Annotated in this window: 99 protein-coding genes (1 of these 99 running past the window's edge); 61 read left to right on the plus strand and 38 right to left on the minus strand. The window is 67.8% G+C overall.

What is annotated here, in order from left to right:
* Positions 1-346, minus strand: a 346-nt coding sequence (locus ABDW31_RS13445; RefSeq protein ID WP_343698937.1) for a hypothetical protein, incomplete at its 3' end; no start/stop codon positions are given.
* A gap of 162 nt (positions 347-508) precedes the next feature.
* Here ABDW31_RS13445 and ABDW31_RS13450 point away from each other — a divergent pair.
* From ABDW31_RS13450 to ABDW31_RS13480, 7 genes are all read left to right on the plus strand, one after another.
* The gene (locus ABDW31_RS13450; protein ID WP_343698938.1) at positions 509-2,011 is read left to right on the plus strand and encodes a DUF3363 domain-containing protein; all 1,503 of its coding nucleotides are present in this window, start codon (positions 509-511) and stop codon (positions 2,009-2,011) included.
* A gap of 16 nt (positions 2,012-2,027) precedes the next feature.
* Positions 2,028-3,980 carry a conjugal transfer protein TraG gene (locus ABDW31_RS13455; RefSeq protein WP_343698939.1) on the plus strand — a complete coding sequence of 651 codons (1,953 nt, stop codon included), beginning with the start codon at positions 2,028-2,030 and terminating at the stop codon, positions 3,978-3,980.
* Positions 3,981-3,987: 7 nt separating this feature from the next.
* Positions 3,988-4,404, plus strand: coding sequence for a CopG family transcriptional regulator (locus ABDW31_RS13460; RefSeq protein WP_343698940.1), 417 nt, complete (start codon positions 3,988-3,990; stop codon positions 4,402-4,404).
* Positions 4,405-4,524: 120 nt separating this feature from the next.
* Positions 4,525-7,986 carry an AAA domain-containing protein gene (locus tag ABDW31_RS13465; protein WP_343698941.1) on the plus strand — a complete coding sequence of 1,154 codons (3,462 nt, stop codon included), beginning with the start codon at positions 4,525-4,527 and terminating at the stop codon, positions 7,984-7,986.
* Entirely contained in the window at positions 7,983-9,359 is a 1,377-nt protein-coding gene (locus ABDW31_RS13470) for a hypothetical protein (protein WP_343698942.1), read from the plus strand. The genes ABDW31_RS13465 and ABDW31_RS13470 overlap by 4 nt, the downstream gene beginning before the upstream one ends.
* 116 nt (positions 9,360-9,475) lie before the next feature.
* Positions 9,476-10,273, plus strand: coding sequence for a hypothetical protein (locus ABDW31_RS13475; protein ID WP_343698943.1), 798 nt, complete (start codon positions 9,476-9,478; stop codon positions 10,271-10,273).
* Positions 10,274-10,341: 68 nt separating this feature from the next.
* Positions 10,342-11,862, plus strand: coding sequence for a HEPN domain-containing protein (locus tag ABDW31_RS13480; RefSeq protein WP_343698944.1), 1,521 nt, complete (start codon positions 10,342-10,344; stop codon positions 11,860-11,862).
* A gap of 106 nt (positions 11,863-11,968) precedes the next feature.
* Here ABDW31_RS13480 and ABDW31_RS13485 read toward each other — a convergent pair whose 3' ends face one another.
* Positions 11,969-12,133, minus strand: coding sequence for a hypothetical protein (locus tag ABDW31_RS13485; protein WP_343698945.1), 165 nt, complete (start codon positions 12,131-12,133; stop codon positions 11,969-11,971).
* A gap of 334 nt (positions 12,134-12,467) precedes the next feature.
* Between ABDW31_RS13485 and ABDW31_RS13490 the strand changes: the two genes are divergently transcribed.
* From ABDW31_RS13490 to ABDW31_RS13545, 12 genes are all read left to right on the plus strand, one after another.
* Positions 12,468-12,833: a hypothetical protein gene (locus ABDW31_RS13490; protein WP_343698946.1), complete on the plus strand. Its 366-nt coding sequence runs from the start codon at positions 12,468-12,470 to the stop codon at positions 12,831-12,833.
* Between the two features lie 166 nt (positions 12,834-12,999).
* A complete protein-coding gene (gene trbB / locus ABDW31_RS13495) occupies positions 13,000-13,908 on the plus strand; it encodes a P-type conjugative transfer ATPase TrbB (protein WP_343699083.1) in 909 nt (302 codons plus the stop codon).
* 85 nt (positions 13,909-13,993) lie between these two features.
* Positions 13,994-14,314 carry a TrbC/VirB2 family protein gene (locus ABDW31_RS13500; RefSeq protein ID WP_343699084.1) on the plus strand — a complete coding sequence of 107 codons (321 nt, stop codon included), beginning with the start codon at positions 13,994-13,996 and terminating at the stop codon, positions 14,312-14,314.
* Entirely contained in the window at positions 14,314-14,580 is a 267-nt protein-coding gene (locus tag ABDW31_RS13505; protein WP_343698947.1) for a VirB3 family type IV secretion system protein, read from the plus strand. The genes ABDW31_RS13500 and ABDW31_RS13505 overlap by 1 nt, the downstream gene beginning before the upstream one ends.
* A 3-nt stretch (positions 14,581-14,583) precedes the next feature.
* Positions 14,584-17,025 carry a conjugal transfer protein TrbE gene (gene trbE / locus ABDW31_RS13510; RefSeq protein ID WP_343698948.1) on the plus strand — a complete coding sequence of 814 codons (2,442 nt, stop codon included), beginning with the start codon at positions 14,584-14,586 and terminating at the stop codon, positions 17,023-17,025.
* The gene (gene trbJ, locus ABDW31_RS13515; RefSeq protein ID WP_343698949.1) at positions 17,022-17,738 is read left to right on the plus strand and encodes a P-type conjugative transfer protein TrbJ; all 717 of its coding nucleotides are present in this window, start codon (positions 17,022-17,024) and stop codon (positions 17,736-17,738) included. The genes trbE and trbJ overlap by 4 nt, the downstream gene beginning before the upstream one ends.
* A complete protein-coding gene (gene trbK-alt, locus ABDW31_RS13520) occupies positions 17,735-17,971 on the plus strand; it encodes a putative entry exclusion protein TrbK-alt (protein WP_343698950.1) in 237 nt (78 codons plus the stop codon). The genes trbJ and trbK-alt overlap by 4 nt, the downstream gene beginning before the upstream one ends.
* Positions 17,968-19,218, plus strand: a complete 1,251-nt coding sequence (gene trbL / locus ABDW31_RS13525; RefSeq protein WP_343698951.1) for a P-type conjugative transfer protein TrbL — start codon at positions 17,968-17,970, stop codon at positions 19,216-19,218. Before trbK-alt ends, trbL begins: the two co-directional genes overlap by 4 nt.
* Positions 19,219-19,220: 2 nt before the next feature.
* The gene (trbF, locus tag ABDW31_RS13530) at positions 19,221-19,907 is read left to right on the plus strand and encodes a conjugal transfer protein TrbF (RefSeq protein WP_343698952.1); all 687 of its coding nucleotides are present in this window, start codon (positions 19,221-19,223) and stop codon (positions 19,905-19,907) included.
* Entirely contained in the window at positions 19,904-20,704 is an 801-nt protein-coding gene (gene trbG, locus ABDW31_RS13535) for a P-type conjugative transfer protein TrbG (protein ID WP_343698953.1), read from the plus strand. The genes trbF and trbG overlap by 4 nt, the downstream gene beginning before the upstream one ends.
* The gene (locus ABDW31_RS13540; RefSeq protein WP_343698954.1) at positions 20,701-21,882 is read left to right on the plus strand and encodes a TrbI/VirB10 family protein; all 1,182 of its coding nucleotides are present in this window, start codon (positions 20,701-20,703) and stop codon (positions 21,880-21,882) included. Before trbG ends, ABDW31_RS13540 begins: the two co-directional genes overlap by 4 nt.
* On the plus strand, positions 21,867-22,094 hold the full coding sequence (locus ABDW31_RS13545; RefSeq protein ID WP_343698955.1) for a DUF2274 domain-containing protein: 228 nt from the start codon (positions 21,867-21,869) through the stop codon (positions 22,092-22,094). Before ABDW31_RS13540 ends, ABDW31_RS13545 begins: the two co-directional genes overlap by 16 nt.
* Here ABDW31_RS13545 and ABDW31_RS13550 read toward each other — a convergent pair.
* The gene (locus tag ABDW31_RS13550) at positions 22,091-22,513 is read right to left on the minus strand and encodes a helix-turn-helix domain-containing protein (protein ID WP_343698956.1); all 423 of its coding nucleotides are present in this window, start codon (positions 22,511-22,513) and stop codon (positions 22,091-22,093) included. The two genes, ABDW31_RS13545 and ABDW31_RS13550, sit on opposite strands and share 4 nt — an antisense overlap.
* 223 nt (positions 22,514-22,736) lie before the next feature.
* On the opposite strand from ABDW31_RS13550, the gene ABDW31_RS13555 reads away from it, so the two are divergent.
* Together ABDW31_RS13555 and ABDW31_RS13560 are read left to right on the plus strand one after the other, a co-directional pair.
* Positions 22,737-22,961 carry a hypothetical protein gene (locus tag ABDW31_RS13555; RefSeq protein WP_343698957.1) on the plus strand — a complete coding sequence of 75 codons (225 nt, stop codon included), beginning with the start codon at positions 22,737-22,739 and terminating at the stop codon, positions 22,959-22,961.
* Positions 22,962-22,963: 2 nt separating this feature from the next.
* Positions 22,964-24,097, plus strand: coding sequence for a hypothetical protein (locus tag ABDW31_RS13560; RefSeq protein WP_343698958.1), 1,134 nt, complete (start codon positions 22,964-22,966; stop codon positions 24,095-24,097).
* A gap of 165 nt (positions 24,098-24,262) precedes the next feature.
* On the opposite strand, the gene ABDW31_RS13565 is transcribed toward ABDW31_RS13560, so the two are convergent.
* From ABDW31_RS13565 to ABDW31_RS13605, 9 genes are all read right to left on the minus strand, one after another.
* Complete coding sequence (locus ABDW31_RS13565) at positions 24,263-25,696, minus strand: NAD(P)(+) transhydrogenase (Re/Si-specific) subunit beta (RefSeq protein ID WP_343698959.1); 1,434 nt, start codon at positions 25,694-25,696, stop codon at positions 24,263-24,265.
* 12 nt (positions 25,697-25,708) lie between these two features.
* Positions 25,709-27,280, minus strand: coding sequence for a Re/Si-specific NAD(P)(+) transhydrogenase subunit alpha (locus ABDW31_RS13570; RefSeq protein WP_343698960.1), 1,572 nt, complete (start codon positions 27,278-27,280; stop codon positions 25,709-25,711).
* Between the two features lie 158 nt (positions 27,281-27,438).
* The gene (yghU, locus tag ABDW31_RS13575; RefSeq protein ID WP_343698961.1) at positions 27,439-28,311 is read right to left on the minus strand and encodes a glutathione-dependent disulfide-bond oxidoreductase; all 873 of its coding nucleotides are present in this window, start codon (positions 28,309-28,311) and stop codon (positions 27,439-27,441) included.
* A 42-nt stretch (positions 28,312-28,353) separates the two neighbouring features.
* On the minus strand, positions 28,354-28,908 hold the full coding sequence (locus ABDW31_RS13580) for a DinB family protein (RefSeq protein ID WP_343698962.1): 555 nt from the start codon (positions 28,906-28,908) through the stop codon (positions 28,354-28,356).
* A gap of 54 nt (positions 28,909-28,962) precedes the next feature.
* A complete protein-coding gene (locus ABDW31_RS13585) occupies positions 28,963-29,703 on the minus strand; it encodes a 3-oxoacyl-ACP reductase family protein (protein WP_343698963.1) in 741 nt (246 codons plus the stop codon).
* A 142-nt stretch (positions 29,704-29,845) separates the two neighbouring features.
* Positions 29,846-30,826, minus strand: coding sequence for an LLM class oxidoreductase (locus ABDW31_RS13590; RefSeq protein ID WP_343698964.1), 981 nt, complete (start codon positions 30,824-30,826; stop codon positions 29,846-29,848).
* 620 nt (positions 30,827-31,446) lie between these two features.
* On the minus strand, positions 31,447-32,790 hold the full coding sequence (locus ABDW31_RS13595; protein WP_343698965.1) for a TolC family outer membrane protein: 1,344 nt from the start codon (positions 32,788-32,790) through the stop codon (positions 31,447-31,449).
* A complete protein-coding gene (locus ABDW31_RS13600; RefSeq protein ID WP_343698966.1) occupies positions 32,787-35,870 on the minus strand; it encodes an efflux RND transporter permease subunit in 3,084 nt (1,027 codons plus the stop codon). Before ABDW31_RS13600 ends, ABDW31_RS13595 begins: the two co-directional genes overlap by 4 nt.
* Positions 35,871-35,878: 8 nt before the next feature.
* Positions 35,879-36,964 carry an efflux RND transporter periplasmic adaptor subunit gene (locus ABDW31_RS13605; RefSeq protein ID WP_343698967.1) on the minus strand — a complete coding sequence of 362 codons (1,086 nt, stop codon included), beginning with the start codon at positions 36,962-36,964 and terminating at the stop codon, positions 35,879-35,881.
* Between the two features lie 326 nt (positions 36,965-37,290).
* Between ABDW31_RS13605 and ABDW31_RS13610 the strand changes: the two genes are divergently transcribed.
* From ABDW31_RS13610 to ABDW31_RS13650, 9 genes are all read left to right on the plus strand, one after another.
* Positions 37,291-37,548 carry an EF-hand domain-containing protein gene (locus ABDW31_RS13610; RefSeq protein WP_343698968.1) on the plus strand — a complete coding sequence of 86 codons (258 nt, stop codon included), beginning with the start codon at positions 37,291-37,293 and terminating at the stop codon, positions 37,546-37,548.
* Between the two features lie 79 nt (positions 37,549-37,627).
* The gene (locus ABDW31_RS13615; protein ID WP_343698969.1) at positions 37,628-38,365 is read left to right on the plus strand and encodes a response regulator; all 738 of its coding nucleotides are present in this window, start codon (positions 37,628-37,630) and stop codon (positions 38,363-38,365) included.
* Positions 38,359-39,696: an ATP-binding protein gene (locus tag ABDW31_RS13620; RefSeq protein ID WP_343698970.1), complete on the plus strand. Its 1,338-nt coding sequence runs from the start codon at positions 38,359-38,361 to the stop codon at positions 39,694-39,696. The genes ABDW31_RS13615 and ABDW31_RS13620 overlap by 7 nt, the downstream gene beginning before the upstream one ends.
* A 79-nt stretch (positions 39,697-39,775) precedes the next feature.
* On the plus strand, positions 39,776-40,306 hold the full coding sequence (locus tag ABDW31_RS13625) for an RcnB family protein (protein ID WP_343698971.1): 531 nt from the start codon (positions 39,776-39,778) through the stop codon (positions 40,304-40,306).
* A 49-nt stretch (positions 40,307-40,355) separates the two neighbouring features.
* Complete coding sequence (locus tag ABDW31_RS13630) at positions 40,356-41,219, plus strand: hypothetical protein (protein WP_343698972.1); 864 nt, start codon at positions 40,356-40,358, stop codon at positions 41,217-41,219.
* A gap of 480 nt (positions 41,220-41,699) precedes the next feature.
* On the plus strand, positions 41,700-43,103 hold the full coding sequence (locus ABDW31_RS13635) for a metallopeptidase TldD-related protein (RefSeq protein WP_343698973.1): 1,404 nt from the start codon (positions 41,700-41,702) through the stop codon (positions 43,101-43,103).
* A gap of 23 nt (positions 43,104-43,126) precedes the next feature.
* Positions 43,127-44,602, plus strand: coding sequence for a metallopeptidase TldD-related protein (locus ABDW31_RS13640; RefSeq protein ID WP_343698974.1), 1,476 nt, complete (start codon positions 43,127-43,129; stop codon positions 44,600-44,602).
* A 13-nt stretch (positions 44,603-44,615) separates the two neighbouring features.
* Positions 44,616-45,554, plus strand: coding sequence for a thioredoxin-disulfide reductase (gene trxB / locus ABDW31_RS13645; protein WP_343698975.1), 939 nt, complete (start codon positions 44,616-44,618; stop codon positions 45,552-45,554).
* Positions 45,555-45,621: 67 nt separating this feature from the next.
* Complete coding sequence (locus tag ABDW31_RS13650) at positions 45,622-47,646, plus strand: M3 family metallopeptidase (RefSeq protein ID WP_343698976.1); 2,025 nt, start codon at positions 45,622-45,624, stop codon at positions 47,644-47,646.
* Positions 47,647-47,746: 100 nt separating this feature from the next.
* Here ABDW31_RS13650 and ABDW31_RS13655 read toward each other — a convergent pair whose 3' ends face one another.
* Positions 47,747-48,601, minus strand: coding sequence for a hypothetical protein (locus ABDW31_RS13655; protein WP_343698977.1), 855 nt, complete (start codon positions 48,599-48,601; stop codon positions 47,747-47,749).
* Positions 48,598-48,933: a thioredoxin gene (trxA, locus tag ABDW31_RS13660; protein ID WP_343698978.1), complete on the minus strand. Its 336-nt coding sequence runs from the start codon at positions 48,931-48,933 to the stop codon at positions 48,598-48,600. The genes ABDW31_RS13655 and trxA overlap by 4 nt, the downstream gene beginning before the upstream one ends.
* Before the next feature lie 251 nt (positions 48,934-49,184).
* Here trxA and ABDW31_RS13665 point away from each other — a divergent pair, with 251 nt between their 5' ends.
* From ABDW31_RS13665 to ABDW31_RS13685, 5 genes are all read left to right on the plus strand, one after another.
* A complete protein-coding gene (locus ABDW31_RS13665) occupies positions 49,185-50,231 on the plus strand; it encodes an AraC family transcriptional regulator (RefSeq protein WP_343698979.1) in 1,047 nt (348 codons plus the stop codon).
* Positions 50,232-50,475: 244 nt separating this feature from the next.
* A complete protein-coding gene (locus ABDW31_RS13670; protein ID WP_343698980.1) occupies positions 50,476-52,782 on the plus strand; it encodes a TonB-dependent receptor in 2,307 nt (768 codons plus the stop codon).
* 3 nt (positions 52,783-52,785) lie between these two features.
* Positions 52,786-54,582, plus strand: a complete 1,797-nt coding sequence (locus ABDW31_RS13675) for an ATP-binding cassette domain-containing protein (protein WP_343698981.1) — start codon at positions 52,786-52,788, stop codon at positions 54,580-54,582.
* A gap of 197 nt (positions 54,583-54,779) precedes the next feature.
* A complete protein-coding gene (locus ABDW31_RS13680) occupies positions 54,780-55,115 on the plus strand; it encodes a thioredoxin domain-containing protein (RefSeq protein WP_343698982.1) in 336 nt (111 codons plus the stop codon).
* Positions 55,115-55,966, plus strand: a complete 852-nt coding sequence (locus tag ABDW31_RS13685; RefSeq protein WP_343698983.1) for a hypothetical protein — start codon at positions 55,115-55,117, stop codon at positions 55,964-55,966. Before ABDW31_RS13680 ends, ABDW31_RS13685 begins: the two co-directional genes overlap by 1 nt.
* A 221-nt stretch (positions 55,967-56,187) precedes the next feature.
* On the opposite strand, the gene ABDW31_RS13690 is transcribed toward ABDW31_RS13685, so the two are convergent.
* From ABDW31_RS13690 to ABDW31_RS13700, 3 genes are all read right to left on the minus strand, one after another.
* Positions 56,188-57,369 (minus strand): aromatic amino acid transaminase, encoded by a 1,182-nt coding sequence (locus ABDW31_RS13690; RefSeq protein ID WP_343698984.1) that lies wholly within the window; start codon positions 57,367-57,369, stop codon positions 56,188-56,190.
* 138 nt (positions 57,370-57,507) lie between these two features.
* Positions 57,508-58,524 carry a putative sulfate exporter family transporter gene (locus tag ABDW31_RS13695; RefSeq protein ID WP_343698985.1) on the minus strand — a complete coding sequence of 339 codons (1,017 nt, stop codon included), beginning with the start codon at positions 58,522-58,524 and terminating at the stop codon, positions 57,508-57,510.
* Positions 58,521-58,736, minus strand: coding sequence for a DUF6356 family protein (locus ABDW31_RS13700; protein WP_343698986.1), 216 nt, complete (start codon positions 58,734-58,736; stop codon positions 58,521-58,523). Before ABDW31_RS13700 ends, ABDW31_RS13695 begins: the two co-directional genes overlap by 4 nt.
* A 119-nt stretch (positions 58,737-58,855) precedes the next feature.
* Between ABDW31_RS13700 and ABDW31_RS13705 the strand changes: the two genes are divergently transcribed.
* A complete protein-coding gene (locus tag ABDW31_RS13705) occupies positions 58,856-59,317 on the plus strand; it encodes an Lrp/AsnC family transcriptional regulator (RefSeq protein ID WP_343698987.1) in 462 nt (153 codons plus the stop codon).
* A 39-nt stretch (positions 59,318-59,356) separates the two neighbouring features.
* Here the strand turns inward: ABDW31_RS13705 and ABDW31_RS13710 are convergent, their stop codons facing one another.
* The 5 genes from ABDW31_RS13710 to ABDW31_RS13730 form a co-directional block, all read right to left on the minus strand.
* The gene (locus tag ABDW31_RS13710; RefSeq protein ID WP_343698988.1) at positions 59,357-60,838 is read right to left on the minus strand and encodes a leucyl aminopeptidase; all 1,482 of its coding nucleotides are present in this window, start codon (positions 60,836-60,838) and stop codon (positions 59,357-59,359) included.
* A gap of 316 nt (positions 60,839-61,154) precedes the next feature.
* Positions 61,155-61,820 (minus strand): hypothetical protein, encoded by a 666-nt coding sequence (locus ABDW31_RS13715; RefSeq protein WP_343698989.1) that lies wholly within the window; start codon positions 61,818-61,820, stop codon positions 61,155-61,157.
* A 168-nt stretch (positions 61,821-61,988) separates the two neighbouring features.
* Positions 61,989-63,416, minus strand: a complete 1,428-nt coding sequence (locus ABDW31_RS13720; protein ID WP_343698990.1) for an MATE family efflux transporter — start codon at positions 63,414-63,416, stop codon at positions 61,989-61,991.
* Between the two features lie 243 nt (positions 63,417-63,659).
* Entirely contained in the window at positions 63,660-64,550 is an 891-nt protein-coding gene (locus ABDW31_RS13725) for a LysR family transcriptional regulator (protein ID WP_343698991.1), read from the minus strand.
* Between the two features lie 235 nt (positions 64,551-64,785).
* On the minus strand, positions 64,786-65,841 hold the full coding sequence (locus tag ABDW31_RS13730) for an SDR family oxidoreductase (protein WP_343698992.1): 1,056 nt from the start codon (positions 65,839-65,841) through the stop codon (positions 64,786-64,788).
* 132 nt (positions 65,842-65,973) lie between these two features.
* Between ABDW31_RS13730 and ABDW31_RS13735 the strand changes: the two genes are divergently transcribed.
* The 3 genes from ABDW31_RS13735 to ABDW31_RS13745 all read left to right on the plus strand — a co-directional run bounded on the left by ABDW31_RS13735 (position 65,974) and on the right by ABDW31_RS13745 (position 67,933).
* Positions 65,974-66,888 carry a LysR family transcriptional regulator gene (locus ABDW31_RS13735; RefSeq protein WP_343698993.1) on the plus strand — a complete coding sequence of 305 codons (915 nt, stop codon included), beginning with the start codon at positions 65,974-65,976 and terminating at the stop codon, positions 66,886-66,888.
* Between the two features lie 154 nt (positions 66,889-67,042).
* Entirely contained in the window at positions 67,043-67,384 is a 342-nt protein-coding gene (locus tag ABDW31_RS13740; RefSeq protein ID WP_343698994.1) for a hypothetical protein, read from the plus strand.
* A 396-nt stretch (positions 67,385-67,780) separates the two neighbouring features.
* The gene (locus tag ABDW31_RS13745) at positions 67,781-67,933 is read left to right on the plus strand and encodes a hypothetical protein (protein ID WP_343698995.1); all 153 of its coding nucleotides are present in this window, start codon (positions 67,781-67,783) and stop codon (positions 67,931-67,933) included.
* Here ABDW31_RS13745 and ABDW31_RS13750 read toward each other — a convergent pair.
* Entirely contained in the window at positions 67,930-69,549 is a 1,620-nt protein-coding gene (locus ABDW31_RS13750) for a hypothetical protein (protein ID WP_343698996.1), read from the minus strand. The genes ABDW31_RS13745 and ABDW31_RS13750 overlap by 4 nt on opposite strands.
* A gap of 473 nt (positions 69,550-70,022) precedes the next feature.
* On the opposite strand from ABDW31_RS13750, the gene ABDW31_RS13755 reads away from it, so the two are divergent.
* Positions 70,023-70,868 (plus strand): hypothetical protein, encoded by an 846-nt coding sequence (locus tag ABDW31_RS13755; protein WP_343698997.1) that lies wholly within the window; start codon positions 70,023-70,025, stop codon positions 70,866-70,868.
* Positions 70,869-70,925: 57 nt separating this feature from the next.
* Here ABDW31_RS13755 and ABDW31_RS13760 read toward each other — a convergent pair whose 3' ends face one another.
* From ABDW31_RS13760 to ABDW31_RS13770, 3 genes are read right to left on the minus strand one after another with little or no spacing between them, the layout of a single operon-like run.
* Positions 70,926-72,608, minus strand: a complete 1,683-nt coding sequence (locus ABDW31_RS13760; protein ID WP_343698998.1) for a DEAD/DEAH box helicase — start codon at positions 72,606-72,608, stop codon at positions 70,926-70,928.
* Positions 72,605-73,060 carry a hypothetical protein gene (locus ABDW31_RS13765; RefSeq protein WP_343698999.1) on the minus strand — a complete coding sequence of 152 codons (456 nt, stop codon included), beginning with the start codon at positions 73,058-73,060 and terminating at the stop codon, positions 72,605-72,607. The genes ABDW31_RS13760 and ABDW31_RS13765 overlap by 4 nt, the downstream gene beginning before the upstream one ends.
* 2 nt (positions 73,061-73,062) lie before the next feature.
* Complete coding sequence (locus ABDW31_RS13770) at positions 73,063-73,656, minus strand: hypothetical protein (RefSeq protein ID WP_343699000.1); 594 nt, start codon at positions 73,654-73,656, stop codon at positions 73,063-73,065.
* A 177-nt stretch (positions 73,657-73,833) separates the two neighbouring features.
* Here ABDW31_RS13770 and ABDW31_RS13775 point away from each other — a divergent pair, with 177 nt between their 5' ends.
* Together ABDW31_RS13775 and ABDW31_RS13780 are read left to right on the plus strand one after the other, a co-directional pair.
* Positions 73,834-74,049, plus strand: a complete 216-nt coding sequence (locus ABDW31_RS13775; protein WP_343699001.1) for a hypothetical protein — start codon at positions 73,834-73,836, stop codon at positions 74,047-74,049.
* Between the two features lie 7 nt (positions 74,050-74,056).
* A complete protein-coding gene (locus tag ABDW31_RS13780) occupies positions 74,057-74,539 on the plus strand; it encodes a CYTH domain-containing protein (protein ID WP_343699002.1) in 483 nt (160 codons plus the stop codon).
* A gap of 56 nt (positions 74,540-74,595) precedes the next feature.
* On the opposite strand, the gene ABDW31_RS13785 is transcribed toward ABDW31_RS13780, so the two are convergent.
* Complete coding sequence (locus ABDW31_RS13785; RefSeq protein ID WP_343699003.1) at positions 74,596-75,507, minus strand: LysR substrate-binding domain-containing protein; 912 nt, start codon at positions 75,505-75,507, stop codon at positions 74,596-74,598.
* Positions 75,508-75,714: 207 nt separating this feature from the next.
* Between ABDW31_RS13785 and ABDW31_RS13790 the strand changes: the two genes are divergently transcribed.
* The 3 genes from ABDW31_RS13790 to ABDW31_RS13800 all read left to right on the plus strand — a co-directional run bounded on the left by ABDW31_RS13790 (position 75,715) and on the right by ABDW31_RS13800 (position 80,213).
* Positions 75,715-76,554 carry a metallophosphoesterase gene (locus tag ABDW31_RS13790; protein ID WP_343699004.1) on the plus strand — a complete coding sequence of 280 codons (840 nt, stop codon included), beginning with the start codon at positions 75,715-75,717 and terminating at the stop codon, positions 76,552-76,554.
* Positions 76,554-77,834, plus strand: a complete 1,281-nt coding sequence (locus tag ABDW31_RS13795) for an MFS transporter (RefSeq protein WP_343699005.1) — start codon at positions 76,554-76,556, stop codon at positions 77,832-77,834. Before ABDW31_RS13790 ends, ABDW31_RS13795 begins: the two co-directional genes overlap by 1 nt.
* 105 nt (positions 77,835-77,939) lie before the next feature.
* Positions 77,940-80,213: a TonB-dependent receptor gene (locus ABDW31_RS13800; RefSeq protein ID WP_343699006.1), complete on the plus strand. Its 2,274-nt coding sequence runs from the start codon at positions 77,940-77,942 to the stop codon at positions 80,211-80,213.
* Here ABDW31_RS13800 and ABDW31_RS13805 read toward each other — a convergent pair.
* Genes ABDW31_RS13805 through pcaB form a run of 4 tightly spaced genes read right to left on the minus strand, consistent with a single transcriptional unit; the run spans position 80,210 to position 86,750 of the window.
* Positions 80,210-82,504, minus strand: coding sequence for an NADP-dependent malic enzyme (locus ABDW31_RS13805; RefSeq protein WP_343699007.1), 2,295 nt, complete (start codon positions 82,502-82,504; stop codon positions 80,210-80,212). The two genes, ABDW31_RS13800 and ABDW31_RS13805, sit on opposite strands and share 4 nt — an antisense overlap.
* An 11-nt stretch (positions 82,505-82,515) precedes the next feature.
* Positions 82,516-83,997, minus strand: coding sequence for a porin (locus ABDW31_RS13810; protein WP_343699008.1), 1,482 nt, complete (start codon positions 83,995-83,997; stop codon positions 82,516-82,518).
* Positions 83,994-85,343 (minus strand): cation:dicarboxylase symporter family transporter, encoded by a 1,350-nt coding sequence (locus ABDW31_RS13815; protein WP_343699009.1) that lies wholly within the window; start codon positions 85,341-85,343, stop codon positions 83,994-83,996. The genes ABDW31_RS13810 and ABDW31_RS13815 overlap by 4 nt, the downstream gene beginning before the upstream one ends.
* Before the next feature lie 54 nt (positions 85,344-85,397).
* Entirely contained in the window at positions 85,398-86,750 is a 1,353-nt protein-coding gene (gene pcaB / locus ABDW31_RS13820; protein ID WP_343699010.1) for a 3-carboxy-cis,cis-muconate cycloisomerase, read from the minus strand.
* Positions 86,751-86,846: 96 nt separating this feature from the next.
* Here pcaB and ABDW31_RS13825 point away from each other — a divergent pair, with 96 nt between their 5' ends.
* Positions 86,847-87,617: a GntR family transcriptional regulator gene (locus tag ABDW31_RS13825; protein ID WP_343699011.1), complete on the plus strand. Its 771-nt coding sequence runs from the start codon at positions 86,847-86,849 to the stop codon at positions 87,615-87,617.
* 43 nt (positions 87,618-87,660) lie between these two features.
* Here the strand turns inward: ABDW31_RS13825 and ABDW31_RS13830 are convergent, their stop codons facing one another.
* Positions 87,661-88,614 (minus strand): ornithine cyclodeaminase family protein, encoded by a 954-nt coding sequence (locus ABDW31_RS13830; RefSeq protein ID WP_343699012.1) that lies wholly within the window; start codon positions 88,612-88,614, stop codon positions 87,661-87,663.
* 33 nt (positions 88,615-88,647) lie between these two features.
* A complete protein-coding gene (mhpT, locus tag ABDW31_RS13835; RefSeq protein WP_343699013.1) occupies positions 88,648-89,862 on the minus strand; it encodes a 3-(3-hydroxy-phenyl)propionate transporter MhpT in 1,215 nt (404 codons plus the stop codon).
* A 159-nt stretch (positions 89,863-90,021) separates the two neighbouring features.
* Here mhpT and ABDW31_RS13840 point away from each other — a divergent pair, with 159 nt between their 5' ends.
* The 8 genes from ABDW31_RS13840 (at position 90,022) to ABDW31_RS13875 (ending at position 102,868) form a co-directional block, all read left to right on the plus strand.
* The gene (locus ABDW31_RS13840) at positions 90,022-91,686 is read left to right on the plus strand and encodes a hypothetical protein (protein WP_343699014.1); all 1,665 of its coding nucleotides are present in this window, start codon (positions 90,022-90,024) and stop codon (positions 91,684-91,686) included.
* A 5-nt stretch (positions 91,687-91,691) separates the two neighbouring features.
* On the plus strand, positions 91,692-93,122 hold the full coding sequence (locus ABDW31_RS13845) for a CapA family protein (RefSeq protein ID WP_343699015.1): 1,431 nt from the start codon (positions 91,692-91,694) through the stop codon (positions 93,120-93,122).
* Positions 93,123-93,131: 9 nt separating this feature from the next.
* Positions 93,132-94,775, plus strand: coding sequence for a hypothetical protein (locus tag ABDW31_RS13850; protein WP_343699016.1), 1,644 nt, complete (start codon positions 93,132-93,134; stop codon positions 94,773-94,775).
* Between the two features lie 8 nt (positions 94,776-94,783).
* Positions 94,784-96,478 (plus strand): hypothetical protein, encoded by a 1,695-nt coding sequence (locus tag ABDW31_RS13855; RefSeq protein WP_343699017.1) that lies wholly within the window; start codon positions 94,784-94,786, stop codon positions 96,476-96,478.
* Positions 96,479-96,490: 12 nt separating this feature from the next.
* Complete coding sequence (locus ABDW31_RS13860) at positions 96,491-97,915, plus strand: CapA family protein (protein WP_343699018.1); 1,425 nt, start codon at positions 96,491-96,493, stop codon at positions 97,913-97,915.
* An 85-nt stretch (positions 97,916-98,000) separates the two neighbouring features.
* Complete coding sequence (locus ABDW31_RS13865) at positions 98,001-98,513, plus strand: sigma-70 family RNA polymerase sigma factor (protein ID WP_343699019.1); 513 nt, start codon at positions 98,001-98,003, stop codon at positions 98,511-98,513.
* A complete protein-coding gene (locus ABDW31_RS13870) occupies positions 98,510-99,595 on the plus strand; it encodes a FecR domain-containing protein (protein WP_343699020.1) in 1,086 nt (361 codons plus the stop codon). The genes ABDW31_RS13865 and ABDW31_RS13870 overlap by 4 nt, the downstream gene beginning before the upstream one ends.
* Positions 99,596-99,643: 48 nt before the next feature.
* Positions 99,644-102,868 (plus strand): TonB-dependent receptor, encoded by a 3,225-nt coding sequence (locus tag ABDW31_RS13875; RefSeq protein ID WP_343699021.1) that lies wholly within the window; start codon positions 99,644-99,646, stop codon positions 102,866-102,868.
* Positions 102,869-102,931: 63 nt separating this feature from the next.
* Here the strand turns inward: ABDW31_RS13875 and ABDW31_RS13880 are convergent, their stop codons facing one another.
* Together ABDW31_RS13880 and ABDW31_RS13885 are read right to left on the minus strand one after the other, a co-directional pair.
* Positions 102,932-105,883 carry a TonB-dependent receptor plug domain-containing protein gene (locus ABDW31_RS13880; protein ID WP_343699022.1) on the minus strand — a complete coding sequence of 984 codons (2,952 nt, stop codon included), beginning with the start codon at positions 105,881-105,883 and terminating at the stop codon, positions 102,932-102,934.
* 178 nt (positions 105,884-106,061) lie between these two features.
* Positions 106,062-106,562, minus strand: coding sequence for a nuclear transport factor 2 family protein (locus ABDW31_RS13885; RefSeq protein ID WP_343699023.1), 501 nt, complete (start codon positions 106,560-106,562; stop codon positions 106,062-106,064).
* 103 nt (positions 106,563-106,665) lie between these two features.
* Between ABDW31_RS13885 and ABDW31_RS13890 the strand changes: the two genes are divergently transcribed.
* Positions 106,666-107,811 (plus strand): membrane dipeptidase, encoded by a 1,146-nt coding sequence (locus ABDW31_RS13890; protein ID WP_343699024.1) that lies wholly within the window; start codon positions 106,666-106,668, stop codon positions 107,809-107,811.
* A gap of 354 nt (positions 107,812-108,165) precedes the next feature.
* Positions 108,166-108,696, plus strand: a complete 531-nt coding sequence (locus ABDW31_RS13895; RefSeq protein ID WP_343699025.1) for an antirestriction protein ArdA — start codon at positions 108,166-108,168, stop codon at positions 108,694-108,696.
* Between the two features lie 15 nt (positions 108,697-108,711).
* Here ABDW31_RS13895 and ABDW31_RS13900 read toward each other — a convergent pair whose 3' ends face one another.
* Positions 108,712-108,837: a hypothetical protein gene (locus ABDW31_RS13900; RefSeq protein WP_343699026.1), complete on the minus strand. Its 126-nt coding sequence runs from the start codon at positions 108,835-108,837 to the stop codon at positions 108,712-108,714.
* 9 nt (positions 108,838-108,846) lie between these two features.
* Positions 108,847-109,980 carry a DNA polymerase IV gene (dinB, locus tag ABDW31_RS13905; RefSeq protein WP_343699027.1) on the minus strand — a complete coding sequence of 378 codons (1,134 nt, stop codon included), beginning with the start codon at positions 109,978-109,980 and terminating at the stop codon, positions 108,847-108,849.
* 152 nt (positions 109,981-110,132) lie between these two features.
* On the opposite strand from dinB, the gene ABDW31_RS13910 reads away from it, so the two are divergent.
* A complete protein-coding gene (locus tag ABDW31_RS13910; RefSeq protein ID WP_343699028.1) occupies positions 110,133-110,474 on the plus strand; it encodes a hypothetical protein in 342 nt (113 codons plus the stop codon).
* Between the two features lie 23 nt (positions 110,475-110,497).
* Here ABDW31_RS13910 and ABDW31_RS13915 read toward each other — a convergent pair whose 3' ends face one another.
* The gene (locus tag ABDW31_RS13915) at positions 110,498-111,388 is read right to left on the minus strand and encodes an endonuclease/exonuclease/phosphatase family protein (protein WP_343699029.1); all 891 of its coding nucleotides are present in this window, start codon (positions 111,386-111,388) and stop codon (positions 110,498-110,500) included.
* 178 nt (positions 111,389-111,566) lie between these two features.
* Here ABDW31_RS13915 and ABDW31_RS13920 point away from each other — a divergent pair, with 178 nt between their 5' ends.
* The 4 genes from ABDW31_RS13920 to ABDW31_RS13935 all read left to right on the plus strand — a co-directional run.
* Positions 111,567-112,718, plus strand: coding sequence for a hypothetical protein (locus tag ABDW31_RS13920; protein ID WP_343699030.1), 1,152 nt, complete (start codon positions 111,567-111,569; stop codon positions 112,716-112,718).
* Between the two features lie 64 nt (positions 112,719-112,782).
* Entirely contained in the window at positions 112,783-113,967 is a 1,185-nt protein-coding gene (locus tag ABDW31_RS13925; protein ID WP_343699031.1) for a DUF2806 domain-containing protein, read from the plus strand.
* Between the two features lie 141 nt (positions 113,968-114,108).
* Positions 114,109-115,239 (plus strand): ABC-three component system protein, encoded by a 1,131-nt coding sequence (locus ABDW31_RS13930; RefSeq protein WP_343699032.1) that lies wholly within the window; start codon positions 114,109-114,111, stop codon positions 115,237-115,239.
* On the plus strand, positions 115,236-115,343 hold the beginning of the coding sequence (locus ABDW31_RS13935; protein ID WP_343699033.1) for an ABC-three component system middle component 2. The gene runs 402 nt beyond the window's last position; 108 of the gene's 510 nt are visible here — the first part of the coding sequence; it begins with the start codon at positions 115,236-115,238; its stop codon lies off the right edge, out of view. Before ABDW31_RS13930 ends, ABDW31_RS13935 begins: the two co-directional genes overlap by 4 nt.

Genomic DNA, 115,343 nt, shown 5'->3' on the forward strand with positions numbered 1-115,343 from the left:
CAATAGGTCCGCAGTCCTCGGTTTTGGTAGCGCTTCGACGCCACGGCCGACCTCCCTCGATAATCAGGAGCCCGACATGGTTCGCCTCATGGAAGGAGAACAAGAGTGCAACAACCGAACGCAAACACAGGGCAGGGGAAGATGGCGAGATTAAAGGGCCGGGACCTTTTGGGTCCATGGCCTTGATGGTGTTGAAGAATTTCCGGGACCTCGCCACGAGGTCAGGTCCCGGATTTTCAAGTTTTCCTCGTTTGATCAACGGCTTGCCCGGGACCTTCACCCTTGGGAGGTCCCGTTGAGCGATGAGAACGAGTTTTTCCTGCGCCTGGGCCGGATCGGCGACCAAGGGGCCGGCGCCTTGCCGCGCCAGCGCGGTTTCGTTCAGGAAGTCCTGGGCGCCGCGCGGAAAAGCGGTCAGGGCGCGCTGGACCTGAAGGGGCGTAGCGGCCGCCGTCGATCGGGTAGGGGACGCGACGCGGCCGCGCGAAGCCGGGGCGGCTCTCGGCGCGTGGTCGTCAAGGCCAGGATCGTTCGCCACCAGGGCAGCCGGTATCGGGCCGCACCCATGGCGATGCACATCCGCTACCTGCGACGCGAGGGCGTGAGCCGTGACGGCGCCCAGGCCGAAATGTTCGACCGTGACGGAGCGGCCGACCACGCCGCCTTCGCCGAGCGCTGCCACGACGACCGCCATCATTTCCGTTTCATCGTTTCGCCCGAGGACGCCGGCGCGCTCGATGACTTGCGGGCCACGACGCGCGACCTGATGGCCCTGGCCGAGAAGGACCTGGGGACGCGTCTCGATTGGGTGGCCGTCGATCACTGGAATACCGACCATCCCCATGTCCACGTGCTGATCCGCGGCGTCGCCGAGGATGGCCGCGATCTCGTCATCGATCCCGACTACATGACCAAGGGCCTGCGCGAGCGGGCCCAGGCCTTGGTCTCGCTGGAGCTTGGACCGCGCACCCCCGAGGAGATCGCCGCGAGCCTTGATCGAGAGGTCCAGGCCGAGCGGTGGACCAGCTTGGACCGGAGCCTTCGTGACCGCGCCGGGCCAGAGGGGGTGATCGACCTTCGACCGCCCGCCGATGGGGGCGAGCGCGTATCGCCGCGCCTGATCGGCCGGGTTCAACATCTGCAGCGCTTGGGCTTGGCGCAGGAGCAGGCCGGCCGTTGGCGCTTGGCCGATGATCTGGAACCGCAACTACGGGCGCTTGGCGAACGTGGCGACATCATCAAGACCCTGCACCGGTCGATCCGCGAGGCCGATCGCGACCTGGCCGACCTGCGGATCCAGGCCGAAACCCTGGAGGCGCCGATCGTGGGGCGCCTGGTTGACCGGGGCCTGCACGACGAGCACAGCGGCCGGGCCTACGCGGTGGTCGATGGCCTAGACGGGCGGCTGCATCACTTCCGTTTCCGCGATCTGGGCGCGACGGGCGATACCCCGATCGGCGGGATTGTCGAAGTGCGCACGCGGCAGGTCGCCGGCGAGAAGCCGACGCTCGATCTCCTCCACCGCTCGGATCTTTCGCTTGATCGGCAGATCGGCGCGTCGGGCGCGACCTGGCTTGATCGTCAGCTCGTCGTCCGCGATTCGGCGGCGCTGGCCGAGGCTGGGTTCGGGCGCGAGGTGAAGGACGCCATCGAGCGGCGCCGGGCGCACTTGCAGGCCACGGGCTTGGCCGACCGTCTTGGGCGACCGCGGGCGGGGCTCGTCGCGGGCCTTCGCGCCCAGGAGCTGGCTCGCGTCGCCGACAATATCGCCACCGAGACCGGCGGGACCTGGAACCAGGCCAAGGCTGGCGACCAGATCTCCGGCGTCTACCAGCGGCGTCTCGATCTGGTGTCAGGCCGCTTTGCGATGATCGAGGACGGGCTCGGGTTCCAGTTGGTGCCGTGGACCCGGGGGCTTGAGGAGCGGCTAGGCCAAGAGGTGAGGGGCGTCGTCAGCCAGGGCGGCGGCATCGACTGGGCCCTGGGGCGCAAGCGGGGGATCGGGCGTTGAAGAGCGAGATCCTGACATGAGCGGTACGAAAGTTCTCTGGGGCCAGATCCTGGTGGTGTGCCTCCTGGCCCTGGCCGGCGTGTGGCTGGCGACCGAGTGGACGGCCTGGCGGCTTGGCTTTCAGCCGCAGCTGGGGCCGCCGTGGTTTCGGCTGGGCGGCTGGCCGATCTATCCGCCGCCGGCCTTCTTCGTCTGGTGGTTCATCTACGAGGCCTATGCGCCCGATGTGTTCGCGCGCGGCGCATTCATGGCGGCCGGCGGCGCCTTGGTCGCCGTCGCCGCGGCGATCGGCATGTCGATCTGGCGAGCGCGCGAGGCCAAGAAAGTGACGACTTACGGCTCGGCCCGCTGGGCGACGCAGGAGGAGGCGAGGGCGGCGGGCCTGCTTGATCCCGACGGCGTCGTACTGGGCCGGCTGAAGGATCACTATCTGCGCCACGATGGTCCCGAGCATGTCCTGTGCTTTGCCCCGACGCGGTCGGGCAAGGGCGTTGGCCTGGTGGTGCCGACCTTGTTGACCTGGCCAGGCTCTGCGGTGGTTCACGACATCAAGGGCGAGAACTGGCAGCTGACGGCCGCCTGCCGGTCGGGGATCGGGGCGGTGCTCCTGTTTGATCCGACCAACCCGGCGTCCAGCGCCTACAATCCGCTCCTCGAAGTACGTCCTGGCCCGACCGAGGTGAGGGATGTGCAAAATATCGCCGACATCCTAGTGGATCCGGACGGGGCGCTAGAGCGCCGGTCGCACTGGGATAAGACCAGCCACAGCCTGCTGGTGGGGGCGATCCTTCACGTCCTCTACGCCGAATCGGACAAGACCCTTGCCGGCGTGGCCAATTTCCTGGCCGACCCCAAGCGGACAATCGAGGCGACGCTGAGGGCGATGATGGCCACGCGCCATCTCGGCGACGCCGTCCACCCCGTGGTCGCCTCCGCGGCGCGGGAGCTGCTCAACAAGAGCGAGAACGAGCGGTCGGGCGTGCTCTCGACGGCCATGTCGTTCCTGGGTCTCTATCGCGATCCGATCGTCTCGGCAGTGACTTCGCGATGTGACTGGAGGATCGACGACCTCGTCGTTCCGGGCCGGCCGGTGACCCTCTATCTCGTCGTCCCGCCGTCCGACATCAGCCGCACCAGGCCGCTGATCCGGCTGATCCTCAATCAGATCGGCCGGCGCCTGACCGAAGGGCTTGAGAGCGCACGTCACAGGCCGCGGCTGTTGCTGATGCTCGACGAGTTTCCCGCGCTCGGGCGGCTAGACTTTTTCGAGCAGGCGATGGCCTTCATGGCCGGCTACCGGATCAAGGCTTTCCTTATTGCGCAAAGCTTGAACCAGATCGCCAAGGCCTACGGGGAGAACAACTCCATCCTCGATAACTGCCATGTGCGCGTCGCGTTTTCGACCAATGACGAGCGCACCGCGCGCCGCATCAGCGACAGTCTGGGCACGGCCACAGAGATGAGGGCGATGAAGAACTATGCCGGTCATCGTCTTTCCCCGTGGCTCGGCCACATGATGGTCAGCCGTCAGGAAACGGCGCGGCCGCTGCTGACGCCAGGCGAGGTGATGCAGCTTCCGGCGGACGAGGCGTTGATCCAGGTCTCCGGTGTTCCGCCCGTGCGCGCGACCAAGGTCCGCTACTATCTCGACCGTGACCTGGCCGGAAGGGTGGAAAAGCCGCCGGCCCAGCCGGCCCGGCTCGCATCGTCAGCCTCGGGATGGACGACGATCGTCGCGCCAGGGAAGGGGGCGCCTTCGGGAGCGGCCAGCGACCTGGATGAGGGCGGCTTGCGCATCGAGCCTGAACTGGATGCTCCCGCCGAGAGCGTGGCGCCACAGCCGGTCGAGGAGCAAATCTTGGAGCCGGAGCTCGACGCGGACGACATCGCCCAGGTCGAGCAGGCCAGGCGGTTCCGCGCCGCCGCCCGCATCGCGGCTCTCGACCCCGATGACGGCATTCCCCTGTGAGCCGGCGATGAAGATCCAGACCAAAGTCTTCCTCGCCCGGGATTTGTCGCTCGCCCTGGACGAGGCCTCGCGCCGTACGCGGCGATCGAAGTCCGAAATCGTCCAGGCCGCGGTCGCCAGCTACCTGTCGCCCGACGGGGCCGAAGCGTCCGAAGCCGCCCTGGTCCGAAGGCTGGATCGAATTGGCCGGGCGCTGGAGCGCCTGGAGCGCGACGTGACGATTTCCAACGAGGCCGTCGCGCTTTTCGTAAAGGCCTGGCTGACCGCGACACCGAGCCTGAGCGCTGGCGACCAGAAGGCGCAGAACGCCAAGGGCCAGGAGCGTTACGCGGGGTTTCTGGAGGCGTTGTCGCGACGGCTGGCGTCGGGCCGGCTGCTGCGCGCGGAGGTGCTCGACGAGCGGCCTGCAAATGAGGGCGGGTGAAGGGCCCAAGCGGCCGCCGGCCGTGATGTGAAAGGCCCAATGTCACGTATCCGTCTTGCTACGCCGGCGCGAACTGCTCCAAAGTACAGCTAACGCGATCCAAATCGCTGCGGGGGAGACATGGGGGCAGAACAAAGTCGTCCGACGGTGCAGGGTTACGCCCTTTTGGATGTTCCCTGTGAGGCGGGCCGGACGGCCAGGGTCTATAAAGCCGTTTCCCTCGCTGATGGTTCGATCGTCGCGATCAAGGCGCTCACCGCTTCGGTCGATCAGAACGACTTTCTGGAAGAAGCCTTCCGCCGAGAAACCGAGGCGCTCACCGAGCTTCGGCACCCGAGCATCGTGGAAATGCGTGGGTCAGGCATCACGCCCGATCATGTGCGCTACATCACGCTCGAATGGATGGTGTCGGACCTCATCAAGCACAAGCGCGCTGCAGGTCCGTTTGAGTGGAGCAGCTTCTGGGCCAGCATTGGCAGCCCCATATGCAACGCTGTTGCGCACGCCCATTCACGCGACATCGCTCACCGCGATCTCGCCCCCCGGAATATCCTTTTCGGCGCGGACGGCGCGCCGCGCGTCGCCGACTTTGGCGTTGCGAAATTGCGGCGGTTCATGCGGACCGAACAGACGCTGCGCGAATTTGTCAGTCCGCCCTTTACGCCACCGGAAGTCGACGATGGCTCGGGCACGCTGAGCCGCGATGTGTTTTCGCTCGCGGCGTTGTTCTGCTGGTACGCGTCGGAGGAGGAGCTCACCTCATACGATGCGGTCGGTCGCTTCGCATCCACCAGCGAACGCTTCCCGCCGGCCATTCGAACCGTGCTCTGCAGCGCGCTTTCCGAGGACCCGGACGAACGGCCCGCCACCGCAGGCGATCTGCTCGATCGGATCGAGCGGGTGAACCAGGCCGCCAAGACGCCGCCGGCTGCTCTGTCATGTCAGCTGGCGTTGGCGCACCACCGGGCCGACCAGATCGCGCGCGCCTTCGAGCTTTCCGACCGCGGCGCGGTGGAGCAGGCCATCCTTGAGGATCTGAACGCCATCTGCGGCATCAAGCCCAAGCCCGGCCACGATGGGACCTTCAGCAACGAGGCCGATCCGACATCGGAATTGACCCTGATGGGGCTGACCAAGTCGTACCACGTCAAGCGTGACGAACGATCCATGGATCGCCTCGTCATCCACGCGGTCCGCTCTTTGCCCACCGGGCTTCTCGAACGTCTAAGAGAGACTGCGCTGGTGCCGCGTATCGATTTTCGCTTCACGTCTCTGGGCGTGCAGGCCGATCGCCGCTGCATCGACGTACTGCAGCAGCTGATCATCGACCACCTCTACGACCAGACAGACGATGACGTTGAAGAGCATCGTCTGTTCGGGGCTTGGTCCAGAATTCTCCAGGCCAGACAGGATGTCGAGGCGTCCCGCGAGCGCCCGATCCGCTACTCGAGCTTCAAGGCCGACGGTCGCAGGATCGTCTTCCATGTCACGGGAACCGTGCCTGAGGACGTCCTGCAGGAAAGCCGCCAGATCAGGCTGCAGGATGGCACGTTTCTGTCGGGCCATGTGGAGTCCGTCGAGGGCCACAAGGCCACTTTCTTCACGAGCTCGGGCGACGCCGGACTTCTCAAGCCAAATGGAGACATCGTCTTTAACGTCTACGCAGCCAGCGAGGCGTTGAGGCGACAGCAGCGCGCTCTAGACAGTTTCCGTCAGGGGACGGTGGTGCGCCCGCACCTCGCCAACGTCCTCATCGAACCGGAAAAGGCCGCGCCCATCAGGCCAAAGGCGATCGAGACCTTTTTCCAAGGCTCCCTGGACGGGGACAAGAAGGAGGCCGTGAATGCGGCCATGGGGTCCAGCGACATCATGTTGCTACGAGGGCCGCCGGGAACGGGGAAGACGACCTTTGTCGCCGAACTCATCCTGCAGACGCTCAAGGAAAAGCCCACCGCGCGGATTCTGCTGTGCTCGCAGACCAATGTCGCGATCGACAACGCCTTGGAGCGCCTGGTGGACCTGCGGGGGAGCGATTCGATCGAATTCGAGGTCGTCAGGCTGGGCACGAATGACGAGCGTATCGCCGACGCCGTCGAGCCTTTGAGGCTGGCCAGGCGGCTGCAGGCTTGGACCGCCGACGTCTCGACCAAAGTCGAGGCCTTCGCCGAGCAATGTGCGATTGAAGAAGGGGTTGATCGTCACACGGTGGTGGTCGGCATGTTGCTCGAAAAGCTGCTCGCGGCGCAAAAGCGGCTGTCCAGCTTGGATGACCAGACAAAGGAAGAACAGCAAGCGCTCGACGCCAAGCTCAAGTCCAAAGGGGCAGGGGCCAGCGTCAATCCGCGTCAGGATCTGGACGTCGCCGGCAGCATCAATGCGCGTCGACTGGTGCTCTCGCAGTTGGCCGAGGAGCGTCGAGCGGTCCTCCTCGTCCAAAATGAAACCAAGCGGGAGCTGACCTCCAAGGGCGAAGCTGAACTTGCGATCCTGCACGAGACCGACCTCGTCGCCGCCATCGACCTCTACCTGGGCACGCCCGAGGCCCAACGCCTGCGTCCCCTGATCGAGCTGGGCGCGGAATGGACGGCCCGGTTTGGCCGTCAGGATCATTTCGAGGCGCCGTTCCTGTCGATGGCCCACGTCGTGGCGGGGACATGTCTTGGCGTCGCCGGCCCCCGCTCGACAAGCGAAATGGAATTTGACCTGTGCATCGTCGACGAGGCGTCCAAGGCGACGGCGACGGAAATCTTGGTGCCTCTGGCGCGCGCGAAAAAGTGGGTGCTTGTCGGCGACAGCAAGCAACTGCCGCCGTTTCAAGATGAAGCGCTGCGGGATCCCGATCTGTTGGAGAAGTACGACCTGCGGCCCGAAGAGGTGGCGGAGTCGCTATTCAGCTATCTTGAACGTCGACTGCCGAAGGGCAACGTCCTGGCCCTGCGGACACAACGCCGGATGATCCAGCCCATCAGCGATCTGATCTCTGGTTGCTTCTATCCCGAGCAGGGACTCGATTGCGCGCGCGGAGAGCCGGATCGCAATTTCTCACCTGCCTTAGCTAGCGCCGTCACCTGGATGGATACCTCGCAAAATCCGAGCCGAGGGCAGACGACCCTTCAAGATGGTTCCGGCTGCTCCAACCGCCTGGAATGCGAGCTGATCAACACTCGGCTCAACTCGCTCAACACGATGTTCACAAGACGCGACCGTGCCTTGGCCAAAGGGAAGATCAGCGTGGCGGTTCTGACCGGCTATGCCGAGCAGCGCGCCAAGCTCGAGCGAACCCTAAACCCCAAGTCGCCGAAATGGACTCACCTTGAGATCCTGCTGAACACCGTCGATGCTTTTCAAGGTCGTCAGGCCGATGTCGCGATCTATTCCGTCACCCGTTCAAACGACGATGGGCGTCTTGGCTTCCTCAAGGACGCCGCACGCCTGAACGTTGCCCTGTCACGCGGCCGGGATGCGCTGATCATCGTCGGCGACAAGGAATTTTGCCGTGGTGTGCATGGCGACAATCCCTTCCGCGAAGTCATCACCTGGATCGAGAAGGCCGATGGTTGCGGCACGGAGACCATGGCATGACCCCAGAAGAAACCGCTCGCTTCCACGCCGACCGTCCAGGGTTCGAGCTGATCGACTTCACCGAGGTCTGCCTGCCGGTGTTCAAGATCTACATGGTCGCATCGTTGCTGCTGCACACGCCTTTGCCGCCGATCTATGAGTTCGTGCTACGAACCATTCGGCTTGGCATCGACGACACCGATCGGATCGCTGCCTGCTTGGGTATTCCTGTCCGGATGGTTCAGGAGACGCTGAAGGCGCTCCACACCTCTGAAGAAATCGCCTTTAAGGACGGGGATGCATCCGGTCCGGACCGTTTTGCGCTCACCCGACGTGGAGAGAAGACCGCCTCGTCACTCGAACGCATTCAGCCCGAGCAGCAGACGATCCCGGTCTATTTCGACGGGCTGACGCGGCGGCCCATTGATCCGCCGGCCGAGCAACTTCTGTCGGGAAAGCAGCCCGAGGAACTCGGCTACCAGGAAATTCCGTCATTGCCGCCTACGCGCATTGAGGTCGGCGACATCGATACGACCGCGGTCGCCAAACTTTTGGCGCGAGAGCGCTCTGGTGAGGGCAAGAAGGACCTCCTCACCATCAAGGCGATCGAGCGGCGCATGCGACTGCATCTTCCGGCCACGGCGCTGGTGTTCCGATCGCGGGAAGGAAATGACATCGAACTGCTGTTCGCCAGCGAAACGAAAATGCTCAATGATCAGAACCGAGCCTTCGCGCTTGCTGAAGGGCCGAAAAAGACGCGTCTGCTGGCTGAATTCGCCAAGCCCGATCTCGTCGGCGCTACGGCTTTCGCCCGCAAGGTCAACCAGCTCAACAAAAGTCTGGATGCGTCGACCAAGCCATCGACCTCGAAAACCTTACACCTGCCCCGCTCGACCTTGCCTGGAGAGATCCAGCGGTTGGCGGTCCTGGACCACCCGCCGCTGCTTCGGGACGCCCTGGAGAACGCCACGACACGCGTGATGATCATCTCCCCGTGGATTACGCCCGTGGTCATGGACGCGGCCATGCTGTCGTTGGTTCGCAAGCTGCTCGAAAAGGGCGTGCGGTTGCACATCGGTTACGGGCTGGATGAGGATGGCCGGCAAAGCCCAAAGCCGATCCCGCGGGGACTCCAGGAACTCGCGGACGAATACCAGAACTTCGAGCTGAGACGCTTTGGCGACACCCATGAGAAGGTGCTTATCAAGGACGACGAGTTCGTCGCGCTCACGAGCTTCAACTGGCTGTCGTTTCGCGGGGACCCAAATCGGAAGCTGCGCCGTGAACTCGGCGTGAAGGTCAGCGATCCGGCTTATGTCGAAAGCGAATATTCGCTCCTCGAAGCCCGCTTCCGGGCGAAGGCGGCAAGGCGCCGAGCTTCGAACGAGGAATAGGAGGGTGCCCCCGTCAGCGTCTGCATCTACTGCAGCACAGTCCCAGAGAGGGGCTTCGCCGACGAGGTGCGCTTAATTTGGTCCCCTGACCCCCTAGAGTCAACTCACAGGACATTATGCCGCTAACCGCAGAACAGCTGCTTTTGGACACGTTTCGTTACCGGCTCGGCGGTACGCGCCCGGTGCTGGAGGTGGAGCGCTTCGAGGCTGACCTCTACCGTTCCAACCACGCGCTGATGAAGGCCGCGCTTCTTGAAGCCCAGTCGATCGCGGCGCGCCTAGGTCCGGCCAAGGACGTCCGTGCAGCGGTCCTGGCGCTTTACGACACTCGCCTGGCCGAGATCGCTCAGATGTTTCCTGTCTTCTTCGTGTTCGAAAGCGCGTACAGGGCCTTCACTGCCGCGCGCCTGACCGCCGTCTACGGCGATGATCTATGGTGGGATCCGGTGCGCCAGGCCTTGCTGGCAAAAAGCGATCCCCAGAGTGTGCCTGCGCTCGGCGGCCGCCCTGCGAAACGAGATGTCATCGATGCGCTGAGCCATCTTCTCAAAGGTCTTAAGGACCCGGGGATGCGGCAACTGCGAGGAACCTACGACCTCTTGGAGGCCGGAACCTTGACCCATGTGGGTCGGCTGATCTCATCGCACTGGACAGATATTGAACCCGTCTTCAGTCAGAGCGGTCCGCTCCCTTTGACGTCCGCAAACTTTTCCGACCAGTTCAACAAGGTCCGCAACGCCCGCAACGACGCCTACCATCACCGGCTCATCCGCGACCGGGTCAAGGTGGCGGCGATCGTGGAGCGACTGCTCGACCTCCTGGATGTTCATCTTGGTGACCGTCTGGACCGGCTGGCCAAGGTCCAGGTCGCTGGCTTGCCTGTCCATGTCCCCCAGGTTCCTCGGCACGGGTAAGAAGGGGGAGGAGGGCGCGGGGCCGCTCAGGCTAAGCAGCGGTCGCCGTCATGCCTGTTGAGGGAGCTATGCTTGATCTAGAAGGAAAGACGGTTTCGGGATCGTTCCAGATCGGCGATCGGTGGATCGCGGGCGAACTCCATTTCCACGCTGGCGAAACAAGCCTTCATCTCCATGACGAGGCAAATTTTCGGCCCGACGCGGCGGCCGATGGACTAGTTCGCGGCCTGCTCGCCGATCGCCGTAGCGTCACGCTGGTGGGATGTTTGCTGGCCCCGATTTGTGGGACCGGTATGAACAGCGGCCGGCGGTACTACTTCACTGACGCGTTCGTCCATTATGTCGTCATCGGCAATCGACACCTCAATGCCTCCGCGCCCTGCGTGACGCGGGTCCATCTGGAGACCGACGACGCCCATCGTGTATTCAACGACTTCGACGCTTTCGGGACGGTCTATGGCGAGGGGCCCCGTGCTCTGGCCATCGACCTTATCAAGGCGCAGACCAAGGATTTGAACCGCCCTGTGCCCTTGGGTGAGCATCCTGAAGTGATGTATTTCACGGGCAAGACCCAGATCATCGCCTTCAACACGGTGCTTGGCGAGCTGTCGGCGGATCATCGATTTCAAAGATCGATGGGGTCAGTCCGAGGTTTCAACCTGACCAACTCGGTCGTGCTCTCCTTGGCGCCGCGACAGCCGCGTCAGTTCGACAACATCCTTGATGACGTTCTGGTGCTTTTGCGCTTTCTGGCGCTCGTCGCCGGTCGCGAGCAAAATCTGGAGCGGCTGTACATCGAGACTACGGATCAGGATCCGCAGGTCGGCGGACCGGCTCCGCCGCTCGAGGTCTATTGGTCGTTCAGGCCAGGTCAAGATCGTCAGTCCGTCGAGCCTCCACACGCGGCGGATCTACCCTTGAATCCGATCGCGCGAGCTGACGAATTCGAAAAGGTGGCTGCGGACTGGATCGCACGGGACGCGGCGTGGCTGTCGGCGCGGACACGGTTCCATAGCGCTTGGAGGCGAGGGCGCGACTTCTCGACCGATCGTCTCATCAGCGCGGCCAACATGTTCGATCTGCTTCCCGATAGCGCCGCGCCGGAAAAGGTCACCCTGTCGCCCGAGCTTGAAGCCGCCAAGCTCGAGATGCGCCAACGCCTGAAACAACTGCCGGACAGCTATGAAAAGCAAAGCCTGCTCGGGGCGATTGGTCGGCTGGGAACGAGCAGTCTCAAACACAAGGTGCGCCACCGTCTCGGTTTGATCCCCGGCGAGGTCGTGGCCTGTTTTCCCAAGCTTCAGATGGTGTTGGAGCACGCCATTGATTGCCGAAACTTCTTCGTTCACGGCGGGAAACCCAAGCTTGATTACCACGACAATGGCGTCGTCACCCTCTTCACCGAAGCGCTGGAATTCACCTTCGCGATGTCGGATTTGGTCCAAGCCGGGTGGACGCCGAACTGGCGGGGCAGGGCCTTCGGGCAAAGCCATCCGTTCCTGCTGTTTCGCCAGACCTATCCCGAATACCTGGAGGAACTGCAAAGCCTTCAAGGAAAGACATCTGCATCCGCTGGCGACGGAGGGTAGCGGCGACCTTGGGCTGCTCCGGGCGATCGCTGTGGGCGAGCGCTGCGCCCAAAGGTGCATCAACGCCAGGCGCGCGACTGTACTCGATCGGTGATCAACGCAGTTTTTATTCTTGGGTCTGGGGGCGCGCTTCAGCAGCGCGTCGTTCAGCTTCCTCTTGCTTCTTCTTGTCTTGGTCGCGATGCCACTTGATGGAGAAGAACATGCCAACACCCAGCACTATGATCTTCAGCGGGAAGAAAACTATGGGGAAAAAGTCCACCCAGGTCACAATGTTACCTCAAGACAATCGCTGAAAGCTGGAGCGCATCACTTTGCTAAAGCGCATGCAGCCTACCGATTTTGTTCGTCGGGGTGTCGTGGACAAACTGTCCAATCGTGAAAGTCAGGCCGATGACGGTTTCCACCACGGAGCGAGTGCGGGCGAGCGCGTCGTCTGACTTGCCGCGCTGCGGCTGAAAGTCCCGACCCTGGAGCCGAGCGAGGTTCTGCATCTGGCGTCGAGACCTGATGGATCGCCTACGACCGCCTTTGACGAAGATTGGCTCGACTTTGCGTGGGCGCGGCGACTCGGTTTTGGATCGCCCGACGTCCGCGAGAATCCGATGAGCCCTGAAGACTTTGCTGACCTTGCTGTTCGTCTGGGTCCCAGCGTCCAGTCCAAGCCGATATTCGAAACCCTTCAATTTCGGGTGGGCGGTCGCGCCTTCGCGACCCTGGGGTGGCCGACCAAGGGTTGGGCGGTGGTCAAGCTCGACCCGCGCCGCCAGGCTTGGGCGCTCGGCTTGGGCGGGGGTCTGTCCGCCGAGCCGGGGCGCCGGCGTAAGGCGGGGATCATCCTTGCGCGCTTGTCCCTGGTCGATCCCGCGGTCGCCGCGGCGCTTCTGGCCGAGGCATGGCGTTTTGCCCAGCCATCGCGGCCAGGGGGCGCGGCGCACGGGCGGGCCGCCGCTGCCGGCGCGACCGCCTGAAATCCTGAAAGCCCGCCGTTCCCCTGTTTTTCTACGCCAGGGTACGACGGGCCGATTTGGCTGTTGAGATCGGTCAGAACCGGGTCTTCTTACTCATCCCCGTAAACAACGGGGACCCGCCGTGGACCTTTCGCAAATCGAGACCGGACGCGAGCGCAGCCGCCAGATGCTGCGTACGGCGCTTGGGCCGCTGCTGCTGGCGCGACTGGAGGATCCGGGCGTGGCCGAGGTCATGCTCAATCCCGATGGCCGGGTCTGGGTCGATCGGTTCGACGTCGGCCTGGTCGACGCCGAGCTGACGATCGGGCCGGCCGACGCTGAGCGGATCCTTCGCTTGGTGGCCCATCACGTCGAGGCCGAGATCCATGCCGGCCGGCCGCGGCTGTCGGCCGAGTTGCCCGGGACCGGCGAGCGGGTCGAGGGCCTGATGCCGCCGCTGGTCGCCGCGCCGGCCTTCTCCATCCGCAAGCCCGCGAGCCTCGTCTTCACCCTGGCCGACTATGTCCGCGCCGGCGTGATGAGAGAAGAGCAGGGCAGGGTGTTGCGCGACGCGGTGGCCATCCGCGCCAACATTCTGGTGGTGGGACCCACCTCCAGCGGCAAGACCACCCTGGTCAACGCCTTGCTGGCCGAGGTCGCCGCGTCGGGCGACCGGGTGATCATCGCCGAGGATCTGCGCGAGTTGCAGTGCGCGGCGCAGAACCAGGTGGCCCTACGCACCCGCGACGGGGTGGCCAGTCTCACCGACCTGGTGCGCTCGTCCTTGCGTCTTCGGCCCGACCGGATCGTCATCGGCGAGGTCCGGGGTCCTGAAGCGCTCGACCTGATCAAGGCCTGGGGCACGGGCCATCCCGGCGGGGTGGGCACCCTGCACGCCGGCTCGGCCCTAGGGGCGCTGCTTCGGCTCGAGCAACTGATCCAGGAGGCGGTGGTCACCGTGCCGCGCGCCCTGATCGCCGAGACCATCGACCTGATCGCGGTCCTGCAGGGGCGGGGCCGACAGCGCCGCCTGGCGGACCTCGCGCGCCTGGATGGGCTCAGTCCCGACGGCGCCTACCAGCTCAGCCCCGCCTGAGATCCCGCCCCTAAAACCCCCGGAGATTGCCTCGATGTCCACGCGAGAACCCTCGCGCCTGCGCGCACGCCTGCTCGCCGGCTCCATGTTCGACCGTCTCGGCCAATTTGGCCTGGTCGCGCCCCTCACCATCGCCGCCCTGCTGAGCGCCCAATCGGCCAAGGCCGCCGGCTCCTCCATGCCCTGGGAGGAGCCGCTGCAGAAGATTCTGGAGTCGATCGAAGGCCCGGTCGCCAAGATCATCGCGGTGATCATCATCATCGTCACGGGCCTGACCCTGGCCTTCGGCGAGACCTCGGGTGGCTCGCGCAAGCTGATCCAGATCGTCTTCGGCCTGTCGATCGCCTTCGCCGCCAGCTCGTTCTTCCTGTCGTTCTTCAGCTTCGGCGGCGGGGCGCTGGTCTGATGGCCGGCGATCGCGCGATGGGGTTCGCCGCGCCCGTCCATCGGGCCCTGACCGAACCGATGCTGCTGGCCGGCGCCCCGCGCGCGATCGCCCTGGTCAACGGCACCCTGGCCGCGGCCCTGGGGGTGGGCTTGCGGCTGTGGATCGTCGGGCTCGCCGTCTGGCTGGTCGGTCATGGCCTGGCGGTGTGGGCCGCGCGCCGCGATCCGCAGATCTTCGACGTTGGTCGCCGGCACGTCCGGCTGCCGGCTTACCTGGAGGTCTGAGCCATGCTCGATCTTCGGGAATATCGCCGCCGGCCCGCACGCCTGGCCGACTTCCTGCCCTGGGCGGCCCTGGTCGCGCCGGGCGTGGTGCTCAACAAGGACGGGTCGTTCCAGCGCACCGCGGAGTTTCGTGGGCCGGACCTCGACTCCGCTACCGACGCCGAGGTCGCCGCCGTCGCCGCGCGGCTCAACAGCGCGCTGCGGCGCCTCGGCTCGGGCTGGGCGCTGTTCGTCGAGGCCCGGCGCGATCCGGTCGGCGCCTATCCCGAGAGCATCTTCCCAGACCCGGTCTCGACCCTGGTCGAGGCCGAGCGCAAGGCCGCCTTCGTCGAGACCGGCGAGCACTTCGAAAGCCGCTACTACCTGACCCTGACCTATTTGCCGCCGGCCGACCGCCGCGGCCGAGTGGAAGGCCTCTTCGTCGAGGGCAGGGCCGGAGCGGGCCTGAATTGGCGGGCCGAGCTCTCCGGCTTCATCGATCGGTCCGACCGGTTGCTGGCCCTGCTCGATGGGCTGATGCCCAAGGTCGCTTGGCTCGGGGACGGTGAGACCCTGAGCTTCCTGCACGGGGCGATCTCGACGGTGCGCCAGCGTGTCGCCGTCCCCGAGACACCGATGCAGCTGGATGCGCTTTTGGCCACCGAGCCGTTGACCGGCGGCCTGGAGCCGCGGCTTGGCCGGGCGCATCTTCGTGTCCTGACCCTGACCGGCTTTCCGGCCGCCACGACGCCGGGCTTGCTCGACGAGCTCAACCGCCTGGGCGTCGCCTACCGCTGGAGCACCCGGGCGATCTGCCTGGACAAGACCGATGCGGCCGCGCTGCTGGGCAAGATCCGCCGCCAGTGGTTCGCCAAGCGCAAGTCGGTGCTGGTGCTCTTGCGCGAGGCCCTGACGCAGGAGCCGTCGCCGTTGGTCGACAACGACGCGGCCAACAAGGCCGTCGATGCGGATCTGGCTCTGCAGGATCTGGGCGGCGACGCCGTCGCCTATGTCTATGTCACCGCGACCCTGGTGGTGTGGGATGAGGACCCCGCGGTCGCCGAGGCCAAGCTGGCCCTGGTCGAGAAGGTCATCCAGGCCCGCGACTTCGCCGTCATCCGCGAGAGCGTCAATGCGGTCGAAGCCTGGCTTGGGACCATCCCTGGCCACGCCTACGCCAACATCCGCCAGCCGCCGCTCTCGACCCTGAACTTGGCCCACATCGCCCCGATGTCGGCGGTCTGGGCCGGTCCCGAGCGTAACACCCATCTCGACGGGCCGCCGCTGCTCCTGGCCCGCACGGCCGGCTCGACGCCGTTTCGCCTGAGCCTGCATGTCGGCGATGTCGGCCACACCCTGGTGGTCGGGCCGACGGGCGCGGGCAAGAGCGTGCTGCTGGCGCTCCTGGCCCTGCAGTTTCGGCGCTATCCGCAAAGCCAGATCTTCGCCTTCGACTTCGGCGCCTCCAGCCGCGCCGCAGCGCTGGGCATGGGCGGCGACTTCCACGACCTCTCCGGCGAGGGCGGGGCAGTGGCGCTCCAGCCCCTGGCGGGTATCGACGATCCCGACGAGCGGGCCTGGGCGGCTGGCTGGCTGGCGGCGGTGCTGGCGCGCGAGGGCGTGGAGATCACGCCGGCGGTGCGCGATCACCTCTGGACGGCGCTGGGGAGCCTGGCCAGCGCGCCGAGCGGCGAGCGGACGCTCACCGGTTTGGTGGCTCTGCTGGCCAGTCAGCCCCTGAAGGCGGCGCTGGGCCCCTTCGTTCTGGGCGGACCGTTCGGCCGGCTGCTGGATGGCGCGGCCGAGGCGCTGGGCTGCGCCGACGTCCAGGTGTTCGAGACCGAGGGCCTGGCCAGGAGCGCCGCGGCGCCTGCGGTTCTGACCTACCTCTTCCACCGCATCGGCCGCCGGCTGGATGGCCGTCCGACCCTGATCCTGATCGACGAGGGTTGGCTGGCGCTCGACGACCCGGCCTTCGGCACGCAACTGCGCGAATGGCTCAAGACCCTGCGCAAGAAGAACGCCTCGGTGATCTTCGCCACCCAGTCGCTGGCGGACGTGGTCGACAGCCCCATCGCCGCCTCGATCGTCGAAAGCTGCCCGACCCGGATCTTCCTACCCAATCCCCGAGCGATGGAGCCGCAGGGCGCGGCCGCCTACGGCCGGTTCGGGCTCAACGCGCGCCAGATCGAGATCCTCAGCCGGGCCACGCCCACGCGCGACTACTACCTGCAATCGCGGGTCGGCGATCGCCTGTTCGACCTGGGGCTTGGCCCCGTGGCCCTGGCCTTTTGCGCGGCCTCGTCCAAGGCCGACCAGACCGCGATCGGGGCCGTGCTCGAGGCGGTGGGCAAGCAGGGCTTCGCGGCCGCCTGGCTGAACCTGCGCGGCCTGCCTTGGGCGGGGGACCTTCTGACTTCGGGGGCGGCGGGCGCTTCCCCTTCCTTCCCGGAGAGCCTGCCATGACCCTTTCCCGACGTCGCCTTGCGGCGGCGCTTCTGGCCGCGCCCGCGGCCGCCGGCCTGGTGCTGGCGCCGCTGCTCGCCCAGGCCCGGATCGTCGTCTTCGATCCCACCAACTACGCCCAGAACGTCCTGCAGGCCGCGCGCGCCCTGCAGACCATCAACAACCAGATCAGCTCCCTGCAGAACGAAGCCCAGATGCTGCTGGGCCAAGCCAAGACCCTGGCGAGCCTGCCGTACTCGACGCTGGCCACCCTGCAGGCCCAGGTCGACCGGACCCGTCAGCTCCTGGGTGAGGCCCAGGCCCTGGCCTATGACGTGGCTTCGATCCAGAAGGCCTTCACCACCAACTATGGCGCGGTTTCGCTGTCGGCCTCCGACGCGGACCTGACCGCCCGGGCCGATGCGCGCTGGACGACGGCCATGGCCGGCTTCCAGGACGCCCTGAAGCTCCAGGCCGGCGTTGTGGAGGGCCTGGGCGCCAGCCGCGACCAGCTCACTAGCCTCGTGGGCGCCAGCCAAGGCGCGGTCGGCGGGCTGCAGGCCGCCCAGGCCGGCAACCAGCTCCTGGCCCTGCAGTCGCAGATGCTGGCCGACCTCATCGCACTGGCCGCCGCCCAAGGACGCGCCCAGGCCCTGGAAGCCGCCGACCAGGCCGCCGCTCGCGCCGACGCCAAGGCGCGCTTTTCCAAGTTCATGGGATCGGGCTCGCAATGAGGTGGGCCGTCGGTCTGAGCGCCGCGGCCTGGGTCCTGATCGGCGCGGTGGTGGTCACGGTCCGGGGGCGGCACGAGCCGACGCCTTCCGCGCCGGTGAAGGTCGCTGATCCTCGCGGTCGATCCGAGCTTGGACGCTGCCGCGATCTTGGCGAGGCCGCCAAGGAAGACGCGGCCTGCCAGGAGGCTTGGGCTGCGGCGCGGGCCCACTTCTTCGGTGAGGCCCGGCCATGAACGACACCGGCGTCATCGACCGCTTCTTCGACACCTATGGCCGCTACATCGACAGCGGGTTTGGACTGCTCGGCGGAGAGGTGGCTTTTCTGTCGACGACCCTGGTGGCCATCGACGTCACCCTGGCCGCGCTCTTCTGGGCCTGGGCCCACGGCGAGGACATCCTCGCTCGGCTGGTCAAGAAAACCCTCTATGTCGGCTTTTTCGCCTTCCTGATCAGCAACTTCCACACCCTAACCGGTATCGTGCTGTCGAGCTTTTCGGGTCTTGGCCTGAAGGCCGGCGGGGTAGGAACTTCAGCCGAGGACTTCCTGCGGCCCGGCAAGCTGGCCGCGCTGGGGCTGGAGGCCTGCAAGCCGATCCTGCAGTCGGCCAATGATCTGAGCGGCTTTCCCGGCTTTTTCGAGAACATCGTCCAGATCCTCATCCTGCTGATCGTGGCGCTCCTCGTGATCGTCTCGTTCTTCGTCATCGCCGTGCAGATCTTCGTGGTTTTGATCGAGTTCAAGCTCGTCAGCCTCTGTGGCTTCGTCCTCGTCCCGTTCGGTCTCTTCGGCCGTACCGCGTTCCTGGCCGAGAAGGTCATGGGCAACGTCATGGCCTCGGGCGTCAAGGTGATGGTGCTGGCGGTGATCGTCGGCATCGGCTCGACCCTGTTTTCCGACTTCACCAGCCAGGCCGCCGGTCAGCCGACCATCGAAGAAGCTCTGGCCATGGCCCTGGCGGCCCTGACCCTTTTGGGCCTGTCGATCTTTGGTCCCGGCATCGCCTCGGGCCTGGTCTCCGGAGCGCCGCAACTGGGCGCCGGCGCGGCCGTCGGCACAGGGATGGCTGTGGCCGGCATGGCCATGGCTGCGGCTGGCGCGGCCCAGATGGCGGCCGGCGCGGTCTCGGGCCTGTCGTTCGGCGGTGTCGGCGGCGGTGGTGCGGCTGGGGCGGCGGGCGCTGCCGGTGGTCGCCTGCCGCCGCCCGACGGCGGCGGTCCCTCTGGCCCGCCGCGTTTGCCGCCGCCCGGCGACAACGGCGGGGGCGGGGGCGCTGGTTTCACCCTGCCGCCGCCCAAGACCGGCAACGACGAGAGCGGTGGCGGGGAGGGGGGCGCCGGCGGCGCGCCGATGGCCCCGGTCTGGGCCCGGGAGCTTGCCGATCGCCACGCCCTGACCCGCGGCGCGGAAATCGCCGCCCACGCCATCGGCGGCGGCCATGACAGCGGCGGCGACGCCGCCCCCAGCCTGAAGGAGGACTAAGGATGAACCCCTTGAAGGGCGCGGCGCGCTATGGCGCGACCCCCGCGCCGGAAACCCCCTACCAGCGTGCAGGACAAGCCTGGGACGAGCGCATCGGCTCGGCCAGGGTCCAGGCCGCCAACTGGCGGCTGGCCGCGCTGGGCCTGCTGATGGCCAACACCGCGCTATGCGGTTCGCTGGCCTGGCTGGCCGCCCGCGGCTCGGTGACGCCTTGGGTGGTCGAGGTCGACCGCCTGGGCGAGCCGCGTATCGTGGCGCCGGCCGTCCAGGGCGCCAAGGCCACGGATCCGATGATCGCCTGGACCCTGGCCCGCTTCATCACCGACGTGCGCGCCATTTCCACCGACCCGGTGCTTATGCGCCAGGCCTGGCTTCGGGCCTACGACTTCACCGACCAGGCGGGCGCGGCGGCGCTGTCGGACTATGCCCGGCGAAGCGACCCGTTCGCCCAGGTCGGCCGCGCCCAGGTCGTCGTCACCGTGACCAGCGTGGTGCGCGCTACGCCCGGCAGTTTCCGTGTCGCCTGGACCGAGCAGCGCTACGCCGAGGGGCAGCTGGCCGCGACCGAGCGCTGGACCGCCATCCTCACCTTGTCGATCCGGCCGCCAACGAGCGCGGAGGGCCTTCGGGCCAATCCGCTGGGCGTTTTCATCTCCGGCATCGCCTGGTCCAAGGAGTTTGGCGCATGACCAACCCTCGCCTTATCCCCGTCGCTGGCCTGTGGCTGGCCCTGACCGCGCCGGGGCTGGTCCTGGCCGCGCCCTCGTCCGCCCAGCTGGAAGTCCCTGGCGGCGCCAAGCGCTTCGCCTATGACCAAGACGCCGTCTTCCCGGTGATCGCCACGCCAGGACGCATCACCGACATCGTGCTCGAGCCCGGCGAAGCCCTGGTGGGCTCAGGACCGGTGGCGGCGGGAGACACCGCCCGCTGGGTGATCGGCGACACCATCAGCGGCCAGGGCGCCCAGCGCCGGGTCCATGTCATGGTCAAGCCCACGGCCACGGGGCTGGCCACCAACCTGATCATCAATACCGACCGGCGCACCTACCACCTGGAGCTTCGCGCCTCGAGCCGGACCTGGCTGTCCCAGGTCTCCTGGCTCTATCCCGAAGCGGCCGCGCCGCTGGTGCTCATCGCGCCGCCCACACCGCCCGCCGCGCCGCAGGAGACGCCCGCGCCAGGACCGCTCAACACCGCCTACCGGATCAGCGGCGACCATCCGCTCTGGCGTCCGACGCGCGTCTATGACGACGGACGGCGGGTGTTCGTCGAGTTTGGCCCGGGCGTCGAGGTCAGCGACCTGCCGCCGCTCTATCGCCTGGGGCCCGACGGCAAGACCGCAGAACTGATCAACTACCACGTCGAAGGCGGCCGGCTGGTCACCGAGCGCCTGTTCGAGCAGGCCGAGCTGCGGCTGGGCGCCAAGAAGCGCGCCAAAGCCGTGCGTCTGACCCGTCAAACCCCGATCACGGAGGTCCGGCCATGAGCCAAGAACCCGAAGACGCCGAGAAGACCATCGCCAAGACCCTGCGCCTGCATGGGCCTGGGGCGCCGGTCGCCAGGGTCTCGCGCCGCGCCCTGATCATCGTCGGCGCGGTGTTGATCGCAGGTATCGCCGGGGCGCTGGGCTGGTCGTTGACCGAGCGGCGAAAGGCCGCGCCGGCGCAGGTAACGACCACGACCGCGCCGCCGCCCGAGCGGGTGACGGCCTTGCCGCGCGGCTATGTCGGGCCGGCCGCCGTGCCGCCCCTGGGACCGCCGCTGCCTGGAGACCTCGGCAGGCCGATGCTGAGCGCCGCCCGCGCCCGGGCCGCCGGCGATCCGACGGCGCCGCCAGAACCGTCGGTCCCGGTCCAGGCGGCGACAAATCCGGCCGCGGTCGATACTCGGCGCGAGCAGATGGTTGAGGCCCGCCGGGTCGCGATCCAGAGCGCTCTCTTCGTGACGGCCTCGACGCGGCGTGAGCCGGTCGCCCCCGAACCGATGGGCGCTGCATCGCCGGTCTCGCCGGCCTCGCCGAGCCCGACGGGCGATCCGCGCACGACGAGCGGTGAGCGCCTTCAAGCGCCGGCCTCGCCCTACATCCTGCAGGCGGGGACCTCGATCCCGGCTGCGCTGGTGACCGGCCTGCGCTCGGACGCTCCGGGCCTGGCGATCGCCCAGGTCACGCAGGACGTCTTCGATAGCCTGGGGCGGCGCTATCTGCTGATCCCGAAGGGCTCGCGCCTGGTCGGGGACTATGAGACCGCCATCCAGAACGGACAGAGCCGGCTGCGCGTGGTCTGGACGCGACTTCTCCTGCCGTCGGGCAAGTCCCTCGTGCTCGACAAGCTGCCGGGCGCGGACGAGCAAGGCATGGCGGGCCTGCAGGACGGCGTTGATCGTCATGGCGGCCGGGTGCTGGCGGCGGCGGGTCTGAGCACGCTGCTGGCGATCGGCGCGGAGGCAGGATCGTCCAGCGAGGAGTCCGATCTCGCCCGCGCGGTGCGCCGGGCCGGGGCCGATACCGCAAGCTCCGTCGGCCAGCAGATGGTCGGCAAGAGCCTGGACCTGGCGCCGACCCTGACGATCCGGCCGGGGGCGCCGCTGCGCGTGCTGCTTAATCGCGATCTGGTCCTGGAACCCTATGTCGATGAAAGGAAGACGCCATGGGCGGAAAACTGAAGCTGGGAGCGCTGGAGGATGAAACGCCCGTCAAGGTGACCGTGGACCTGCCGGCGGCCGTCCATCGCGACCTCGTCGCCTATGCCCAGGCCCTGGCGGCCGAGAGCGGCGGCAAGGCCGCCGAACCGGCGCGCCTGGTCGCGCCGATGGTGGCCCGGTTCATGGCCACCGATCGCGCCTTCGTTCGTGGCCGAAGGGGGCGCTCGACCTAGGCGACCCTCCGCTCGTCCTCCGTGTCGGCCAGGGTCTCCATCAGGGCCAGGATCTGACGGCGGCGATCGCCCTGAAGACCCGACAGCAACTGAGCGATGGCCAGCCCGTCGGGCGAGGACATCAAGGCCTGGATGGCGCGGGCGGCCTCCAGCTGGCTGCGGTCGACGACGAGACCATTGTCGGTCGCCGGCAGACCATCGAAGAACCAGGCCGGGCCGACACCCAGAAGGCCGCCCAGCGCATAGAGCATCGAGGCGCTGATCCGGTTGGTCCCGCGCTCGTACTTCTGAACCTGCTGGAAGGTCAGACCCAGACCTTGGGCGACCCTGGCCTGGCTGATCTTCATCAGCCGGCGGCGCAGGCGAATGCGCGCGCCGACATGCTGGTCGACGGGGTGGGGCGGGGTCTTAGATGGCAAGGGGCCTCTCCGGTGGCGATGTCTGCGCCTAGAGACACGCCAAGAGGCGGGGCTTGGTAGTTGGGCTGTGAAAGACTCCAGGCGGCCATCTTGAAACGGTGCGTCGCCCGACGGTGGCAGCGCCCGCGAGCGACAAGTCCCTGGGAAAGCCAAGCTCCAATGGCTACGTCCGTAATGGACGTAGACGCCCGGCAGGATCAGGGCGCGCGTCAGGAGGGATGTCATGACCAAGGGCGAGGCCGAGCGGGCGGTCCGATCGCTGTGCCATAGCTGGCGAGATCAGGCCGGGCTGGGGCAAGTCGAACAGACCTACCTGAGCTTCTTTGCCTTTTGGGCGTGGATGAGTTCGAACCACCCCGGCTATTTGAAGTTTCGGACCACCACGTCGGTGATGGGCAATGTCCAGCGATGGTTCGAAGCGGAGTTTGGCCAGACGGACTGGGGCTGACCGTGGAGCGGTTCTTCAGTCATGCCTATTTCGAGGACGGCGTCCTGCAGTCGGGCGGCCAGACGCTTTCGTTGACGACGAGCCAGATCGCCGGCGCCGCGATGCGGGAAATCATCCAGCTGGAGCTGTCGGCCTCGCCGTTCGACATCTTCATGACCGACCTGCTGGATTCCACCACCGACGACTTTCGCTGGGTCGCGCAGTTGGGGCAGATCCGGGAGACCCGCACGGCGCTGTCGGGCCTGTTCGGCCGCTTCGTCGCCCGCGCGTATCTTACCCATCATGCCGGCTTTCAGTTCTTCGAACCGATCCAGGGCAATCTGGCCACGCTGGACGCCTGGCCAGACCTGACCTTCCATCGCGACGGCAAGGGCGACCTGCCAGACTGGATCGTCGCCCCGGCGCCAGGTCAGGGATCGATCGCCATCGCCGAGGCGAAAGGGTCCCACAACGGCGCCGGCCCTTGGGCCGCCCTTGACCAGGCTCGCGCGCAAGCCCGTCGCGTCAAGGTGATGTCGGACGGCGCGATCTTGCAGGTCAAACGCTATGCGCTCGCCACGCGCTGGGCGGTGGCCGACAATCCCAGGCTCGCCACGCCCTATCTCTGGGTGGACGATCCTGAAGATGGCGAACGCGCCGCGACGATAACCGAGCACATGCTGCTCCATCGCGGCGTCGGTCTTGGCCACTTTGCGGCGTTCGCCAGGGGAATGGGCTTTGGTCAGACCGCGCAAACGATCGCGCAGGCGCGGCAAGACCGTCCTGGGTTCCTTGACCTGGACGCCTCCGATCTGGTGCTCGTGGAGACCCAGGCGGGCCTGCGGGCGATGATGGTCGTCGCCATAACCCCCGGCGGCGTGGTGCGAATGCCGCCAGGGCCGGGCGGAGCGTTCCAGACCGGCTTGCGAGCGGTCTTCGGCGAGGACGTCCATCTGCTGGGGATCGACGCCAAGACGATCCTGTCGGTCGACCAGTTGGACGCGTTTGCCGAGGCCGCGCCAGGCCGTCGCGATTTCAATGAGGCCGATCTGATCGAGGCGCCTGCCCGACGCGACGGCATGGAGGTGCTCGACCTTGACGCCGTCGCGTTGATCGGGCGCGGCGTTCCCATCGACCTGGGGCCTGCCCTGGGCTGAGCGCCGTGACCCTCCAGGCCGGCAAGGGCTTCAGGAGAAGCGCCAGGTGCTTGGGCAGGGGTCTGATCCTGCGCTTGACCTCGCTCCGTTGGCGGCAAGCAGACGGCCCGGCATCATGGACGCCGAGCCGCGCGTTGGTTTGGGTCTTTGAGCCGGGTTGCGGCGTCAGGTGATCATCGGCAGCAGGCTGTCGATCGACGTCTTGGCGTCGCCATAGAACATCCGGGTGTTGTCCTTGAAGAACAGCGGGTTTTCGATACCCGAATAGCCCGTTCCTTGACCCCGCTTGGAGACGAACACCTGGCGGGCTTTCCAGACCTCGAGCACGGGCATGCCGGCGATGGGGCTGTTGGGGTCCTCCTGGGCGGCGGGATTGACGATGTCGTTGGAGCCGATGACGATGACGACGTCGGTGGACGGGAAATCGTCGTTGATCTCCTCCATCTCCAAGACGATGTCGTAGGGCACCTTGGCCTCGGCCAGCAGCACGTTCATGTGACCCGGAAGACGGCCCGCCACGGGGTGGATGGCGAAGCGAACGGTCTTGCCGGCCGCGCGCAGCTTGCGGGTCAGTTCGCTGACCGACTGCTGGGCTTGGGCCACGGCCATGCCGTAGCCGGGCACGATGATCACGTCGTTGGCGTCGTTGAGGGCGGCGGCCACGCCGTCGGCGTCGATGGCGATCTGTTCGCCCTCGATCACCATGGCCTGGCCCATGCTCGTGCCGAAGCCGCCGAGAATGACGCTGACGAAGGAGCGGTTCATCGCCTTGCACATGATGTAGCTCAGGATGGCCCCGGACGAGCCCACCAGCGCCCCGGTGACGATCAGCAGGTCGTTGGAGAGGCTAAAGCCGATCGCCGAAGCCGCCCAGCCGGAGTAGCTGTTGAGCATCGAGACCACGACCGGCATGTCCGCGCCGCCGATGCCGCGGATCAGGTGGAAGCCGATGAACAGGGCCGCCAGGGTCATGCCGTAGAGCGCGCTTGCTGATCCGCCGCGGACATAGACCACCAGCAGGACCAGGGCGATGATCGCGGCGGCTGCGTTGAGCAGATGACCACCAGGCAGTTTCTTGGCCTTGCCGTCGATCCAGCCGGCGAGCTTGCCGAACGCGACCACTGATCCGGTGAAGGTTACCGCACCGATGAAGACGCCGATGAAGGTTTCGCCCCGGAGCATGACGAGCTCGGCGGACGTCTTGTGCGCGATGACGCCGGCGAAGCCAGCCAAGGCCGAGGCGGCCTCGTGGTCCAGACCGGCGACCCGCTCCATCTCAAGATGGGTGTTGTAGCCGATCAGGACGGCGGCCAGGCCCACGAGCGAATGCATGGCCGCCACCAGCTGGGGCATGTCGGTCATCTGCACGCGCTTGGCCACGAGCCAGGCGCCGGCCCCGCCGACCAGCAGAAGGCCCAGGCTGAGGGGCGCGGCCGCGGGCGTGATGGCCGTCAGGGTCGCCACGACCGCCAGGGCCATGCCGAAGATGCCGTACCAGACAGCGCGCTTGGCGCTTTCCTGGGCCGAGAGGCCGCCGAGCGAGAGGATGAAGAGGACGGCCGCGACCACATAGGCCGCGACGGTGAAGCCGGTTTGCATCACCAGCGCTCCTTACGATTTCTGGAACATGGCGAGCATGCGCCGGGTGATGAGGAAGCCGCCGAAGATGTTGATCCCGGCCAGGAACACCGAAGCGGCCGCCAGGGTCACGACGAGCCAGTCGCTGGAACCGATCTGCAGCAGGGCCCCCAAAATGATGATCGAGGACACCGCGTTGGTGATCGCCATCAAGGGCGTATGAAGGCTGTGGCTGACCTTCCAGATCACCTGGAAGCCCACGAAGCAGGCCAGCACGAACACCACCAGGTGCGACATGAAGCTGGCTGGCGCGATGAGCCCGGCCAGAAGGATCACGGCCGCGCCGACCAGGATCGCGCCGGCTTGGGCGCGCGTCTGCTGCTTGAAGCGTTTGGCCTCGGCCGCCTTCTTTTCTTCGGGCGTCTGCTCTGGGGGCTTGTCCTTGGGCTTCTGCGCCGCGATCGCCTGCACCTTGAGCGGCGGCGGCGGGAACGTCACCGCGCCGTCGCGCGTGATCGTGGCGCTGCGGATGACGTCGTCGTCCATGTCATGCACGATCACGCCGTCCTTGGCCGGCGTCAGGTCGGCCAGCATGTGACGGACATTGGTGGCGTAGAGCGTGGAGGCCTGGGCGGCCATCCGGCTCGGATAGTCTGTGTAGCCGATGATCGTGACGCCGTTGTCGGAGACTACGCGCTCGTCGGGGACCGTCAGTTCGCAGTTGCCGCCACGCTCGGCGGCCAGGTCGACGACGACCGAGCCGGGCTTCATCGCCGCGACCATATCGGCCAGCCAAAGCTTGGGGGCGTCGCGGCCGGGGATCAGGGCGGTGGTGATGACGATGTCGATGTTTGGGGCCAGCTCGCGGAACTTGTTCAGCTGCTTTTCCCGAAACTCCGGGCTGGAGGGGGCGGCGTAGCCGCCCGTCGCCGCGCCGTCCTGGGTTTCCTCGAAGTCGAGGAAGACGAACTGGGCGCCCATGGATTCGATCTGTTCGGCCACTTCGGGGCGGACGTCGAAGGCGTGGACGACGGCGCCCAGGCTGGTCGCCGCGCCGATGGCCGCCAGGCCCGCAACACCGGCGCCGATCACCAGCACCTGGGCCGGCGGAACCTTGCCGGCCGCGGTGATCTGGCCGGTGAAGAAGCGGCCAAAGGCGCCGCCCGCCTCGATGACCGCCCGATAGCCGGCGATATTGGCCATCGACGACAGGGCGTCCATCTTCTGGGCGCGGCTGATGCGCGGGACCATGTCCATGGCCACCAGGGTGGCGCCGGTCGTTCGCGCCTTCTCCAGATGGTCGGCGTTCTGGGCGGGGTAGAAGAAGGAGATGAGCGTCTTGTCGGCCGACAGATGCGCGATTTCGCCCTCTATGGGCGGCCGCACCTTGGCGATCACGTCAGCCTGGCTCCACAGCGCCTTGGCGTCCGAAACGACCGTCACTCCGGCTGCGCGGTAGGCCTCGTCGGTAAAGCCCGCCGCCAGCCCCGCGCCGCGCTCGACCAGGGCCTCGTGACCCAGTTTACGAAGCTGCAGGGCGCTGTCGGGCGTCAGCGCGACCCGAGCTTCGCCCGGATAGACTTCCTTTGGGGCGCCGATCTTCATTGCGCGTCTCCTCGGGGGGAGGCGCTGGTGAGGGCGGCAAGCATGCGGGCGGCCTGCTTGCCAAGCGGCGTGCAAGGCCGACGCCCGGCGAGGCGGGCGCGCTGATGGCGGGCGATCATTGGGATCCTCCTAGATGTGGGCGAAAGCCCGAGGCTGGATCACCAGCGGATCGGGTCGAAATCAGAAGCCTCGTGCCGCTCTCGCACGGAGGTTTCGGGGCCGCCCCAGGCGCGGTTGACGATCTGTCCGCGCCGGACGGCGGGGCGGCTGGCCACGCGCGCGGTCCAGTCGGCCAGGTGGGGATAGTCTTGCAGGCTGAGGAATTGCTCGGCGCCATAGACGCCGCGCAGCAAGCCCCCGTACCAGGGCCAAGCGGCCATGTCGGCGATCGTATAGGTCTCGCCGGCCAGATAGGCGTTGGTCGCCAGATGGGTGTCGAGCACGTGAAGCTGGCGCTTGGTCTCCATCGCGTAGCGATCGATCGCGTACTCGATCTTGAAGGGGGCATAGGCGTAGAAGTGGCCAAAGCCGCCGCCCACGAACGGCGCCGACCCCATCTGCCACATCAGCCAGTTGAGGGTCTTGGCGCGCGCGTGGGGTTCGGTCGGCAGGAAGGCGCCAAACTTCTCGGCCAGATAGATGAGGATGGATCCGCTTTCGAAGAGCGTGATCTCGGGCGTGACCGAGCGATCCACCAGGGCCGGGATCTTGGAGTTGGGATTGATCCCGACAAAACCGGAACCGAACTGGTCGCCCTTGCCGATCTCGATGATCCAGGCGTCGTACTCGGCGCCGCTGTGTCCGGCCTCGAGCAGTTCCTCCAGCATGATCGTCACCTTCTGCCCGTTGGGGGTGGCGAGCGAGTAAAGCTGAAGGGGGTGTCGACCGACCGGCAGGACCTTGTCGTGCGTGGGCCCGGAAATCGGCCGGTTGATGCTGGCGAACTGGCCGCCGTTCCCCGGGTTCCAGGTCCAGACATCCGGGGGAACGTAGCCGGGAGGTTGGTTGGCGAGGCTGCTGTCGTCGCTCATGGGCGCTCCGCAAGGTTGATCGAGTAAGGGGGGGCGGTGGGGTCAGCCGTCGGCGCGGTTGGCCGCGTCGTTGAGGATTTGGACCAGCAGGTCGGTGGAACCGATGTCCAGGCCCGCTTGGGTCAGCAGCGTCGACACCTGACCGCGATGGTGGGTCTGGTGGTTGAAGACGTGGCAGAGCAGGGCGAAGGCGTCGCAATCGAGCGCGCCATATCGACCGCTGGGGTAGGCGACCATCTCGTTCATGTCGGCCTCGGTGAGCTGGTCGACGAAATCCTGCCAGCCAGCGTCGAGAATGTGCCGATGAGCTTCCAACTCGGCCATGTCCCGGAAGAGAATATGATTGAGGCTTCGCGCGAGCGGCATGCGGTCTGCGGTGCGGGCCAGACCCTCGCCCTTCGAATGGCCCGACAGCGCCCGCATCCAGAAGGTGTCGCCCACGATCAGGTGATTGAGGGTTCCCAGCACCGATCCGAAGAAGGCCCCGCGATCGGCGGCGAGCTCCGCGGGCGCCAGCGACTTGGCCGCATCGTAAACCTTGCGGTTCATCCAGCTATTGTAGCGCGCCATCCGGCGAGCGTGGTCCAGCATGCTCATGGTCTTCTCCGGTAGAGATGACGGCCCCGCGGAGCGGGGCCGTCGATCGATAGATCAGGCGTTGGTGCCGCCGTCGACGGACAGACCCGTGCCGGTGATGTGCTTGGCGGCCGGGCTGGCCAGGAAGGTCACGGCCGCGGCCACGTCTTCGACCTTGCCATAGTGGCCCAGGGCGATGTGCTGACGCATGCCTTCGGCTTCCGGGCCGTTCTTGGGGTTCATGTCGGTGTCGGTCGGACCGGGGTGAACCATGTTGACGGTGATGCCGCGCGGGCCCAGTTCACGGGCCAGGCCGCGGGTGAACGACAGCTGCGCCGACTTCGACATCGAGTAGACCGTCAGACCTTCGAAGGCGACGCGTTCGGCCAGGCACGAACCGATCGAGATGATGCGGCCGCCGTCCGAGAGCAGCGGGATGGCGGCCTGCGAGGCCAGCACGACGCTGCGGACGTTGACGGCGATGATCTTGTCGATCTGGTCCAGCGGCATGGCTTCGGTGGAGCTGCCAAACAGCACGCCGGCGTTGTTGACCAGGATGTCCAGGCCGCCCAGCTTCTCGGCGGCTTCCTTCACCGAGGCCTTCACGGCGTCGGCGTCGGCGCTGTCGGCCTGGATGGCGAAGGCGCGGCGGCCCTTGGCCTCGATCTGCTTGACCAGTTCGGCGGCGGCGTCGGCCGAGCGCTCATAGGTGATGACGACGTCCGCGCCCTTGTCGGCGAGGTCCAGGGCGATGCCGGCGCCGATGCCGCGGGCCGCGCCGGTGACGAGGGCGCGCTTGCCAGTCAGTACAGTCATGGGGGTGTTCCTTTGGGGGAGGGAAGGTTGGAGCCTGGGGGATGCCGCGAGGTGAGCGCGGCGCTTGCCCGAGCCTTCGTTCGCGAGGGGCTCTGATCCTCGCCAAGCGAATGGGCGGCTCGGGTGTCGGGTCGGGACGCGGCTATCCGTCGTCGCTGGGGAAATGGGGCAGAACGAACTCGGCCAGTTCCTGGATGACCTCTTCGGCTGGCCGCCGCTGAGGTTTCAGGTTCAGCGCGACGTGATTGACGCCCTGCCGCTCCTGGTCCTTCAGAAGGTCGGTCAATCGATTGCGACCGATGCGGAAACGATTGCCGATGTGCTGCAGGGGCGCGCCCGGATCTGCGGCCAGCTCGAAAAAGCTGCCATAGCCATAGGGACGAAAGCGGCCGTCCTCTCCGCTCTCTCGCCAAGCCCGAAGCTTGTCGGGAAGGCGTGTAAAGTCGCTAAGATGTCCGATCCAGGCGTCGGCGTTCGCGCCGATCCAGGCCGGATCCTGGCGCGCTTGGCCGATGACGATCATCGGCATCGCCCGGACGGGCTTGGGGATCAGGTCCAGCGCCCCGTCGAGCGTGCCGTAGTGGCGGGTTTGAACTTGCGGGAAGTCGGCTTCCAGGACCTTGGCGATCAGCTCGAAGGCTTCGCGAAAGCGATCGGCGCGATTGGCGTAGTCAACGCCGAAGGCGGGGTATTCGGCGCTTCGGTCTCCGCTGGAGAGGCCCAGGACAAAGCGGCCGCCCGTCAGTTGATCGACCGACGCGGCCTGTTTGGCGACGATCAGCGGATCACGCAGGGGCAGGACGACGCCGGCGGTTCCAAGCGCGATCCGCTGGGTCGCCGCGGCCAGGTAGCCGGCATAGACGAACGGATCCAGAATCTGACCGGCGTCGCCGAAAGTCGGATCGAAGAAGGGGACATCGCGCATCCACAGCGCGGCGAAGCCGCTCTCGTCGATCTTCCGAGCAAGCCGGGCGTGCTCGGCGAGGGTGGGGAAGGGCGAGTCCGGATAGGCTTCCAGCGGCGCGATGAAGCCCAAGGTCAGCCGTCCTTGGCGGAACACGCGCTCGTAGCCCAGGTTGCTCCTGCGCGGCGCCGCCTTGATGCTCAAGGTCGCTGAAGACACCTTGCCTCCTTCGCGGCAGGCCCTTTGGGGCTACCGCGCTGTGAAATGCCGGGTGGTCAGTTGGCGCCGCGCTTTCACGAAGTTGGGGCCTTGAGCCGCCGCCTCATGGTCCTGACGGCGCTGCCGGGCCACTCATTTGCTTGCGAGTGGATATATAGCGGCTATTTTTTTGAGAATTGGGGATCATTGGTCCCATGTTGGCGGCGCGTCTGGCGCCCGTCCGACCAGAGCCCTGGTCGGGGCGGCATAGGTTTGGCCGCCCATGCGCCCGCTCGGCGCTGGCGTCCGCAATGGCTGTTTCAAAACCCCTTGCCGCGCCTCCCAGGCCAGAGATCTCTGGCGGGGGGCCGATCGTACGAGGCGTTGCAACGGGATTGGGAAAGCATCCGTCTCAAACCCCCACCGATGGCCGACCTGGCGGACGTGAGGCGCTGATTGGGTTGGTCGGTCTTCCGTGTCGCGATCACCTGGGTGTCAGTGCCGTGGGCTGGAGGTCCGCGATGCGAGCAAGCGGCCGGGCGACGATTGGCGTCGCCAGCATTTCCGCCCCGGTCTTCACCCAAACGCTGAGCGCGATGGAGCAGACCCTGGGCCTCTGCGGACAGGTCTCCGCTCGCCCTTCAGGTTCCCTCGATCAGGTTATTGATCTCGGCGAGCTGATCGGGGCCAAGCTCGCCCATCGCCGCCGACAGCTGCAGCCGCGCCACCAGGTAGTCGTAGACCGCGACGGAGCGGTCGCGCGCATTGGCCAGGCTCTGGCTTTGCGCGTTGAGCAGGTCGGTCTGCGTGCGGTTGCCAACATCTCGGCCGATGGCCGCGGCCTGCTGCTTGGCGTCGGCCGACGCTTGTGCGGTCTCCAGCGCAGCGATGCGGCGCGCGCCGGTGCTCGCGGCGTACCAGGCCTTCTGCGCGGACAGGCGCGCATCGCGCCGGGCTGCATCCAGATCGCGTTGGGCCTTGGCGGCGTTGGCGCGCGCCTCGCGCTCCTTGGATGCGATCGCGCCGCCGGCGTAGAGCGGCACGGTCAGCCGCACCCCGACCGATGCGGATTGGACGCGATCGGGGACAATCCCGTTGCCTCTGTCTCCATCGGTCCGATACTGGCCCTGATAGCCGGCGACGCCCTCCACCACCGGCCGACCGGCGAGGCGATAGCGATCGATGTCGGCGCCGGCCGCCCGGGCCGCCTGGGTCGCGGCCTTGACCTGCAGCGATTGGACCTCGGCGCGGCGACCAGCGTCGTCGGCCGATAGCGGGGGCAGGGGCGCTGTGAAGTGTTCGGTGGGACGATGCAGGTCGCTTGGGACCAGCCCCGTCAGCTCCCGGAAGACGTCGCTGGCTGTCGCCAGTTCGGCCTCGGCGGCGATGCGCTGGGCTTGGGCGGCGTCGCGTTGGGCTTCGGCGTCGCGCACATCGGTGATCTTGGCGCGTCCGGCGTCGAAGCGGGCCTGGGCGGCGCGGCGCTGCTGCTCGGCTGCGTCGACCTGCCTGTCGTAGGAGGCGACCTTGTCTTCGCCCGCGAGCACCGCGAAATAGGCCTGGGCCACCCGCAGGATGAGGTCCTGCTGGGCGCTGCTGAACTGCGCCTCCGCGCCGGCCGCTTTGGCCTGCAGCTGGGTCGCCTGGGCGCGTTTGGACGCGTCGTAGATCGGCTGGACGGCCTGGAGGCCCACCGTGGCGCGGGCGCTGTTGCGCGTCCCGCTGAACAGCGGATCCAGGTCGTCGGGGAACTGCGCGTCGGTTTCGACGCCGCTATATTGATAGCCGGTCTGCAACTGGACGCTGGGGCGCTTTAGGGCGCGCGCTTGGGCGGCAAATTCCTGGCCGGCGTCGCGGCTGGCCTCGGCGCTGCGATAGTCGGGGTCGTGGGCGAGTGCGGCTTGCCAGGCTTCGACGAGGTCGGTGGCGTGGGCGGGGGCCGCGATCGTCATCGCCGCCCCCAGCAGAAGAAGCGTGCGCGTCATGCGATGGTCTCCAGAAGGGCCTTCGTCCTGCCCGGGCGGTCGAACACCAGCTCGTAAAGGGCGGGCAGCACCACCAGGGTGAGGATGGTGGCGACGATCAGCCCGCCCATGATCGCCCAGGCCATCGGCCCCCAGAAGGTCGAGCGGGTCAGCGGGATCATCGCCAGGATCGCGGCGAGCGCGGTCAACATGATCGGGCGCAGGCGATGGACGGCCGCCTCGCGCACGGCCTGGCGCATGGTCAGGCCGTGGGCCGAGAGGGTGTCGATCTGCGCGATCAGGATGACGGAATTGCGCAGCACCATGCCAAACAGGGCCAGCGAGCCGAGCATGGCCACGAAGCCAAAGGGGATGCGGAAGATCGCCATGATCAGGGCGACCCCGATCAGCGCCAGCGGACCAGTCGCCAGCACCACCAGCATGCGTTTGACGTTCTGCAACTGGATCATCAGCAAGACCACGATCACCATGACCGCGACGGGCACGGCCGCCATCGTGGCGCGCTGGTTGATCGCGCTCTGCTCCTCGGCGCCGCCCATGACGATCGAGGCGCCGGGCGGCAGTTGCGCGCGCAGGCGATCCACTTCGGGCTTGAGCTGCTTGGCCAGGTCGCTGGCCTGCAGGCCCTCGACGTCCGCGGCGATGGTGACGGTGGGCTGGCGATTGCGCTGGTTGAGCAAGGCCGGCTCGCTGCCGGCCGAGACCTGGCCCAGTTGGGCGAGCGCCACGGGGCCGTTCGGCGTGGCGATCGGCAGGTTGGCGATCCGGCCAAGATCGGTGCGCTCGTCGCTCGACAGGCGCATCGTGACATCCAGCGCCCGATCCTGATCGCGGAAGGTGGTCGTCGCCACGCCGCCGAGCGCGGCCTGCAGCGACTGCTGGACGGTCTGGGTGGAGAGGCCCAGCGCGCGCACCTTGTCCTGGTCGAGGTCGACACGAACCGTCTTCAGCGGCTCGCCGATGTCGTTGTTCACGTCCCGCGCATGAGGATTGGCGCGGAGCAACTCCTCCATCTGCGCGGCCACGGGCCTGAGCGCATCGAGATCAGGGCCGGCCAGGCGATACTGCAGGGGCTGGCCGACCGAAGGGCCGTTCTCCAGTCGGCTTACGCGGCCGCGCACTTCGGGGAAGGTGGTGGCCAAAAGGTTCTGGAGGGTGTCGACGACCGCCTCGCGCGCGGCCTCATCCTTGGTCTGGAGCACAAGCTCGGCCAGCGTGATGTCGGGCGTCTGCACGTTGAGCGGCAGGTAGAAGCGGGGCGAGCCGCCGCCGACATAGGTGGTGACCGAAACGATGCGCGGATCCTTCGCCAGCAGCTTTTCCATCCGTGCGGCCACCGCCTGGGTCTGGGCGAAGCTGGCGTTTTGCGAAAGCTGCAGATCGACGACCAGTTCTGGCCGGTCGGACGCGGGGAAGAACTGGCGCGGCACGCCCCACTGGAACAGGAAGACCGCGCCGACGAACAGGACGACCGCCGTCGTCACGATCGTCGTGCGGCGGTCAAGGCAGCGATCCAGCAGCCGGCGGAACCAACCATAGAAGCGGCCGTCGTACTGCTCCTGGGGCGCGCCGGCGTCCTCGCGCGCATCCTGGCGCTGGGGCAGGATGTGATAGGCCAGGAACGGAGTGAAGATCACCGCCACGATCCACGACAGGACCAGGGCCAGCGCGATCACCTGGAACAGCGACTTGACGTATTCGCTGGCCGTGGCTTGCGAGACCACGATCGGCAGGAAGCCGGCGACGGTGATCAGCGTGCCCACCAGCATTGGCATGGCGGTGACGGCGTAGGCGCTGACCGCGGCCTTGGTGCGCGTCCAGCCCGCCTGGAGATGGGTGGCCACCGACTCCACGACGATGATCGCGTCGTCGACCAGCAGGCCCAGCGCGATGATCAGCGCGCCCAGCGAGATGCGCTGCAGGTCGATGCCCATGTAGCGCATGCCCACGAACGTCATGGCCAGGACTAGCGGGATGCACAGGGCCACGACGATCCCCGGCCGCCAGCCCAGCGACAGGAAGTTCACGGCCAGGACGATCACGATCGCCTCCAGCAGCGAGCGGGTGAACTCGCCGACCGCCTCGTCGACGACGTGCGTCTGGTCGGAAACGGTGTGGATCTCGACGCCGGCCGGCAACTGCGCCTGCATCGCCGCGACGGTCTTCTTCAGGTTCTCGCCCAGGCGGGCGACGTCGCCGTCGGCGCGCAGGCTGATGCCGACCCCGACCGCGTCCTGGCCGCCGAAGCGCATCTTGAAGGTAGGCGGGTCGATGGCGCGACGCTCGATGGCGGCGATCGAATCCAGGCGCACGCTCTTGCCGCCCGCCACGATCGGCGTGGCGCCCACGGCCGCGACCGAGCCGTAGTCGCCAACCACCTGCAACCGCACGCGTTCGGCGCCGGCCTCGACCGTGCCCGAGGCGGCGATCGCGTTGGTGGTCTTCAGCGCATCGGCGATCGCCTGGGCCGAGACGCCGAGCATGGCCAGGCGCGCGCTGTCATAGGTGACGTAGATGGCCTCGTCCTGCTGGCCGATCACTTCGGTCTTGGCGACGTCAGGCAGGGCCTGGATGCGATCGCGCAGGTCCTCGGCGTAGCGTCGCAAGGTTGCAGGGCTAAAGCCCGCGCCGGTGACCGCGTAGATGTTGCCGAAGGTGGCGCCGAACTCGTCGTTGAAGCTGGGTCCCACGACCCCGTCGGGCAGGTCGCCCCGATGATCGTTCACGGTCTTGCGGACGTCGTACCAGATGTCCTTAATCGCGCTGGCCTTGACGGTGGAGACCAACGTGACGTTCAGCGTGGCCTGGCCGGGGCGCGCCTTGGTCTTGACGTAGTCGATGTCGGGGATGTTCTCCATCAGCCGCGTCTCGATCGGCTTGACGACCTGCTGGGCGATCTCCTCGGCGCTGGCGCCAGGCCAGCCGACCGAGATCATCATCGTCTTGACGGTGAACTCCGGATCCTCCTTGCGGCCGAGCGCGGAGTAGGAAAGCAGGCCCGCCACCGCGGCGAGCGCGAGCAGGAAGCCGACGAACTGCTGGTGCGCGAGCGCCCAGCGCGAAAGGTTGAACTGGGTCATGGCTTTGCTCACGAGGCCGGCACGTCCACGACGCGGACCTTCTCGCCTGGGCGCAGCAGATGGACGCCGGCCGTCACGATCGTCTCACCCGCCTCAAGCCCGGTGAGAACGGTCAGGGCGTCGCCCTTGGGCGCGCCTAGACTCACGGCGCGCGGCTGGACGCTCATGGTGTTGCGATCCAGGACCCACACCTGGGCCCCGCTGGCGCCGCGGGCGACCGCGGTGAGAGGAACGCTGAGGGCGAAGGCGGCGCGCTGGCCTTCCACATGCAGCTCGGCCGTCTCGCCGATGCGTAGCTGAGCGTCGCCCAGGATGCTCAGGCGGGCGGCGAAGGTGCGGGTGGCAGGATCGGCCGCGCCCGCTAGGGTGCGAAGCCTGGCCTCATAGGTTCGGCCTGGATCGCTCAAAAGCGTGACCGTCAGGCGCTTGGCGTTCTGGACCGCGCCGAGCGCGCCCTCTGGAAGCGCGACAGCTATTTCGGGGCGAGCCGGATCGGCGATCGTGACGACCGCCGACCCGGCGGGCACGACCTGGCCGACTTCGCCCTGAACCTGGATGATGATTCCGGCGCGGGGCGCGGTGAGGGTCGTACGACCTAGTTGGGCGGCCGCGCCGCCGCGTTGGGCCTCGGCCGCGCGCAGCTGTGCTCCGGCCTGATCGGTCGCGGCCTTGGCCTGATCGAACTCGGCGCGCGAGATGAAGCCCTGCCCCAGCAGATCGCTTGCGCGAGCCAGGTCAGCGCTTTGGGCGGCTGCGACCGTGCGGGCCGCGCCCGTCTGAGCGGTGGCGCTGTCGAGCGCCCGGGCGTAATCGGCCGGATCGAGGCGCAACAGCGCCTGACCTGCCTTTACCGTCTCGCCCGTATTGATGGCGCGGGTGACGATGCGTCCAGCGACCTGGAAACCCAACTGGCTTTCATAGGCCGAGCGGATCTCGCCGGGGAAGCTGGCCGCCGCGCCGTCGGTCGCGGGCATGACCTTCAGGACGGCGACGGCGCGCCGCTCTGTCTTGACGGGCTCCTCGGCCGCGCAGGCTGAAAGCAGCAAAAGCGCCGCGAGCGCCGTAAGCGGCGAGGGGAGGAGGTTGCGCACCATGGTTTTCCCGTCGTTTGAGCCCCGCCGTCTTGGGCCTTGGGCTGGGCGCGATGGGAATGGACGCACTGCGCAACAGCGGGTCGGGTGCTTTGTAACGGTTTGTAACGACGGAGCATCCACCCGGCCTGACGTGGGCGCCGACCACGGCTCAGCGACGGGAGATCGCGCCCGCCGCAGTCTTGTCCGCTTCGCCCCGTGAACGGGGAAGGCGCGGAACGCTGCAGCCAGGCGTCGTTACAAACTGACATGAAGCTTCACGCGCGCGGCGCCTGGCCAGACTAGAGCAGCGTCGGCCCACTGACGGGCATCCCAAGAGGAGAATGATCATGACCCGTAGGATGATCGTGGCCGCGCTCGTCGGCGTTGGCCTTTTGGCGGCCATGTCGGCCGCCGCCCAGCCGTCGCCCGAGCAAGCCAAGGCGATGTTCGCGCAGATCGACACCAACAAGGACGGCGCCCTGTCGGCCGCTGAATGGAAGGCCGCCGGCCGCCGCGATCGGGGCTTCGAGATGGCCGACACCAACAAGGATGGCAAGATCACCCCCGAGGAACTGCGCGCGCTCGCCGCAAAATATGGGAAGTGACCCGTGCGGGCCGGGCGGGTGCTGCCCTCTCGGCCCAACCTCGTCTAAGACCGGTCCCGTAGAGTAAGGAGGCCCGCTCATGGCGCCCGATCCTGTGTTGTCGAGCGGCCTGGTTGCGATCGTCGAGGACGATCCTGGTATTCGCGACCTCGTAAAGACCCTGCTGGAGCGTGAGAATTTCGAGGTGCTCGCCTTCGAGGGGTCCGCGCCCCTGGAGCGAGCCGGGGTGCTGGAGCGCATCGACTGCCTGATCCTGGACCTGATGCTGCCGGGCGAGGATGGCCTGGAAATCTGCGGCCGACTGCGCGCGCGCTTCCCCAAGCTGCCGATCCTGATCGTCACCGCCAAGGACGATCCGATCGACCGGATCATCGGCCTGGAGATCGGCGCAGACGACTATCTGGCCAAGCCGTTCCACAAGCGCGAGCTCCTGGCGCGGCTGCGCTCGGTCCTGCGCCGCATGCGCGACGTCGCTTCGGCCATCGAGGCCGAGACCGGCGAGCATCTGCGCTTCGACGGCTGGGTGCTCAACATCGCTTCGCGCGAACTGACCAATCCCGCGGGGGAGCCGGTCTTGCTGACGACCAGCGAGTTCGACCTGCTCCACATCCTGCTGCTTAATCCCAAGCGTATCCTTTCGCGCGAGCTGCTGATCGACCGCACCCGGGGAAAGGCCGCCGCGCCGTTCGATCGGGTGATCGACGTGCAGATGAGCCGCCTGCGTCGCAAGCTCGGCGATGATCCGCGCGAGCCGACCATGATCCGCACCGTGCGCGGCGACGGCTATCTGTTCTCGCCGGCGGTGGTGCGATGTTGAGCTTGCGCCGGGCCCGTCTGCGCGAGCGGATCGGGCTCATTGTCCTGGTCCACCTGTGCGCCATGATCCTCGTGGTTTTCGCGTTCACGGCTGGAGCCGACAGCCGCAAGATGGCGCCGTTCTACCGCCTGCCCGATCCCGAGAAGGCGGCGCTGATCACGGCCGCCTTCGAGCATGCCCCGCCCAACACCCATCCCGGCTTGGTGCGGGCCTTCTCCGACTCCGCGTTGCGCGTGCGGTTGCTGGCCGCGCTACCGCCTGCCGCGCCCGACACCGCCACCGCACAAACGCTCGAACGCTACTCCAAGGCGCTCGGCGGACGGCCCTTCCGGATCGAGGTCTCATCGGACGCCGGCCCGGCCAGCTTGCGCCGCACGGCTCTGTCGTCCGACGCCATGCGTGTCGTGGTCGCCTTGGCCGACGGCCATGCCGTCTCGATCGAGCAGCGCGTGACCGCGCCGATCACCAAGATCTTCAACAACATCGTGGCCTTCGGACTGGCCATCGTTGTGGTCGATCTGGTCTTCATCCTCTGGCTGGCGTCGCAGACCACGCGGCCCGTGGAGCGGCTGGCGCGCGCTGTGCGCGAGGATCGGCTGGAGGCGGTGGAGCCGGGCGGGCCGCGTGAGATCGTCGAATTGACCGAGGCCTTCCGCTCGCTGCGGGCGCGCCTGGACGGCTTCCTGCAAGAGCGGACCCGGATGTTGGCGGCCATCGCTCACGACTACCGCACCTATCTCACCCGGCTTCAGTTGCGCACGGAATTCATCACCGATGATCGCCAGCGCGACCTGGCGGCGGCCGATGTCGAGGAAATGCGCGTGCTTCTCGCCGATACGCTGACCTTCGCGCATGAGTCCGCCAGAGCGGAGGCGGACGGCGCCGTCTGCGATCTGCGCGAGGAGCTGTCGTTGATCGCCGCCGAGCGTGAGGATCGGGGCGAGGATATTCGCGTCGATCGACTGGAGGAGGCGATTTTTGTCCACGCCTCGCATGTCTCATTTCAGCGGATGTTGGCCAATCTCCTCGACAACGCTGTTCGCTATGGCGGCGGTCGCGCGGCCGTGCGCGTGCAGGTCGAGGGCGAGTTGGTCCATCTATGCGTGGACGATGATGGCCCCGGCGTGCCCGAAGAGAGCCTTTCGCGCATGCTCGAGCCGTTCGAGCGCATGGAGCCGTCGCGCGCGCGCCAGACGGGGGGCACGGGTCTTGGTCTGTCGATCGTGCAGGCGCTGGCCCATCGCTATCGCGGGACGCTGGTGCTTCGCAATCGGCCCGAGGGTGGCTTTCGCGCCTTGCTGACCCTGCCGTTGGCCGGCCAGGGGCGTTGATACAAAGCGCAACTTTGACCACCACCAGCTGAAGCGTGCGCCGCCCATGATCGCCTCCTGACAGAAACGGAGTTCGGTCATGTCATCTTCCTCCCCCAAGTCGTTCCCGCGTCGCACTTTTGGCGCGGCCGTCGCCGTCACCAGCGTCATCGCGACCGTGCTGGCCACCCTGGTTGTGGTCGGCCCCGTCCAAGCCCTGGCCGCAGGTCAGGGCCCTGGCGGCCATCCTCCGCACGCCGCCCCGCCGCCCAAGGGCGGTCGGCCGCCGCACGTCGCGCCGCCGCCTCATGGGGTCGTCGTCGTCGATCGGGGGCAGCCGGGCTGGTGGCGGGGCCATCCCGGCTTCGTCAGCTATGTCGGCCCGCGCCCGGGCTACTATTACGCGCCGGGATACGGCTACTACGCGATCCCGCGCGGCTATACGCGCACGACCTGGGTCGTGGGCGCGACCCTGCCGCCGATGATGCGCAGCTATGTCGTCATCTCGCCTGCCGTCTACGGCCTGGCGCCCGCGCCCGTCGGCTGCGGCTGGTACTACGCGGGCGCCAACATCGTGCTGGTGAGGCTGTCGACCGGGGTGATCATCCAGTCGGTCGCCGGTGGCTGGTGAGCGCCAGCCGCACGCCTTTCCCTTCCAATATCCTAGCGCGAGGTTTGTCATGTTCGTCCGCACCGCCCCATCGGTGGCGCTGATCACCGCCGTCGCCGTCACCTCCTGTGCGGCCCCAGCCTTCGCGGCCGGGCCCCTGACGCTCTATCCGGAGCGGATCGGGGCGGAGACGGCGCGGTTCACGCAAGGTGTCGCCACCGTCCGGCTTACGACCCCGGCAGGGACCGTGGAGGTGCGGCCCCTGTCGGCCGACAAGGGCCAGGCGGCTTTCTCGCTGGTCGTCGTCAACCAGGGCGTTTCGTCCGCCAACTTCGGCGTCGAGAACGTGTCGGCCACCCTCGACGGTGTTCCCGTGGCGGTGCCGACGCGGGCGCAACTGGCAGATCAGGCTCAGCGCAAAGCGCGCGAGGCCAAGATTGGCGCGGCGCTGTTTGCGGGCGCGGTGGCGGGTCTGGTGTCCGGGGCCTCCAACGAGGGGGCCTATTATCAGCATGTTCGCGGCCCGCACGGCGGCTACACCCGCGAAGTCCGTTGGGAGGACAACACCCCCGGGGTGATCGGGGCGACGACGGCCGTGGCCGGCGGCGCGCTGGCGATCCAGGGCGTCGACGATCGCCTCGCGGACAGGCTGGATCGACTGGATGGACAGATCCTGCAGACCACCACCGTGGACCCGGGCGAAAGGTTCGGCGGCATGATCGTCGTGCCGATCGATCGCCAGAGCGGCTATCCGGTGCGTATTCAGCTGCAGGTGACCTTCAACGGCGCCGTGTATCCCTTCGCCTTCCTGCTCGCGCCGGCCGTCATGGCGCCGGCCGCGCCCCCCTCGTCGTCGCCTCCCGCAGCGCCGCCCATCGCCGCGCCGATGTCCATTCCGGCCCAGCCTTCGGGAGCGCCGACGCCTCCGGGCTGAAGGCGACGACGGTCCACCGGGGGCGCGGGCCTTGAGGTTGCAGCCTCTCCCCCCAAGGCCGCTTCAGGCCTGCGCCTCCGGTGGACACCTCTTGAGCGAAGAAACGACCAGGCCTGACGATGGACCGCCGTCCTGGCCTCTTCGAGACGCTCGACGCGTGGGCCATATCGGCCGCTTCGCCATAAGCGCGCCCGAGCAAAGAGGCCTTGCCCGAGGGCGCCGGCGGCGTCCTGAACGCCACGCCAGAGGCAGGCCTGTTTCAACGTGCCCGGATGATCCCGACGGCGTCCTGCGTCGTGGCTTGCACGATCAGGCAATCAATCTGGCCCCGTCGTGAAAGGGCGCCTGGGGCGATGGGTGTATCTGGCTTGGGATCGGCAGGCCCGGTCCGGCCATCGGCTGCGCGCATGAGAAAAGCTCCGTGCGGGCCGGCTTCGGCGCGGAGGACCAGGCGCGGCCCGACGAGCTTAGGAGAGGCGCTTGGTTGAAATTGGCAGCAGCGGTCCTGGCGCAAGCCCGTCGGTGGACGTGGGCGACGGCTATCTGCTCTACAGTGAAGCGGAGTTGGCCGATCTGGCCCGCGCGGGCGTGGCCCGCGCCACCGCGCTGGGCTGCGATCAGGCCCGCGTCCTGGTGCGTGAAACCGCCGGCCTGAGCGTGCGCGCCAGCCAGGGCGAGATCGCGACCTCGATCCGCGACGGGGCGGCGCTGCTCGACGTGACGGTGTTCAAGGGCGGTCGCACCGGCCGGGCGACCACGCAAGCGCTCAGCCCGGCGGCGATCGAGCGCACCGTCGATCACGCCGTCGCCATCGCCGCGGCGCTGGAGCCGGACCCGCTGGCGGGTCTTGCCGACGAGACCCAGCTGGCCTGGACGACGCCGGCGGTTAGCCTTTTTGCGCCTTCGGGGCTTTCGCCATCGGCGCTGGGGCAGGCCGCCCTGGCTATCGAGCGCGGCGCCCTGGCCGCGGCGGGCGGGCAGGAGTTGCGGATCAGCGAAGCTGGAGCCGCCAGTCATGACAGCCGATGGGCCTTGGCCACCAGCCAGGGGTTTTGCCGCTCTGGCGGCGGATCGGCGCAGCGTCGCTGGGCCAATGCGATCGCCCAGCGCGACAACGCGATGGAGACGGCCTCGTGGTCGGCGGCCGACCGGCGGCTTGGCCAGCTGATGGCGTCCGAGGCCGTCGGGCGCGAGGCCGCCGAGCGGGCGATCGGCAAGCTTGGCGCACAGACCCTCTCCAGCCGGCGATGCCCGGTGCTCCTGGATGCGACCATCGCCGACAGCCTGGTGACGGAGATCTTCGCGGCCCTGGCCGGGCGGGCCCAGGTTCAAGGCCAGACCTTCATCCCCGGCGCCGTAGGCCAGACGATCCTGCCGGCGCATGTCGACCTGCGTGAAGATCCCTTCGAGCCGTTCGGCCTGGCCAGCGCGGTGTGCGACAGCGAGGGGGTGGCGGGCGCCAGGCGCGCGGTCGTCGATGCCGGCGTCGTGGCCGGTCTTTTCCTCAGCGCGCGGTCGGGCCGGCAGTTGGGACGCCCCTCGACCGGCAACGCCGACGGCTTCTCCAACCTTGCCCTGTCCAGCCGTTCGACAGCGCCTGGCGACGACATGGCGGCCCTGTGGCGACGCATGGGCGATGGCCTGTGGCTGACCGAGTTCCTCGGCGGCGGCGTCAATCCCGTCACCGGGGCCTACGCCAAGGCCGCGGCCGGCTTCTGGATCCAGGGCGGCGAACTGGCCGGTCCCGTCCAGGGCTTCACCGTCGCGGGCAACCTTCAGGAGATGCTGCGCGACCTCGTCGCCATCGGCAGCGACGTCCACCGTCAGGGAGCCATCCGCACCGGCTCGATCCTGCTCGAAAGCCTTCAGATCGCCGGGCGCTAGCCCCTCATGGCCGGGAGCCTTCCATGACCACCATTTCGGCCTCGGCGGCCAGTCATCGCCTCGGGCTGGCCCAAGCCGCCCTGCTGGAGCCCCACGGCGTCGATCTGGCTCTTGTGGCCGCGACGCTCGATGGGCTGTCCACCCGCGAGACGGACTTTGCCGACCTCTATTTCGAAACGACCGCCACCGAGGAGTGGCAGCTGGAGAACGGCGTCGTCACGCGCGGCGGCTTTTCGATCCAGCAAGGCGTCGGCGCCCGTTCGGTCGCAGGCGATAAGACCGGTTTTGCCTATTCCAGCGCCATGACGCCCAAGGGCCTCTTGGCGGTGACCGATGCGGTCAAGGGCATGCGCCGGCAAGGCCAGGACGCGGCCGAGCGCGGCGGCGGCGCCGTCTTCGTCGAGGGCGCGGCGGCGGGCAGCGCCTATCCGGCCGTGGACTCGGCCAGCTCCTTGGACGCGGCTCAGAAGGTCGAACTGCTGCAGAGCCTTGATCGGCGCGCCCGCGCGATCGATCCGCGCATCACCCAGGTCACCGCGTTCCTGCGGGTTCTCGACAGCACGGTGCTGGTGGCCGCCACCGACGGCACGCTGGCCGCCGACGTGCGGCCCCTGGTGCGCCTCTATGTCTCGGTCCTGGCCGATAATGGTCAGCGCCGCGCCCCCGGGGGCGCCGGCACGGGGGGGCGGTTCGCGCTCGCCGACCTGTCGCCCAGCGCCGTCGATCACATGCTGCAGCGCGCGACGCGCACGGCTCTGCTGGGCCTGGAGGCGCGCCCCGCGCCATCGGGCGAGATGACGGTGGTCCTGGCCTCCGGCTTCCCTGGGATCATGCTGCATGAAGCCGTCGGCCATGGCCTGGAGGGCGACACCCACCGTCAGCGGATGTCGGTGTTCGGGGGCATGATGGGCGAGACCGTGGCCGCGCCGGGCGTGACGGTGCTGGACGACGCCACCATCGCCGGCGCGGTCGGGTCGTTGAATGTCGACGATGAGGGCGTGGTCGGTCAGCGCACGCCGCTGATCGAGAACGGCAAGCTCGTGGGGTTGATGCAGGATCGGATGAACGCCCGCCTGCTCAATGACCGGATGACCGGCAACGGCCGGCGCCAATCCTACGCCCATCTGCCCATGCCGCGCATGACCAACACCTTCCTGGCGGCCGGAGCTCACGAGCCCAAGGAGATCATCGCCTCGGTCAAGAGCGGGATCTACGCGGTGGAGTTCGGCGGCGGGACCGTGGACATCACCAGCGGCCAGTTCAACTTCTCCGCCACCCAGGCCTGGTTGATCGAGGACGGCCAGATCACCGCCCCGCTCTCGGGCGCGACGCTGATCGGCCAAGGCCACCAGTCCCTAAAGCACGTCTCGATGGTCGGCTCGGACCTGAAGCTCGACGAGGGCGAGGCCACCTGCGGCAAGCACGGCCAGACGGTCGATGTCTGCGTCGGCCAGCCCACGGTGCGGATCGACAACATGATCGTCGGCGGCGCCGGCTGAACGGAACACCCTCATGACCAAGCACACCAAGACCCTGATCCTCGGCTCGGGCCCGGCCGGCTACACCGCCGCCGTCTACGCCGCGCGCGCGGGCCTGGAGCCCCTGCTGATCGAGGGGCCCCAGCCGGGCGGCCAACTGACGATCACCACCGACGTTGAGAACTGGCCCGGCGACATCGCCGTGATGGGCCCTGACCTGATGGCCCGGATGGCCGCCCAGGCCCGGCATGTCGGCGTCGAGGTGGTGGCCGATCTGATCGAGACGGTCGACCTTGGCCAGCGGCCATTCGTGGCCGTCGGCGACACCGGCGAGCGCTACACCGCCGACAGCCTGATCATCGCGACCGGCGCCTCGGCGCGCTGGCTGGGGCTGGACAGCGAAACCCGCTACCGCGGCGCGGGGGTCTCGGCCTGCGCCACCTGCGACGGCTTCTTCTATCGCGGCAAGGTGGTCGGGGTGGTCGGCGGCGGCAACACCGCCGTCGAAGAGGCGCTGTTCCTCACCAACTTCGCCGAGAAGGTCTATCTCTTCCATCGCCGCGATGCGCTCAGGGCCGACCGCACCAACCAGGGCCGGCTGCTGGCCCACCCCAAGATCGAGGTGGTCTGGAACGTCGAGGTCCAGGAGATCCTTGGAGAGGGACGTACGGTCTCGGCGGTCGCGCTGCGCGACGTCGCCAGCGGCGCGGTCCGCCAGGTCGCGCTCGAAGGCCTCTTCGTGGCGATCGGCCATGATCCGGCCACCCAGCTCTTCAAGGGCCAGCTGGCCATGGACGAGGACGGCTATCTGAGTGTCACGCCCGGCTCGACGGCGACCAGCCAGCCAGGCGTCTTCGCCGCGGGCGACGTGCAGGACAAGCATTTCCGCCAGGCCATCACCTCGGCGGGCATGGGCTGCATGGCCGCCTTGGAGGCCGAGCGGTTTCTAGCCGCCCAGCCCGCGTCGGCCTGACCGCGGGCGCTTGGCCCGACCAAACCTATTCGAACCCACCGCCTGTTCCAGAAAAACGAGGCTTATGATGTCGTCCGCGCTCACTGATCCGTTGCAGTCGCCCGCCTGGGCGCAGGTCACGCCAGAGGCCATCGAGCAGGCGCTCGATCAGGTGCTTGGCGACCGTGAAGCCGTCGTCGATGGCCTGGCCGCCGGGGAGGGCGGGGATTTCGCTTCGGTCTGGATGCCGCTGGAGCGGGCCAATACGGCGATTTCGGCGCTTTGGTCGACGGTGTCGCACCTGCGCGCCGTGGCCGACAGCCAGGATCTGCGTGCGGCGCATCGGGCGGGCATGGCGCGCCTGACCGCTCACAACACCCAGATCCTGCAGAACCGCGGTCTTTACGATCGCCTGGCGGCCTTGAACGAGGGCGGGCGGGCGGCTTTGTCCGCGGCCGACCAGATGACCTTGCGCAATTCCCTGCGCGACTTCTCGCAGGCGGGCGTGGGGCTGGAGCCGGCCCAGCGGGCGCGTTTCGGCGAGATCTCCCTGGAGCTTTCGGCGCTGTCGACGGACTTCGCCGGCGCGGTGCTGGACGCGACCGACGCCTGGAGCGAGCTGGTCACGGATGAGGCGCTGCTGGAGGGCCTGCCTGGCCCAGCGCGCGCCATGCTCGCGGCCAACGCCACGGCCAAAGGGCTGAGCGGCTGGCTGGTGACGCTGCAGCAACCAAGCGTCATGGCGATCCTGACCTTCGCCAAGGATCGCGCGCTGCGCGAGCGGGTCTATTACGCCAACGGCGTGCGCGCTTCAGACCAGGGCGCCGACGCGGGCAAGTTCGATAATACCGACCGCATCCTGCGCATTCTGGAGCTTCGGCGCGAGGCCGCCGCTCTGCTTGGTTTCGAAAACCCCGTCGCCCGCTCGCTGTCGACCAAGATGGCGCCCGACTCCGAAACCGTGCTGGCCTTCCTGCGCGACCTGGCCGCGCGCGCCCGGCCAGGCGCGGAGCGCGACCTGGCGATCCTGCGAGACTACGCCACCCAGACGCTGGGCCTTGAGGCACTGGAGCCGTGGGATCTGCTCTATGTCGGAGCCCAGGTCCGCCAGGCCCGCCATGACCTGGACGAACAGGAAATCCGCGCCTACTTCCCGGTGGAGCGCGTTCTGGCGGGTTGGCGCAAGCTGCTGACCAAGCTCTTCGGCATCACGCTGGTCGAGCGGGCCGATGCTGAAACCTGGCATCCCGATGCGCGGTTTTTCGACGTCGTCGACGCCGATGGTTCGGTGTTCGCGGGCGTCTATCTGGATCTGCACGCGCGGGCGGGAAAACAGGGCGGCGCCTGGATGGCTGAGGCCCGGCCGCGCCTGCGTGACGACGCGCGCCAACGCAACCCGATCGCGTTCCTGACCTGTAACTTCGCTCCGCTCGTCGAGGGGGCGCCATCGCTGCTGTCGCACGACGACGTGCTGACCTTGCTGCACGAGACCGGCCACTGCCTGCACCTGCTGTTCACCCAGGTCGATCGGCCCAGCATCGCCGGCACCAATGGCTTTGAATGGGACGCCGTCGAGCTGCCCAGCCAGCTGATGGAGGACTTTGCCTGGGACTACGACGTGCTGGCCAGCATGTCGGCCCACTGGCAGACCGGCGCGCCGCTACCGCGGGCGCTCTATGATCGGATGGTCCAGGCCCGTCACTTCCAGGGCGGCCTGCTGATCCTGCGTCAGGTGGAGATGGCGCTGTTCGACCTGCTTTTGCACCTGAGCCCGCCAGGGACCGATCCGATGGCGGTGCTGGCCGATGTTCGCGACGAGGTGGCGCTGATCAAGCCGCCGGCCTGGCATCGCTTCCCCCACGCCTTCCTGCACATCTTCCACTACGACTACGCCGCCGGCTACTACAGCTACCTGTGGGCGGAGGTCCTGGCGGCCGACGCCTATGCGCGGTTCGTCGAGGCCGGCGGGGCGGATCGCCAGACAGGCGAGCTTCTGCGCCGCGAGCTTCTGTCCAAGGGGGCCACGCGTCCGGCCGCCGAAAGCTTCCGCGCGTTCCGCGGCCGCGAGCCGGATCTGGCGGCGATGCTCGTGCGACGGGGCCTGGTCAACTAGGCCTTTCGCACATCGCGCCCAAAAGAAAGGCGGAGCGTTCCTGGAACGCTCCGCCTTTTTCGTGTCGGCCGCGAGGGGCGTTGGCCCCGCGCCGGCGGGATCAGGCCTGGGCGGCGGCCAGGGCGACCAGGGCCTCGCGCGCCGGTTCCAGCCATTCCTCCACGGCGATCTCGGTCTCGAAGCTGAGCGCCTCGCTGCGAGCCTTCATTTCCGTGACCTCGGCGTCGGCGGCGGCGAGAACCCGCATCTCGGCCTTGTAGAGCGGAAAGACCTCGTGGACGTTCTCTGGGGTCATCTCAGGAACCTTCGCCGCGGCGACGGCGTGGAGTTCCATCGACCGGCGCGTGAAGGTTTCGTCGTCTTGCAGCGACCAGCCGTGGGCCTTTCGCAGGGACGCGGTGATCGCCGCCCGGCGACTGGCGGCGGCCTCGGCCGCGGCGAGCGGTTCGGCAACCAGGTCCTGGACCAAAGCCAGGAGCAGGCGAAAGATCCCCAAGGCCTCCAGGCGTTCGCGCGACGCCTCAAGGCCAGATCGGGCGGCGGCTTGCTCGGCCTCGGAGGAGGGGCGGGCGAGGCTGGCCTCGGCCAAGGCCACGCAGCTTTCGATGGCGTCGCTTTCGGCCGGCGTCAAATCCCGCGGCAGCTCCGAGGCGACATCGCGCCAGCACCAGAGCAGCCAAGCGCGCACGAGGTTCAGCGTCGAGGCCTTGGGCTCCAGGCCCTCCACCGTCTTGATGTAGAAGCCCGACACGTCGGTGTTGCGCACATCGCCGCCCAGGCGACGCATCAGATGCGTCAGGGCCGGCGTCAGGCCGTAGAGGTCGCTGAGCTGCTGGGTTGGGTCCAAAAGCGGTTGTTCGCCAAACCACAGGGCCGTTCCCGGAAGCGTCCGGGACAGCTCGGCCAGCAGCATGGATTTGGACATCACGCCGGCGGGAAAGGCCGCCTCGCTCATGCGCGCACCTGGACGTGCTGGGTCAGGATCTTGGCCAGCTTGCTGCGGCTCATCACGCCGGAATAGCGTTCCACCTGCCGGCCGCCGCTGAAGATCAGATAGGTGGGGATCGACTGGACGTCATAGGCCTTGGCGGTGGCGGGGCAGTGGTCCAGGTCGAGCTTGAGGAAGCGCACCGCGCCGTCGAACTCGCCGGCCACATCCTCCAGCGTCGGCAACATGCTTTTGCAGGGACCGCACCAGTCGGCATAGACGTCGACCAGCACGGGCACGTCCGAAGCCAGAACCTCGCGTGCGAAGGTCTCGTCGGTGATATTGGATAGGCGGCTCATCTTAGCTCCCGATCTTCTGGTCCTGTGAGGGCGCGGGCCAGCGGCCAGGCGGCTCGCCGGGGCGGGTCGACGTGATCGACCATCGCAGCGAGCAGCCGCGCGCTGCGTTGCTCAAGGATTGAACCGTAGGTCAAAACCGTTGCGCCGTGCAGTGCGGCGCTTCCCTCACCCTGCTGGTTCGTTTGCCTCACAGCGCAATTCGAACCTCCTGGCGTCGCCGAACAATTGACCCACAGTGAAGCGTTGAGATGTTGGCCACGAATATCGCCGTCGAAGGGCAGGCCATGAACGTCACCCCAGGAGCTCCCGACCGGTCGCACGCCGCGATCGCCGCGCGTGCGTCCTATACCGCCATCGGCTCTTCTTTCCTGGCGGCGCTACGCGGCGGCGAGTGGGGGCGGGTCGAGGTCCGCGGCTCGGCCGGCGTCGATGTGGGGCTGGTCGATCACGTCCTGATCGACGGAGGCCAGGCGGTGATCTGGCGGGCGCGCACGCTGGAGGGCGAGCCGACCGGCGGCGCCATTCCTTTCGAATTGCATGTGATCGCCGTGCTGGACGGCCAGCTGGAGGTCCAGGGGTGGAAGACGGGGCGGGTGCTCGGGGCCGGCGCGATCGTCGCCATGCCCAGCTGGTCGCCCCTGACGATCCTGGCCTCGGGGGCCGCCGAGATGGTGGTGCTGACGACGCCGGCCTGGTTTGCGATGCGCGCGATCCTGGGCTTGAGCGCCTTCGCGGCCGAGCAGGCGATCCCCGCGGACTTCTTCTGCGCCGCCGAGATCGCTGCGCTCATGGTCAAGTCGTGCGATCTGGGGGATGCCCCGCCGGCGACGGCCAAGGTGTCGCTCGACGTGCTGGCCACCATGCTGAGGCAAAGCTTTGAGTTTTGCGCCGCGGACGCAGAGCGCATGCCCACCCCGGCCGGACGCATGGGGCGGTTGCTGCAAAGCGTGGCTCATAATCTCAGCGACGAGGACTATTCGCCCCGGCATGCGGCCCAGGAGCTGAAGTGCTCGGTGCGCACCATCCACAATGTCTGCGCCGAGAACGGCACGACCTTCAGCCATCTTCTGTTGGAGTTTCGGCTTCGCGTCGCAGCCAGCAGCCTGGCGTCCTCACGTGACCCTGTGTCGAAGATCGCCTTCTCGACGGGCTTTGTCAGCCTCTCCCACTTTTGCCGGACCTTTAAGGCGTTCTTCGGCGTTTCGGCCACCCGTTACCGCACCCGAGGGGAGGGGGCGAGCGATCCCGTCTCTGATCATGGCCAAACTTCACGTCGCCAGTTTGCCAGGAGCTTGTGACAGGCCCGCCACAGCCCCTTGCGCGGGGGCATACCTGCACGGTGGGGCAACAATTGTCTCACGAGGGGGCAAGACATAAAAACTGTACAAAGCGCTAATGGTCCTCAGCAAAGTCGTCACCGCGGGGCGCTCGAATGTAAGCATTCGCGCGATGGTGGAGGTGACGTGCTCCGAAATCAAAGCATTTTTTTTCGGCAATATTTGTCACAATGAAGCTGGGGGCTCTCTCGTGAAGAAATCTATTGTGCCGAGCGCACTGGTTCTGGCCTGCCTGTGTGGTCCTGCCTTCGCGCAGACGGTGGCCCCGGCGCAACCGGTCGCGGCGACCACCATCAACGAAGTCCACAATTTCAAGGTCGCCGGGGGGCGGCTTTCGGATGTGGTCACCGAGATCGCCGCCCAGGCGCGCGCGACCATCGAAACCAACGCCCAGGGACCTTCCGACAAGGTCGCCGGGGTGGAAGGCCTCTATACGCTGCGCGGCGCGATCGAGCAGGCCCTGAAAGGCACCGACTGGCAGGTGGAGATCAGCGACGCAGGCGTGGTGCGGCTCTATCGCACGCCGGCCGGCAGCGCCGTTGTCGAGGAGATCGTCGTGCGAGCGCGGCGGACCGACTTCGTGGAGTCTTCCAGCAGCATGCTGACGCGCACCGACACCCCGCTGCGTCAGACGCCCGCGACCATCGACACCGTCACCAGCGAAGTCTTCAAGAGCCAGAACGCCATCTCGATCGCCGAGGCGTTCCGCAACCTGCCGGGCGTGGTCTACACCCAGGCGGGCATCACCACCCAGGCGATGATCGGCCAGACCGCCAGCGGCAGCAAATCCTACACCAACGGCCTGGCCAACAGCGGCCTGACCCAGAACGCCCCGCTCACCGACATCGACGCGATCGAGGTCCTAAAGGGGCCCGCCTCGATCCTGACGGGCGCGTCCATCGCCGGGGGCGTGGTCAACTATGTGCCCAAGCGCGCCACGGGCCGCGAGGAACAAGAGTACATCATCGGTTACGGCACCGGGCAGGAATGGATCGGCTCGCTGGACGTCGGCGGCGCGATCTCCAAGGAAAAGGGCCTATTCTGGCGCTTCGCCGCCAGCGGCCAGAACGCCGACACCTTGCCGCAGGGCACGGGTGATCATCCCCGGCAGTTCGCCGTCAACCCGATGTTCGGCTATCGCGGCGATGGCGTGAAGCTCGACGTCACCCTGCAGTATTACACCAAGTTCTCGCCGTTCCTGCCGCTGAACGCCTATCTGCCCGACAGCGACAGCTTCGCCGGCTATGGCGACGCGATCGACGAACACGCCGGCAACAACGTCAAGTCCAAGCGGGCGACCTTCGACTTCGAGAAGGACCTGACGTCGACCGACGAACTGACCCTGAAGCTCCGCGCCCGCGGCCAGTACCAGTCGGCCAAGAGCGAGCTACAGGCCGTCGTCCCGGTCGCCTACGACCTGTTCGGCCTGGGCGCCTATCTGACCGCCCTGTCGCAGTATTCCGAGGACAAGGTCTACTCGCAGTACGTCGACCTCTACGGAAAGTTCTCGACCGGAAAGCTGGAGCACCAGGCGATCATCGCCGCCGACCTGCAGGACTCCCACAACTTCTACATTCCGACCCTCAACTACGGGTTCGGCTCGGCGGCCCTGGCGCCGATCGACAAGACCAGCGCCGGCTACGACACCAAGATCCGCCAGTACGGCTTCATCGCCCAGGATCAGATGACCCTGGGCAAGCTGCACGGCCTGCTGGGCGTGCGCTATACGCGCTATCGCTCGCACCTGACCGATCCGTCGGGCGCGGCGCAGGGGGCGACCAACGAGGACATCGTCACGCCGACGGTCGGGATCGTCTACGACATCTCCCCCAAGGTGTCGGCCTACGCCAGCTACACCCAGTCGTTCGAGCCCTACAGCACCGCCTACCGCACGGCCGACGGCTCGACCCTGAAGCCCAACCTGCGCAGCCAGTACGAGATCGGCGCCAAGACGGGCCTCTTCGACGACCACCTGATCGTCAACGCCTCGCTCTACCGGTTCGACACCAGCAACTCGCTGGCGCTGGATCCCAACGATCCGGCCTTCTACGTCACGAGCGGCGGCACCAAGGGCAAGGGCGGGGAGATCTCGATCTCCGGCTCGATCACCTCTTCGCTGAAGATGCTGTTTGGGGTCCAGCACTCCAAATCCACCTGGTATGATCTCTATGGCGCCGAGACGCCGGTCCTGGGCGTGCCCAACACCAGCGTCAACCTCTGGGCCATCCAGAGCTTCAAGCTGGGCGGCGAGCGCACCCTCGATGTCGGCCTGGGCGGCAACTACACCAGCGGCTTCAACGCCCAGGACGCGATCTACGCCACCTCGTACAAGATCGATCGCGAGTATCTGCAGATCAATTCGAGCCTGGGTCTGACGGTGGGCCGCTACAAGATCAACGCCATGATCAACAACCTGTTCGACCGGCGTAATTATCTGCCTGGACAGTCGATCTCGGCGCTCAACTATGACGTCCCGCGCTCCTACCGCGTCACGCTTTCTGCGAAGTTCTAATCGATGTCCAAAACTGCCTCTGAAGGGTCGGCGAGCTTCGCCGACCCCGTCGAGCAGGCCGAAGTCTCCAGTGATCGGCCCATTGAGTCTCGTACAAGCACCGTTGGGGCGGACGTCAGGCATGGCGTCCGTCTCATCGTCGATTATCTGGGTCGCGATCGCTGGGCGGCCTGGTCGCTGGTGGCGCTGTTCATGGCCCTGCACGTGGCCAGCAGCTTCAACCAGGTCAACTTCTTCACGACCGTGGCCAACTCGACCACGGCGCTGGCCGAACGCAACTCCGGCGTCTTCTGGCCGCTGCTGGCCTGGTCGGCCGGCGGCCTGGCCTTGATGCTGAGCCTCAACATCGTCAGCAGCTGGTGCGCCTTCACGCTGCGGATCCGCGCCCGCCAGGCGCTGACCACGCGCTACAAGGATCGCTGGCTGGCGGCCAACCGCTTCTATCACCTGGATCGTCAGTTCAAGATCGATCACCCCGAGCAGCGTATCCAGGAAGACGTCTTCGTCTTTGTGCAGTACGTCGTACAGAACCTGCCGACCCTGATCATCGGGTTCCTGCCGGTCTTCCTCTACGGCGGCAAGCTGTGGGCTTTGTCGCAACCCATTCCCGTCAATGTCCTGGGCCTGCACTTCGTCATCGAGGGCTTCCTGATCTATGCGGTGGCGGCGTTCGCGCTGATCTGGACCCTGGCCACGCACTTCCTGGGTTCGGGGCTCACGCGCGCGGAAATCATGCGCCAGCGGCTGGAGGCGCAGTTTCGCCAGGAAATGGCGATCATTCGCGAAAACAGCGAGGCCATCGCGTTCGAGCGGGGCGCGGAGGTCGAGCGCAAGCGACTGGACGAAACCTTCGGGCTGATCCGCACCAACTGGCGTTACTACACCTTCGCCAGCCTGCGCGTGAACTTCGCCTCGTCCGTGCCGACCCTGGCGCTGTACATCGTACCGACGCTGCTCTGCGCGCCCTTCATTCTCGCCGGCACGATGAAAATCGGCGACAGCACCCTGGTCGCCGCGGCCGTCCAATCGGTCTATGGCGCGGTCGGCATCTTCATCGCCATGTACGAAGTCCTGGCCATCCTGCGCTCGGCGACCTCGCGTCTGCGCTACTTCGACGAAATGCTCGATGTCGCGCCCGTCAGCAACATCCAGGTGGTGGCCGACGCCGAGGCGGGCTACGAGGCGCGCGATCTGGTCATCGCCTATCCCGATCAGCGCCCCATGGTGCGCCTGAACGATCTTCGCATCGCGCCCAGCCAAAGGCTGCTGATCACCGGCCCGTCGGGCGCGGGCAAGAGCACCTTGCTTCGGACCATCGCCGGGCTTTGGGAGCATGGCGCGGGTCTGGTGCGCACGCCGGCCAAGGCCAATGTGCGGTTCCTGCCTCAGCGCAGCTTCATGCCCGACGGCACCTTGGCCGGGCTGATGGCCTATCCGCGCAGCCCCGACCAGATCGACGACTTGGCCTACACCACCTTGCTCAAGCGTCTTGGGCTCGAAAAGCTCATCCCGCGGCTGCATGAACATGCGGTGTGGAAACGGGTGCTGTCGCCCGGGGAGCAACAGCGGATCGCCGTCGCCCGCGTGGTCCTGGATTCGCCCGACTTCCTGTTCCTGGACGAGGCCACGAGCGCCTTGGACATGGACTCCGAAAACCGGGTCTACACGCTGATCCGCGATGCGCTGCCCCAGGCGGCGATCATCTCGGTCGCGCACCGTCCGAGCGTCGCGCAATTCCACGACACGACCTTGAACCTCGTCCTGGCCGAGGACGGCTGCTGCGAGGTTGCTCGATCCTGAGGTCGCATCGGCCGGCGGTTGGGCCGCCGGCCACGGTGGCGCGCTCAGGAAATTGCGCTCTGGGAACAAGAGTGACGCGGCTGCGGAAAAGCTCCCGGCGGGCCAAATGATAGGGTCCCAGGCAGAAGCATAACCTCAAGTATGAGCCACCGAGCCCAAGGCAATGGCTGTGGTCGAGAAGATTTAGGACTGATTGAATGTCAAATCTGATTCACGTCAGTGAAGAGCGTTTCGAGGAAGACGTCCTGAACGCGCCCGTGCCGGTGTTGCTGGACTTCACGGCAGTCTGGTGTGGCCCCTGCAAGGCGCTGCTGCCGGCGCTGGAAGATGTCGCGACGGCCTTCGCCGGACGCGCCAAGGTGGTGAAGATTGACATCGACGCCCAGCCGGGTCTGGCCAGCCGCTATGGCGTGCGCGGGGTCCCGACACTGGTCTATCTCCAGGGCGGCGAGGAACAGGAGCGCCTGCAAGGCGTGCAGACGCGCTCGAAGCTGACAGCCAAGCTGGAAACCTACATCGCGGGGGCGCGCTGATGGCTCTGGCCCAGACGCCGTTCTACAATAACGCCGCCATGCGCGAGCGGCTGCTGGCGGACGTGCGCAGCCAAGGTCTGCTGACCAGCTTTTGGCTGGGCGGCGGCGCCAGCGAGGCGCGTTTCGAAACCATCGCCGCCGAGTTCGTGCTGGATCGGGCCCTGGTTCGTCTGATCAGCGCCCTGGCCGGGGGGCTCGGCCCCGAGGCGATCCAGTTCGCGCAAGGTGCGATCGAGGCGTTGGCGATGGACCGGCCCAGTGCGCCGATCGCCTACCAGTGGCTGCGCGGGGTCTGGTCGCGCCGTGTGGCCGACAAGCTCGAAGGCAGCGACGCCCTGGCTCCGGCCCAGGCCGTCGTGGCGTTGCTGGAACAGGCGGCTCAAGGCGAAGTGTCTTCCGAATACTGGCGCTCGGCCAACCGGGCCCTGGTCTTCCTTGAGGATCTGGCGCCGCAGGCGGCTGACTATGCCGAGGTGGTCCAGGCCATGAGCTGGGATCCTGCGGCCACCCCAGGTATGGTCGGTGACGTGCTGATCGCCCTGCAGAGCGCGGCGCGACAGGACATCTTCCGCGCCGAAAACTGGTCGGCCGAGCAGGATCAGGCCTATTCCGACGTCGTCATCGGCTGCCAAACGCGCGCGGCCGAGCAGATTCCCGAAGAAGATCGCACCGATCGCGGCCGCTTCGAGGAAGCCTATCGGGCCAAGTTTTCCGCCGAGTACGCCGCGGCGCCCGATCAGGCGTTCCTGCGCCGCGCCGAAGAGGTGCATCAAGCCGTCATGGCCAATGCGATGCAGTTGGCCGCGGATGAACAGAAGGCCTTCCTTGAGCTGTTGTCTCAGCCGGGGTGACCAATCCGCCCGGCGACCGAGATCAAATCGGCGCCGGAATCCGGGGGGGGGAGAGGAGCGCCGGATCGGCGCTCCTCTTTTTTTGCGCGTCGGGCTGTGAGCCTTACGGCTGGGCCGACAGGTCAAAGGCGACTGCAGGCGCGGCAAGCGAGGGATGGGGCTGCGGCTTTGCGAAAGGGGAGGGGCGTGAGCGCCGCCTCCCCCAGGCGCCGTGGGCGCCTCTAGTGTCTGTCGATCGCCGCAAGGGCCGTGGCGAAACGGTCGAAATTGGCCGGGTTCAGTCCGGCCACGTTGATGCGTCCGGAGATGTCCATGTAGAGGCCGTGCTCCTCGCGCAGGCGCACGACCTCTTCAGGCGTCAGCGGCAGCATGGCGAACATGCCGCGCTGGCGGGCCAGGCGCGACAGGTCCAGGCGCTGGAAGTCGAGGGCCGCCAGGCTGGCGCGCAAGCCGTTGACCCTCGCGCGCATGGCGTCCAGCTCGGCGCGCCAGATCGGCGTCAGCTCGGCCGATGACAGGATCGCGCGGGTCACGGCCGCGCCATGGTCGGGCGGATTGGACCACAGCAGGCGCGCCTGGCTGGCGGCGACGCCGGCGAGATTGCGCGCCACAGCCGGGCTCGAGGCCAGGCCCAGCAGGATGCCGGCGCGGTCACGGTAGAGGCCAAAGCTCTTGGAACAGGAGAGCGCCACCAGGGCTTCGGGACAGGCGGCCAGCAGGGTGCGCACGCCTTCGACGTCGCCTTGCAGGCTCTCGCCCAGGCCCGGATAGGCCAGGTCGATCAGGGGGATCAGGCCCTTTTCGCCCAGGCGCTTGGCCAGGTGGGGCCATTGAGACGACGTCACGTCCACGCCCGTGGGGTTGTGGCAGCAGCCATGCAACAGGATCACGTCGCCGGCCTCGGCTTGATCCAGCGCCGCGTCCGCCGCGGCCGCGTCGTAGCCACCGGCCGTATCGAGATGCCGATAGGTTCGCACCTCCAATCCGCAGGCGCGCGCCAGGGGCACGTGCGCGGGCCAGGTCGGGGTGGCGATCCAGACGCGCGCGGCCGGATTGGCCTGGGCGATGATCTGCAGGGCCAGGCGCAGGGCGCCGGTGCCGCCCGGCGTCTGGATCCGCATCGTGCGCTCTTCGGTTCCGCTGAGCGTTGGACCAAGCAGCGCATCCTGGAGCAGGCGCGCGAACAGCTCATCCCCGGCCGGGCCGACATAGCCCTTGGAGGTCTGGGTGCGCACCAGATCGTTCTCGGCGGCCTTGACCGCCGCCATGATCGGGATGGCGCCGTGTTCGTCGCGATAGGTGCCCACCCCCAGGTCGATCTTGTCGGTTCTAGGATCAGCGCGCATCAGGCGGCCAAGCTCCATCAGGGAGTCGGTCTGAGACGGCGCCAGCCGGTCGAGCACGGCGCCTGGGCCCGATGGATCAGCCGCAACGGGAGCGGAGGTGGCGAGGCTTGCCTCGGTTGGAAGATCGAGCACGAAAACACCCTGCTAGCGGCGCCGGCGATCCGGCGGTCGAATGAACCAAAAGAAACGGCGGGATCAGGCCAGGGCGATCGCCGCTGCGAGCGCGGCCAGGGCCACGGCGCAGGTGGCTCCGACCAGTGTGACGAGCAGTCGGGGCTGCAGGCCCAGGATGTCGCGAGGCGAGACCTGCGCGCCGATCGCCGCCACGCCGCCGATCAGCAGCAGATGCGAGACCGTCGACAGAAGGCCGAGCATCGCGTGTGGCAGCAGGCCAAGGCTGCGCGCGCCCGCCAGCAAGAGAAAGCCGAACACGAACGCCGGCGGCGCCAACTTGACCGCCTCGCCCCGGGCGCCGCCGAGCGCGGCGCGGGCGGCCCAGATCGCAGCCAGGGTGACGGCCGGACCAAGCCAAAGAACGCGGGAGAGCTTGGCCAGGGCCGCGGTGGCTCCGGCCTGCGGGGACACGCCCGATCCGGCCGCGGCGACCTGGGCGACATCGTGGATGGACAGGCCAAAGAAGACGCCGGCCTGACGCTCGCTCAGTCCAAGATGCGCAGCGATGAGCGGGTAGACCACCATGGCCAGGGTCGAGAGCAGGTTGACGCCGACGACCACCAGGGCGGTCGTGCGTCGGCTCTCGGCTGTTTCGGGCAGGGCGCTGGCGGCGGCCATCGCCGCTGATGCGCCGCAGATCGATACGGCCGCGGCCGCGATCAAGGCTTCGACCAGGGGAAGGCCGGCCGCAAGGCCGATAAGGGTTCCTGCGCCCAGCCCCGCGCCAACGATCGCGCCGCCGGCGGCGGCGACGGGAAGGCCAAGGGCGGTCAGTTCGGTCCAGCCGACCTGGGCGCCGAGAAGGGCCACGCCGATACGCAGACCCGGCTTGGCCCAGAGCATATAGCCGGGGCGGAAGATGTCCGCATGAGGTGCGCAACCCACCGCCATGCCCAAGGCCAGGGCGATGATCGGGGCGGGGATCGACACGAGCCGCGCGATCGGATCGCTAAGCGCGACAATGGCCGCAGCGACCAGCGCGCCGGGCAGCCAATCCAGGTTCATCGGCGCTCGGCGCGGGATCGCGACGGTGGTCATGCGTCGGCCTTGGCCGCCCGCGTCGACATGCGGGTGTGGAGGCGCGAGACGCACTGGCTGCCGGTGCGCACGAAGAGGAACGGCAGTACGCCATGCACCATGCAGGCAAGTCCCGCCAAAACCATCTCGCCGCCAAATCCTGTCGCGGCAGAGAAGTGTTCGCCGTAGGTTTCACCCACTGAACGGGGGTGACGAGTAAAGCTGTCCAGCATGACGTCTCGCTTTTCCATTTGTTGGAAAAGTTTGACCTGCCATGGGGAAAATTACTTGTTTGATGTTAGTCAAAATGCTCAAATTTAGAGAATGAAATTCTTCCTTTTAGCGAACTGACATGAGTGAAATTCTCGATCCGATCGACCGTCGAATTCTCCGGGAGCTACAGGCGGATTCCACGATCGCCATCGCCGACCTGGCCGAGCGGGTCGGGCTTTCGCAGACCCCTTGCTGGAAGCGCGTCAAGCGGCTGACCGACACCGGGGTGATCGAACGTCGCGTGGCCTTGCTTGATCGCGACAAGCTCGATCTGGGCCTCGTGGTGTTCGTCTCCGTGCGCACCGCTCGACACGACGACGGCTGGCTCGAACAGTTCGCCAAGGGCGCGAGCGCCCTGCAGGAGGTGGTGGAGTTTTACCGCATGAGCGGGGAAACCGATTACTTGCTCAAGGTCATTGTCCGTGACATCGCCGCCTATGACAGGTTCTACAAACGCCTCATCGCGGCCGCGCCGCTGACCGATGTCAGCTCGTCGTTCGCGATGGAGCAGATCAAATTCACGACCGCCTTGCCCCTCTAGGCTAAGTATCGCTCGATCCGAGCCGTGCCGGGCCAGCCGTCAGCCCTCATACGTATCGGCCACCAGGCGGTTGAGCAGGCGCACGCCAAAGCCGGCCGCGCCGTCGGGCACGGTCGGATCGGTCGAGCCCTTGCGCCAAGCGGTCGAGGCGATGTCGAGGTGGGCCCACGGCAGGCCGCCCACGAAGTGCTGCAGGAAGAGGGCCGCCGTGATCGAGCCGCCCGCACGCCCGCCCAGGTTCGTGAGGTCGGCGATGGGGCTTTCGATCTGCTTTTCGTAGGCCTTGGGCAGCGGCAGGCGCCACAGCGGCTCGCGCTCGGCCTCGCCGGCGGCCAGCAGCTTTTCCGACAGGCCGTCGTTGTTGCTGAACAGGCCCGCGTAGTCGTTGCCCAGCGAAATGATGATCGCGCCGGTCAGGGTGGCCAGGTCGATCATGAACTTCGGCTTGAAGTGCTCTTGCGTGTACCAGAGGGCGTCGGCCAGCACGAGGCGGCCCTCGGCGTCGGTGTTGATGACCTCGATGGTCTGGCCCGACATCGAGGTGACGACGTCGCCGGGGCGCTGGGCAGCGCCGTCGGGCATGTTTTCGACGAGGCCCAGCACGCCGATGGCGTTGACCTTGGCCTTGCGGCCGGCCAGGGCGTGCATGACGCCGGCCACGGCGGCCGCGCCGCCCATGTCCCACTTCATGTCCTCCATGCCCTCGGCGGGCTTGATCGAGATGCCGCCGGTGTCGAAGCAGACGCCCTTGCCGACGAAGGCGATCGGCTGGGCCGACTTGTCGGCCGCGCCGGTCCACTTGACGACCACGAGCTGGCTCTCGCGGACGCTGCCTTGGCCCACGCCCAGCAGGCTGCCCATGCCCAGCTCGGCCATCTGGGCCTCGCCCAGGATCTCGACTTCCAGGCCCAGGCTTTCGAGACCCTTCACGCGGGCGGCGAACTCTTCCGGATGCAGGATGTTGGCCGGTTCGGAGACGAGGTCGCGGCTGAACAGGATGGCGTCGGCCAGCGGCTCGAGCGCGGCGAAGGCCTTCTGGGCCTTGGCCGGGTCGGCGGCAGCGACCTTGATCGTGGCGACCGACGGCTTCTTCTCGGCCTTCTCGGTGGTGCGGTACTTGTCGAAGCGGTAGGCCGCCAGCTTGACGCCGAAGGCGACGCGGGCGGCGGTCTCGGCGTCGCCGCCGAGCTTGAGCAGCAGTTCGGTCACGCCCGAGGTCTTGACCGCGCCGTAGGCGTGGGCGGCGGCGATCTCGACCGTCTCCGGCTCGACCACGCCCGAACCGTCGACGCCGATCACCACCACGCGGGCGGCGTCGAGGCCGGCCGGGGCGAGGATGTCGAGCACCTGGCCCTTGGCGCCGATGAAGCGGCCGCCAGCCGCGGCGCGGGCGATCGCGCCGCCGGTCGCCTCGTTGACGGCCTTGGCCTCGGGCGAGAGGGCCGCGGCCTCGTAGGCCAGGACCGCAAGAGCGGCGTTGGCGCCGGCCTGGCTGTCGGCGGGGACGAACGCGATACGCATGGAGTGCTCCTTAGGCAGCCGGTCCTTTCAGCGGTCCAGCCAAGGTCGCTGGCCTTGGCCTGATCGTTGGGACGTGCGCCGACCTCTCGCTGGCGGTCGAGAGGCCGGCTGGCGCGCAGGTAGTTGTTGGTGGAGACCTGCGCACCCAGGGCGTTTCAGCCAAGGTCTCGACCAGATCAAGCCGCCCAGGTCCCAAGGTGTTCGGTTTGCAGTGTCAGCAAACTGTCCGGTCGCACACGGAACACTTTGGGCCGCATCGGCTAGGGCGACGAAAGACCGGCGCGGCGGCTGGCGACGTCGCGCACGACGCCGGTGATCAAGGCGCCGATATGTGCGCGATCGGCTCTTGCCGACCTGGCGCGGCCAGCACCGGGGCGTTGTGGCGGCGGCGTGCTGGCGCTGTCGGCGGCGGTGGGACGATGAGGGACGCGGGCGGGCGCTCCGGCGGCGGGGCGGACAACAACACGACCCCGTCGAGGCTGTGACCGAAAAGCTGCCTGACCGGCGTCTGGCGGACCTCGCCAACGTCTGGCCGGCATCGCAGCCTTTGGGCCCAGGCGACGGCGGCGGCGCGGTCCTCATGATAGCTGGTGATCCAGTAGTCGGCGTCTCCGGCGATCTGGTTGGCGCAGGTCACGGACCGATCATCGATCAGCGCCTGCTCGAAGGCGGCCATGTCGACCGGCGCGTAGAGCGACAGGCGCACCAGTGTCGTACATTGATAAGGGCGTCCCAGCTTGAGCGGATTGACCAGGGTCAGGGTCCTGACCCAGCCGGCCGTTCGCAATCGCGACAGCCGCTGGCGGAACGTGACTTCCGACAGCCTCAACTGGTCGAGAATGTCGCCGATGCGCCCGTTCGTCCGCGCTGCGGCCAGATAGAGCCTGGCGGCCAGAGCCTTGTGCTTGATGGCGGCGGGCGAGGGGGGCGGCGGTCCGCGACGGCTTGGACCCTGACGAGAGGACGAGGACACAGGGGGCATGGCGGTCTCCAGCGCCTCCAGCCGGCGCTGGCGGCGTTGATACCGTCGGTCGGTGAGACAAGCCGTGTCGAAGAACCGCTGGTCCGGCGCGTTCGGAGAATCTGAATTTCGTTTTCCCGAGCGCGGAGGAATCTTTTCGAGAGGGGCGTTGGGGGAGGCTAGCGGGGCTCAGGGCAAGATCGCCGGCAAGGGCTCACCCTCGACCAGGTCGTCATCGGCCATGGCCCTTTGGCGCTGGCGTCCCCGGCGCTCGTGCCGGTAGAGGCCGATCGCCAGCAGGCAGGCGCAGACATGGGCGGCCGGAAGGCTGAGCCAGAGGGCCTGGGCGCCCAGGGCGTCATAGGCCCCGAAGGCGACTCCCAGCCGCAGCACCAGCATGGCCGCGATCGTCACCAGCAACGGGCGAATGACCACGCCGTCGGCGCGCAGGGCGCCAAACAGCACCGAGCTGGCCGCCATCAACACAAAACCCCAGTTGGCGCAGGCCAGGATATGCTCGGCGATCGGGCCCGCCAGGCTGCGCCCGCCCAGGAAGAGGCCGATCACCAGATGGTCGCTCACCAAAAGAAGGACCACGAGTGCGGCCGTCAGGGCCATCCCGATCACCACGCCCCAGCGGGCGATCTCATGCATGCGAGACCAGAGCCGGGCGCCAACCGCCTGGGCCGTCATGGCGCTGACCGCCGCGGCCACGGCCATGGCCGGCATCTGCAGATAGCTCCAGAGCTGCTGGGCCACGCCATAGGCGGCCGTGGTCAGCACGCCCTGGCGATTGACCAGGCCCATCACCGCCATGGCCGAGACGCTTACGGTGATCATCTGCAAGCCCATCGGCAGACCCTTGCCGATGATCTCGCCCAACAGACGGGCCTTGGGGCGCAGATAGCCGAACTCGTGACCCCGCAGCCGGATCGGCAGGTCGCGGGCATAGATCCAGACCAAGACCGCCGCCAGGGTCACGACCTCGGCGATGGTGAAGGCCAGGGCCGCGCCGGCGACGCCAAGCCGCGGCGCTGGACCCAGGCCCAGGATCAGCACCGGATTGAGGATCAGATCCAGGATCGCCGAAAAGCCGGTGAACCACATTGGCGACAGGGCGTCGCCCGCGCCCCGCAGGCCCATCATCAGGAGATTGGCCAGCAGCACGGCCGGCAGTCCGATGAAGGTGATGCGCAGATAGTCCAACGCCAGGCCCGCCGATTGTGGCGGCGTCCCGAGCAGGCGCAAAATCTGCGGGGCGGCGAACCAGCCGGCCACGGCCACGACCAGCGCGATGACCGCGAAAGCGCCGATGGCCGTGCCCATGACGCGGCGGGCCTCGACGAGATCGCGCGCGCCCACCGCCTTGCCGACCAGGACCGTGGCCGACATGCCCGTGCCGAACACCAGGGCCACCATGAGAAACGAGATCATGTTGCCGTTGACGGTGGCGGCCAGGGCGGCCTCGCCCAGGAAGCGGCCCACCCAGATCGTGTTGATCGTTCCGCAAAGCGCCTGCAGCACCGAGGCGCCCAGCGTGGGTAAGGCAAAGGCCATCAGGGTCGCGCGCACCGGGCCCTGGGTGAGGTCGCGAACGCCCTTGGAAGGTTCAGCCACGGCGAGCGCTCCGGCAAGCCGTCTCGCGCCTGGCCGGCGTCCGCCAAGGCGATGTCGTGGGCAGGGCGTTGGAACCTGGGAGACCGTACGACGCGGGAAGACTCATGGCCACGCAGTCTAGGCCGGGTGAGCCGCGCTGAAGTTCCCTTCGCAGAGGCGGGCAACCGCCGCCGTAGAGCAGGATTTCGTGATCGGCGGCTTTTCGAGATCAAAGTTCTCGCCGTCGAGCCAGGGCCCGGTCGTTCAGCGGCCGATGTCGTCGAGCATGTCGATGAAGCCGCGGACCCGCGGCGACAAATGTCGCTTGGACGGATAGATCACCCGGATGGGGTCGGCCGGCGATCGGAAGTCCTCCAGCACGGGAACCAGCAGGCCCTGGTCGATGTCGTCCTGGACGATGTAGGTGGGCAGCCAGATCAGGCCCGAGCCAGCCACGCCGCTGGCGCGAATGGCTTCGGCGCTATCGAGCGCCATGCGTCCGGGGCCGCTGAAGCCATAAGGACCTTGAGGGGTGGAAAAGCGCCAGGCGAGCCGGGCGCCCTCGCGCAGGAAAAACACGGTGTCGTGCTGGCCCAGGTCCTGCGGGCTTGTTGGGGCCGGGCGCCGCTGGAAATAGGCCGGCGCCCCGCACACCACGAACTGCTGGGTTCCGATCGACCGCGTCAGGAAGCGGGAGTCGGAGTGATCGTCGCCGATCCGCACGGCCAGATCGAACCCTTCATCGATGATGTCGGCGAAGCGGTCGGTGAAGGCCACCTCGGCCTTCAGCCCGGGCCAGCGGCGCAGGTAGGCGTCGAGCACCGGCAACAATCGCCTTTGACCAAACGAGATCGGAACGGTCAGCTTCAGGACGCCAGTGGGCGTGGCCCTGCGTTCGGCCAGTGAGGCGTCGACCTCTTCGAGATCTTCCAGGATCTGCCGGCAGCGCTCGAACACCAGCTGGCCGTCATCGGTCAGGCTGAGACTGCGGGTCGTGCGGTTGAGAAGCCGCGCGCCCAGGCGTTCCTCCAGCCGCACGATGCTCTTGCCGACCGCCGATCGCGAGAGCCCCAGCTGTGCGCCGGCCTTGGTGTAACTGCCAGTCCGCACAGCGGCGACGAAGGCGGCCATGTCGCCGAAATTCCTCAGTTCCATGCCGATGACAGCCTTTGCCGGTTAGCGGGAGCGAGCGCTGGAAACGGGAAATGTCGTCCCCAATCCTGGTCGCGATACCGGCTTTGTAGGTCATCGGCGGCGAATGATCGACCGGCGTCTGGCCGATTTGGCGCCTGACCCTGCTGGCGGGCGGCGCAGGGCAGGGCGGTAAGCCGGCCAGGGGCTTGGCGGCCAAGCAGAGCCCCGGCGCGGCTGGCGCGCCGGGGCCTGGTCGTCAGGGAATGACCTTGTCGGCGCGAAGCTGGTCGAAGAAGGCGGCGAACATCGTCTCGCTGTCGACACAGCCGTCGAACCCGGCCTTGCGCACCTTGATCGTGCTGGAGACGTTGTCGAAGCCGCTGTTGAAGATGAAGTCGGCGAAGTTCCAGGACACCAGCTTGTCATAGGCGATGTCCTGCAGGCCAGACTGGGCGACGATCTGCGCCCACAGCTCGGCCTTGTCGCCCATATAGGCCGCCAAGGGCAGGGGCGTGGGCTCGGCGATCTCCATGTCGAACATCTTGGCGATCCGGGGCCACATGTGGCGCCAGCGGAATTGATCGCCGTTGGTCAGGTTGAAGATGTCGTCGCGCGCAGCCGGCGTGCGGCCGGCCCAGACCGTCGCATCGGCCAGGAGGTCGGCGGCGCTGACCTGATAGAGCGCATCATAGGCCGCGGCCGAGCCAGGGAAGCGCAGCGGAATGCCCAGGGTCTTGGAGATCGTGGCGTAGACGGCGATGGCCACGCCCAGGTTCATCGGGTTGCCGGTCGCATAGCCGATGATCGCTTCGGGGCGCAGCGCGGTCCAGGCCCAGGTCTTGCCGACCTGGGCGCGGCGCAGGAAGTCCTCCTGGTCGTAATAGAAGTTCGGCGACATCAGGCGCGGGTCGTCTTCGCGGGCCGGCGTCTTGAACGGACCCAGGTCCGAGCCGTAAGCCTTGCCCCCCTGGTAGAAGGCCACGTGTTCGAGCACCGGCGATGCGGTTTCCACCACCTCGACGAGGTTGCGCAGGATCGCGACATTGACCTGCGAGCGCTCGGCCGCGCCGGCCTTTTCGATATAGGCGGCGAAGACGATGTGGGTGACGTCCTTGAGGCCGCCGAGCTTGGCCTCGACGTCGGCGCGGTCGAGCAGGTCGACAGAGATGCCTTCCACGCCGTCGGGCAGAGGCGCGTCGCGACGCGACAGGCCATAGACCTTGGTGTTGGGAACCTTGCTCCAGGCGATCGCCGCGGCTCGGCCAGAGACCCCGTGCGCACCGGCCACCAGCACCACGTTCTTCGTTTCCATAGGAGCTTTCCTTCGAGGGCGCGGCCGACCCCGGAGGAGGCCAGAGCCCGCCGCATGCAGCCATGTAGGGGCTTGATCGGGGCGTGATAATATTGCTCAACAGAGAGGTACTCTTGCGTTTAGAGCAATGATTTGGCCGACCAACTCGCCGATTTCATCGTCTTCGCCCGGATCGCCGAAAGCGGAAGCCTGACGGCGGCGGCGGCCTCGCTGAACCTGTCCCTGGCGGCGGTCTCCAGGCGCTTGATGCGGTTGGAAGAGCGGCTTGGCGTGCGCCTGATCAACCGCACGACCCGAACGCTGTCTCTGACCGACGAAGGCGCGGCCTTCCATCTGCGGGCGACGCGGATCCTGGAGGACATCGCCGAGGCTGAGGCTGAGGTGTCGCGCGGACAGAACACCGCGGTGGGATTGCTGCGGGTCACCACGACCTTCGCCTTCGGCCGCCGGCGCCTGGCCAGCCTGGTTCACGCCTTTGAGCGAGAACACCCGGGCGTGAGGGTGCATCTGGACGCCAGCGATAGGGTCGTGGACCTGGTCAACGAGGGGTTCGATGTGGCCGTTCGCTTCGGGCCGCTCGCCGATTCCAGCCTGATCGCCAGGCCTGTGGCGGCCAACGACTATGTGCTGTGCGCCTCCCCCGACTACCTTGATCGCCGAGGCCGACCCACGAGCCTGGAAGAACTGGCGAGCCACGATGCGGTGTTGTTCGGTGCGCCGCCACCGGACGTCTGGACGTTCGCGGACGGGCGCCAGGTCCGCATGCGGGGCGACCTGACCACGAACGACGGCGATCTGGCCCATGTCTGGGCGCTGGAGGGCGCGGGCGTGATCATGAAGGCGGTGTGGGATGTGGCCGGCGACATCCAGCGCGGCGACCTGGAGATCGTGCTTCCCAAGGTCCCCTTACCGGACGCGCCGATCCACGCCGTCTACCCCCATAACCGTCTGGCCGCCGCCAAGACCCGGCTGTTCGTAGCCTTCCTGGCCAGGACCTTGCGCGGGCACTGGGAGCGCGACATCGCGCCGATCCTGCCCATCCGCTGACGCTTTCTGTCTAGGTCTGGCGTGGGCGCACGCGTCATCGAGCGACAGCGCCTTGCCGCTTGGACACCTTGACCCGACACTCAGGTTTGCACCTAGTCGCGCCATTGTTCAGGGGGCCAAGGTCGAGACGATGCGGTTGAGAGTTTTGGGGGCGATGATTTTGGCGACCGGCTGGGGGCTCACGCCGTCGTCGGGGGCGCTCTCGGCCCCCGAGGCTCAGGAGCCGCTCATACTCACCACCGGGCAATTTACCTGCCTGCGCGCCCATGCCGATCGGCTGAAAGTCGGCAGGCGCGGCGCGATGATCGACTACGGCGTTTGCCCGCCGATCGTCGAAGACGCCTTCTATCCGTTGGCGCCGAGCCAAACCAAGCGTCGCTTCACGCCCGCGGAGTTGGCCTGCCTGGTCAAGGCTCGCAAGGCCGCCAATCGGGTGGCCTTCTCGCGTCCTGGCGGAAAGATCGCGGTCTACCTCAATCCCTGTGGGGCCCGATGAGCGCACGCCGCATCATCACCCTCCTGGCCAGCGGGGTCAGCAATCGGGTCCTGGTCGCCTCGGTCGAGCTTTTGGCCGGGCTTTCGGTCATCGTCACGGTGGTGGTGATGTGGGGGATCTATCTGGCCCAGCGACAAGACGCCCAGACGCTGCAGCACAAGCAGCTTGCCGTGGAAATGCTCTCCCTCAGCCACAACGACAACCTCGTCGGCGCCAAGGCGAAGGTCTCCCGCTTCGTTCTGGCCCATCGGACGCAGATCCACGCGGCGGCCGCGTCGAAGACCAGCCCCGCTCCGATCGCTATGGACAAGGAGACCCGCGAAGCCTTCCTGACGATGACGGAATACTACGACGAGGTCCTCAAGTGCCGCGAGAGCGGCGAATGCGACGCCAAGAATGATCGACCTCTGGTTTGGCGCCGACATCTGCGGGTTCACCGAATTTGCGCAACTGACGGCGCTCCCGGTCCTGGCGGAGGATTTTGGGCCCGGCATCGGCGACAGACTGATCGGCTATCGCAAGTTAAGCTGCGCGGCGGCGCCAGCCTAGGGAAGGTCGACCTTCCAGCCCAGGTCCTCGGCGATCTTCCGACCGCTGCTTTTGCCTTCCTCCCGGCATGCCGCATCGGAAATCGGCTTGGAGGGACCGGCCCCGACCGCCGCCCTGGCTGTCTGAAGGAGTCGGTTGGCTTCTCGGCAATCACCCAGGATCAGGTTCATGCTCGCCTCGAACTGGAGCCGCGAGAGCACCAGCCGGGAAATGCCGGGGGCCTGGTTGGCCGGACTGATGCCGATGACGAACAGGTCGGCCTGGATGGTGTCATTGAGCGGACTGATCTGGTCGATGCGCCGCAAGTCGTCGCGAAACAGCCGCGTGTTTTCGCGCAGAGAACTGTTTTTGGGCTGCCGGGCGAACGTCGTGAGCGCCTTGCTGAAGAGCAGAGCGGCCAGCTCGCCTGATCGGAAGTGGGCGCCGGCGTCGGGGCCGGTAAGATCGCCAAAGGTCCTCAGCGAGGCGAGATAGGCCTCGAAGTCTTCACCCGCCTTGCCGTCGGCGGAGATCGTCAGCGCCTGGCTGAAATCGTAGCGCATCATCACGATCGTCATGCGAAGCAGCGCCCGCAGCCGCGCGCCGGCGGGCGTGCGGGGCGTAAACGCCGCCAGCTTGGTGTCGGCGACGCCCAGATCGCGCACGACGAACCCCTGATCGGAGGCCCGTTGCAGGTTGAGCAACTTGATCAAATCATCGAGGTCGGCTTTCACCGCCGCCAGCCGCTGATCGTCCCTTTGAGCGCAGTCCTGGCGGGGCGGGGCGGTAAAGTAAGCGCTTTTGATCGCGCGCAACGAGGCCGTGGCCGGGCCGGTGCGAACGGTCCGTGAGGACTGGTCCCATGAATTGAGCAGCAGGCCTCGGGCGCCAAGGTCTCGGATGACCGATCGCGTCTCCTCGAAACGACAGATCGTCGGTTCGTGCTGGTCGTCGCCATCCGGATCGGCCAGGGACGCCGTCGCCATGGCGTAGAGCGGCGCCTCGATCAGCGCGACGTCGCCGATCATCGAGACCTCCGCCAGGATGTCCGCCTCAAGCTCGACGTCCAGGGCGTTGTAGGCCTCCACCGATGCGGTCCGAGCATTGGTGAGGATGTGTCCTGCCTCGTGGGCGAGTTGAAACCGAACGGCGAACACGGTGAGCGCCAGCAAGTCGACGGCGTTGTTTTCCAGCGCCGGAGGAGGGCGCGTCAGGGTCAGCCCGGCAATGAACCGGGAAATGGCCCCGTCCAGGCAGGTGAGCTTCGGGCTCGCGGCTTCCATGCAGTCGCGCGTTGCGACGCGCACGGCTTCGAAATCGTGGTTGGGCTCGGCTTGGAATACGACCTGCAGCAAAACCATATGGCACTGGGTCCGCAGGAATTGACGCGGAATGACGATCCGATCGCCTTTGCGATCATAGACCGGGCCCAAAAGATCGGGCCGATCAACCTCGGCGACGGAAATCGGCTTGAGAACCTCGGCGTCATTGCGAGGAAAGCGATTTCTCAGATCGTAGGTCAGCCATGCGAGATCGGCCGCGCGCAAGGAGCTTGAAAGCGACTGACACGGATCGGGCATCGCCTGGGCAGGACCCGCGAGCAGGCAGCAGAGCGCAGCGAGCAGGCTCATCGCCATGCTCGTCCGCCATCCATTCCTAAGCAGGAAGCATTTCATGCCGGTCATCCGAGTGGTGTTATGAGTGAGCCCTGTCGGGTTTCGTCCATCAAGGCTCGATCGGCCCTTTGGCTCCGGGGCAGGGGCGATCACGAGGCTTTGTTGGCCTCAGGCGCCGCCGTTGAACTTTCGGCGATTTTGCAACGGCCACGCCGATCCCGCAGATCCCTGCCTTTACCCGGCGGGCGCGCATCAACCGGTCCGGCAGAACAGTACAGGTTCTCCAAGGCGTCGACATGGCAGGCGCTTGGCTGTGATCGTGACTCTATCTTTGGGCGAGTGTGTGCGATGATGCATCCCTGTTGGGGCGGTGGTGTTCTGTGTCGGGGACGTGCGCCATGGTGTCTCGGAAGTGCGCGCCTCGCGCCTCCCCTCCCTTGCGCCACCTGAAATTATAGAGGAATGCACTGGAGGGGCGAATGGCAGGGAGCGCCTTGGTCGATATCGCCAAAGTAGCCGGTGTGACTGGTCTTCTTGCCGGCGGCGGCGTGCTTATATTTCGGGATGTTATTCGGAAGATCGTCTTTCCGACACTGACGAAGAGGCATGCGTTTCAGGTTATTGTCATTTGCATGGTGCTTGCTTGGAGTATTGCAATTTTAAGCCTTGTTGCCTGGCTAATCTCCGATCGCCAACCTCCATTGCAGGCTACGCAAACCCCGTCTCTACGGGCTGATGCGGCAACCTTGGCCACGGTGCCTCTCGCCTATGGCGGGGCAAACGCTGAAAAAACGGGGCAGTCGATCACCGGAGCGTCAAAGCGAAAATGCGTTCGTGTGCTTGTGCATCGCGAGAGCCACCCTGTCGTCGAAGAAGGGAAGCCTCTGTCGTTCGATACAAACCTGATTTGTTTATCTGCTTCTGATGACGGTGATGAGCTACTTACTTCAATTTTTGATGTGGCGATGACGTTAGGGTATCTTGCGGAAAGTCAGAGAGCGGTTTTTCTGCCAATGTATAAATCTTGGATTGAAAATCCAGATCCAGAAAAGTGGTATTATGTTGAAAAAGACATGGATACTATCGATAGGTTGATAGATCTTTCGGTGAGTAATATCATTGCATATAAGCAAATAGCTCCACATGTCGCGCCGGCGGCGGACAAAATCGTTCAGTCGCTATTGAAAAGACGCCTCCTTCTAGCGAAAATTCGCAATTCAACAGCGCCTATGAAAAAGAAGCAGGCTAATGATACAATTAGGGAATATTGGAATGTCACCATTGAGAGTCGGCAGGATATTTCTGAATTTGTAGCGGAGGCTAGAGGTGATGCGCGATAGTTCTGATCGCGTAGGCCGGGCTCAAGGCGTCGCCTTAAGTTTTTGTCCGGATTTTTGCTAGCTCTGGGACTGAAGGACTTGGCGTTTGGCGGTCTCAATCATGGCCAGGTCTGCGACGCTGAGGGTCCTGATCGCCTTGGAGTGGGTCGTTTGGGCCAGGGCTTCGAGCATGGTGTCCTTCTTCTCGGCCTCGCCGGTGTAGGCGTAGAAGAGAATGTAGGTGTGCTTGGGCGATCCGACGGTGCTGCGGATCCGGCTGACCTCCTGCCAGGTGACGTCCTCGCGGGCCTTGGGGCTGTAGAAGACCGCAAAGTCGCCCTCGGGAAGATCAAGGCCGCGCTTGCCGGTGTCGCGGGTGATCAGCAGCAGCATGCCCGGCGTCGCCCTGAAGGTCGCCAGGGCCGCGTCATTGGCCTGCAGGGTCTCTTCGCCATGCACGACGACCAGGGTTTGTCCGGCCTCACGGAGCGCCGCGGCTGCGGCCTCGAGAACACGCACGTAGCGAAAGAAGATCACGCCGCGCTGGCCCGGATGCCGCGCCAGGATCGCTTGGAGGGCTTCGAACTTGGCGCTCAACCGCGGCCGGCGAATGGCGCCGTCCGGTGCGGGCGCGATCGGGGTTTCGACCCGGCGCACGATCGTGGGGATGCGCGCTTCCAGGTCGCCGCTGTAGCGCGTGGTCTCCTCGTCGCGCCATTCGACGCCCTCGGCCATGTCCTCGTAGATGAAATCGGCCAGGTGGCTGAGGAAGAGCAGTCGTCCCAGCAGGCCGGCCAGGCTGTCGCCGGCGCTCACGCGGGGGCCGCCGGGAAAGAGCGCCATGCGGCCGTTCAGGATGGCTGGCAGCCTTGGCAGGACGTAACCGGGGTCGATCCACTCGCCGATCGTGCCCGAGATCCAGTTGATCATCAGGCTGGTGTCTTCGTCGATCGCCTGGTCCAGATCGCACACCACCTTGTCGACGACCGCGACGAAGACGAGGTCGGCGTGGGGGATGAAGGCGGCGTAGTAGCGCGGTGCGATGGTCACATAGGTCGGCGCTATGCGCTCGTCGAGATAGCTGCGAAAGGCCGCCTGGGCGGTGGCCTCCTGCCGCCGATCCAGCGGCGCGGAGGGATCGGCGGGGGCGATCTCGGGCGTGGTGGCGCTGACCAGCAGCAGGCGGCAAGTCTCCGGCAAAGCCGCGCGCAGATCGCAGAAGGCCTCGTGGAAGTCGGCCGAAACGCCTCGGGCCAGGTAGCGCAGGGTCAGAAAGGCGTCGAACTCGTCAACGATCAGCAAGTCGACGCTGGCGACCTGTTCGGCCGGCACGATCTGCTGCTGCAGGCGTCTGGCCAGGAACTCCGGCATGCCGAACACGACCGACGTGTGGTGGAAGGCCGCGCGCACGAAGCGGTCCGTCTCGCGCGGATCGGCGCCCACCAGGCTCGTCGGAGCGGTGGGATTGAGCCATCGCGACCGGGCGTGCAGTTGATTGAGCAGGGTTCGCCGCGGGGCGGTGACGATGATGCGCGCCTGGGGGCGGGCTTGCCGGAAAAGCGCCGCGGTCATCGCGCAGATCACGGTCTTGCCTGTGCCTGTCGGCAAGGTGAGGACGGCATGCTGGCCAGCGCACAGCGTCTCGGCCGCCTTGAAAGCCGCGCTCATCTGGTAGGTGCGGGGCTCGTAGACATTGAGCGCCGCGCCGCGCTTCAGCGCGTCGGCCAGAAAGGCTCCCGCATTGCGCCGCGCCGGCGTCACCCGCCCGGCGCTGCCGGCTTGGGCTTGGGAAAGGCGGTGTCGATGTCGCCCTTCAGCTTGGATCCCACGCAGTAGCCCCACCCCAGCAGGACCAGCTGAAGCGTGATCATGATGCCGAAGAAGCCGTTGTAGAGGCTGACATAGCCACCGGGGAAAACCACTTGGGCGGCCAGGCGCACGCCATTGAAGAAGCCCAGAACCGCCAGGCCAAAGCCGGCGATGATCGTGGTCATGACCAGCGGCTGCCAATTGTAGATTTCGGCAAGCGCATAGCGGCATTCGCGCCGGCCGGCGCGCTCGGCGTCGCCCGATCCGCTGTTGATGTCCCACTTGGTGCGCAGGGCCTGCAGCTTGGCCAGCCAGTTGCCCAGGTGGATGGAGAAAAGGCTCACCAGCAGACCAAAAAGGCTCATCAGCGAGCCGGACAGGGACACCAGGGTGGTCGTTTCCATGATCAGGCCTTCAGCTTGGCGATAAGGACCGCGAAGAGCTGCGTGGGGATCTCGACCGTTCGCCGGCCAAGGCCCGCGGCCTTGTTGATCGGCGGCGCGAGCGGCGGATCATCCTCGAAAATCTCCGTCACCAGCACGGTCAGTTCACGATAGGCGCCGGCGTCGAGCGAGACGGGCACGTAGCGCAGGACGTCGCTCTGGGCGATGTTGTGGGCGACCTCCTTTGTCCGCTCCGGGGTGGTGAGCGCCGCCAGCAGGGTCTGGCGGGCCTTCTTGCGCCAGTCGGAGTGCTGCTTTTCGAGCAGGACGCGGGTGATGTAGCTGGCCCGGCCGTAGGGCACGGAAAAGCCGTTGTAGAGGCGCTCGGCCGTCGGCGGCTGCTCGCCGTAGAAGAGCGGCAACAGCTTCTCCAGCCACGCGGTGTGCTGGTCGGTCATCGAGGTGTGGGTGATGGCGGCCGACATCCAGCCGATCACCTCGGTCAGGGCGAAGGCGGCCAGCTGCTCGCGCTTGTCCGGCTCGTCCTTGAGCTGCTGGGCGATCGTCGCGGTCAGCCGCTCGATCACCTCGTCTTCGATCTCGACCTCGAACTTCATGAGGCTCCACCTCGTTTCGGTGAAGCTAGGATGTGATTGTAATTTGTGACAATTGCAACTTTGAGGTCTTGCGCGGGGCTTGGCGCTCACGCCGCCGACCAGATCCCGTTGACACCGCGCCGAGGGTCGGATTGATCGTCGACGGCGACATCCTCTTTGCCAGGCCGGAGGCGGGCGATGAATGTTCGACTGGTGGAAATCCAGATGCCGCTGAAGAGCGGCACGGCCCGGGCCAACTTCGCCGCGGTCCTGGCGTTCCCGCTCGAAGGCTCTTTCTACCGCGTGGTGGGCCGTCAGCCTGGCGATGAGTTATGGCGCTGGCCGCCTGACAGCGTCGTGACCTGTGATCCATCCACGCGCGGTCCTGTTGCGGTCGCCCGCGTCGAAGGCTGAGTTTTAGATGCACCTTGAGATCGAACGGAAGTTCCTGGTCGCCAGCGAGCGCTGGCGCGAGGCGGCCGATAGCGGCGTCCTCATTCGCCAGGGTTATCTTGCCCGCGGTCGGGCCAGCGTTCGGGTCCGGCTCTTGGGCGATCGCGCCTTCTTGGCTATCAAGGGGCCTCGGCGCGGCTTGACGCGGCACGAGTTCGAGTACGAGATCCCCTGGGGCGAGGCCGAGCTGATGCTGGCCGACTATGCCGCCGCGCCGATGGTCGAAAAGACCCGCTTCGAGGTGGCCCACGGGCGCCACGTCTGGGAGGTGGACGTCTACGGCGGCGCCCTGACGGGCCTGGTGCTGGCCGAGATCGAGCTTGACCGGGAAGACGAGGCTTTCGAGCGCCCGGCCTGGCTGGGCGCGGAGGTCAGCGGCGACGCGCGGTTCAGCTGGGAAGGCCTGGCCCGGCGCGCGGCTGGCCAGGCCTCGATCGGCGCGCCCGTCTAGATCGCGACGGTCGGTTTGCAGCCGGCAACGGTCCGGCGGGGCGCCGGCCGCGGGCCTCAATGGGTGACGGGCGTTCGTCGGAAGCGATCGCTGGAGGCGGCGGTTTCCGATTTCAACCAGCCGACGAAGGCTTCCTGAGCAGGGCGGCGCCCACGCGGGCGTTCGGCATAGACGACGCGGTACTGCTGGCCGATCGGCGCGTCCAGGGGCAGGCGGCGGACCAGCCGGCCCTCGGCCAGCAGGCGCTCGCTGGCCAGGGGCACCGCCAGCGCAAGACCCAGGCCGTTGGCGGCCGCCTCGTACATCGCCTGCAGGGTCGGCAGGGGCGGCGTTGGCCTTGGTGTCGCAGCCGGTCGCCCGACCTGCTCGAACCAGCGCGACCACAGGTTGGCGCCGCCGGTCGTGGTCAGAAGGGCGTGGGCGGAGAGATCGTCGATCCTGGCAAGGCTCGCGCCGCCGGCCGGCGTGGGGGCCGAAACCACGAACGCGTCCAGTTCGACCAGGACGTCGGAGGCGAACTCGGCCGGCGCGGTGTCGCCGCCGCAGATGGCCAGGTCCGCCTGGCCGTCGCGCAGGCCGTCCAGGCCCTGGCGGATGATCAGCTCGACCTCCAGCCCGGCGGCCCGCAGCTCGGTCAGGCGCGGCATCAGCCAGGTCACGGCGAAGGAATGCGAGGCGCTGACCCGCACAGCGCTGTCGGCGGCCCGCAGGCGCCGGGTGGCGCGGCGGATCACCTCCAGGGCCGGAGCGATCTCGTCCAGATAGCAGGCGCCAAGGTCGGTCAGCCGCGGCGTCGGCCCCGAGCGGTCGAACAGCGGCGCGCCCACGAAGTTCTCCAGAAGCTGGATGCGGCGCGAAAAGGCCGACGGGCTCAAGGCCAGCTCGGCGGCGCCGGCGCGGAAACTGGGCGCACGCGCGGCGACCAGGAAGGCCTCGGCCGCCTCCAGCGAAGGGGTCTGTCTCAGCATGGGCGTCCCCTTGCGGCAGTGTCACCGGGCTAGCACCCGATTGTCACAGAATGAGGACAGGTTCCCCGCCGCGGCATGGGCGGCTCGGAGGATGCGTTGCGTTCGACGCAATGGCGGTTGCAAGGCTTGCGCTTCTGGCGCGGCGGGCGATCCGGCAAGCGAAGTCGGCGGACGATCCGGCGTCCGCGTCGTCCCCGCCGCCTTGCCATGCGCCTCGCCCTGATCTCCGACACCCATCTTGCGCCCGTCGCGGCGGCCTTCAACGCCAACGTCGAGGCGGCGATCGACTGGATCGAGGCCTGGGCGCCCGACGCGGTGATCCACCTGGGCGACGTCACCGCCGACGGAGCCGAGGATCCCGCCCAGTTCGAGCATGCGCGTCGCGTGCTCTCGCGCCTGTCGGCCCCGTTGCACTGCCTGCCCGGCAATCACGACGTTGGCGACTGCCCGCCGGCGGGCGGCGCCAAGGAGCCGGCGTTCTCGCCGCGCCGCCTGGCCCAGTTTCGTGGCGCGTTGGGCGCGGACCAGTGGTGGTTCGCCCGCGACGGCTGGACCCTGATCGGCCTCAACAGCCAGCTGTTCGCGAGCGGCGACCCGGAAGAGGGCCTGCAGGCCGAATGGCTCGAGAACGAGCTGGCCGCCGCCCGCGGCCCGGTCGCGCTCTTCCTGCACAAGCCCTTGGCCCTGGATCATCCGGACGCCACGCCCGACCATCCCCGTTTTGCCCCGCCCGGGCCGCGGCGGCGCCTGACGCACCTGCTGGAAGGACGCCAGGCCCTGGTGGTCAGCGGTCACGTCCACCAGCATCGCCGCCGGCGGATCGTCGGCGCCGACCACCTGTGGGCGCCGTCCACGGCCTTCCTGATCCCCGACAGCATCCAGCCGCGCCTGGGCGACAAGCGCGTGGGCCTGCTGACCTTGGAGCTGGCGCCCGACGGCGCCTGGCGCGCCGAGATGGTCACCCCGCGCGCCATGATCCCTCACGACGTTCTCGATCACCCGGAGGTCTATCCGCAGGTGGCCGATCTGCCCCGGAGTTCGATGTGATGGCCGCCCCGATCCGCCCCGCCTACGCCGTCTACGGCCTCGTCGTCCTGATCGTGGCCTATGTGCTGGCCTTCATCGACCGACAGGTGCTGAACCTGCTGGTCGAGCCGTTGAAGCGCGACCTGGGTCTTTCCGACCTGCAGGTCAGCCTGCTGCAAGGCCCGGCCTTTGGTTTCTGTCTGGCCCTGGCCGGCCTGCCGATCGGGAGACTGGTCGACACCCGGCGCCGGGTGAGCGTGCTCTGTATCGGCGTGGCGATCTGGAGCCTGATGGCGGCCGGCTGCGGCCTGGCGCCGGGCTATGCGATGCTGCTGGCCTGCCGGATCGGCGTCGGGGCAGGGGAGGCGACCATGGCGCCCAGCGCCTATTCGCTGATCGGCGACTGGTTTTCACCTAGGCGCCAAGGTGTCGCGGCCGGCTTCTACAGCATGGGCGCCTATGTCGGCGGCGGCCTGGCCTTGATCCTGGGCGGAGCGCTCTTGAAGCATCTGCCGGCCAGTCAGGCGTTGCCGGCCTGGCGCCTGGCCTTCCTGGCGACGGCCGCGGCCGGGATCCCGGTGGCGCTGTGGGTCGCCGCCTTGCGCGAGCCGCCGCGCCGCGAGGCTGAACCGACCAAGACCGCACCGTCCTGGCGCCAGGCGCGGGCCTGGTTCGCCGGCGCGGGCGGGAAGGGCGCCTTGGCGGTCAACGCCGCCGTCACCTTCGCGGCCATGGCCAGCTATTCGATCTCGGCCTGGACGCCCAGCGCCCTGATCCGGACCTTCCACCTGGCGCCGCACGCGGTGGGTCTGGGGGTCGGGCTGACGGTGATCACCGCCGGCGTGGCCGGCAGCCTCAGCGCGGGCTTCGTCGGTGACGCCTTGCGCGCCCGCGGCCTGCGAGACGGGCGGCTCTGGACGCTTGGCCTGGCGGCTCTGCTGGCGATCCCGTTGGCGGCCAGCGCCACGCGCGCGGCCTCGCCGGACCTGACCTTTATACTGCTGTGGCCGCTGATCTTCCTGGTGACCATGGCCGTGGGCAGCGGTCCGGCCAGTCTGCAGGAGATCACGCCCGCCCGGATGCGCGGCCTGCAGCACGCCCTGGCCGTCCTGGCGGTCAACCTGATCGGCCTTGGCCTGGGGCCGCCCATCGTGGCGGCGATCACCGACATCGTTTTTCGCCAAGAGGCCAGGGTCGGCCAGGCCCTGGCCTTGGCCGCGCCGGTGATGCTGGCCCTGTCGGCGACCTGCGCGCTGTTCGGTCGCGCCGCCTATCGCCGGGCGTTGCCGGCGGACGTCTGAGCCCTGCGTTGCGCGTCGCGCAACGCCCGTTCGAACCTCAGCGCTTAGGCGCGCCCGAGGGGCGAAGTATCGCAAGGCCGTCGCTTTCAGACGCTCGGGGATCCCATGTTCAGACTGCTCGCCACGACCAACGCCTTCGCTCTGCTCGCCGCCGCCGCTCACGCTCAAGACGCCGCCCAACTGGACGAGGTCGTCGTCGTCGGCAGCCGCGCGCCGGCCCGCCTGGCCACGGACTCGCCCGCGCCGGTCGACGTGATCTCGGCCGAAACCCTGGCCGCCCAGGGCTTTGACGACGTCAACCGCGCGCTGGCCTTCATCGCCCCGTCTTTCAACTTCCCGCGCGGCGCCACCGGCCCCTCGGCCGCCAACACCCGCGCCGCCAGCCTGCGGGGCCTGGCCCCCGACCAGGTGTTGGTGCTGGTCAACGGCAAGCGCTGGCACGGCTCGTCGGTCATCAACTTCAACAACGTCTTTGGCCGCGGCTCGGTCCCGACCGACCTGGGCGCCATCCCGATGTCGGCGGTCGCCCGCATCGAGATCCTGCGTGATGGCGCCGCGGCCCAGTACGGCTCGGACGCCATTGCCGGGGTGATCAACATCGTCCTGCGCACCGACCGGGGCGGTCATGCCGCGGTGCAGGCGGGGCGCACCGAGAAAGGCGACGGCGGCACGCTCACCGCCTCGCTGGGCTATGGCTTGGCCCTGGGCGAGCGCGGCCGCCTGAACCTCAATGCCGAGATCCGCAGCCGCAACAGCACCAACCGCGCGGCGATCGACAGCCGCTATGGCCGCCTGACCACCGAACAGGGCGATCCAGACTCGCTGGACGTGGGCCTGGCCGCCGATGGCCAATACGACCTTGGGAGCGGGGTCACGCTGTACGGCGACCTCGTCTATGACCGCCGCCGCTCGACCAGTCCGGCCCAGTACCGCGCCCCGACCATCGCGCCGGCCGTCTATCCCGAAGGCTTCGTGCCGCACATCCGGCTGGACATGGACGACGCCGGCGGCGCGATCGGCCTGCGCGGCGCCTGGCGCGGCTGGTCGTGGGATCTCAGCGACGCGCCCGGCTACAACCAGGCCCGCTTCCACGTCCACGACACCACCAACACCTCGCTGGGGACGACCAGCCCCTCAAGCTTCGACGCCGGCGCGACGCGCTACGTCCAGAACGTCCTGGATTTTACCGCCTCGCGGCCCCTGGCGCTGGCGGCGGGCGGCAACCTGGCCGTGGGCGTCGAGCATCGCTGGGAGGGTTTTCGCATCACGAGCGGGGAGCCGGGCTCATATAGCGGCGCGGGCGCCCAGGGCTTCCCGGGCTTCAATCCGCCAACGCCGGTCGACGCCGACCGAGGCGCGGTGGCGGCCTTCGTGGACGCTGAGCTGAAGCCGGTCCAGAGCCTGACCCTGGCCGCCGCCGCTCGCTACGAACACTACAGCGATTTCGGGGACGCCACGTCCGGCAAGATCAGCGCCTTGTGGCGGCCGGTCCCGGTCCTGGCCGTGCGCGGCACGGTCTCGACCGGCTTTCGCGCCCCGTCGCTGCAGCAGCGGTTCTTCTCGACGGTGACCAGCCAGTCCAGCAATGGCGTACTGGTCAATATCGGCACCTTCGCGGTCGACGATCCGGTCTCTCGCGCCCTGGGCTCCTCGCCGCTGAAGCCCGAGACGTCGCGCAACCTCAGCGCCGGCCTGGTGTTGACGCCGTTGCCGGGCCTGTCGTTCACCGCCGACGCCTTCCGCATCAAGATCCAAGACCGGATCGCGCTCAGCGAGACCCTGAGCGGAACGGCCGTGACCGCCGTCCTCAAGGCCGCGGGCGTCACCAACGCCAGCCAGGCGCGCTTCTTCACCAACGCCGCCGATACGACGACGCGCGGCTATGAGCTGACCGCCAACTGGCGCGGTCAGCTGGGGACCGAGGGGCGCTTGGACGTCACCGCCGGCTATACCCAGACCGACACCGACCTGGATCATCTGAACGCCAATCCGGTGCTGCCCAGCCTGCCGCTGCTGGCCACCTCGTCGATCGACCTGATCGCCGACGCCCTGCCGCGCAACAAGGCCACCCTGACGGCGCGCGGCGACTGGCGGGCCTGGAGCGCGGGGCTGAACCTCGCGCGCTTTGGCAGCTTCCGCGCCGTGCAGGTGCTCAGCGAGCAGGTGTTCGGCCCTGTCACCACGGTGGACCTGACCCTGGACTATGCGATCAGCCCGCGCCTGAAGGTCGGCGTCTCGGTGCTGAACCTGGGCGATGCCTATCCGGACAAGATCGCCGAGCGCGCCCTGACCCAGGGCGGCGGGATCCAGTATCCGGAAGTCGGCGGGCTGGGGACGAACGGCCGTGAATACGTACTGCGGCTGTCGTCGCGCTTCTAGACGGCGCCCTGGCGCGCGGCGGCCTGGTTCACCGCCAGGGCGGTCAGGTTGACGATGCCGCGCGCCGTGACGCCAGGGACCAGGGCCTGGACCGGCTTGCTCATGCCCAGCAGTAGCGGGCCGACCAGCAGGGCCTCGGTGGCGGCCGTCAGCAGGGTCAGGCCGATATTGGCCGCGTCCAGGGTGGGCATGACCAGCAGGTTGGCCGACCCGTTCAGCGGGCTGTCGGTCGTCAGGCGCTCGCGCAGGGCCTGGGAGAGGGCGGCGTCGGCGTGCATCTCGCCATCGACCTCCAGATCGGGGGCGCGCTCACGCACCAGGGCCAGGGCCTCGCGCATCTTGCGGGCGGTGGGCGAGTCGCTGGCCCCGAACGAGGAGTGCGACAGCAAGGCCGCCTTGGGCGTCAGCCCAAAGCGCCGGACGGCCTCGGCCGCTAGCTGGGTGCATTCGGCGATCTGCGCGGCGGTCGGGTCGACATTGACGTGGGTGTCGCAGAAAAACAGCGTGCCGTTGCCCAGGATCAGCGCCGACAGGGCATAGACGCGGCTGACCTCCGGGCGGCGCGGGATGATCGGCAGGACGTACTGCATGTGCCGCCACCAGTCGCCCGTTCCGCCCACCAGGGCCGCGTCCACCTGGCCGGTCTGCAGCAACATCGCGGCGGCCACCGTGCGACGGGTTTCCACATGGCGCTGGGCGGCGGCGGGCGGCACGCCGCGACGGCCGACCAGACCCTGATACTGGCCAACGATCGGCTCGAACACCTCACGGTCGGCCTGCGGGTCGAGGATCTCCACGGCGCCGTCCAGGTCAAGGCGCAGGCCCATTTGAGCGACCTTGGCCTTGATGGCGTCGCGGCGGCCGATCAGGACCGGCGCGGCCAGGCCGTCGTCGACCACGGTCTGCACGGCGCGCAGCACCCGCTCGTCCTCGCCCTCGGCATAGGCCACGCGGACGGGGGCGACCTGGGTCGCCTTGCGGGCGCGCTCGAACACCGGCCGCATCAGCTGGCCCGAGCGGTAGACGAACAGCTCCAGCTCCTGGCGATAGGCGTCGAAGTCGTCGATCGGCCGGGTGGCGACCCCTGAGTCCATGGCCGCGCGGGCCACGGCCGGGGCGATCTGCAGGATCAGGCGCGGATCGAACGGTTTGGGGATGATGTACTGGGGGCCGAACATCGGGGCGACGCCGCCATAGGCGCTGGCCACCACTTCGGAGGCCTCGGCCCGGGCCAGCTCGGCGATCGCCTCGACGGCCGCCACCTTCATCGCCTCGTTGATCTCGCTGGCGCCGACGTCCAGCGCGCCCCGGAAGATGAAGGGGAAGCAGAGGACGTTGTTGACCTGGTTGGCGTAGTCGCTGCGGCCGGTGGCCATGATGGCGTCGGGGCGCGCGGCCTGCACCAACTCGGGCAGGATCTCCGGCTCGGGATTGGCCATGGCCAGGATCAGTGGGTGCGGCGCCAGCAGCGGCAGCCATTCCTGCTTGAAGACGCGCGGGGCCGAGAGGCCCAGGAAGATGTCGGCGCCGGGCAGCACGTCGGGCAGGGTGCGCGCGTCGGTCGGCCGGGCGTAGCGGGCCATGTTCTCGGGCATGTCCGGGTCGCGGCCGGCGTGGACCACGCCCTTGATGTCGGTGAGGGTGACGTTCGAGGCGGGCAGGCCCATCGAGACCAGCAGGTCCACGCAGGCCAGGGCCGCGGCGCCCGCGCCCGAAGTGACCAGCTTGACGTCCTTGAGGGTCTTGCCCTGGACCACCAGGGCGTTGCGGACGGCCGCGGCGCAGACGATGGCGGTGCCGTGCTGGTCGTCATGGAAGACCGGGATGTTCATCCGCTCGCGCAGGGCGCGCTCGATGACGAAGCACTCGGGGGCCTTGATGTCCTCCAGATTGATGCCGCCGAAGGTGGGCTCCAGGGCCGCCACGACCTCGATGAAGCGGTCGGGATCCTTGGCGTCGACCTCGATGTCGAAGACGTCGATGCCGGCGAACTTCTTGAAGAGGACGGCCTTGCCTTCCATCACCGGCTTGGAGGCCAGCGGGCCGATGTCGCCCAGGCCCAGGACGGCGGTGCCGTTGGAGATCACGGCCACCAGGTTGCCGCGGGCGGTGTAGTCGCGGGCGAGGTCGGGATCGGCGGCGATGGCTTCGCAGGGGGCGGCGACGCCGGGCGAATAGGCCAGGCCCAGGTCGCGCTGGGTGGCCATGCGCTTAGTGGCCTCGATCGCCAATTTCCCGGGCCGCGGCAGCCGGTGGTAATCCAGGGCGGCTTTACGGAAATCCTCGTCCATCTGGGGCTTCCTCAGTAGGTCAGGCGCATGGAGGCGGCCAGGGTCTGGCCGTCGTCCGGGCCGATGATGGATCCGGAAGCGTTGTCGGTGCGCCAGGCGCTGTAGGATCCGGCCAGCTTGACGTTGGGCGTCAGATACCAGTTGAGCCCGACCGTCACGGCCGACCCCGCGCCGCCGACGCCGGCCAGGCCGACATTCTCGAACAGGGCCGCATGCTCGTAGCGTCCCACCAGTTCGACCGCCCCTGGGCCGCCGGCGTTGAAGGCCTTGCTGACGGTCTGGCGGCCCCAGATGCCGGTTCGCGCCGCATAGGCGATGTGCTCGCCGGTCAGGAACCAGCCGGCGCTCAAGGCATAGGCGTCGATCTGCGGATGTGTGCTGGCGGCGTTGATCTCCCGATGGCCATACTCGGCGATCGCCCAGGTCGGACCCAGGCTTTCGGCCAGCTCGACGCCATAGGCGGCGCTGCTGCTGGGGCCCGATACCGTACCCGAACGGATCTGCAGCGCGTCGGCGAAATGGCCGCCGATATAGATGTTGCGCGAGGCGCTGGTCGTCCCCGAGGAAATGTCCTCCAGATAGCCCCAGGCGCCCAGATGGATCAGGCCGCGTGGCGTCGACAGGGGCGTCCAGTGAACACGGGTGGACACCAGGGCCGTGTCGTTGGCCGCGCCCAGCTCGTTGATGTCGTTGCCGCTGGCCTCCAGCCCGATATGCCAGCCCCGGCCAAGATAGCGGGCGCGAACGCCCATGCCGTAGTAACCGGCCTGGGGCTGGGTGGCGGCGGCCACGGCGTTGCGCTCCAGAAAGTGGATGTCGTTGATCGCCGTGGAGCCTTCCATGGTGCGTTCGGTCACGCGATTGCCGACCGAGAGCTCCAGGTTGTCGCCCCCCACCGGCTGGGTCCAGGCGACGAAGACGTTCTTCACCGAGGTCTTGTTGTCGGTGAAGGCCACCTCCACCAGATAGCTCAGCGGGCCGCCCAGCCGGCCGTCGAAGCCGAGCATGAAGTCGCGCCCCTCCGTGCCGGTCAGGTTGCGGCTGTCCAGCTTCGAGCCGGAGGTGGTCGAGGCGTCCAGGAACAGTCTCAGCCGCGGATGGAAGGTGAAGCTGCCGTCGGCGCTGGAAAACTCCGGGCCGCCCCGCGCCCAGTCGATCCGCGACTGCTTGGCCTGGACCTGCTCGACCTTGGCCAGGCGCGTGGCCAGTTCGCTGGTGACGGGCGTTGGCGCCGGCGCGGCCAGGGCGGGGACTGCCGGCGGGGCGACCTGGGCCTGCGACGAGGCTGCTGGCTTGGTGGTCGCCTCCAGGGCGTTCAGCCGCGCCTCCAGACGGGCGATCTGCTCGGCCTGTCGACGCACGAGCGCCTCCAGATCGGCTTGCTGAGCGTGCGTGGGGGCCGCGCTCAGGGCGCAGAGGGCCGACGAGGCCAGCATAACGCTCAGCCTCGTGACCCGCCGGCTCGCGCGCGAACCGGCCAGGCGATGGATCATCCGGCCTCGAAAGCCTCGTTGACGGCGCGCTCGGCGCCCTTGGGGTCGCGGTTGGCGCGCTCGGCCAAGACAGGGTCGAACTCCCCGCAGAGCTTGGCGGTGACGACGGTGGCCACGCAGTTGCCGATGACGTTGCAGGTCGAGACCGCGATCGACATGAACCGGTAGACGCCGAAGATCAGGGCCAGGCCTTCGATCGGCAGGAAGCCCGAGGCCGTCACGGTGGCGGCGAAGACCACGAAGGTGCCGCCCGAGACCGTCGCCGCGCCCTTGGAGGTGAGCAGCATGATCACCATCAGCGCGGCCAGCTGACCAAGGCTCAAGGGGATGTGGTAGGCGTGGCTGAGGAAGACCACCCCCATGCCCATGAAGATCGAGGTGCCGTCGAGGTTGAAGGCGTAGCCGGTGGGCAGGACCAGGCCCGTGGTCTGGCGCGAAGCGCCATAGCCGGGGAGCTTGGCCAGGAGCTTGGGCAGCACGCTTTCGGAGGAGGCCGTGCCCAGCACCACCACCAGCTCGCTCTTGATGTAGCGCAGCAGGCCCAGAAGGTTGATGCGGAAGATCAGGCAGACCCCGCCCAGCACCAGGGCGATGAAGGCGCAGATGGCCAGGTAGAAGGCGATCACCAGCCAGCCCAGCGAAACGAGCACGGCCGTGCCATTGGCGCCCACGGCATAGGCCACCGCGCCGAAGGTGCCGATCGGCGCCAGCTTCATGATCAGGTTGATGAACTCGAAGAAGGCGTCGGAGATGTAATGCAGGCCCGCCTCGATCGGCTCGCGCCGGCTGGCCTTCAGGCTCAGCAGCCCCGCGCCGAAGATCACGGCGATCACCAACACCTGCAGCAACTCGCCCTTGGCGAAGGCGCCGATGAAGTTGTCGGGGAAGACGTTGAGGAAGAACGCGCCCAGGCTGGTGTGCGACTCCGCGGCCTTGTGGGCGGCGTCGGCCGCGCCCTTCGCGGCGTTGGCCGAGGCGGTGAGCGAGCCCAGCCCCTTGCCCACGCCCGACAGGTAGGCCGCGCCCAACCCGAAGACGATGGCGATCGTCGAGACGATCTCGAAATAGACCAGGGCGGTCAGGCCCACCTTGCCCACGCGCTTGAAGTCGCCGGCCGCCGCGATGCCCATGACCACGGTCAGGAACACCAGCGGCGCGACCGCCGTCTTGATCAGGCGCAGGAAGATGTCGCCCAGGATCTTCAGCGAGGCCCCAAATTCGGGCCAGAGCATGCCGACCAGCGCGCCCAGAACCATGCTGGCCGCCACCTGGAAGCCAAGGCCCCGCCAGAACGGCTTGGCGCCGACGCCCGGGGTCTGGGACGTGTCCGCTGCCTTATTCGCCACTTGTCATACTCCCTTGTGGATGACGCTCTTGTCGGCGCTTGAACTGGATGAGGATCAGGCGTGGCCGCGATCGCCGATGACACGGTCGGTCATCGGCCCGGACAGGCCCAGATAATTGGTGGGATCGCAGGCCTGGTCGATGGCTTGCGCCCCGCCCAGGGCCTTGACGAGCTCGGCGTCGCGCTTGAGGACCTCGGCCAGAGGCTCGCCATCCTCGATCGCCGTGCGGCAGGCCGCATAGACCACGTCGTGGGCGTGCTGGCGGCCCAGAACGGGCGCGGCCGCCATCATCACCGCCTCGGCGACGATCAGACCGTGCGTGATGCCCAGGTTGGCGAGCATGCGCGCTTCGTGGACGACCAGTCCGTCGAGCATGAACCGCGCATTGGCCAGGGCCGAGGCGGTCAGGATGAAGCTTTCCGGGACGGCCAGCCATTCCAGGTGCCAGGGGCCGGTGGCGCGCTCGAAGTCGTGGACCATGCCGTCCAGCATGGTCGCCACATGTTGGCGCACGGCCTTGGCCGAGGCCAGGATCAGTTCGCAGGAAATCGGGTTGCGCTTCTGCGGCATGGTCGAGGAGGCGCCGCGGCCCGGCGCGAACGGCTCGGAGACCTCGCCGAACTCGGTGGCCATCATCAGCATGACGTCGGTGGCGATCTTGGCCAGCGAGCCGGTCAGCAGGCCAAGGAACGTCACCGTCTCGGCGATGCCGTCGCGGGCCACGTGCCAGGTGATCGGCGGCTGGCCAAGATCCAGCTGGCGGCAGTATTCGGCCTGCATCTCCAGGCCGCCCTCGCCGATCGAGGCCAGGGTGCCGGCCGCGCCCGAGAACTCCCCAAAGAGGACCCGCTTGCGAAGTTCAGCCAGGCGCTCGGCGTGACGATCCAGGCTCGAGAGCCAGACGGCGACCTTGTAGCCGAAGGTGACGGGCAGGGCCTGTTGCAGGTGGGTGCGGCCGGCCATGGGGGTGTCGCGATAGCGGCGGGCGAGCTTGGCCAGGATGACCCGCAGCGCCTCGATGTCGGCGTCGACCAGCTCCAGGGCGGCGCGGATCTGCAGGACGTTGGCGGTGTCCATGATGTCCTGGGTGGTGGCCCCCCAGTGGACATAGCCGCCCGCCTCGCCGGCCGCCTCCGACAGCTGGTGGACCAGCGGCAGGATCGGATAGCCGACGTTCTCGGTCTCGTGGCGCAGGCGCTCGTAGTCGATCTGGATGGTCTTGGCGGCCTTGTCGATCGCCTCGGCCGCTGCGGCGGGCACCACGCCCACGACCGCCTGGGCCCGGGCCAGGGCCGCCTCGGCTTCCAGATAGCGCCCGACCAGCGCCTCGTCCGCGAAGAGCGCCCGCATGGCGGCCGTGCCGAACATGTCGCGGAAAAGCAGCGAGTCGAAAACGGTGCTGGCCATCGGGCGCTCCCTAAAATTTGTACGGGACAAAACATTTGTCTGATACAAATGTCAAGCGCGCTAGCTTGGCGCGCCGACACGCATTAAGCCGAGACCATGAGCAGCAAGCCGGTGAAGAGGTACGCGGCCGTCGCCAAGCGCCTGGCCGAGGAGATCGCCGCGGGGGTCTACCCGGTGGGCGGCAATCTGCCCAACGAGCCGGCCCTGGCCGAGTCGCTGGGCGTCAGCCGCACGACGCTGCGCGCGGCCCTGGTCGAGCTGCAGGAACTGGGCATCGTCAGCCGCCGGCCCAACCGCGGCACGCGGGTGGAGTCGGCCAAGCCCGTCGAGGGGCGGGCCCACTATGTCCAGGCCATCGGCTCGATCGAGTCGCTGCTGCACTACGCCAGCAGCACCCAGCGCCTGGTCCAGTCGATCGAGCTGGTGGTCATCGACGAGGAGGCGGCCAAGCTCTTCGACGTCGCGCCGGGCAGCCGATGGCTTCGCGTGGCGCAACTGCGCCGCGATCCCGACAAGCCCAAGGCTCCGCCGGCCTGCTGGACGGACGTCTATGTCCGCGCCGACTTCGCCGAGACCATCCAGGCCCGGCCGATCGGCGAGCTGGGCGCGATCATCGAACTGATCGAGGAGGCCGCCGGCCGGCGTGTCGTGGAGATCGAGCAGGCCTTGCGGGCCACCGGAGTGCCGGCCTGTCACGCCCAGGCCCTCTTGGCCCTGGTCGACGACCACGCCCTGGAGGTGACCCGCAAATACTATTTCGCGGCCGGCGAGCTGGTGGAGTTCAGTGTCAGCCTCTATCCGGCCGACCGCTTCACCTCCGTCACCCGGCTGGTGCGCTCCGACCTGGGCGATCTGCGTCCAGCCTGAGGGCGCGCGCGCCGGGCGTGCGTCCTCCGATGGTCGGCGCCCCTCAGTCCGACGGCGCCGACAGCCGCTGCAACAGCGCCGCGGCCGCCAGATCCTGCACGATATGGCCCAGGGACTTGTAGACCGTGACCTCGTCGGGCGAGCCGCGCCCTGCGACGCTGCCGGCCAGCACCTGGCCGATCTCGCCGGCGATGTGGTCCTCGTCGATCCGACCCGAGGCCTTGGCGCGCAGGAACTCGGCCCCCTGGGCCAGCACGCCGGCCCGGCTGTCGACGATGAAGCGCGACATGGCCACCAGGTCCTCGTCGGCTTCGGCCGGGCCGGCCACACTGGAACCGACCAGGTTCACGTGCGCCCCGGGCGAAACCCACTGTCCCATCAGGACCGGCTCGGCGGCGTTGGTGCAGGCGCAGATCACGTCGGCGTCCTGGACCGCGGTCTTGGCTTCAGCGCAGGGGGTGATGATCAGGCCTGTCCGCGCCGTCATCCGCTCGGCGAAGGCGGCGGCGCGGTCAAGATTGCGGCCCCAGATCCGCACGTCCTGGATCGAGCGCACCTGGATCATGGCCAGAACGTGCTGCTCGGCCTGCTCGCCATAGCCCAGCACGGCCAACCGGCACACCCCGCGCCGGGCCAGGGCGTCGGTGGCCACGGCGCTGGCGGCGGCTGTGCGGATGGCGGTGATGGATCCGGCGTCGACGACGCAGGTCGGCGCGCCGCTGACCGGGTCGAACAAGACAACCACGCCCTGGTGGGAAGGTTTGCCGGCCGCGAAGTTCTCGGGCCAGACGCTGACCAACTTGGCGCCGAATACGCCGTCGGGGGCCAAAGCGCCGGACATGATCCCGAACATGTGGCCATCGACCAGCGGGATGACCGAGCGCAGCAACTGCCGGGTCTGCCCGGTCGACAGGGCGATCATCGCCGCGCGGACAAGCGGGATGCAGGCGGCGTGGGTCAGCTGGGCGCGGACGGTTTCGGCGTCGATCAGTTTCACGGCGTGGATCTCTTTAAGGCAGAAAGGCCGACGTCACGACGCCTCTGGCCTACGCACGAAGGTCAGGCCAACGGCGGCCAGCCCCGCCAGCACCGCGCAGGGCATGGCGGAGATCAGCACGGCGGCGGGCGTCAGGTTCAAGGCCAGCAATTGTCCGGCGACCAACGGGCCGGCGATGCCGCCCAGACGTCCGAACGATACGGCCGCGCCGACGCCGGTAGCCCGAACCAGGGTGGGATAGTAGGCCGGCGCCAGGGTGTAGAGCACCAGTTGGCCGCCGATCGCGAAGAAGCCGACGACCACGCCGACGGCGGCGACGGTGGCGAAGCCTTGAGCCGCCCCCAGGCCCCAGAGACCGGCGGCGATGGCGATATAGGTGACGACCAGCACCGGGCGCAGGCGGCCGCGGTCGGTGATCATGGCCAGGATCACGCAGCCCAGGATCGCCCCGGCGTTCTCGATGGCCGAGATCATCCCGGCCTGTTGCGGCGTGAAGCCCTTGGCCACCATCAGCGTCGGCAGCCAGTTGTTCATCAGATAGACCACGACCTGGGTGAAGCCATAGGCGACCCACAACAAAAGGGTCATGAGCGTGCGGCCCTCGCCGAACAGGGCCAAGGCGGCGGACGGGGGCCGGGGCGCCTCGGTGGTCTGGCGGGCGCGCTGGAAGGTCTCGGACTCGGGCAGGGCGAAGATCAGCACCGGCAGCAGCAGCAGGGGCGCGATCCCGCCAATGTAGAAGATGTGGGTCCAGTCCAGGTCGCGGGCCTGGCTGGCCACGAACAGCCCCAGCGACATGCCGCCCATGGGCTGGCCGGCGAACATCAGGCCCACGCCCGTCGCGCGCCGGTCAGGACGCGAGGCCTCCGCGGCGATCGCGATAAGGTTGGGAAAGGCCGCGCCGATGCCCAGTCCCGCCAGGCAGCGCACGACGGCGAACGCGGGCAGATCACCTGCATGGGCGGTCAGGACGGAGAACAGGCCCAGCACCACGAAGGCCCCGATCATCACCCGCTTGCGCCCAATCCTGTCGCCAAGCCGGCCGCCGAGCGCCGCCCCGACCATCAGGCCCAGGACGGTGGCGGTCAGAATGTAGGAGACCTGGGCCGGATTGAAGTGGAACGCCTTGGCGACCGACGGAGCCGCCAGCCCCATCGAGACAATGTCGGCCCCTTCGACCAGGGCCGCCAGAAAGCAGATGATGATGGTCGACGCGCCGCTTCGGCGGCCGGCGGTGTCGGCGCTCATGATCTCTCCCCCTAAGCCCTCGTAACCTAATACGCGGACGCCCGAATGATCCGCATGCGGCGCTCGCGCGTCGGGTTTTTCCGGGCCGAACGTATTACCCGATGACAGGTCCAGCCATGCGCCAGGACCTCACCTGGGGGTCTGAGTATGGCAAAGAGGATGGCCGCGGCGAGCGTGGCGATGGCCCTGCTGGCGGGGGCAGGGGGAGCCTGGGCGAGGCCCGCCGCGGCGCCGGCCCCGCGACTGGAGGCGACGATCGCGCCGGGCAGGATCAGCAAGGCGCAGAACCGGGGCGAGGTTCGGGTCAGCGTCACCGCCCAGGCCGTCGACATCGCCGCCGGCCAGACCGTCTTCAACCTGGCCACCGCCGTCCCGGGCGCGGGGCGTGCGCAGCCGATCGAGGACCTGATCGCCACCGACGCGGCCGGCCTCGTGCCGCTGGTCGCGACCCCCGGCAAGGGCTGGACCTCGAACCGGGCCGTGAAGGGCGAGCTGACCGTCCGCTATCGCCTGCCGCTGGAGAACGTGCCGCCGGTCGCCGGCGGGCCGCCGATCAATCTGCGCATCGACGGCGATGGCCTCTCGGCCGAGGGCGTGGCGCTGATCGCTCAGCCCAACCTCAAGGGCGACTATCGCGTGGCCCTGAAATGGGACCTGTCGGGCATGGCCCCTGGCGCGGCCGGCGTTTCCAGCTGGGGTGACGGCGACGTCGAGCTGCCGGCCGGCCCGGCCAATCGCCTGGGCCACATCGTGTTGATGGCCGGGACGATCAAGCGCACCGACCACGGACCCTTCTCGGCGGTCTGGACCGGCCAGCCGCCGTTCGATCCGGTTGCCGCCATGGCCTGGACGGCCAAGCTGCACAGCTGGATGAGCGGCTTCTTCCAGGACAAGACTGAGCCGCCGTATCGGGTGTTCATGCGCTACAACCCGATGAACGCCGGGGGCGGGGCGGCCTATCCGCACTCGTTCCTGATCACCTGGGGCAAGGACGTCGACGGCGACAGCATCAAGTCGATCCTGGGCCACGAGATGACCCACACCTGGACGGCGTCCGACATCGGCAAGTGGTACAGCGAGGGCAACGCGGTCTTCTACCAGGAACTTCTGCCCTGGCGTGCCGGGTTGATGAGCACCGATGCGTATCTGGCCGGGATCAACGAAACCGCCAGTCGCTACTACACCAACCTGCTGAACGACACGCCCGAGGATCAGGTCGTGCCGCGCTTCTGGGAGGACACCCGCATCCGCGTGCTGCCCTACGACCGGGGCGCGATGTACTTCGCGGTGCTGAACGGCAAGATCAAGCGCGCCAGCGGCGGCAAACGCTCGATGGACGACCTGATCCTGGCGATGATCAATCGCGAGCGCGCGGGCCAGCCGATCACCGAGGCCATCTGGCTGGACATGTTGCGCAAGGAGATCGGCCAGGACGGTCCGTCCGTCCACCAGGCGATGATGTCGGGCAAGCTGATCGTGCCGGAGTCCGGCGACTTCGGGCCTTGCTTCCGTCGGGTGACCAAGAAGATCCGCCGCTTCGACCTGGGCTTTGATCCCAGTGCGATCGTCTCGCCCGACAAGATCATCAAGGGTCTGAAGCCTGGCGGGGAGGCGGCTAAGGCGGGCCTGCGCGACGGCGACAAGATCGCCTACGGCGTGGCCATGGACGCGGTGCAGGGCGACGTGACCCGCACCCTGACCTACCAGGTCACCCGCGAGGGCAAGACCTTCTCGCTGACCTACCTGCCACGCGGGGAAGCGGTGGACGCCTATCAGTGGGAGCGCATTGCGGGCGTTCCCGAAGCCGCCTGCAAGAGCTGGTGAGCGCCATGACCAAGACCTGTCTTCTCGCCGCCCTGCTGGCCACCTCGCTCCTGTCGAGGGCGGCCCTGGCGCAGGACGCCCCACAGCTCCCGGCTCGGCCCTCGAACGCGCCGCAGGACTTCCTGCGCACGTCGCCCAAGCCGGCCAGCATCAAGGGGCCGTTCACCCTGGTGGCCCTGGGCGAGCAGCTCTATTCGCACCCGGTCGCTGAGCGGCCTGATCCGCAGATGCAGAAGGTCTTCGCCCTGGCGCGCAGCGGCGACGTCGCCATCGCCAATCGCGAGGGGATGTTCTTCGATCTGTCGACCTTCAAGGGTCAGGGCTATGGCAGCGGCATGCTGTGGGGCGAAGCGTCGCTGGGCAAGGACGCCAAGGCCTTGGGCATCGACATGCTGACCATGGCCAACAACCATTCCACCGACTGGGGCTGGGAAGGGCTGCTGGAGAGCCAGCGCCTGCTGGACGAGGCCGGCGTGGTCCACGCCGGCGGCGGCGCAACCCTGGCCCAGGCGCGCCACGCGGCCGTCTTCGACACGCCCAAGGGCAAGGTGGCCCTGGTTGGAACCGCGTCGAGCTTCCGGGCCAACGCCGGGGCCAACGACCGCCTCGGCGATGTGCCCTCGCGGCCCGGGATCAGCACCCTGCGCCTGCGCAAGATCAACTTGGTCACCGCCGACCAGCTGGACAAGGTCCGCCTCCTGGCTGTCCAGCTAGCCTCGCCCAACAAGCCCGCGCCCGAGCCGGGGGCGAATGAGATCACCCTGGGCGAGGAGATCTACCGCCTGGCCGACAAGCCGGGCCTGACCTACGAGATGGACCTCTACGACCACGCGGGCCTGCTGAAGGCCGTGCGCGACGGCAAGGACCAGTCCGATCTCCTGGCCTTCACCATCCACGCCCACGAGAGCCCCACCGGTTTCGACGACGACGACCCCAATCCGCCGGATTTCCTGATCCGCCTGGCCCACGACACGATCGACGCCGGGGCCGACGTCTTCCTGGGGCACGGCCAGCACTCGATGCGCGGCATCGAGATCTACAAGGGCCGGCCGATCTTCTACGGCCTGGGCGCCTTCTTCATCCGCGGCGAAATCAAGGGACTGCAGGAGAGCGCCCTGAAGGTGTTCCCCGACGCCACCGGCCATGCGCCGCCCCCGCCGCCCCCTGAGCGCTCGGTGCGGGCCGGCGGCAACCCGGCCAGCTGGTACGATGGCATGGTCGCCACGGTCGACTATGACGCCAAGGGCAAGGCGACGGCGGTGAAGATCTATCCGCTGGACCTGGGCAACACCTATGAGCCGATGCGCCGGGGCATGCCCTATTTCGCCGACCCGGCCAACGCCCAGCGCATCCTGGCCAACCTGCAGACATTCTCCGCCCCGTTTGGCACGAAGATCGAGATCCAGGGCTCGGTCGGCGTCATCCGCATCCCGTAGAGGCAAAGGATGAAACCTCTCCTCCTGGCCGGGCTCGCCGCGGGCGTGCTGGCTTGCGGGCCGGCCGTCGCCGAGCCGTTGCTGACGCTGCGGGTCAAGCCGACCGACCTGGACGTTCCGCACGGCAAGGCGGTGTTGGACGTGTCGCTGACCCTGGCCGGCGCGGCGATCCCGGCCGGCGCGCCCGTGCTGGTCCACACCAAAAGCGGCCCGGCCGTGCGCCTGCCGTTCCAGGTTCTGGACCTGGCCGCCTCGGATGACCGGGGGGCGCTGGCCCTGGTCTCCAAGGACGGCGGCCGGACCTATGTCGCCGACCGCGATGTCGTCGGCACGCTCAAGGCGTCCTACCGCCGGCCGATCGACGCGGCCGCCGGCGGCTCGATCTCGACAATTCCGACCGTGGACGGACCTGGCGTGTCGGGCATCGCCAACATGCTGTTCGCGCTGCCCAGCGCCGCGAGCGCCTATCATGTGAAGCTCGACTGGGACCTGTCGGCCTTTCCCGCCGGCTCCGAGGTCCTGACCAGCCTTGGGGACGGCGAGCATCTGGACATCCCGTCCGTGTCGGCCGAGCGCCTGTCCTTCACCATGCTGATGGTCGGCAAGATCCAGCGCGAGCCGAACCCGGCCACGGGGGCCTTCACGGCGGTCTGGACCGGCCAGCCCAGCTTCGACCTGCGCGGGGCCATGCGGTGGGCCGGCAAGCTGCACGGCCATATGAGCCAGTTCTTCCAGGACGATCGTAAGCTGCCCTACCACGTCTTCGTACGGGCTCATGCGCGCACGACCGGCACCGCCGTGCCGATGGCCTTCACGCTGGGCTACAACACCGAGACCACGCCCGAAAACGTCGAGCACCTGCTGGGTCACGAGATGACCCACACCTGGACCGCCAACGACCTGGACAAGTGGTACACCGAGGGGAACGCGGTCTACTACCAGACCCTGCTGCCCTGGCGCTTTGGCATGATGTCGGCGCAGCAGCGGCTGGAAGACCTCAACCAGACCGCCGCGCGCTACTACACCAACGACATGATCGGCCGGCCCGACAGCGAGATCCTGCCCAAGTTCTGGTCGGACGTCCGTTACAACGTGCTGCCCTACGACCGGGGCGCGATCTATTTCGCGGTGCTGAACGGCAAGGTCCTTCGCGCCTCGCGCGGCAAGCGCTCAGTCGACGATCTGATCCGGCGGATGGTGCTGCTGGCTCGCGATGGCCAGACGCTCACCGAGCAGACCTGGATCGGCCTCCTGCAAAAGGAGCTCGGCGAGGAGGGACCCGCGATCCACAAGGCGATGATGTCGGGCCAGACCCTGGTTCCGGACTCCGACGCCTACGGCCCGTGCTTTCGCCGCGTGGCGGTGAAGATCCCGCGTTTCGACGTCGGCTTCGGTCCGCCGGGCGTCAATCCGCCCGCCGTCGTCGCCGACCTGCGTGCCGACTCCAACGCCGCCAAGGCCGGGCTGAAGGACGGCGACAAGCTGCAATACCTGCCCGGCTCCACCGCCGCCCAGCGCGACCCCAAGGCGCTCGAGCACGTGCGGGTCACGCGCGGCGACCAGACCTTCGAGGTCAGCTTCCTGCCGCGCGGCGAGTTGCGCGACGCCTATCAGTGGGAGCGCACCGCCGTTCCCGAAAGCGCCTGCAAGTGAGGGGGATCATGAAACTCCAACCCAAGGTCCGCCGTCGCGCGGCCGCCACCCTGGCCGGGCTCGCCGTCGGTTTCGCCGTCGCCACGCCAGCCTTGTCCTCTTCAGCTCGAGCCGAACCGTTGTTCAAGCTGCAGGTCAAGCCCTCCCAACTGGACCCCGCCAAGGGGACGGTGATGCTGGACGTCGTCACCACGGTCGAGGGGGTGAAGGTTCCGGCGGGCCAGACCCTGCTGACCCACCTGAGCGGCGCACCGGGCGTCAAGGGCCCGTTCCGGGTCGAAGACCTGACGGCGAGCGATGATCACGGCGCGGTGCCGCTGGTCGATGGCCCCAAGGGCGGGCCGCGGGCCTGGGCCTCGACCCGCGACGTCGAGGGCAAGCTGGTCTTTCGCTACCGCCGGCCGATCGACAACGCCGTCGGCGGGGCGCTGACCACCATTCCCCATGTCGACGGGCCTGGCGTGTTCGGCATCGCCAACATGCTGTTCGTCCTGCCGCCGCAGACGCCGGCGCGCTACCATTTCGTGCTGGACTGGGACCTGTCGGCCATGCCCGCCGGCTCGACCGCCGTCACCGCGCTGGGGGAGGGCAAGGTCGACATCGCCGCGATGCCGCTGACCCGGCTGACCTTCGCGATGATGATGGCCGGCCAGATCAAGCGCGATCCCGATCCGCCGCAGGGCGCGTTCAGCGCCGTCTGGACGGGATCTCCGGCTTTCGACGTCAAGGCGACCATGGGGTGGGCGTCCAAGCTGCACGTCTACATGAGCAAGTTCTTCGCCGACCCCAAGGAGCTACCCTACCACGTCTTCATGCGTGACAATCCCAGTGGCAACGGCGTCGCCGCGCCGATGGCCTTCGCGATCGGCTACAATGCCGACACCACGCCTCAGGGCGTCCAGTACCTGCTGGGTCACGAGATGACCCACACCTGGACCGCCGCCGACATCGGCAAGTGGTATAGCGAGGGCAACGCCTCCTACTACCAGACCCAGCTGCCCTGGCGGGCGGGTCTCTTTCCGATTGAAAAACGCCTGGCCGACATCAATCTGACGGCCTCGCGCTACTACACCAACGACGTGATGCACGCGCCCGACAGCGAGGTGCTGCCGAAATTCTGGTCGGACCTGCGCTACAACGTGCTGCCCTACGATCGGGGCGCCATCTACTTTGCGGTGTTGAACGGCAAGATCCGGCGCGCCTCGGGCGGCAAGCGCTCGGTCGACGACCTTATCCGCGCGATGGTCCAGCTGGACCGCGAGGGCAAGACGATCACCGAGCAGACCTGGATCGACCTGCTGCAAAACGAGCTCGGCGACGAAGGGCCGGCGCTGCACAAGGCGGTGATGAGCGGCGAGGCGACCTTGATCCCGGAGTCCGACGACTACGGTCCGTGCTTCCGTCGCGTGTCGGTGAAGATCGCGCGCTTCGACTTCGGCTTTGGTCCTGAGGAGCTCGCCCGCCGCGGCGTGGTCGAGAACCTGCGTCCCGACAGCAACGCCGCCAAGGCCGGCCTGAAGGAGGGCGACAAGATCAGCTTCCAGATGAGCACCGACGGCATCCTGCGCGACCCGAACATGATGGTGACCCTGCATGTGACGCGCGGCCAGGAGACCTTCGACGTCACCTACCTGCCGCGCGGCGAGTTGCGCGACGCCTATCAGTGGGAGCGCACCGACGTTCCCGAGAGCGCCTGTCGGTAAGGGGAGGGGACGATGACCAAGTTCTCCCGCCGTTTCGCGCTGGCCCTGCTCGGCTCGACCGCCGCCTGCGGCCCTGTTCTGGCCCAGGCCAAGTTGTCGAACGAGCCCCAGGACTATCTGAAAGCGCCGGCGCGCCCGTCGTCGATCAAGGGGCCGTTCAGCCTGGTGGCCATCGGCGACCTGCTGAACTCGCGCCCCACCGCCGACAATCCCGACCCGCAGTACCAGAAGGCGCTGGCCATCGTGCGCGGCGGCGACGTGGCGATCGGCAACCGCGAGGGCGTGATCCTCGACCTGCCGAGCTTCAAGGGCCAGCCCTACGGTCCCGGCCAGATGTACGGCGAGGCGTCTCTGGCCGGCGACATGAAGGCCATGGGCGTCGATATGGTCTCGATGGCCAACAACCATTCCACCGACTGGGGATGGGAGGGCCTGATCGAGGCCGGGCGGCTGCTGGATGGCGTCGGCATCGTCCACGCCGGCAGCGGCATGACCCTGGCCGACGCCCGCAAGGCCGGGATCATGGCCACGCCCAAGGGCAAGGTGGCCCTGGTCTCCGCCGCCTCGACCTTCAAGGTCAACGCCGGGGCCAACGACGCCTTTGCCGAGGGCGTGCCGGCCCGGCCGGGGATCAGCGTCCTGCGGCTGCGCAAGGTCAACCTGGTCAACGCCGAGCAGATGGCCGCCGTCCGGGCCCTGGCGAGCGAGCGCGCCTCACCGCTGGCGCCGGCTCCCAAGCCCGACGCTCGCGACGTCAGCTTCGGCGACCAGATCTATCGCCTGGTCCCCGGCTCGGGTCCGCGCATCGCCTACGAGATGGAGCTCTACGACCAGGCCGCCCTGTTGCGAGCGGTGCGTGAGGCCAAGGCCGCCGCCGATCTGGTGGTGTTCACCATCCATGCTCACGAGAGCCCGACCGGCCTGGACGACGATACGCCCGCGCCGCCGGACTTCCTGCTGACCCTGTTCCATCAGTGCGTCGACGCCGGGGCCGACGTGATCCTCGGCGGCGGGCCGCACGCGCTACGCGGCATCGAGATCTACAAGGGCAAGCCGGTGCTCTACGGCATGGGCCTGTTCATGCTGAAGGCCCAGATCAAAGCCGCGCAGGAGACCGCCTTTCGGATGTGGCCCGACATCGACGGCGGCCCGCCAAAGCCCAAGCCAGGCGCCGCCGCCTCGGACGGCGGCACGCCGCCGCGTTGGCTGGAAGGCGTGATCGCGGTGGTGGATTACGACGCGCGCGGCCGCGAAAAGCAGATCCGGCTCTATCCGATCGATCTGACCGGCGGCGGCGAGCGGGCGTTGCGCGGCCTGCCGCGGCTGGCGCAGGGCCAGACCGCCACGCGGATCCTGGAGCAGCTACAAACGGACTCGGCTTCGTTCGGGACGCAGATCAGGATCCTGGACGGGATGGGGTTGATCCAAATTCGGTAGGTCTGCGACGACGCGGCATGTGGAAGCGGCGGAGACGTGCGTACTAACTGGCGAGAGCCTTGTCTTCCCGCCGGAGTCCCTTTCATTGCAGCCCCATGCCGAGGACGTCGCCAACGCCATGAGCCAACGCTTTCGGCCGGCGTTGATGGCGTTCTTCCTGCGTCGGATCCACAACCACTCCGAGGCTGAGGACATGACCCAGGACGTGCTGATGCGGGTGGCCGAGCGAGGCTCGGCCATCGACGCATCTCGCCCGGATGCCTACGTTTTCCAGATCGCGGCGAATCTGCTCCGCGACCGGGGCCGACGGATGAAGGTGAGAGCGGTCTATCAGCAGGGGCTGGGCGCCGAAGAGGCGACGCGGATCGAGGAGCTGGATCCCGACCGTGTCCTGCAGGGACGACAGTCCCTGGCCACGGTCGTCAACGCCTTGCGCGAGATGCCCGAGCGCACGCGCACCATCTTCATCCTTTACCGACTGGAGAACATGAAGCAGCGCGAGATCGCCGACATGCTCGGGATTTCGGTGCGTACGGTCGAGCAGCACGTCATCCGCGCTAGCGCCTGGCTACGCGAAAGACTAGGAGGCCAGCAGTGAGCGCCTTCTCGTCTCCCGTGACCGATCCTGCGGTCGAGGCCGCCACCGTCTGGGCCATGCGCCTGGCCGACAGCGAACTCACGCCCGAGCAGCAGGCGGCGTTCGACGCGTGGCTGGACGCCGATCCCCGCCATGGCCAGCTGTTGGAAGAGATCATGGGCGCCTGGCGGTCGGTCGACCGCTACGCCAGCGCCGAGCCGATGACGGCCTTGCGCGAACAGGCCCTGGCGTCCGCCCGTCGCAGTATGCGGCGGGGCGGTGGCCATCCGATCTATAATCGCCGGACCATCGGGGCGTTGATCGCCGCCTCGCTGGTCCTGATGGCGGGCGGGGCTGGCCTGTGGGCCTGGCAGACGCCGCGCAGCTATGAAACCGGCGTGGGCGAGCGCCGGGTCGTGGCCCTGAAGGACGGCTCCAAGATCTCGCTGGACGCCGACACCGTGGTGCAGGTGCGCTACACCGGCGACAAGCGCCGCTTGTGGCTGGCGCGCGGCCGGGCCAAGTTCGAGGTCGCCAAGGATGCGCTGCGGCCGTTCTCGGTCACCGCCGCCGACAAGATGGTGGTGGCCACCGGCACCCAGTTCAGCGTCGAGCTGATCAACGCCCAGGTCCGCGTGGTGCTGTACGAGGGCCGTGTCGCGGTGCTCAAGCGCGACGTCCAGAACGCCCAGCCCGACGCCGCGCGCGAGACGCCGGTCGAGGTCGGCGGCGCGCCGGCCGAACGCCTGCTGGTCCCGGGCCGCGAATTGGTGATGCCTGAACGCTCGCCGGCCCAGCTGTCGACCCAGGCCGCGATGCTGGAACCCGCCGATCCAGAGCGCTCGCTGTCCTGGGAAGGCGGCCTCCTGGTCTTCAACGACGAGCCGCTGGACCTCGTCGTGCAGCGCATGAACCGCTACGCCGTCAAGCCCCTGTCGGTGGGGAATGCGACGACGGGACGCTTGAGGATCTCCGGCGTGTTCCGGGCGGGCGACACGGAGTCCCTCGTGCAGGGACTGGCCCTGGGTTTCGGCGTCCAAGCGCGCAGTTCGGCTGACGGAATAGCGCTCTTCGCGGGCGCCGCCCAGGCAAGGCCGGGCTAGGCGCTCGCCTTGGCTAGGCTCGTGCGCGGGGGCGCCGAGAATAGAGCCGTGCGCTCGTCAGCTCTCTGTAAGGCCGCCGCCGTCGCGGCCCTGCTCACCGCCACGGCCGCGCCCGGCCCTGTCGCCGCGCGCGAGCCATCGGTCCGCTTCGATCTGCCCGCGCAGACCCTGGGCAGCGCCTTGCGCGCCTTCGGCCAACGCGCCAACCGGCCGATCATCTTCTCCGAGCCGGCCGTGCGGGGAAAGCTGAGCCGGCCATTGCGGGGAACGTTCGGGGTCGAGGACGCCTTGCGTCGCCTGATCGCCGGCAACGGCCTGATGGTCAGTCGAACCGACTCCGGCGTCCTGGTGGTTTCTCCAGCGCCGGCCGCGCCGCAGGCCCCGATGGCGGTCGCCCCGGCGATCGACGACGGCGCCGCCGTTTCGGAGCTGGTCGTCACAGGATCGCGCATCCGTCGGACCGATCCCGATACGGTGGCCCCGGTCGTGATGATCTCGCCCGAAGACCTCAACGACCGCGGCTTCTCGCAGTTCGGCGATCTGCTCAACCAGAACACTTCCAACACCCCAGCCCTGCCGATCGCGGCCACCCAAGGCCTGCCGGTGCTGACGGCGGGGCGCCAATCGCCCAATCTCTTCAACCTGGGGGGAGGGCGCACCCTGACCCTGGTCAACGGCCGCCGGATGGTGACCTCAGGCTCGGGCTTTGGCGACCGCTCGGTCGACGCCAACCTGATCCCCGCGGGCCTGGTCCAGCGCGTGGAGGTGGTGCAGGGCGGCGGGGCGGCGATCTACGGTTCCGAAGCCATCGCCGGCGTCGTCAACTATGTGCTCAAGCGCGATTTCGAGGGCCAGGAGTTCACGGCCCAGTACGGCCTGTCCTCGCGCGGCGACTATCCGCAATCGTCGCTACGCTATACCGGCGGGCGTGGCTGGGCGGGCGGACGCGGCAATGTCGCGATAAACCTGGAATGGTCGCGCACGGGCATGCTGACCGAAGCCGACCGGCCGTTCACCGCCAGCGCCCAGCGCGCCGTGACCAACCCCCTCAACACGTCGAGCAGCGACGGCCAGCCGCCGACGGTCTATGTCGCCAATACCCGCCTGTGGTCCTACAACCGCAACGGCGTGATCTTCGCCGGCAATGGCGCGAGCCCGGCCAACCTCCTGGCGGTCAATGGCGCAGCCGCGCAGTTCAGCGCCGACGGCCAGACGATCACAGCCTATGATCCAGGCCAGATTCAGCCGTCCAGCAGCGTGGCGATCGGCGGTCAGGGGTTGGACACGCGGGTCCTGTCGTCCCTTGCCGCGCGGGTGCGGCGCTACACCGGCGCACTGATCGGACACTATGACCTGACCCCTTCGGTGCGGCTGTCGGGCGAGCTGATCTACGGCGAGACCAGAGCCGTCGAGCCCTACGGCACCCAGAGCATCGTGCGGATCGTCGGGGGGGCGGCCTCGGCCGGGCAGGGGCCGATCGCTTTTACGCGGGACAATCCGTTCTTGACCGCCTCGCAGATCGCGGCCCTGTCGGCGGCCAGTTCGAGCTTCGCGGCCGGGGGGCCGCTTTATCTCTCCAAGTTCTTGGATGTCCTGCCGGACCGCGAGCGCAGCAGCCGCACGCGAAGCGGCCGGGCGTTGGTCTCGCTGGATGGCGATTTCAGCGCCGCCGATCGTCAGTTCTACTGGAGCGCCGCTTTTGGTCGCAGCCGCACGGAGGCCTCCCAGGCTGTCTGGGCGCCCTACACCCTGCACCTGAACAACGCCCTGAACGCGGTCAGGAACGGCGCCGGCCAGATCGTCTGCGCGATCAACGCCGACGCGATCACCACCAACGACGACCCGGCTTGCGCGCCGCTGAACCCCTTCGGAGACGGCCAGGCCTCGGCGGCCGCGCGGGCCTATGTCTCGGCGCGGTCGGGCGCCGATTACGCCACCGTCCATGATGACCTGCTCGGCTCGCTGGGCGGCGATCTGTTCGGCTTACCGGGCGGCCAGGCCCAGTTCAGCCTGGCCTACGAGCACCGCCGCGAGGTCGCCCGCTACGCGCCGTTCGCCGCCGATGCGGCGGGTCTGCTGTTTTCGGGGACCAAGAGCATTCCTCAGCGCGCCGGCTATCACACCAACGAGTATTCCAGCGAACTGCTGGCGCCGCTCCTGGGCGGGGCGTTCGCGCCGCCAGGCGTGGAGCGATTGGAGCTGAGCGGCTCCTATCGCCTCGTCGACAACAGCCAGGCGGGCCGGGAGGCGGTCTGGGGCGCGGGGCTGCGGCTGAAGACGACGTTCGGCCTTAGCCTGCGCGCCTCGCGCAGCCGCAACTTCCGCGCCCCGACCCTGGACCAGCAGTTCGCCCCGGCGACCATGGGTTTTACCTATATCGCCGTGGATCCCTGCGACGCCGACCGCATCAACGGCGGACCCAATCCGGCCGCGCGCCTGGCCAACTGCCAGAAGGAGTTTGCGGTCCATCCCGAATACGGCCCGTTGGCCAGCTTCCAGGACCCGGCCGAGAACACCGCCGTCACCGCCGTCACCACGGGCGGCAATCGCGACCTGAAGAACGAGACCTCCCACACCCTGACCCTGGGCCTGGTCTATCAGCCGAGCTATGCGCCGGGCCTGACGATCTCGGTCGACCAGATCGCCATCGAACTGCGCAACGGCCTATCCAGCTTCAGCCCGGCCAATTATCTGTCGGCCTGCTACGACAGCGCCTCGCCGCTCGCCTTGGCCTGCGAGACCTTCACCCGCGACGCTTCGGGGACGGTCGTCACCGCTCGCCAGAGCACCTTCAACGCCGGTCTCGTCCAGTACCGGGGCGAGGTCTACAACCTCGGCTACCGTTTTGCGCTGGGGGCGCCCTGGAACCGAGACCTTGGAACTCTGGAGCTTTCGGGCGAAGCGACCCACACCACCCGCTACGTCACCTCGGTGACGGGGACCGACCCCGTCCACGCCGAAGGCACGGCCGCCGCGCCGTCCTGGCGCGTGCGGATGGACGCCCGCTACACGCGCGGCCCCTTGGGTCTGACCTGGTCTGTCTATCACCTGCCGCAAGCCAGGAGCGGCTACAACGACACCATCGAGACCACCTCGATCCCGGTTCTGGCGTCCAACAGCCAGCACTCGGTCTCGGCCTCCTACGATCTTGGCCAGCTGACCTTGCGCGCCGGCGTCACCAACCTGACGGATAAGGCGCCTAGCGCGCCGCTGCGCACCTATGGCGACATCATCGGCCGCCGCTGGTTCCTGGCTCTGCGCCAGCGCTTTTGATCTGGCGGCAAAACGCCGGGCTGCGCGAGCAGCCCGGCGTCTGGTCTCAAGCGATCGCGCGCCTCAATAGCGGGCGCGCAGGCCCAGATAGAACTGGCGGCCCAGCACGTCGCCATAGGTGCGCGTCGGGAACGACGGGCTCTCGTCGGTGAAATTGTTCACCCCGGCGCGGAACGTGTAGTTCCTCCAGTTGTACTGCGCCGACACGTTGTGGACCGTGTTCGACGAGATCATCGGGACCGGGGTGGTCTCGATGGTGTCGGTGATGCTGATCGGCTCCTCGGGCAGATAATAGGCCGAGTAGAACAGGCGCAGCGGGCCCTTGCTCCAGCGGACGTCGAAGCGGGCGCGGATGTCGGGCACCGAGGTGGTGTCGTCCGTGCGCGAGTGCGTCGTGCCGTTGGTCGAGGTGTCGTAGCGGGTGGTGTGGGTGACCTCGGCCCCCAGCTCCATCTGGCCCAGATCCTTGCCCCACAGGCCGCCCAGCGGGAAGCGGTAGTTGATGTTCCAGATGTCGCCGTTCCAGGTGATCAGGCCGGCGTTGAAGGTCATCGACTGGGCCTGGGTGATGTAGCCCTGGGCGTTGCGGGTGAAGGTGGCGCAGGCGTCGGCGTTGCCCAGGTCGTAGCAGTTCGCCGCGAAGGTGGCGGCGGTGAACGACACCAGGCCGTCGGTCAGGGCCACTTCCACGCGGTCGGCGGTGATCGTCAGGCCCGGAATGAACTTGGGCTGGAAGATCACCCCCCAGGTGGTGGTGTTGGAGATCTCGTTCTTCAGGTCAGGGTTGCCGCCGCTGGTGATGGTGACAAGGCCGCTGCTCTCGGCGGGGTCCTGGAAGGTCGCCAGCGGGCCGTATTCGGGATGGGCCGCGAACTCCTTCTGGCAATTGGCCAGGCGCTGGGCCGGATTGGCGCCAGAGTTGATGCGGTCGGCGTCGCAGGGGTCCGTACCCAGCGGGTTGCCGGTCGAGGTCGTGCGAGGCGCGAACAGCTGGTCCAGCGACGGGGCGCGGAAGTTACGGCTCTTGGAGGCGCGGAACGCCAGGCCAAGACCGGTGTCCCAGCGGCCGCCATAGCCCCAGACCTTCTGGGTTCCGGCGATCGAGTGGTCGACATAGCGGTAGGAGCCATTGAGCTCCAACGCCTTGACCCCGGGCAGGGTGAAGTCGCCGCCCAGGACTGGGATCAGCAGCTCGCCGGAGTACTCGTTGGCCGAGAAGCTGGCGTCGCGGTTGACCAGCGGCGAGCCGGTGGTGGCGATGCCGGTCCGGTCGGCCTCCGAGGGACGGTATTGGGTGCTCTCCTTGCGGTGTTCGTAGGCGGCGCTGAACTTGGCCGGACCGGCCGGCAGCTTGATCAGGTCGCCGCCCAGCACGACCAGGAAGTCGTCCTGGACGTTGTGATACTTGATGCCGGTCAGCGTGGAGACATAGGCCCGCGCCGCGGCCGACTCGTTGCCCTGACCGAAGGGATTGAGCGGGGCGCAGGCGGCGTCGTCATTGGTGGTGATGGCGTCGGCGTTGATCGAGCAAACGATTTCGCCGGCGCTGTTCTTGACCGCGCTCAGGGCGTTTTGCAGGTGACTCAGATACGGCGCCCAGAGGCGGTACTGGTAGTCGCTGACGGCCCGGCTGGCCGAGGCGCTCCAGGTGAAGTCGCGGTTCCAGAGGTTGAAGTCGCCGTCCAGCGCGCCGGCCACGCGGTAGACGTCGGTCTCGGTCTCGCGGTTGCGCGAGGGCAGGATGTCCATGAACCGGGTCATCGACAGGTTGCCGCCCGCGGCGAAGGTCGGGCTGGCCGCGCTGAGCGTGGCGATGTCGCTGGCGCTCAGGAAGGGGTTGGTGTTGTTGAAGGTAATCGGACCGTAGGCGCCCGTATTGCCGATCGTGCGGAAGATCGACTGGGTGCCGTAGGGGTCGTTCGACTGCTGGTGCGAATACAAAAGCTCGCCCGACGCCTTGATATGCGGCGTGATGTCGAAGTGGCCGATGGTCGTGAAGTTGTAGCGCTCCTGGCCCGCGGCCAGGGTCGACAGGTCGCGGGTGTCCAGGCCCTGGCCGCCGACGGCGGTGCTGCTGGTCCCCTGGATGACGCCGGTGTCATAGGGGATCACCGATTGGCCGTCCGGCGAGAACTGCAGCGCCGTGCCGCCTGAGCGTAGCAGGCCGGCCGAGGTTCCGTTCGGCGTCGCCCAGATCACGCCGTAGCGGTTGTATTGCCAAAGGTGGCCGTCGAAGACGTACATCGTTGGCGCGATGCCGTCGGTCGTGGAGGTGTTGGCCGGGTTGGTAACGTTGCGCAGGCCGTTCGACGTGGCCGGGCGGTCGCTTTCCAGCAGGGCGTCGGTCTTGGACCAGGACAGGTCCATGGCGATGTTGCCGCGCCCTTCGGCGAAATTCTTGCCCCAGGTCGCACGCAGCGAACGCTTGGGATAGTCGCCTCGCGTGCTCTCGCCGTACTGGGCGTCCAGCTCCAGGCCCTGGAAGTGGTCCTTGAGGATGTAGTTGACGACCCCGGCGATGGCGTCCGAGCCGTAGACCGACGCGCCGCCGCCCTGGACGATGTCCACGCGCTGGATCAGGCCGGTCGGGATGACGCCGGCGTCGACGACCCGGTCGCCCAGGCCCGACGAGGTCGCCACCATACGCCGCCCGTTGACCAGGGTCAGGGTGCGTCCAGCCCCCAGGTTGAAGAGGTTGGGCGACTGCTTGCCGTCGCCGGCCGGAAAGCCTTGCGACGTCGAGATCGGCAGCACCGGCGTGTTCGACGTCACCTGGTTTAGCAGCTCGCCGACGTTCACCGCGCCGCGCTCTTCCAGGTTCTCCTGGGTCAGCACCGTCACCGGCGCGGCGGTCTGGGTGTTGCTGCGCGGAATGCGCGATCCGGTGACGACGATTTCGGACACCGTGCTGTTGTCGGCCGCGGCGCTGGTCTGGGCCTGGGCGCCGCCGCCCATGGCCAGGACCGCGGCCACCGCCGTCGAGCCGCAAAGGCCCGCCAGTCTCTCGATACGCATATTGAACCCCCTCTGTTGCGACGGGTCCCATCCCGTCGTTCATGAGGTGCTACGCACGAGGTCGAGAAATACCGGCGCTACAGGAGGCGAAAGACGGTAGCGACTGTCACGAACGCGCCGCGCGCTGGTTTTCAGCGCGCGGCGCCCAGCTTGGCGGCAGTGAGATTTTCTCCAGGTTTTACGGATGCTTGTTGGCCAAGTAGGCCTTGATCTCGGCCGTCAGCTTGTCCGTCAGCGCATCCGGAATGGGCAGGGTCAGGTGATACTGGACAAGGCGCCAGGTCCCGTCTTCGCCGCGCACCGCCACCCCGCTGTCGCGGGTGACGCCGTACTTGGGACTGTCCAGGATCTCGTCGAAGACGGCCACGCAGCCGCAGGGCGCGGGAACCATGTCGAGGTGGCGTTCGCGCGGGACATAGGTGAAGCCCTCGCCCTTGTCGAACCAGGGGCCGAACGCGGCCTTGAACTGTTCGATCGTCCAGCGCTCGCCGGCATCGGTGCCAATGAATACCGCGCCCGGGGTCCACAGGCTGAAATAGGTCTTCCCGTCAGCCTTGGCCGCGGCGGCATGGAGGGCGTCCAGGGTCTTGTCGAGGCCGGCGGGGGTCTGGGTCTGGGTCTGGGCCTGGGCGGCGAGCGGCGCCAGCAGGGCCAGGGCGAAGATCAGCGGGCGGATCATGAAAGGGGGTCCTTGGCGAACGGGGGCAAGCTCGGCTTTTCCGAGCTCATACGTAAAACGTTCGAGAGGCGCGTGTCCGCCTCGACCATCGAGGAAAACCGCCATGCCGACCCGCCGCAACCTGACGACCCTGGCCGCCGCAGCGATCGCCGCGCCCGGGTTGCTGACCGGCGGGCGCGCCCAGGCGCAGTCCCCGCGGTTCGTGGGCAAGGACCCGTTGCGCGATCTGGTCGTCATCAACAGCCTGGGCGGCCTGGAGGATCCCAATGTCGGGGACCTGGACGCCGGCGCGCCGATCAGCCGGCGTCTCATGGACGATGCGCGCGCCTCCGGCGTGACCGCGATGAACTGGACGCTGGGCTATGTCAGCGGCAAGGCCGATCCGTTCGAGGCCAGCGTGCGCGACGTCGTGCTGTTCGACGGGATGATCCGCGACCACGCCGACAGATTTGTGAAGGTGACGACCACGGCCGACATTCTCCGCGCCAAGGCCGAGGGGAAGATCGGCGTCATCTACGGTTTCCAGAACGCGGCGATGATGGGCGACAAGGCCGATCGCGTCGACCTGTTCGCCGACATGGGCCTGCGGGTGATCCAGCTGACCTACAATCCGCAGAACCAGGCCGGCGGCGGCGCGCTGTCCCCGGAGGAGTCGCCGCTGACCGACTTTGGCCGCCAGGTGGTCTCGCGCCTCAACGCCCGTCGCGTGATCGTCGATCTGTCGCACAGCAGCCGCCGGACCTGCCTGGACGCAGCCCGCGCCTCGACCGCGCCGGTCTGCATCAGCCACACCGGCTGCCGGGCCCTGAACGACGTGCCGCGCAACAAGACCGACGAGGAGCTGCGTCTGGTCGCCGAGAAAGGCGGCTATGTCGGCATCTATTTCATGCCGTTCCTGGCCGATCGCCAGATCACCAGCGAGGATGTCTGCCGCCATATCGAGCACGCCATCCAGGTGTGCGGCGAGGACGCGGTCGGGATCGGCACCGATGGCGGCCTTACGGGCATCGACGACCTGGAAAAGTGGAAGCTCGCCTTCGCCGCTCAGATCAACAGCCGTCGAGCCCAGGGGATCTCCGCTCCGGGCGAGCGACCGGACTCCTATGTCTTCGCCATCGACATGTTCGGTCCCGACCAGTTTCGCATCCTGGCCCGCAAGCTGGCCGAGCGCGGACATCCGCCGCGTCGGATCGAGAAGATCCTGGGCCAGAACTTCATGCGCTATGCCAAGTCGGTCTGGGGGGCGTGAGCGTGAGGCTCATAGCGACGTGGCGACGGCGCAGGACCGCTGGGCAGGCCAAGGTCCGTCTCGTCTTGGCGTCCTTGGGGACGAGGTGGCCGCTCAGGCGCGGGTGAGGCCGGGCTGAACGCAAGGAGCCTTGGTCTGTCGCGCATCCTCCTGGGTCAGGCCATGCGTAGGCGCTGAGGGCGAGCTCTGGCTTGGGGCTCCGCCCCCGGCGCGCTTCGGATCGCCTTCCGCCCAGCTTCGGTCCCTTCGGGCCCTGCAGCCGGGTCCCCGCGAAGCCGCCCCTCCGCTTGCACCCCCGCTCTCGCCGAGGGGCAAGGGTTCGATTGTTCGAACCCTGCCTTGAGGATGAGGAAGATGGGACAAGCTGCTGAAATCCTTGAGCCCCGCATCTATGTCGCGTGTCTGGCCGCCTATAACGGCGGGCTGCTGCACGGCGCCTGGATCGATGTGGACGATGACGCCGACGCCGTGCGCGCGCAGATCGCCGCGATGCTGGCGGCCTCGCCCGAGCCGGGCGCCGAGGAGTGGGCGATCCACGATTACGAGGGGTTTGGCGGGGTGGAGATCGCCGAGTATGCGGCGATCGACAGGGTGGTCGAGGTCGCCGCCTTCCTGCGCGCGCGCGGGCGGCTGGGCGCCCTGGTGCTGGCCTATTGCGATGGCGACCTTGATCGGGCCCTAGAGGCGCTGGACGAGGGCTATCGCGGCCGGTTCGCCAGCCTCGCCGATTGCCTGGAAGAGGCCTGCGAAGACCTGACCGCCGTGCCCGAGGGCCTGCGCCGCTATATCGATTGGGACGCCATGGCCCGCGACGCGGCGCTGAACGGCGAGGTCTTTACCGTCGAGACCGCGCCGGACGAGGTGCATGTGTTCTGGGCGCGCTAAGGGGCGGTTCCTGGCCTAGCGGCCGATCAGGTCGCTGGCCAGGAAGGCGGCAAGGCCGGCGGCCAAGCCCGTCAGGGCCAGGAGGCCCGCCCAGCCGGCAGGCGTCAGCAGGCGGGCGGCGGGGCGGCGGCGAGGGGGCATGGGGCGACCTTAGGCGTATTGGGGCGCGCGCGCCAGATCAGGGACGAAGGCAGGGACGGGGGCGGCGTCGAGCGCCAGCCCCAACTGCTCGTCCTTCAGGGCGACGGCCTGATCGAAATTGGACAGTGTCACCCCGACCAGCCGGATGCCGCAACGGGGCGGATAGACCGAGCGGACCAAGGCCAGGCTGACGGCGCGCAGGGTCTCTTGATCCGCGATGGCGGCAGGCAGGGACCGGCTGCGGGTGGTTTGCTGGAAATCGGCCCACTTGACCTTGACCGTCACCGTGCGCGCCCGCGCGCCGGTTTTCTCGCACCAGGCCCAGACATCGTCGGCCATTTCCAGCACGCCCGCTTCGATCGGCCCCGGCGCGACATGATCCTGGTCGAAGGTGGTCTCCGAGCCTGAGGACTTGCGCACCCGGTCGGGATTGACCAGGCGAGGGTCCTGGCCCCGGGCGATGCCATGGAACCAGGGTCCCGACTTGCCAAACTGCGCGACCAGGAACTCAAGGCTCTGGCGATGCAGGTCCTCGCCGGTGTGGATGCCCAGGCGCTTCATCTTGGCCTCGGTCACCGCGCCCACGCCGTAGAACCGCCCGATCGGCAAGCTGCGCACGAAGGCCTCGCCGCGCTCGGGCGCCACCACGAACTGGCCGTTGGGCTTTTTCTGGTCGGAGGCCAGCTTGGCGATGAACTTGTTGTAGCTGATCCCGGCCGAGGCGGTCAGGCCGGTCTCGGCCAGGATCCGGGCGCGGATTTCCTTGGCCGTGTCCGTGGCGCTGGCCAGCCCCCGGCGGTTGGCGGTGACGTCCAGATAGGCCTCGTCCAGCGACAGCGGCTCGATCAGGTCGGTGTAGTCGGCGAAGATCGCGTGAATCTGGCGCGAGACGGCCCTGTAGACCTCGAACCTGGGCGGCACGAAGACCAGCTGCGGGCACAGGCGCAGGGCGGTGGTCGAGGGCATGGCCGAGCGGACCCCGAACCGGCGGGCCTCGTAGCTGGCGGCGGCGACCACGCCGCGCCGGGCGCCATGACCGACGGCCAGCGGCTTGCCCTTGAGGCTGGGATCATCGCGCTGCTCCACCGACGCATAGAAGGCGTCCATGTCGATATGGATGATCTTGCGCGTCGGCGACTCCATGTCCCAAGTTCTAGCATGTCGTGAACGAAAGGGGAACTTTCGGACTTGCCGAGGCGAGTGGGATCGCGCAGAACCCGTCGCCTGCGGCGCCGCGTCGCGGGACGGTCGGCCGGGTTCTGGGCCATCGTCGAGGCGTAGAAGGGGCGTTGGGCGTGTCGCGGATTGAAGGTGAGTTCCTGACCCTGGCGCTGGAGATCGGCCTGGCCGAGGCGATCCTCGAGGCGATCCGGGGCGTTGATCGCGCCATCGCCGAGTTCCCGCCAGGCCCCCCGACGCGCTATCTTCAGCGCTTGGCCGAGCAGCGCGCGGCCTTGCGCGATCCAAGCCTTCGCACCAGCGTGGCCCTGGTGGTGGCCCTATGCGAGCGCAGGCCAGACCTGACCGCGACCATCCAGCCGGCGTTTGCGCGATTGGTCGAGGTCTATCCGGACCTGGGCTGGTTCTACGCCCAACTGCCAAGCGGGGATGGGCAGGCGAGCCGGCGCGCCGGCTAGGCGGCGGGGGGAATGCCGGGCGCCTAGCGCAATACGGCCACGACCGGGCAGTGGTCCGAGGGATGGCCATCGGCCGGGGCGTAGGCTTGTTCCTCGAAGCCGACCAGGTCGCGGCCGGCCCGGGCGTCCAGCACGATGTGGTCGATGAACTCGCTATAGCGCGGGTCGCACTTGGGCGTGGTCGTCCCTTCGGCCAGCGACAGGTCGGCATTGGCCGGCTGACCATCGTCCAGGTCGGCCCACAGCACGTCGTCCTTGCGCGCCAGGCGGCGGTTGAAATCGCCCAGCACCACGAAGCGGACGGGCTCGGCGGCGCGCGCGTCGATCCAGCGCTCCAGGACCGGGACCTGCTGCTGCAGCGTCGGACAGGCCTGGCCGCCCAAGCCGCTGAAACAGCCGGACTTCAGGTGAACCGCCAGAAGACGCAGCGGCGCATGACCTGGCGCGCGCACGGTGATGTCCACGCCCGAACGCAGGTTGGGATTGCCCAGCGCCAGATCGACCAGATCGGGGGCGCGCTCGAAGGAGACGCCCTTGCGGATGGCGAAGCCGACGGCCTGGCGGGTGAGCTTGCGCCCCTCCTGTCCGCCGCACGCGAAGTGTTCGCCCGCCGGCCGTTCCTCGATGATCAGCTGGTACTTGGCCGGGTCGAACACCCGGGCCGCGGCCTTGACCGACTCCACCTCCTCGAAGGCGATGACGTCGGCGTTCAGCTGCTCGGCATAACGGCGCATGACCGCATAGTCGGCGTCGGTGCGGGCCTTGCAGCCCTGGGCGCCATCTTCGGACAGATGCTCCATGTTCCAGGTGGCCACCCGCAGCGGCGCCCGGGGCGAGGGCGAGGGCGAGGGCGGGACCGAGGCGCAGGCGGCCAGGGACAGGCAAAGGGCCAGGGCGGCGAGCGGCCGGTGCATCGGGGTCTCCTCGAAAGGGCGCATGGCGGCCCTGCATAGCTTTGGAGGCGCGCCCGGCAAAGGGGGCAGGGGTCTGGCGCGGGTCTTCCTGGTCGCCGCCGGCGCCCCCGCGCACGGTTTGACTTTCGAACCGCGGCGCTTCTAGCCTGCAACCCTGGGGTATCGGGGGACGGGCGGCATGGACATCGACAGCGACGAGATCCACCCTTTCCGGTTTCGGCGCACGCGTCCGTTCGCCCGCCAGGTCGCCCGGATCGCCGACCAGCATCGCGCCGCCTTCCAGGGCGTTGGCCTGTTCGACGCGGTGGCCGGCCAGGTCCTGGCCACCTACCAGGAGGTCATCGGCCGGCGGCCGGTGGCCGAGCGCCCCAAGGCCGCGACCGCGATCGTCATGTCCGAGGGCTCGCTGGCGGTGCAGTACGCCCGCTTCGTGGCCAAGGGACGCAACACCTTCATGCTGACGCCGGCGCTGGTGGAGATGCTTTCCCACACCGACATGGCCGGCGTGCGTCTGTCCGACCTCAGCTTGCCGTTCGACAGTTTCTATATCGGCCTTGGCGGCGCCTTCGACGGCGCGCTACCGGGGCTGCCCAACCACATCGACGGCGCCTATGTCGAGCGGGTCGCCCAGGACACCCTGACCGTGTTTCTCACCACGCGCCGCCTTGGCCCGGACGCGTTGGGCGGCAAAGGCTGGCCCGAGACCCGCGACGACTATTTCGCGGTCCACCTGAAGGATCGCGACGGGCAAACCTCCCTGCTGGACGCCTTCAACGCCGCGGTCGAGGAGGAGATCAACCGCAAGCCCGAGCACGAAACGATCAAGGAAGCGCTGGAGGATCCCGACTTCAAGGCGCCGGACGGTTGGGCCGTCACCCTGCCGCGCGAGCCGATGCATGTTGAGATCATGACGCGGTTCACCGCCAGCGTGCCGGCCGCGGCGATCGCCGTGGCCCTGGTCGGCAACGCCCTTTGCTATTTGAGCGCCGCGCCGGAGGTCTCCGAGCCGTCGCTGCCGGACGATGCGCCCGTCGTCACCGCCATGGCGCTGCTGACCGGCACGCCCAAGGTCCAGCAGAAGGCGCGGGCCGAACTGCTCGATCGCGGCATCTCGGTGATCCGCTGGCTGGGGCCGCGTCAGTCGCCTTCGGCCTCGTCGGGGCGCGGTGGCGGCGGGGGCGGTCGTCAGGCCGCGCACTGGCGGCGCGGTCACTGGCGACGTCAGGCGCACGGGGTGGGGCGGCTCGAGCGCAAGCTGGTCTGGATCGCGCCGATGATGGTCGGGACCGGCCAGATCGAGCCGCGCGAGCGGGTCTATCTGGTCGAGTAGCCGCTCCTGGGCGGCGGCGGATCGGCGCGTTGCGCCGCGGCGATGGAAAGGGGGAGGGCGACAGATGGCTGATGGGGACCAGAAGTCCGAGCTGGGCGCGCTGGTCGGCGACCTGGCCGGCCTTGGCAAGACCGGCGAGGCGCTGATCGCGGCGATCTCCAAGCTCGTCGAGGGCCTGGCCGCGCCCTTCCAGACCCGGCGCCTGGGCTATGCCCAGACCGACGTGGAAACCGACCGCCTGATCCGCACCACCGAGGCCCAGATGATCGCCGAGGCCCTGAAGGCCGGCGACCTGGGTCTGCGCGAGCGGGCCGGCTCGCGGCTCGTGGCCCGCGAGCTTGGCCGGCAGAAGAACCTGGAAAAGGTGCTGGCCCTGGCGGCCGCCCAGATCAAGGCCGAATGGAGCGCCCAGCAGGACCAGGCCGAGCCGATCGACGACGACTGGATGGAGACCTACTTCCGCTATGTCGAGAACGTCTCCAACGCCGACATCCAGGCGATCTGGGCCAGGGTTCTGACCCAGCAGGTCAAAGGAGCGGGCAGGGGCGTTTCCCTGGCCACGCTCGACAGCCTGCGACTGCTGGAGCCGCACCTGGCCCGCGCCTTCGAGCGGGTGGCCAAGGCCTGGGCGGCCTTCGGCGTGGTGCTGGACATCGACGTCGGGATCGAAAGCGCCGATCTGTCCATCTACAGCCACGAGCACCTGGCGCTGCAGGGACTGGGGCTGATCGAGATCGTCGCCAAGCGCGAATATTACCTGCAGGGCAAGGGCTACGCCTTCGTGTTCAGCCAGTCCGACGACCCGGATCTGAACGCCATGGACTATCACGACGTCGACTTCAGCCAGATCCGGCTCAGCTGGCGCGGCATCGAGCTTTGCGGGGTGCTCTTCCCGGGGCTGCTCGAATGGGATCCGCGCATGGAGGGCCACCTGGAAACGCCTGTCGACCTGGCCGGCTGGTCGAGCCTGGACATGCGCGCCACGGTCATCGCCCATTGGTTGGAAATGCTCGGCTCCATGGCCCCGGCCATCGTCCTGGGACACCACGCCAGCACCAGCCCCGAGGCCATGCTCGTGCGCAGCCAGAGCGTCTTCACCCACGTCTGGACCGACATCCTCGGCTGGCGTCGCCGCCAGCCCCAGGCCTCCACCGAAAACAGCTACCCCCAGGAGATCCAGCAGCTGCTGGCCGCTTCCATTCCCGCCAGCGATCCACGCTGGGACGCGGGCGAGGGCCAGGCGATCTAGGGGAGGGCAGGCGCTCGCGTCGCCGGGCTGGTCTACCCCTTCCCGCTAAGCGCGATTGCATAAGGATGCTCGCGTTGGTAGCCATGGCGCCGCTTGGCTGACTTGGCGAAAGTCAGGGTGGAGACGGTTGGGGGCCGTAACTTGGGGATCGAAAAGAGTAAGCCTGCGGCGACCCTGGAGGTGTTGCCCGCGCCGACGGCCTGGCCAAACGCCAATGCGCGCCTTCTGGGCCTGGGTGTCGGCCTGCCGATCGATGCGCTCGACCGGCTGGCTCAGTTCAGCGCCAAGGAGTTCGAACGCTTCACCCTCGAATGGGCCGAAGGCTACCTGAAGTCCAGGCTTGCCGATGTGCATGAGGTCCAGCAACGCGGCGGCGCGGGCGACAAGGGCCGTGACATCGTCGTGTGGCTCGATCCGCCGTCGCTCGCACCCCGCCGATGCCGCATCTACCAGTGCAAGCACTATGGCGTCGCGCTTGGGCCAGGACCGGCCGCGGGCGAGATCGCCAAGCTTCTGTACTACACCCTGGCCGGTGAGCAGCCGGTCCCCGAACTCTATGCGTTCGTCACCCACAAGGGCGTCACCGGCACGCTGCAGGACCTCTTGGACGCGCCCGAGGACTTGAAGGCCTTCGTCCTGGCCAACTGGGCCAGCCACTGCGCCGATGCGGTCTCGTCCAGGTTCACCTTCGCGCTGACGCCGCAGGTGCAAGCCCATATCGCGGCTTTCGACTTTTCGATCTTCCGGGCCAAGCAGCCTCTCGAGCTGCTGAACGAGCACGCCCAGACGCGCTATCACCTGACGGTGTTCGGCGCGCCGCTGGTCGAGCGTCCGCCCACCCAAACCCCGCCCTCCAGCGTCGCGCCGCTGGAAACGGCCTATATCGCCCAGCTCTACGAGCTGATCGGCCAAAAACTGAACCTGGTGGTCAGCAAGCCCGAGGACGTGCCGCGCGAAGAGGGACTTCGCGTCCTGTTCGATCGCTCGCGGATCACCTTCTACTGCGCCGAGGGGCTCAAGGAACTGGCCCGCGATCAGATGGCCGACCAGCAGTTCTTCACGACCCTGCTGGACGAGTTCACCGACGGCCTGTTCTACACCTACACCGCCGCCGGCCAGACCGGGCATCAGCGATTGCTCGAGACCATCAAGCACTCGCAAAACCTCCAGCTGGGCGCGCACGTCCTGGCGCCGCACGTGCAGGCCAAGGACCGCGAGGGCATGTGCCACCACATGGCCAATGAGGACCGTCTGCACTGGTGCGCGCCGTGAGCCCGCAAGCCACCAGGCCGCCCCCGATCGCGCGGCCGTTCAACTCGCCGCTCGAATGCGGCCTTCGCATGCTGTTCGTGCTCGCCGCGTCCAAGGCCACCCCT

Source organism: Caulobacter sp. (assembly GCF_039596335.1).
GTDB lineage: Bacteria > Pseudomonadota > Alphaproteobacteria > Caulobacterales > Caulobacteraceae > Caulobacter.

Coding starts and splice junctions, on each gene's coding strand:
- ABDW31_RS13455 (WP_343698939.1), top strand. CDS start 2,028: ATGAGCGGTACGAAAGTTCTCTGGGGCCAGATCCTGGTGGTGTGCCTC.
- ABDW31_RS13460 (WP_343698940.1), top strand. CDS start 3,988: ATGAAGATCCAGACCAAAGTCTTCCTCGCCCGGGATTTGTCGCTCGCC.
- ABDW31_RS13465 (WP_343698941.1), top strand. CDS start 4,525: ATGGGGGCAGAACAAAGTCGTCCGACGGTGCAGGGTTACGCCCTTTTG.
- ABDW31_RS13470 (WP_343698942.1), top strand. CDS start 7,983: ATGACCCCAGAAGAAACCGCTCGCTTCCACGCCGACCGTCCAGGGTTC.
- ABDW31_RS13475 (WP_343698943.1), top strand. CDS start 9,476: ATGCCGCTAACCGCAGAACAGCTGCTTTTGGACACGTTTCGTTACCGG.
- ABDW31_RS13480 (WP_343698944.1), top strand. CDS start 10,342: ATGCTTGATCTAGAAGGAAAGACGGTTTCGGGATCGTTCCAGATCGGC.
- ABDW31_RS13490 (WP_343698946.1), top strand. CDS start 12,468: ATGAGCCCTGAAGACTTTGCTGACCTTGCTGTTCGTCTGGGTCCCAGC.
- trbB (WP_343699083.1), top strand. CDS start 13,000: ATGCTGCGTACGGCGCTTGGGCCGCTGCTGCTGGCGCGACTGGAGGAT.
- ABDW31_RS13500 (WP_343699084.1), top strand. CDS start 13,994: ATGTTCGACCGTCTCGGCCAATTTGGCCTGGTCGCGCCCCTCACCATC.
- ABDW31_RS13505 (WP_343698947.1), top strand. CDS start 14,314: ATGGCCGGCGATCGCGCGATGGGGTTCGCCGCGCCCGTCCATCGGGCC.
- trbE (WP_343698948.1), top strand. CDS start 14,584: ATGCTCGATCTTCGGGAATATCGCCGCCGGCCCGCACGCCTGGCCGAC.
- trbJ (WP_343698949.1), top strand. CDS start 17,022: ATGACCCTTTCCCGACGTCGCCTTGCGGCGGCGCTTCTGGCCGCGCCC.
- trbK-alt (WP_343698950.1), top strand. CDS start 17,735: ATGAGGTGGGCCGTCGGTCTGAGCGCCGCGGCCTGGGTCCTGATCGGC.
- trbL (WP_343698951.1), top strand. CDS start 17,968: ATGAACGACACCGGCGTCATCGACCGCTTCTTCGACACCTATGGCCGC.
- trbF (WP_343698952.1), top strand. CDS start 19,221: ATGAACCCCTTGAAGGGCGCGGCGCGCTATGGCGCGACCCCCGCGCCG.
- trbG (WP_343698953.1), top strand. CDS start 19,904: ATGACCAACCCTCGCCTTATCCCCGTCGCTGGCCTGTGGCTGGCCCTG.
- ABDW31_RS13540 (WP_343698954.1), top strand. CDS start 20,701: ATGAGCCAAGAACCCGAAGACGCCGAGAAGACCATCGCCAAGACCCTG.
- ABDW31_RS13545 (WP_343698955.1), top strand. CDS start 21,867: ATGGGCGGAAAACTGAAGCTGGGAGCGCTGGAGGATGAAACGCCCGTC.
- ABDW31_RS13555 (WP_343698957.1), top strand. CDS start 22,737: ATGACCAAGGGCGAGGCCGAGCGGGCGGTCCGATCGCTGTGCCATAGC.
- ABDW31_RS13565 (WP_343698959.1), bottom strand. CDS start 25,696: ATGCAAACCGGCTTCACCGTCGCGGCCTATGTGGTCGCGGCCGTCCTC.
- ABDW31_RS13570 (WP_343698960.1), bottom strand. CDS start 27,280: ATGAAGATCGGCGCCCCAAAGGAAGTCTATCCGGGCGAAGCTCGGGTC.
- yghU (WP_343698961.1), bottom strand. CDS start 28,311: ATGAGCGACGACAGCAGCCTCGCCAACCAACCTCCCGGCTACGTTCCC.
- ABDW31_RS13580 (WP_343698962.1), bottom strand. CDS start 28,908: ATGAGCATGCTGGACCACGCTCGCCGGATGGCGCGCTACAATAGCTGG.
- ABDW31_RS13585 (WP_343698963.1), bottom strand. CDS start 29,703: ATGACTGTACTGACTGGCAAGCGCGCCCTCGTCACCGGCGCGGCCCGC.
- ABDW31_RS13595 (WP_343698965.1), bottom strand. CDS start 32,790: ATGACGCGCACGCTTCTTCTGCTGGGGGCGGCGATGACGATCGCGGCC.
- ABDW31_RS13600 (WP_343698966.1), bottom strand. CDS start 35,870: ATGACCCAGTTCAACCTTTCGCGCTGGGCGCTCGCGCACCAGCAGTTC.
- ABDW31_RS13605 (WP_343698967.1), bottom strand. CDS start 36,964: ATGGTGCGCAACCTCCTCCCCTCGCCGCTTACGGCGCTCGCGGCGCTT.
- ABDW31_RS13610 (WP_343698968.1), top strand. CDS start 37,291: ATGACCCGTAGGATGATCGTGGCCGCGCTCGTCGGCGTTGGCCTTTTG.
- ABDW31_RS13615 (WP_343698969.1), top strand. CDS start 37,628: ATGGCGCCCGATCCTGTGTTGTCGAGCGGCCTGGTTGCGATCGTCGAG.
- ABDW31_RS13620 (WP_343698970.1), top strand. CDS start 38,359: ATGTTGAGCTTGCGCCGGGCCCGTCTGCGCGAGCGGATCGGGCTCATT.
- ABDW31_RS13625 (WP_343698971.1), top strand. CDS start 39,776: ATGTCATCTTCCTCCCCCAAGTCGTTCCCGCGTCGCACTTTTGGCGCG.
- ABDW31_RS13630 (WP_343698972.1), top strand. CDS start 40,356: ATGTTCGTCCGCACCGCCCCATCGGTGGCGCTGATCACCGCCGTCGCC.
- ABDW31_RS13640 (WP_343698974.1), top strand. CDS start 43,127: ATGACCACCATTTCGGCCTCGGCGGCCAGTCATCGCCTCGGGCTGGCC.
- trxB (WP_343698975.1), top strand. CDS start 44,616: ATGACCAAGCACACCAAGACCCTGATCCTCGGCTCGGGCCCGGCCGGC.
- ABDW31_RS13650 (WP_343698976.1), top strand. CDS start 45,622: ATGTCGTCCGCGCTCACTGATCCGTTGCAGTCGCCCGCCTGGGCGCAG.
- ABDW31_RS13655 (WP_343698977.1), bottom strand. CDS start 48,601: ATGAGCGAGGCGGCCTTTCCCGCCGGCGTGATGTCCAAATCCATGCTG.
- trxA (WP_343698978.1), bottom strand. CDS start 48,933: ATGAGCCGCCTATCCAATATCACCGACGAGACCTTCGCACGCGAGGTT.
- ABDW31_RS13675 (WP_343698981.1), top strand. CDS start 52,786: ATGTCCAAAACTGCCTCTGAAGGGTCGGCGAGCTTCGCCGACCCCGTC.
- ABDW31_RS13680 (WP_343698982.1), top strand. CDS start 54,780: ATGTCAAATCTGATTCACGTCAGTGAAGAGCGTTTCGAGGAAGACGTC.
- ABDW31_RS13685 (WP_343698983.1), top strand. CDS start 55,115: ATGGCTCTGGCCCAGACGCCGTTCTACAATAACGCCGCCATGCGCGAG.
- ABDW31_RS13695 (WP_343698985.1), bottom strand. CDS start 58,524: ATGACCACCGTCGCGATCCCGCGCCGAGCGCCGATGAACCTGGATTGG.
- ABDW31_RS13700 (WP_343698986.1), bottom strand. CDS start 58,736: ATGCTGGACAGCTTTACTCGTCACCCCCGTTCAGTGGGTGAAACCTAC.
- ABDW31_RS13705 (WP_343698987.1), top strand. CDS start 58,856: ATGAGTGAAATTCTCGATCCGATCGACCGTCGAATTCTCCGGGAGCTA.
- ABDW31_RS13710 (WP_343698988.1), bottom strand. CDS start 60,838: ATGCGTATCGCGTTCGTCCCCGCCGACAGCCAGGCCGGCGCCAACGCC.
- ABDW31_RS13715 (WP_343698989.1), bottom strand. CDS start 61,820: ATGCCCCCTGTGTCCTCGTCCTCTCGTCAGGGTCCAAGCCGTCGCGGA.
- ABDW31_RS13725 (WP_343698991.1), bottom strand. CDS start 64,550: ATGGAACTGAGGAATTTCGGCGACATGGCCGCCTTCGTCGCCGCTGTG.
- ABDW31_RS13730 (WP_343698992.1), bottom strand. CDS start 65,841: ATGGAAACGAAGAACGTGGTGCTGGTGGCCGGTGCGCACGGGGTCTCT.
- ABDW31_RS13740 (WP_343698994.1), top strand. CDS start 67,043: ATGATTTTGGCGACCGGCTGGGGGCTCACGCCGTCGTCGGGGGCGCTC.
- ABDW31_RS13745 (WP_343698995.1), top strand. CDS start 67,781: ATGATCGACCTCTGGTTTGGCGCCGACATCTGCGGGTTCACCGAATTT.
- ABDW31_RS13750 (WP_343698996.1), bottom strand. CDS start 69,549: ATGGCGATGAGCCTGCTCGCTGCGCTCTGCTGCCTGCTCGCGGGTCCT.
- ABDW31_RS13765 (WP_343698999.1), bottom strand. CDS start 73,060: ATGGAAACGACCACCCTGGTGTCCCTGTCCGGCTCGCTGATGAGCCTT.
- ABDW31_RS13770 (WP_343699000.1), bottom strand. CDS start 73,656: ATGAAGTTCGAGGTCGAGATCGAAGACGAGGTGATCGAGCGGCTGACC.
- ABDW31_RS13775 (WP_343699001.1), top strand. CDS start 73,834: ATGAATGTTCGACTGGTGGAAATCCAGATGCCGCTGAAGAGCGGCACG.
- ABDW31_RS13780 (WP_343699002.1), top strand. CDS start 74,057: ATGCACCTTGAGATCGAACGGAAGTTCCTGGTCGCCAGCGAGCGCTGG.
- ABDW31_RS13785 (WP_343699003.1), bottom strand. CDS start 75,507: ATGCTGAGACAGACCCCTTCGCTGGAGGCGGCCGAGGCCTTCCTGGTC.
- ABDW31_RS13790 (WP_343699004.1), top strand. CDS start 75,715: ATGCGCCTCGCCCTGATCTCCGACACCCATCTTGCGCCCGTCGCGGCG.
- ABDW31_RS13795 (WP_343699005.1), top strand. CDS start 76,554: ATGGCCGCCCCGATCCGCCCCGCCTACGCCGTCTACGGCCTCGTCGTC.
- ABDW31_RS13800 (WP_343699006.1), top strand. CDS start 77,940: ATGTTCAGACTGCTCGCCACGACCAACGCCTTCGCTCTGCTCGCCGCC.
- ABDW31_RS13805 (WP_343699007.1), bottom strand. CDS start 82,504: ATGGACGAGGATTTCCGTAAAGCCGCCCTGGATTACCACCGGCTGCCG.
- ABDW31_RS13810 (WP_343699008.1), bottom strand. CDS start 83,997: ATGATCCATCGCCTGGCCGGTTCGCGCGCGAGCCGGCGGGTCACGAGG.
- pcaB (WP_343699010.1), bottom strand. CDS start 86,750: ATGGCCAGCACCGTTTTCGACTCGCTGCTTTTCCGCGACATGTTCGGC.
- ABDW31_RS13825 (WP_343699011.1), top strand. CDS start 86,847: ATGAGCAGCAAGCCGGTGAAGAGGTACGCGGCCGTCGCCAAGCGCCTG.
- mhpT (WP_343699013.1), bottom strand. CDS start 89,862: ATGAGCGCCGACACCGCCGGCCGCCGAAGCGGCGCGTCGACCATCATC.
- ABDW31_RS13840 (WP_343699014.1), top strand. CDS start 90,022: ATGGCCGCGGCGAGCGTGGCGATGGCCCTGCTGGCGGGGGCAGGGGGA.
- ABDW31_RS13845 (WP_343699015.1), top strand. CDS start 91,692: ATGACCAAGACCTGTCTTCTCGCCGCCCTGCTGGCCACCTCGCTCCTG.
- ABDW31_RS13850 (WP_343699016.1), top strand. CDS start 93,132: ATGAAACCTCTCCTCCTGGCCGGGCTCGCCGCGGGCGTGCTGGCTTGC.
- ABDW31_RS13855 (WP_343699017.1), top strand. CDS start 94,784: ATGAAACTCCAACCCAAGGTCCGCCGTCGCGCGGCCGCCACCCTGGCC.
- ABDW31_RS13860 (WP_343699018.1), top strand. CDS start 96,491: ATGACCAAGTTCTCCCGCCGTTTCGCGCTGGCCCTGCTCGGCTCGACC.
- ABDW31_RS13880 (WP_343699022.1), bottom strand. CDS start 105,883: ATGCGTATCGAGAGACTGGCGGGCCTTTGCGGCTCGACGGCGGTGGCC.
- ABDW31_RS13885 (WP_343699023.1), bottom strand. CDS start 106,562: ATGATCCGCCCGCTGATCTTCGCCCTGGCCCTGCTGGCGCCGCTCGCC.
- ABDW31_RS13890 (WP_343699024.1), top strand. CDS start 106,666: ATGCCGACCCGCCGCAACCTGACGACCCTGGCCGCCGCAGCGATCGCC.
- ABDW31_RS13895 (WP_343699025.1), top strand. CDS start 108,166: ATGGGACAAGCTGCTGAAATCCTTGAGCCCCGCATCTATGTCGCGTGT.
- ABDW31_RS13900 (WP_343699026.1), bottom strand. CDS start 108,837: ATGCCCCCTCGCCGCCGCCCCGCCGCCCGCCTGCTGACGCCTGCCGGC.
- dinB (WP_343699027.1), bottom strand. CDS start 109,980: ATGGAGTCGCCGACGCGCAAGATCATCCATATCGACATGGACGCCTTC.
- ABDW31_RS13915 (WP_343699029.1), bottom strand. CDS start 111,388: ATGCACCGGCCGCTCGCCGCCCTGGCCCTTTGCCTGTCCCTGGCCGCC.
- ABDW31_RS13920 (WP_343699030.1), top strand. CDS start 111,567: ATGGACATCGACAGCGACGAGATCCACCCTTTCCGGTTTCGGCGCACG.
- ABDW31_RS13925 (WP_343699031.1), top strand. CDS start 112,783: ATGGCTGATGGGGACCAGAAGTCCGAGCTGGGCGCGCTGGTCGGCGAC.